Annotated in this window: 102 protein-coding genes and 1 pseudogene (2 of these 103 only partly in view); 50 read left to right on the top strand and 53 right to left on the bottom strand. The window is 69.9% G+C overall.

What is annotated here, in order from left to right:
• A protein-coding gene (locus tag ACWCOV_RS01115; protein ID WP_449827174.1) for a LacI family DNA-binding transcriptional regulator crosses the window boundary here: on the bottom strand, positions 1–223 show its start. It extends 791 nt beyond the left edge of the window; only the first 223 of its 1,014 coding nucleotides appear in the window; its start codon is at positions 221–223; its stop codon lies beyond the left edge, outside the window.
• Between the two features lie 167 nt (positions 224–390).
• Here ACWCOV_RS01115 and ACWCOV_RS01110 point away from each other — a divergent pair, with 167 nt between their 5' ends.
• From ACWCOV_RS01110 to ACWCOV_RS01090, 5 genes are read left to right on the top strand one after another with little or no spacing between them, the layout of a single operon-like run.
• Positions 391–1,404 (top strand): alcohol dehydrogenase catalytic domain-containing protein, encoded by a 1,014-nt coding sequence (locus ACWCOV_RS01110; RefSeq protein ID WP_449827173.1) that lies wholly within the window; start codon positions 391–393, stop codon positions 1,402–1,404.
• Entirely contained in the window at positions 1,401–2,387 is a 987-nt protein-coding gene (locus ACWCOV_RS01105) for a Gfo/Idh/MocA family protein (RefSeq protein ID WP_449827172.1), read from the top strand. The genes ACWCOV_RS01110 and ACWCOV_RS01105 overlap by 4 nt, the downstream gene beginning before the upstream one ends.
• A gap of 9 nt (positions 2,388–2,396) precedes the next feature.
• Positions 2,397–3,779, top strand: a complete 1,383-nt coding sequence (locus ACWCOV_RS01100) for an ABC transporter substrate-binding protein (RefSeq protein ID WP_449827171.1) — start codon at positions 2,397–2,399, stop codon at positions 3,777–3,779.
• Positions 3,779–4,657 (top strand): carbohydrate ABC transporter permease, encoded by an 879-nt coding sequence (locus ACWCOV_RS01095; RefSeq protein WP_449827170.1) that lies wholly within the window; start codon positions 3,779–3,781, stop codon positions 4,655–4,657. Before ACWCOV_RS01100 ends, ACWCOV_RS01095 begins: the two co-directional genes overlap by 1 nt.
• A complete protein-coding gene (locus ACWCOV_RS01090) occupies positions 4,654–5,481 on the top strand; it encodes a carbohydrate ABC transporter permease (protein ID WP_449827169.1) in 828 nt (275 codons plus the stop codon). The genes ACWCOV_RS01095 and ACWCOV_RS01090 overlap by 4 nt, the downstream gene beginning before the upstream one ends.
• Before the next feature lie 1,097 nt (positions 5,482–6,578).
• Here ACWCOV_RS01090 and ACWCOV_RS01085 read toward each other — a convergent pair.
• A complete protein-coding gene (locus tag ACWCOV_RS01085) occupies positions 6,579–7,268 on the bottom strand; it encodes a 2OG-Fe(II) oxygenase (protein ID WP_449827168.1) in 690 nt (229 codons plus the stop codon).
• Positions 7,269–7,514: 246 nt separating this feature from the next.
• Here ACWCOV_RS01085 and ACWCOV_RS01080 point away from each other — a divergent pair, with 246 nt between their 5' ends.
• Together ACWCOV_RS01080 and ACWCOV_RS01075 are read left to right on the top strand one after the other, a co-directional pair.
• Positions 7,515–8,330 (top strand): hypothetical protein, encoded by an 816-nt coding sequence (locus tag ACWCOV_RS01080; RefSeq protein ID WP_449827167.1) that lies wholly within the window; start codon positions 7,515–7,517, stop codon positions 8,328–8,330.
• 54 nt (positions 8,331–8,384) lie between these two features.
• Positions 8,385–9,254 (top strand): LysR family transcriptional regulator, encoded by an 870-nt coding sequence (locus ACWCOV_RS01075; RefSeq protein ID WP_449827166.1) that lies wholly within the window; start codon positions 8,385–8,387, stop codon positions 9,252–9,254.
• Here the strand turns inward: ACWCOV_RS01075 and ACWCOV_RS01070 are convergent.
• From ACWCOV_RS01070 to ACWCOV_RS01060, 3 genes are read right to left on the bottom strand one after another with little or no spacing between them, the layout of a single operon-like run.
• A complete protein-coding gene (locus tag ACWCOV_RS01070; RefSeq protein WP_449827165.1) occupies positions 9,211–10,146 on the bottom strand; it encodes an alpha/beta hydrolase in 936 nt (311 codons plus the stop codon). The genes ACWCOV_RS01075 and ACWCOV_RS01070 overlap by 44 nt on opposite strands.
• Entirely contained in the window at positions 10,143–10,676 is a 534-nt protein-coding gene (locus tag ACWCOV_RS01065; protein WP_449827164.1) for a hypothetical protein, read from the bottom strand. The genes ACWCOV_RS01070 and ACWCOV_RS01065 overlap by 4 nt, the downstream gene beginning before the upstream one ends.
• 24 nt (positions 10,677–10,700) lie before the next feature.
• Positions 10,701–11,246 (bottom strand): CGNR zinc finger domain-containing protein, encoded by a 546-nt coding sequence (locus ACWCOV_RS01060; protein ID WP_449827163.1) that lies wholly within the window; start codon positions 11,244–11,246, stop codon positions 10,701–10,703.
• 54 nt (positions 11,247–11,300) lie between these two features.
• Between ACWCOV_RS01060 and ACWCOV_RS01055 the strand changes: the two genes are divergently transcribed.
• The gene (locus ACWCOV_RS01055) at positions 11,301–12,215 is read left to right on the top strand and encodes a 2-dehydropantoate 2-reductase (RefSeq protein WP_449827162.1); all 915 of its coding nucleotides are present in this window, start codon (positions 11,301–11,303) and stop codon (positions 12,213–12,215) included.
• Here the strand turns inward: ACWCOV_RS01055 and ACWCOV_RS01050 are convergent.
• Positions 12,212–12,844 carry a hypothetical protein gene (locus ACWCOV_RS01050; RefSeq protein ID WP_449827161.1) on the bottom strand — a complete coding sequence of 211 codons (633 nt, stop codon included), beginning with the start codon at positions 12,842–12,844 and terminating at the stop codon, positions 12,212–12,214. The two genes, ACWCOV_RS01055 and ACWCOV_RS01050, sit on opposite strands and share 4 nt — an antisense overlap.
• Before the next feature lie 172 nt (positions 12,845–13,016).
• Here ACWCOV_RS01050 and ACWCOV_RS01045 point away from each other — a divergent pair, with 172 nt between their 5' ends.
• Positions 13,017–14,936, top strand: a complete 1,920-nt coding sequence (locus ACWCOV_RS01045; protein WP_449827160.1) for a histidine kinase — start codon at positions 13,017–13,019, stop codon at positions 14,934–14,936.
• Positions 14,924–15,595, top strand: coding sequence for a response regulator transcription factor (locus ACWCOV_RS01040; protein ID WP_449827159.1), 672 nt, complete (start codon positions 14,924–14,926; stop codon positions 15,593–15,595). The genes ACWCOV_RS01045 and ACWCOV_RS01040 overlap by 13 nt, the downstream gene beginning before the upstream one ends.
• Here ACWCOV_RS01040 and ACWCOV_RS01035 read toward each other — a convergent pair.
• Positions 15,552–16,247, bottom strand: coding sequence for a TetR/AcrR family transcriptional regulator (locus ACWCOV_RS01035; protein WP_449827158.1), 696 nt, complete (start codon positions 16,245–16,247; stop codon positions 15,552–15,554). The genes ACWCOV_RS01040 and ACWCOV_RS01035 overlap by 44 nt on opposite strands.
• A gap of 118 nt (positions 16,248–16,365) precedes the next feature.
• Here ACWCOV_RS01035 and ACWCOV_RS01030 point away from each other — a divergent pair.
• Together ACWCOV_RS01030 and ACWCOV_RS01025 are read left to right on the top strand one after the other, a co-directional pair.
• A pseudogene (locus tag ACWCOV_RS01030) lies at positions 16,366–16,419 on the top strand (twin-arginine translocation signal domain-containing protein); the annotation flags it as partial.
• A gap of 96 nt (positions 16,420–16,515) precedes the next feature.
• Complete coding sequence (locus tag ACWCOV_RS01025; protein ID WP_449827157.1) at positions 16,516–17,328, top strand: alpha/beta hydrolase; 813 nt, start codon at positions 16,516–16,518, stop codon at positions 17,326–17,328.
• A gap of 18 nt (positions 17,329–17,346) precedes the next feature.
• Here ACWCOV_RS01025 and ACWCOV_RS01020 read toward each other — a convergent pair whose 3' ends face one another.
• Positions 17,347–17,829: a hypothetical protein gene (locus ACWCOV_RS01020; RefSeq protein ID WP_449827156.1), complete on the bottom strand. Its 483-nt coding sequence runs from the start codon at positions 17,827–17,829 to the stop codon at positions 17,347–17,349.
• A gap of 39 nt (positions 17,830–17,868) precedes the next feature.
• Between ACWCOV_RS01020 and ACWCOV_RS01015 the strand changes: the two genes are divergently transcribed.
• The gene (locus tag ACWCOV_RS01015; RefSeq protein ID WP_449827155.1) at positions 17,869–18,585 is read left to right on the top strand and encodes a FadR/GntR family transcriptional regulator; all 717 of its coding nucleotides are present in this window, start codon (positions 17,869–17,871) and stop codon (positions 18,583–18,585) included.
• Positions 18,586–18,675: 90 nt separating this feature from the next.
• Here the strand turns inward: ACWCOV_RS01015 and ACWCOV_RS01010 are convergent, their stop codons facing one another.
• Entirely contained in the window at positions 18,676–19,098 is a 423-nt protein-coding gene (locus ACWCOV_RS01010) for a MarR family winged helix-turn-helix transcriptional regulator (RefSeq protein ID WP_449827154.1), read from the bottom strand.
• A gap of 140 nt (positions 19,099–19,238) precedes the next feature.
• Here ACWCOV_RS01010 and ACWCOV_RS01005 point away from each other — a divergent pair, with 140 nt between their 5' ends.
• The gene (locus ACWCOV_RS01005; protein WP_449827153.1) at positions 19,239–21,080 is read left to right on the top strand and encodes an ABC transporter ATP-binding protein; all 1,842 of its coding nucleotides are present in this window, start codon (positions 19,239–19,241) and stop codon (positions 21,078–21,080) included.
• Here the strand turns inward: ACWCOV_RS01005 and ACWCOV_RS01000 are convergent.
• The 6 genes from ACWCOV_RS01000 to ACWCOV_RS00975 all read right to left on the bottom strand — a co-directional run bounded on the left by ACWCOV_RS01000 (position 21,077) and on the right by ACWCOV_RS00975 (position 28,976).
• A complete protein-coding gene (locus ACWCOV_RS01000; RefSeq protein WP_449827152.1) occupies positions 21,077–22,366 on the bottom strand; it encodes an ROK family protein in 1,290 nt (429 codons plus the stop codon). The two genes, ACWCOV_RS01005 and ACWCOV_RS01000, sit on opposite strands and share 4 nt — an antisense overlap.
• 13 nt (positions 22,367–22,379) lie before the next feature.
• Positions 22,380–24,833 (bottom strand): beta-galactosidase, encoded by a 2,454-nt coding sequence (locus tag ACWCOV_RS00995; protein WP_449827151.1) that lies wholly within the window; start codon positions 24,831–24,833, stop codon positions 22,380–22,382.
• Entirely contained in the window at positions 24,830–25,759 is a 930-nt protein-coding gene (locus ACWCOV_RS00990) for a carbohydrate ABC transporter permease (protein WP_449827150.1), read from the bottom strand. Before ACWCOV_RS00990 ends, ACWCOV_RS00995 begins: the two co-directional genes overlap by 4 nt.
• Positions 25,759–26,646 carry a carbohydrate ABC transporter permease gene (locus ACWCOV_RS00985; protein ID WP_449827149.1) on the bottom strand — a complete coding sequence of 296 codons (888 nt, stop codon included), beginning with the start codon at positions 26,644–26,646 and terminating at the stop codon, positions 25,759–25,761. Before ACWCOV_RS00985 ends, ACWCOV_RS00990 begins: the two co-directional genes overlap by 1 nt.
• Positions 26,646–27,950: an ABC transporter substrate-binding protein gene (locus ACWCOV_RS00980; RefSeq protein ID WP_449827148.1), complete on the bottom strand. Its 1,305-nt coding sequence runs from the start codon at positions 27,948–27,950 to the stop codon at positions 26,646–26,648. Before ACWCOV_RS00980 ends, ACWCOV_RS00985 begins: the two co-directional genes overlap by 1 nt.
• Positions 27,951–28,241: 291 nt before the next feature.
• The gene (locus tag ACWCOV_RS00975; RefSeq protein WP_449827147.1) at positions 28,242–28,976 is read right to left on the bottom strand and encodes an SDR family NAD(P)-dependent oxidoreductase; all 735 of its coding nucleotides are present in this window, start codon (positions 28,974–28,976) and stop codon (positions 28,242–28,244) included.
• 172 nt (positions 28,977–29,148) lie between these two features.
• Here ACWCOV_RS00975 and ACWCOV_RS00970 point away from each other — a divergent pair, with 172 nt between their 5' ends.
• Positions 29,149–30,120 carry an aminoglycoside phosphotransferase family protein gene (locus tag ACWCOV_RS00970; protein WP_449827146.1) on the top strand — a complete coding sequence of 324 codons (972 nt, stop codon included), beginning with the start codon at positions 29,149–29,151 and terminating at the stop codon, positions 30,118–30,120.
• Here the strand turns inward: ACWCOV_RS00970 and ACWCOV_RS00965 are convergent.
• The 5 genes from ACWCOV_RS00965 to ACWCOV_RS00945 are packed head-to-tail and all read right to left on the bottom strand — an operon-like array spanning position 30,089 to position 35,295.
• Positions 30,089–32,032 carry a prolyl oligopeptidase family serine peptidase gene (locus ACWCOV_RS00965; RefSeq protein WP_449827145.1) on the bottom strand — a complete coding sequence of 648 codons (1,944 nt, stop codon included), beginning with the start codon at positions 32,030–32,032 and terminating at the stop codon, positions 30,089–30,091. The two genes, ACWCOV_RS00970 and ACWCOV_RS00965, sit on opposite strands and share 32 nt — an antisense overlap.
• A gap of 48 nt (positions 32,033–32,080) precedes the next feature.
• A complete protein-coding gene (locus ACWCOV_RS00960) occupies positions 32,081–32,845 on the bottom strand; it encodes a maleate cis-trans isomerase family protein (protein WP_449827144.1) in 765 nt (254 codons plus the stop codon).
• Between the two features lie 58 nt (positions 32,846–32,903).
• Entirely contained in the window at positions 32,904–33,785 is an 882-nt protein-coding gene (locus tag ACWCOV_RS00955; protein WP_449827143.1) for a TIGR03619 family F420-dependent LLM class oxidoreductase, read from the bottom strand.
• On the bottom strand, positions 33,782–34,237 hold the full coding sequence (locus ACWCOV_RS00950; RefSeq protein WP_449827142.1) for a nucleoside deaminase: 456 nt from the start codon (positions 34,235–34,237) through the stop codon (positions 33,782–33,784). Before ACWCOV_RS00950 ends, ACWCOV_RS00955 begins: the two co-directional genes overlap by 4 nt.
• A gap of 26 nt (positions 34,238–34,263) precedes the next feature.
• Positions 34,264–35,295, bottom strand: a complete 1,032-nt coding sequence (locus tag ACWCOV_RS00945) for a LacI family DNA-binding transcriptional regulator (RefSeq protein ID WP_449827141.1) — start codon at positions 35,293–35,295, stop codon at positions 34,264–34,266.
• A 111-nt stretch (positions 35,296–35,406) separates the two neighbouring features.
• On the opposite strand from ACWCOV_RS00945, the gene ACWCOV_RS00940 reads away from it, so the two are divergent.
• From ACWCOV_RS00940 to ACWCOV_RS00920, 5 genes are read left to right on the top strand one after another with little or no spacing between them, the layout of a single operon-like run.
• Positions 35,407–36,765 (top strand): ABC transporter substrate-binding protein, encoded by a 1,359-nt coding sequence (locus tag ACWCOV_RS00940; protein WP_449827140.1) that lies wholly within the window; start codon positions 35,407–35,409, stop codon positions 36,763–36,765.
• Positions 36,765–37,679 (top strand): carbohydrate ABC transporter permease, encoded by a 915-nt coding sequence (locus ACWCOV_RS00935; RefSeq protein WP_449827139.1) that lies wholly within the window; start codon positions 36,765–36,767, stop codon positions 37,677–37,679. Before ACWCOV_RS00940 ends, ACWCOV_RS00935 begins: the two co-directional genes overlap by 1 nt.
• Complete coding sequence (locus tag ACWCOV_RS00930) at positions 37,676–38,518, top strand: carbohydrate ABC transporter permease (protein WP_449827138.1); 843 nt, start codon at positions 37,676–37,678, stop codon at positions 38,516–38,518. The genes ACWCOV_RS00935 and ACWCOV_RS00930 overlap by 4 nt, the downstream gene beginning before the upstream one ends.
• Positions 38,519–38,530: 12 nt before the next feature.
• Positions 38,531–40,486 carry a glycoside hydrolase family 2 protein gene (locus ACWCOV_RS00925; RefSeq protein WP_449827137.1) on the top strand — a complete coding sequence of 652 codons (1,956 nt, stop codon included), beginning with the start codon at positions 38,531–38,533 and terminating at the stop codon, positions 40,484–40,486.
• Between the two features lie 32 nt (positions 40,487–40,518).
• The gene (locus tag ACWCOV_RS00920) at positions 40,519–42,543 is read left to right on the top strand and encodes a ricin-type beta-trefoil lectin domain protein (protein ID WP_449827136.1); all 2,025 of its coding nucleotides are present in this window, start codon (positions 40,519–40,521) and stop codon (positions 42,541–42,543) included.
• Between the two features lie 59 nt (positions 42,544–42,602).
• On the opposite strand, the gene ACWCOV_RS00915 is transcribed toward ACWCOV_RS00920, so the two are convergent.
• On the bottom strand, positions 42,603–42,806 hold the full coding sequence (locus ACWCOV_RS00915) for an antitoxin (RefSeq protein WP_449827135.1): 204 nt from the start codon (positions 42,804–42,806) through the stop codon (positions 42,603–42,605).
• A gap of 246 nt (positions 42,807–43,052) precedes the next feature.
• On the opposite strand from ACWCOV_RS00915, the gene ACWCOV_RS00910 reads away from it, so the two are divergent.
• Positions 43,053–43,295 carry a hypothetical protein gene (locus tag ACWCOV_RS00910; protein WP_449827134.1) on the top strand — a complete coding sequence of 81 codons (243 nt, stop codon included), beginning with the start codon at positions 43,053–43,055 and terminating at the stop codon, positions 43,293–43,295.
• On the top strand, positions 43,292–44,881 hold the full coding sequence (locus tag ACWCOV_RS00905) for an amidase family protein (protein WP_449827133.1): 1,590 nt from the start codon (positions 43,292–43,294) through the stop codon (positions 44,879–44,881). Before ACWCOV_RS00910 ends, ACWCOV_RS00905 begins: the two co-directional genes overlap by 4 nt.
• A 4-nt stretch (positions 44,882–44,885) precedes the next feature.
• Here the strand turns inward: ACWCOV_RS00905 and ACWCOV_RS00900 are convergent, their stop codons facing one another.
• Positions 44,886–45,893: a zinc-binding dehydrogenase gene (locus ACWCOV_RS00900; protein ID WP_449827132.1), complete on the bottom strand. Its 1,008-nt coding sequence runs from the start codon at positions 45,891–45,893 to the stop codon at positions 44,886–44,888.
• A gap of 210 nt (positions 45,894–46,103) precedes the next feature.
• On the opposite strand from ACWCOV_RS00900, the gene ACWCOV_RS00895 reads away from it, so the two are divergent.
• Both ACWCOV_RS00895 and ACWCOV_RS00890 read left to right on the top strand, forming a co-directional pair.
• Positions 46,104–47,147 carry an aldo/keto reductase gene (locus ACWCOV_RS00895; RefSeq protein ID WP_449827131.1) on the top strand — a complete coding sequence of 348 codons (1,044 nt, stop codon included), beginning with the start codon at positions 46,104–46,106 and terminating at the stop codon, positions 47,145–47,147.
• Entirely contained in the window at positions 47,144–47,956 is an 813-nt protein-coding gene (locus ACWCOV_RS00890) for an NADPH-dependent oxidoreductase (protein ID WP_449827130.1), read from the top strand. The genes ACWCOV_RS00895 and ACWCOV_RS00890 overlap by 4 nt, the downstream gene beginning before the upstream one ends.
• A 1-nt stretch (position 47,957) precedes the next feature.
• Here ACWCOV_RS00890 and ACWCOV_RS00885 read toward each other — a convergent pair whose 3' ends face one another.
• The 13 genes from ACWCOV_RS00885 to ACWCOV_RS00825 form a co-directional block, all read right to left on the bottom strand.
• Positions 47,958–48,674, bottom strand: coding sequence for an anti-sigma factor (locus ACWCOV_RS00885; protein ID WP_449827129.1), 717 nt, complete (start codon positions 48,672–48,674; stop codon positions 47,958–47,960).
• Entirely contained in the window at positions 48,671–49,282 is a 612-nt protein-coding gene (sigK, locus tag ACWCOV_RS00880; RefSeq protein WP_449827128.1) for an ECF RNA polymerase sigma factor SigK, read from the bottom strand. Before sigK ends, ACWCOV_RS00885 begins: the two co-directional genes overlap by 4 nt.
• A gap of 2 nt (positions 49,283–49,284) precedes the next feature.
• Entirely contained in the window at positions 49,285–49,929 is a 645-nt protein-coding gene (locus ACWCOV_RS00875) for a fasciclin domain-containing protein (protein ID WP_449827127.1), read from the bottom strand.
• 69 nt (positions 49,930–49,998) lie between these two features.
• Positions 49,999–51,669, bottom strand: a complete 1,671-nt coding sequence (locus tag ACWCOV_RS00870; protein ID WP_449827126.1) for a molybdopterin-dependent oxidoreductase — start codon at positions 51,667–51,669, stop codon at positions 49,999–50,001.
• Between the two features lie 247 nt (positions 51,670–51,916).
• On the bottom strand, positions 51,917–52,342 hold the full coding sequence (locus ACWCOV_RS00865; protein WP_449827125.1) for a PaaI family thioesterase: 426 nt from the start codon (positions 52,340–52,342) through the stop codon (positions 51,917–51,919).
• Between the two features lie 38 nt (positions 52,343–52,380).
• The gene (locus ACWCOV_RS00860) at positions 52,381–55,248 is read right to left on the bottom strand and encodes a CBM35 domain-containing protein (protein ID WP_449827124.1); all 2,868 of its coding nucleotides are present in this window, start codon (positions 55,246–55,248) and stop codon (positions 52,381–52,383) included.
• A gap of 105 nt (positions 55,249–55,353) precedes the next feature.
• Positions 55,354–56,562 (bottom strand): ROK family protein, encoded by a 1,209-nt coding sequence (locus ACWCOV_RS00855; RefSeq protein WP_449827123.1) that lies wholly within the window; start codon positions 56,560–56,562, stop codon positions 55,354–55,356.
• 51 nt (positions 56,563–56,613) lie between these two features.
• Positions 56,614–57,006, bottom strand: a complete 393-nt coding sequence (locus ACWCOV_RS00850) for an SRPBCC family protein (RefSeq protein WP_449827122.1) — start codon at positions 57,004–57,006, stop codon at positions 56,614–56,616.
• Between the two features lie 49 nt (positions 57,007–57,055).
• Positions 57,056–58,060 (bottom strand): aldo/keto reductase, encoded by a 1,005-nt coding sequence (locus ACWCOV_RS00845; RefSeq protein ID WP_449827121.1) that lies wholly within the window; start codon positions 58,058–58,060, stop codon positions 57,056–57,058.
• A 101-nt stretch (positions 58,061–58,161) separates the two neighbouring features.
• On the bottom strand, positions 58,162–59,085 hold the full coding sequence (locus ACWCOV_RS00840; RefSeq protein WP_449827120.1) for an anti-sigma factor domain-containing protein: 924 nt from the start codon (positions 59,083–59,085) through the stop codon (positions 58,162–58,164).
• Positions 59,072–59,638, bottom strand: a complete 567-nt coding sequence (locus tag ACWCOV_RS00835) for a sigma-70 family RNA polymerase sigma factor (protein ID WP_449827119.1) — start codon at positions 59,636–59,638, stop codon at positions 59,072–59,074. The genes ACWCOV_RS00840 and ACWCOV_RS00835 overlap by 14 nt, the downstream gene beginning before the upstream one ends.
• A gap of 22 nt (positions 59,639–59,660) precedes the next feature.
• A complete protein-coding gene (locus tag ACWCOV_RS00830) occupies positions 59,661–60,236 on the bottom strand; it encodes a class F sortase (protein WP_449827118.1) in 576 nt (191 codons plus the stop codon).
• Positions 60,233–61,051: a DUF4397 domain-containing protein gene (locus ACWCOV_RS00825; protein ID WP_449827117.1), complete on the bottom strand. Its 819-nt coding sequence runs from the start codon at positions 61,049–61,051 to the stop codon at positions 60,233–60,235. Before ACWCOV_RS00825 ends, ACWCOV_RS00830 begins: the two co-directional genes overlap by 4 nt.
• A 144-nt stretch (positions 61,052–61,195) precedes the next feature.
• Here ACWCOV_RS00825 and ACWCOV_RS00820 point away from each other — a divergent pair, with 144 nt between their 5' ends.
• The 5 genes from ACWCOV_RS00820 to ACWCOV_RS00800 are packed head-to-tail and all read left to right on the top strand — an operon-like array spanning position 61,196 to position 65,284.
• Positions 61,196–62,455 carry an NAD(P)/FAD-dependent oxidoreductase gene (locus tag ACWCOV_RS00820; RefSeq protein WP_449827116.1) on the top strand — a complete coding sequence of 420 codons (1,260 nt, stop codon included), beginning with the start codon at positions 61,196–61,198 and terminating at the stop codon, positions 62,453–62,455.
• Entirely contained in the window at positions 62,449–63,150 is a 702-nt protein-coding gene (locus ACWCOV_RS00815; protein ID WP_449827115.1) for a DUF1365 domain-containing protein, read from the top strand. Before ACWCOV_RS00820 ends, ACWCOV_RS00815 begins: the two co-directional genes overlap by 7 nt.
• Positions 63,147–64,352, top strand: coding sequence for a class I SAM-dependent methyltransferase (locus tag ACWCOV_RS00810; protein WP_449827114.1), 1,206 nt, complete (start codon positions 63,147–63,149; stop codon positions 64,350–64,352). The genes ACWCOV_RS00815 and ACWCOV_RS00810 overlap by 4 nt, the downstream gene beginning before the upstream one ends.
• A gap of 5 nt (positions 64,353–64,357) precedes the next feature.
• On the top strand, positions 64,358–65,086 hold the full coding sequence (locus ACWCOV_RS00805; protein WP_449827113.1) for an SDR family NAD(P)-dependent oxidoreductase: 729 nt from the start codon (positions 64,358–64,360) through the stop codon (positions 65,084–65,086).
• An 18-nt stretch (positions 65,087–65,104) separates the two neighbouring features.
• Entirely contained in the window at positions 65,105–65,284 is a 180-nt protein-coding gene (locus ACWCOV_RS00800) for a hypothetical protein (RefSeq protein ID WP_449827112.1), read from the top strand.
• Here the strand turns inward: ACWCOV_RS00800 and ACWCOV_RS00795 are convergent.
• A complete protein-coding gene (locus tag ACWCOV_RS00795; RefSeq protein ID WP_449827111.1) occupies positions 65,272–65,964 on the bottom strand; it encodes an NAD(P)-dependent oxidoreductase in 693 nt (230 codons plus the stop codon). The genes ACWCOV_RS00800 and ACWCOV_RS00795 overlap by 13 nt on opposite strands.
• Before the next feature lie 79 nt (positions 65,965–66,043).
• Between ACWCOV_RS00795 and ACWCOV_RS00790 the strand changes: the two genes are divergently transcribed.
• Both ACWCOV_RS00790 and ACWCOV_RS00785 read left to right on the top strand, forming a co-directional pair.
• Complete coding sequence (locus ACWCOV_RS00790) at positions 66,044–66,703, top strand: TetR/AcrR family transcriptional regulator (RefSeq protein ID WP_449827110.1); 660 nt, start codon at positions 66,044–66,046, stop codon at positions 66,701–66,703.
• 90 nt (positions 66,704–66,793) lie between these two features.
• Positions 66,794–67,684 carry a patatin-like phospholipase family protein gene (locus ACWCOV_RS00785; RefSeq protein ID WP_449827109.1) on the top strand — a complete coding sequence of 297 codons (891 nt, stop codon included), beginning with the start codon at positions 66,794–66,796 and terminating at the stop codon, positions 67,682–67,684.
• Here ACWCOV_RS00785 and ACWCOV_RS00780 read toward each other — a convergent pair.
• Complete coding sequence (locus ACWCOV_RS00780; RefSeq protein WP_449827108.1) at positions 67,674–68,579, bottom strand: GTP-binding protein LepA; 906 nt, start codon at positions 68,577–68,579, stop codon at positions 67,674–67,676. The two genes, ACWCOV_RS00785 and ACWCOV_RS00780, sit on opposite strands and share 11 nt — an antisense overlap.
• 206 nt (positions 68,580–68,785) lie before the next feature.
• Between ACWCOV_RS00780 and ACWCOV_RS00775 the strand changes: the two genes are divergently transcribed.
• Positions 68,786–69,619 (top strand): alpha/beta fold hydrolase, encoded by an 834-nt coding sequence (locus tag ACWCOV_RS00775; protein ID WP_449827107.1) that lies wholly within the window; start codon positions 68,786–68,788, stop codon positions 69,617–69,619.
• Here the strand turns inward: ACWCOV_RS00775 and ACWCOV_RS00770 are convergent.
• Complete coding sequence (locus tag ACWCOV_RS00770; RefSeq protein ID WP_449827292.1) at positions 69,616–69,909, bottom strand: helix-turn-helix domain-containing protein; 294 nt, start codon at positions 69,907–69,909, stop codon at positions 69,616–69,618. The genes ACWCOV_RS00775 and ACWCOV_RS00770 overlap by 4 nt on opposite strands.
• Positions 69,910–71,254: 1,345 nt before the next feature.
• Positions 71,255–72,361 carry an AAA family ATPase gene (locus ACWCOV_RS00765; RefSeq protein WP_449827106.1) on the bottom strand — a complete coding sequence of 369 codons (1,107 nt, stop codon included), beginning with the start codon at positions 72,359–72,361 and terminating at the stop codon, positions 71,255–71,257.
• A 159-nt stretch (positions 72,362–72,520) separates the two neighbouring features.
• On the opposite strand from ACWCOV_RS00765, the gene ACWCOV_RS00760 reads away from it, so the two are divergent.
• The gene (locus tag ACWCOV_RS00760; protein ID WP_449827105.1) at positions 72,521–73,471 is read left to right on the top strand and encodes an alpha/beta hydrolase; all 951 of its coding nucleotides are present in this window, start codon (positions 72,521–72,523) and stop codon (positions 73,469–73,471) included.
• On the opposite strand, the gene ACWCOV_RS00755 is transcribed toward ACWCOV_RS00760, so the two are convergent.
• Both ACWCOV_RS00755 and ACWCOV_RS00750 read right to left on the bottom strand, forming a co-directional pair.
• A complete protein-coding gene (locus ACWCOV_RS00755; RefSeq protein ID WP_449827104.1) occupies positions 73,472–76,237 on the bottom strand; it encodes a helix-turn-helix transcriptional regulator in 2,766 nt (921 codons plus the stop codon). It lies immediately after the preceding gene.
• 56 nt (positions 76,238–76,293) lie between these two features.
• Positions 76,294–76,911 carry a sigma-70 family RNA polymerase sigma factor gene (locus tag ACWCOV_RS00750; RefSeq protein WP_449827103.1) on the bottom strand — a complete coding sequence of 206 codons (618 nt, stop codon included), beginning with the start codon at positions 76,909–76,911 and terminating at the stop codon, positions 76,294–76,296.
• Between the two features lie 168 nt (positions 76,912–77,079).
• Here ACWCOV_RS00750 and ACWCOV_RS00745 point away from each other — a divergent pair, with 168 nt between their 5' ends.
• From ACWCOV_RS00745 to ACWCOV_RS00735, 3 genes are read left to right on the top strand one after another with little or no spacing between them, the layout of a single operon-like run.
• The gene (locus tag ACWCOV_RS00745; RefSeq protein WP_449827102.1) at positions 77,080–79,356 is read left to right on the top strand and encodes a CehA/McbA family metallohydrolase; all 2,277 of its coding nucleotides are present in this window, start codon (positions 77,080–77,082) and stop codon (positions 79,354–79,356) included.
• Positions 79,356–79,751, top strand: coding sequence for a hypothetical protein (locus ACWCOV_RS00740; protein ID WP_449827101.1), 396 nt, complete (start codon positions 79,356–79,358; stop codon positions 79,749–79,751). Before ACWCOV_RS00745 ends, ACWCOV_RS00740 begins: the two co-directional genes overlap by 1 nt.
• A 57-nt stretch (positions 79,752–79,808) precedes the next feature.
• Positions 79,809–82,562: a helix-turn-helix transcriptional regulator gene (locus ACWCOV_RS00735; protein ID WP_449827100.1), complete on the top strand. Its 2,754-nt coding sequence runs from the start codon at positions 79,809–79,811 to the stop codon at positions 82,560–82,562.
• 28 nt (positions 82,563–82,590) lie between these two features.
• Here ACWCOV_RS00735 and ACWCOV_RS00730 read toward each other — a convergent pair whose 3' ends face one another.
• Complete coding sequence (locus tag ACWCOV_RS00730) at positions 82,591–85,281, bottom strand: LuxR C-terminal-related transcriptional regulator (RefSeq protein ID WP_449827099.1); 2,691 nt, start codon at positions 85,279–85,281, stop codon at positions 82,591–82,593.
• 242 nt (positions 85,282–85,523) lie between these two features.
• On the opposite strand from ACWCOV_RS00730, the gene ACWCOV_RS00725 reads away from it, so the two are divergent.
• Positions 85,524–88,217 carry a LuxR C-terminal-related transcriptional regulator gene (locus tag ACWCOV_RS00725; protein ID WP_449827098.1) on the top strand — a complete coding sequence of 898 codons (2,694 nt, stop codon included), beginning with the start codon at positions 85,524–85,526 and terminating at the stop codon, positions 88,215–88,217.
• On the opposite strand, the gene ACWCOV_RS00720 is transcribed toward ACWCOV_RS00725, so the two are convergent.
• The 3 genes from ACWCOV_RS00720 to ACWCOV_RS00710 are packed head-to-tail and all read right to left on the bottom strand — an operon-like array spanning position 88,203 to position 91,590.
• Entirely contained in the window at positions 88,203–89,867 is a 1,665-nt protein-coding gene (locus ACWCOV_RS00720; protein ID WP_449827097.1) for a SulP family inorganic anion transporter, read from the bottom strand. The two genes, ACWCOV_RS00725 and ACWCOV_RS00720, sit on opposite strands and share 15 nt — an antisense overlap.
• A 44-nt stretch (positions 89,868–89,911) precedes the next feature.
• Positions 89,912–91,222, bottom strand: a complete 1,311-nt coding sequence (locus tag ACWCOV_RS00715) for a hypothetical protein (RefSeq protein ID WP_449827096.1) — start codon at positions 91,220–91,222, stop codon at positions 89,912–89,914.
• Complete coding sequence (locus ACWCOV_RS00710) at positions 91,219–91,590, bottom strand: hypothetical protein (RefSeq protein ID WP_449827095.1); 372 nt, start codon at positions 91,588–91,590, stop codon at positions 91,219–91,221. The genes ACWCOV_RS00715 and ACWCOV_RS00710 overlap by 4 nt, the downstream gene beginning before the upstream one ends.
• 122 nt (positions 91,591–91,712) lie before the next feature.
• Here ACWCOV_RS00710 and ACWCOV_RS00705 point away from each other — a divergent pair, with 122 nt between their 5' ends.
• On the top strand, positions 91,713–92,213 hold the full coding sequence (locus ACWCOV_RS00705; protein WP_449827094.1) for a DUF1269 domain-containing protein: 501 nt from the start codon (positions 91,713–91,715) through the stop codon (positions 92,211–92,213).
• Between the two features lie 134 nt (positions 92,214–92,347).
• A complete protein-coding gene (locus tag ACWCOV_RS00700; protein ID WP_449827093.1) occupies positions 92,348–92,842 on the top strand; it encodes a DUF7144 family membrane protein in 495 nt (164 codons plus the stop codon).
• Positions 92,843–92,849: 7 nt separating this feature from the next.
• On the opposite strand, the gene ACWCOV_RS00695 is transcribed toward ACWCOV_RS00700, so the two are convergent.
• Genes ACWCOV_RS00695 through ACWCOV_RS00680 form a run of 4 tightly spaced genes read right to left on the bottom strand, consistent with a single transcriptional unit; the run spans position 92,850 to position 99,935 of the window.
• Positions 92,850–94,607, bottom strand: a complete 1,758-nt coding sequence (locus ACWCOV_RS00695; protein ID WP_449827092.1) for a SulP family inorganic anion transporter — start codon at positions 94,605–94,607, stop codon at positions 92,850–92,852.
• 32 nt (positions 94,608–94,639) lie between these two features.
• Positions 94,640–95,584, bottom strand: coding sequence for a polyphosphate kinase 2 family protein (locus ACWCOV_RS00690; RefSeq protein ID WP_449827091.1), 945 nt, complete (start codon positions 95,582–95,584; stop codon positions 94,640–94,642).
• Positions 95,581–98,400, bottom strand: a complete 2,820-nt coding sequence (locus ACWCOV_RS00685) for a cation-translocating P-type ATPase (RefSeq protein ID WP_449827090.1) — start codon at positions 98,398–98,400, stop codon at positions 95,581–95,583. The genes ACWCOV_RS00690 and ACWCOV_RS00685 overlap by 4 nt, the downstream gene beginning before the upstream one ends.
• A 23-nt stretch (positions 98,401–98,423) precedes the next feature.
• A complete protein-coding gene (locus ACWCOV_RS00680) occupies positions 98,424–99,935 on the bottom strand; it encodes a DUF2252 domain-containing protein (protein ID WP_449827089.1) in 1,512 nt (503 codons plus the stop codon).
• Between the two features lie 201 nt (positions 99,936–100,136).
• Here ACWCOV_RS00680 and ACWCOV_RS00675 point away from each other — a divergent pair, with 201 nt between their 5' ends.
• From ACWCOV_RS00675 to ACWCOV_RS00665, 3 genes are read left to right on the top strand one after another with little or no spacing between them, the layout of a single operon-like run.
• Complete coding sequence (locus ACWCOV_RS00675) at positions 100,137–101,417, top strand: diacylglycerol/lipid kinase family protein (protein ID WP_449827088.1); 1,281 nt, start codon at positions 100,137–100,139, stop codon at positions 101,415–101,417.
• Positions 101,418–101,434: 17 nt separating this feature from the next.
• Positions 101,435–101,653 carry an amphi-Trp domain-containing protein gene (locus tag ACWCOV_RS00670; protein ID WP_449827087.1) on the top strand — a complete coding sequence of 73 codons (219 nt, stop codon included), beginning with the start codon at positions 101,435–101,437 and terminating at the stop codon, positions 101,651–101,653.
• A complete protein-coding gene (locus ACWCOV_RS00665; protein ID WP_449827086.1) occupies positions 101,650–102,276 on the top strand; it encodes a phosphatase PAP2 family protein in 627 nt (208 codons plus the stop codon). The genes ACWCOV_RS00670 and ACWCOV_RS00665 overlap by 4 nt, the downstream gene beginning before the upstream one ends.
• Here the strand turns inward: ACWCOV_RS00665 and ACWCOV_RS00660 are convergent.
• Genes ACWCOV_RS00660 through ACWCOV_RS00650 form a run of 3 tightly spaced genes read right to left on the bottom strand, consistent with a single transcriptional unit; the run spans position 102,244 to position 105,306 of the window.
• On the bottom strand, positions 102,244–103,521 hold the full coding sequence (locus ACWCOV_RS00660) for a cation:proton antiporter domain-containing protein (RefSeq protein ID WP_449827085.1): 1,278 nt from the start codon (positions 103,519–103,521) through the stop codon (positions 102,244–102,246). The two genes, ACWCOV_RS00665 and ACWCOV_RS00660, sit on opposite strands and share 33 nt — an antisense overlap.
• Positions 103,518–104,129: a hypothetical protein gene (locus ACWCOV_RS00655; RefSeq protein ID WP_449827084.1), complete on the bottom strand. Its 612-nt coding sequence runs from the start codon at positions 104,127–104,129 to the stop codon at positions 103,518–103,520. The genes ACWCOV_RS00660 and ACWCOV_RS00655 overlap by 4 nt, the downstream gene beginning before the upstream one ends.
• 10 nt (positions 104,130–104,139) lie before the next feature.
• A complete protein-coding gene (locus tag ACWCOV_RS00650; protein ID WP_449827083.1) occupies positions 104,140–105,306 on the bottom strand; it encodes an AI-2E family transporter in 1,167 nt (388 codons plus the stop codon).
• 197 nt (positions 105,307–105,503) lie between these two features.
• On the opposite strand from ACWCOV_RS00650, the gene ACWCOV_RS00645 reads away from it, so the two are divergent.
• From ACWCOV_RS00645 to ACWCOV_RS00635, 3 genes are read left to right on the top strand one after another with little or no spacing between them, the layout of a single operon-like run.
• On the top strand, positions 105,504–106,022 hold the full coding sequence (locus tag ACWCOV_RS00645; RefSeq protein ID WP_449827082.1) for a hypothetical protein: 519 nt from the start codon (positions 105,504–105,506) through the stop codon (positions 106,020–106,022).
• A gap of 11 nt (positions 106,023–106,033) precedes the next feature.
• A complete protein-coding gene (locus ACWCOV_RS00640) occupies positions 106,034–107,629 on the top strand; it encodes a phospholipase D family protein (RefSeq protein ID WP_449827081.1) in 1,596 nt (531 codons plus the stop codon).
• A gap of 1 nt (position 107,630) precedes the next feature.
• On the top strand, positions 107,631–108,725 hold the full coding sequence (locus ACWCOV_RS00635) for a hypothetical protein (RefSeq protein ID WP_449827080.1): 1,095 nt from the start codon (positions 107,631–107,633) through the stop codon (positions 108,723–108,725).
• Here ACWCOV_RS00635 and ACWCOV_RS00630 read toward each other — a convergent pair.
• On the bottom strand, positions 108,699–111,197 hold the full coding sequence (locus ACWCOV_RS00630) for a LuxR C-terminal-related transcriptional regulator (protein ID WP_449827079.1): 2,499 nt from the start codon (positions 111,195–111,197) through the stop codon (positions 108,699–108,701). The genes ACWCOV_RS00635 and ACWCOV_RS00630 overlap by 27 nt on opposite strands.
• 371 nt (positions 111,198–111,568) lie before the next feature.
• Here ACWCOV_RS00630 and ACWCOV_RS00625 point away from each other — a divergent pair, with 371 nt between their 5' ends.
• From ACWCOV_RS00625 to ACWCOV_RS00605, 5 genes are all read left to right on the top strand, one after another.
• A complete protein-coding gene (locus ACWCOV_RS00625) occupies positions 111,569–111,838 on the top strand; it encodes a hypothetical protein (protein WP_449827078.1) in 270 nt (89 codons plus the stop codon).
• Positions 111,822–112,076 carry a hypothetical protein gene (locus ACWCOV_RS00620; protein ID WP_449827077.1) on the top strand — a complete coding sequence of 85 codons (255 nt, stop codon included), beginning with the start codon at positions 111,822–111,824 and terminating at the stop codon, positions 112,074–112,076. The genes ACWCOV_RS00625 and ACWCOV_RS00620 overlap by 17 nt, the downstream gene beginning before the upstream one ends.
• Positions 112,077–112,176: 100 nt before the next feature.
• Positions 112,177–112,632, top strand: coding sequence for a DUF6325 family protein (locus tag ACWCOV_RS00615; protein ID WP_449827076.1), 456 nt, complete (start codon positions 112,177–112,179; stop codon positions 112,630–112,632).
• Positions 112,633–112,642: 10 nt separating this feature from the next.
• Positions 112,643–112,957, top strand: a complete 315-nt coding sequence (locus ACWCOV_RS00610; protein ID WP_449827075.1) for an SHOCT domain-containing protein — start codon at positions 112,643–112,645, stop codon at positions 112,955–112,957.
• A 3-nt stretch (positions 112,958–112,960) separates the two neighbouring features.
• Positions 112,961–113,178 carry the 5' portion of an MFS transporter gene (locus tag ACWCOV_RS00605; protein WP_449827074.1) on the top strand. The gene runs 1,360 nt beyond the window's last position, so only the first 218 of its 1,578 coding nucleotides appear in the window; its start codon is at positions 112,961–112,963; its stop codon lies beyond the right edge, outside the window.

The following is a 113,178-nucleotide window of genomic DNA, read 5'->3' as shown; positions in this document are numbered from 1 at the left end:
AGCTGTCGGTGGTGATCATCCCGACCGTGTAGCTGCGCCGCTCGAACACGCTGCGGGCCAGCGCGTTCGGCCGGAAGTCGATCTCCTCGGCCGCGGCCCGGATCCGCTCCCGGGTCGCGTCGCTGATCTGGCCGGTGCCGTTCAGCGCCTTCGACACCGTGCCGGGGGAGACCCCGGCTCTGGCCGCGACGTCCCGGACCGTGGCCCGGCGCTCCTGACTCAAGCCTGTTCCCTCCCTGGATCGTGTTTCCGGAAACAACCATACCCGCCCGGAACCTCGATTTCGTTCAAGGAACTCTTGACCGCCGGGCGTCGCGCTCCTACAGTCAGGAAACATGTTGCCGTCGTGTTTCGGCAACCCCCTCACGCTGTCGAGCGAAGGAGTCCGGCGTGCCCGTTTCCGCTGTCGTTCCCCGGTTCCGGGGATCCGCCCTGATCGAGTGGGCCGATCACGAGTACCGCGAGCCAGGTCCCGGTGAGCTGCGGCTCCGGATCGCCGCGAACGCGATCTGCGGCACGGATCGGCACGAGTACTACGACGGCAGCCCGATCGTCCCCGGTCACGAAGCGGCCGGTGTCGTCGTCGACGCAGGTCCGGGTACGGCGACCTCGATCGGCAGCCGCGGTGTCGTCTATCTGATGGACTTCTGCGGCGACTGCCGGAGCTGCCGAGTCGGCGCGACCAACCAGTGCTTCGCCAAGCGCGGCGACGTCGGCCAGAACACCGACGGCGGCTACGGCCCGTACGCGGTCGTCCACGAGACCAACTTCTTCGCCGTCGGCAACGACCTCGACCTCGGTACGGCGACGATGCTGCTCGACGTGATGGGCACGAGCTCACACGCCCTCGCTCGCGCTCAGCTGATCCGCCCGGACATCGAGAGCATCTTCGTCGCCGGTGCCGGCCCGATCGGACTCGGCCTGCTGGTGATGGCCAAGGTCCGCTTCGGCGCGGACTTCCCGGTCTACATCTCCGACGTCAGCAAGTGGCGGCGGGGCTTCGCCGAGAGCCTCGGCGCAGTGAGCTTCGCCGCGGACGACCGGGACGGGATCATCGCCGCCGGCGCCGACATGAGCTTCGACTCGTCCGGCAAGCAGGCGGCGCGCGAGCTCGCCCTCACGGCCAGCACGCGGCGCGGCGGTCTGATCTGCGTCGGCCACGGCGAAGGCATCACCATCGACGTGTCCCGCGACCTGATCGCCCCTGAACGCGCCGTCCTGGGCAGCGAGTACTTCCGGTACGACGAACTCCCGGAGAACCTCGAACTCCTCGAGCAGCACGAGGACTACATCAGCAAGGTGATCACGCACCGGATGCCGGTGAGCGACCTGGACGAGGCGTTCCAGCTCTTCTTCTCCGGTGAGACCGGCAAGGTCGTCATCACCCAGGAGGCCGGCGCATGACGCTCCGAGTCGCGATCGTCGGCGCCGGCGGCTGGGGTCGCCAGCACGCGCGCATCTTCTCCGGCCGTCCCGACTGCGAGCTGGTCGCGATCGCCGCGCGGACGCCCGAGTCGGCCGCGCGTCGAGCGGCCGAGTTCGGCGCCGCGCCGTACACGGATCTCGACGCGATGCTCAGGGAGACCAGTCCGGACCTCGTCACCGTGTGCCTCCCGAACGAAGGCCACTTCGAGCCGACGCGGACACTGATCGACGCCGGGGCGAACCTCCTGGTCGAGAAGCCGCTCGTCTTCGACCTCGCCGAAGCCGACGAGCTGCTCGACCGGGCGGCTCAGAAAGGCATCTTCTTCGGCATCAACTTCAACCACCGGTACGCCGAGCCCGTCCAACGCGCCCACCAGGCGATCCAGGACGGCGTCCTCGGCGAGCTCTCGTTCCTGACCTGGCGTTTCGGCGGCGAGGCAAACTACGGCGCGTCGCCGCACGCCAACCTGATCGAGACCCAGTGTCACGGCTTCGACATGCTCGAGCACCTCGGCGGCCCGATCCGGTCCGTCGCCGCGCAGATGACGAACAAGACGTACGGCGCCTACAGCACCGTCGCGCTCGCGTTGTCCTTCGAGAACGATGCCGTCGGCACCATTCTGGGCAGCTACGACTCGTCGTACGCCTATCCCGACAGCCAGCTGATCGAGGTCAACGGCAGCACCGGCCGCGCGACCATCCACGACACCGTCCGGCGCCTCACCCTGAGCCGGGCCGGTGACGACACCACGTCGGTTTGGCAGGCCGGTTATTTCAACGATGAAATGCGTTCCTTCCACGCGACCTTCGACCGTCACGTCGACCACGTCGTCGCCGCCCTCCAGGCCGGCGGCCCGCCGCCCGTGCACGCCTCCGCCGGCCGCCGGGCCCTCCAGCTCGCCCAGGCAGCGATCGCGTCCTTCGAGCGCGGCGCCCGGGTCGACGTCCACGAGTTCACCTGAGGAGAACCCATGTCAGCACCCATCGGCCGTCGCCGGCTGCTCCAGCTCGGCGGGCTGACCGCCGTCGGGGCCGGGCTGTCGGCCTGCAGCGGCAAGTCGCTGAACGACACCGGCTCCGGCGACGGCGGCGGCACCAAGCAGCTGCAGTTCATGTTCTGGGGCTCGACCGCCGAGCAGAAGGCGATCGCCGGCATGCTCAAGGACTTCGAGAAGGAGAAGTCCGGCGTCGCGGTCAAACCCGTCTACACCCCGGCCGACTACGACACCAAGCTGAACGCGCTCGTCGCCAGCAACCGCCAGCCCGACCTGTGCTACATGCAGTCGCCGATGGGCTACCGGCTGGCCGAGCAGGGCAAGCTGGTCAACCTCTACCCGTACTTCGACAAGTACCCGGACCTCGCCAACCGCCTGCCCGGCACCTACTTCTGGTGGGACAAGGGCAAGACCTACGGCACCCAGAGTGCGAACGAAATCATGTCCCTCTGGTACAGCAAGGCCGCCTTCACCGACGCCGGCGTCGAGCTGCCGCCGGCCGAGGCCGCGAAGGCGTGGAGCTGGGACACCTTCATCGAGAACGCCTACAAGCTGACCCTGGACCAGAACGGCAAGCACCCGGACGAGTCCGGCTTCGACCCCAAGCGCGTTCGCCAGTACGGCGTCTCCGCCGGGATGGGCTCGATCGTGTGGCAACCGCTGCTGCTGAGTCGCGGCATCAACTTCACCGACGAGGCCGGCCGCAAGAGCATGCTGGACACCCCGGAAGCGATCGAGGTGTTCCAGAACCTGGCCGACCTGATGTACAAGCACCGGGTCGCGCCGACGCCGGCACAGCTGGGCAACAACGCGCCGAGTACGACGGTGCAGCTCAAGACCCGCCGGGTCGCGATGGTGATCGACGGGCAGTGGACGCTGCTCGACCTTGCGCAGGGCAAGCTCGACTTCGGGATGGGCGTGCTGCCGAAGTACGAGAAGCCGATGACGATCACGCTCGGCGGCGCGACCGCGATCTTCTCCTCGACCAAGCACGAGCAGGAAGCCGTCGAGCTGTACCTGTTCCACGACAACCCGACCAAGGTCGACCTGTTCAGCACCGGGCTCTGGATGCCGCTGGAGAAGCGGTACTACACCGAGCCGGGCGACATCGACGTGTGGACGAAGAACGACGCGCACCCGCCGGAGTACAAGACCGCGGCGATCGACTACACGATCAACAACTCGGCGCCGTACTTCTACCAGAAGCTGCGCAACATCGAGGCGATCGACAAGGTGCTGACCCCGGCGATCCAGGTCATCCAGCAGGGCAAGACCCCGGCCGCCGAGGTGCTGAAGCCGCTGGCCGCCAAGCTGAACGGCGGCCTGCTGCAAGGTACGTACCCCACCGACGGCAACTGATGAGAGCCGAACAACGCTGGGGATGGTTGCTGGCGGCGCCGGCGATCCTCGGGTTCGGGATCTTCACCATCGGCCCGATGGTCGCGTCGCTGGTGTTCAGCCTGACCGACTGGCGGATCGGCGCGCCGGCCCGGTTCATCGGCCTCGGCAACTACGACCGGCTGGCCGGCGACCCGCTGTTCTGGAAGTCGTTGAGCGTCACGAGTTACTACACGATCGGCGTCGTACCGCTGACGCTGCTGGTCGGTTTCGTGGTGGCGATCCTGGTCAACCAAGGAGTCCGGGCGCGGTCGTTGTGGCGGACGATCTACTACCTGCCGACGCTGGTGCCGGCGGTGGCGAGCTCGGTGCTGTGGATCTGGATCTTCAACCCCGACTTCGGGCTGCTCAACAGCATGCTGCGCGAAGCCGGGTTGCCGACGTCGAACTGGATCTACGCCGAGCGGTCCGCCGTACCGTCGCTGATCCTGATGAGCGTCTGGGGCTTCGGGAACGCGATGGTGATCTTCCTGGCCGGCCTGCAGGGGGTGCCGCGGCACCTGTACGAAGCCGTCGCGATCGACGGCGGTGGGACGTGGGCGCGGTTCCGGCATGTCACGTTGCCGTTCATGACGCCGGTGATCTTCTACAACCTGGTGACCGGGGTGATCGGCACGTTCCAGGTGTTCAACCAGGCCTACATCATGACGCAGGGCGGGCCGAACAACGCGACCCAGTTCTACATCTACTACCTGTATACGAAGGCCTTCACCGACAGCGAGATCGGGTACGCCAGCGCGCTCGCGTGGGTGCTGTTCGTCGTCGTCCTGGTGATCACCGTCCTGCTGTTCCGCAACGCCCGCCGGTGGGTCCACTACGAGATGGGAGCAGCCAGGTGATCCGTCGTACCTCGGTCTGGGCGGTGCTCACCGTCGGCGCCGCGCTGATGTTCTTCCCGTTCGTCTGGCTGGTGCGCAGCGCCCTGATGGACGACAACCAGATCTTCATCTCGCCACCGGAGTGGATCCCGCGCCCGTTCGCGTGGACGAACTTCAGCGAGGCGCTCAGCTCCCAGCCGTTCGCGCGCTACTTCCTGAACACGATGATCATCGAGGTGCTGGTGGTCACGGGGACCGTGCTCACGTGCGCGCTGGCCGCCTTCAGCTTCTCGCGGCTACGGTGGCGCGGCCGCAACCTGATCTTCGGGCTGCTGCTGACCGGCGTGATGCTCCCGTACGCCGTGACGCTCATCCCCACGTTCGTCATGTGGGGCTCGGTCGGCGCCCTCGACACCTTCGTGCCGCTCACTTTGCCGGCCTGGTTCGCCGGCGCCGGCGGCGGGGTGTTCAACATCTTCCTGTTCCGCCAGTTCTTCCTGACCATCCCGTACGAGTTGGACGAGGCCGCCTACATCGACGGCGCCACCCCCTGGAAGGTCTTCTGGGGCGTCATCATGCCGCTGTCGAAACCCGTGATCGTGGTCGTCGTCATCTTCACCTTCATCGGCGTCTGGAACGACTTCCTCGGCCCACTCCTGTACCTGACCTCCGACGACAAGTTCACCCTCGCGTTGGGCCTGGCCGGCTTCCAAAGCACCTATACAGCCCAATGGGGCTACCTGATGGCCGCTTCCCTGGTGGTCATCCTCCCGATCATCCTCATCTTCTTCGTCCTCCAGCGCTACTTCGTGGAAGGCGTAACGCTGACTGGTGTGAAGGGGTAGAACATTGAACGGCCCAAGGACACGGCCTTCAGCCGCGGCTGTTCATTCGGCCGCCTCCGGCGGCGCGCTCGGCCGGGTTGCGGCGGGAGGTGCTTGGCGGCGGGCAGCGTGGAGCGGCCGAAAAGGACACGGCCTTCGGCCGCTGCTGTCTGTTGGCCGCCTGCGGCGGCGCGCCTGACCGGGTTGGGTGGTCGGCGGCGGGAACGTGTTCTGGATACTCGCAGGGCCCGCGTACGGGCTCCGGGCTCAACCTTGACGGTGCCACCCGCACTGCGCAATTCGCGGGGATATCCCCTGCAAGGTTGCCTTCTCCCTTCGTGCGGGAGGGGAGAAGGCGGCGTTCGAGGGGATATCCACCGGATGTTGCGGGAGCGGGGCACGACCCGGAAAGGGGACGGCTTCGGCCGCGGCTGGTCGTTGGCCGTCTGCGGCGGCGCGCCCAACCGTGTTGCGGTCGGGTGTGGTCGGCGACGGGAAGGCGTTCTGGATACTCGCAGGGACCGCTCACGGCTCCGGGCTGAACCTGGACGGTGCCACCCGCACTGACATACGGAGGGATATCCCCTGCAAGGTTGCCTTCTCCCTTTGTGCGGGAGGGGAGAAGGCGGCGTTCGAGGGGATATCCCCTGGACGATGAGGGAGCGGGGCACGACTCGGATTCGGGGGTCTGTTGTGCGTCGCGACGTTCCCTAGGCGCTGGCCGGGGCTGGTTCCGTGCTGATCGCGTCGGGTCGGGTTCTGGGTTGCCGGCTTCGCGTTGCCTGTCGCCGATCACGTTCCGCCGCAGCACTGTTGAGCGGGTCGGCGGAGCCGGCGAATAGAGTAGTCGCCGCTGAAGGTGGTGTCCTTTCCGAGCAGTTGGCCAGGTTGGTTCCGCGCTGACCGTGTCGGGTCGGGGTTCCCGGTTGCCGACCACCGCCGACCACCTCCCACCGCCACCCGGTCGAGCGCGCCGGCGGAGCCGGCCAATAGAACAGTCGCCGCCGAAGGCGGTGTGCTTTCGCCAGCAGCTGTCCGGTTGGTCCCGCGCGGATCGCGTGAACTCGTGTCACCGGTTGCGGCTCAAGAGAACAGCCGCGGCCGGAGGCCGTGTGCGTTTACTTGGCGTCGTGGAAGACCAGGCCGAGGGTGTGGCGGTGGCCGGTTCGGATGGGGGAGACGCCGTGGCGGACGGGGGAGGCGGACCAGCCTCGGGTTGATTTGACGGGGCGGTCCCGGGTGGTGAAGACGAGGCCGTGGCCTTGGGGGATGAGGGTGGCGGTGCCGCGGGACTGGGCTCGGGGGCGTTGTTCGACCAGGAGGAACTCGCCGCCGGTGTGGTCTACGCCGGGGTCGTTCAGGTTGATGACGACCTGGAGCGGGAAGACCTTGTCGCCGTACAGGTCGCGGTGCAGGGCGTTCCAGTCGCCGGGGCCGTAGCGGAGCAGGATCGGGGTCGGGCGGGTCTGGCCGGCGCGGTGGCAGATGTCGAGCCACTCGTCGAGGGTGTCGGGCCACTCGGCGTCGCGGCCGAGCTTGCCGTACCAGTCGCGTGCTATCGGCAACAATCGCGGGTAGAGAGCCTGGCGCAGCGACTCGACCGCCTGGGGGAAGGGCTCGGCGAAGTACCGGTACTCGCCCTCGCCGAAGCGGTGCCGCGCCATGTTGATGGTCGCCCGGAAGCGCGAGGCGTCGTCGTACAGCGCTGCGATCCGGGCTGCCTCGGCCGGGGTCAGCAGTTGCGGCAGCAACGCGCAGCCGAGGTCGTTCACCTCGGCCGTCACCTGGTCCCAGTCAGCCTTGGCCACTCGTTGCTCGTATCTGTCCATGACTATGGAACGGCCCAGGTCGCGGATGTGTGAGTCGGCCGCCAGGTCACGCACCTTGAAGCGCGGCCGGCCGGCCCGGCGCGCTCAACCGTTCGAGGTCCCGGTGAAGCGGTCCGTCACAATCCGCCGGGCCGGTCGGTCCATGTTTGTGAAGGCGGCGTCTCTTGACTGCGGGCGCGCGCGGAGCGACGGTTGGGAGAGAGGTTGGTGGGGGACCGGATGCGTATGGCGGACAGTGGATGGGAAGCGTATCGCCGCGGCTGGAGAGCAGCAGTGGTGGTGCTGGCCGGCCTCGGCCTCGTGACCGCGCTGGTCTTCGTCGGCTGGTCGACGAACGTGGTTGCCTTCCTGATGGGCGGAACCCTGGTGGCCTCGGTCTACCTGAGTGTCGGGCTGGCCCAGGAGCGGAAGACCCCTGAGCTGATCCGGGACGTGCTGCGATGGGCCGGCCGGGCCGGGCTCTGTGTGGTGGCGATCTGTGGGTACGCGACCGCGATCGGGATGGCCACGCTGTGGCTGGCCCTGCTGCTCGGCATCACGTCACCGCCGCTCGTCACCCGGCTCTGGCCCCAGCAGGCAGGTCCCGTACGGCGACCTCAGCCCGAGCCCCCGGTCGAGCGCCAACCCCGGAAGGCCGACCTGACGCCGAAGAGCGATCGCGAGGCCGACCGGAAGCCGAAGGCCGAGCGGAAGCCGAAGGCCGAGCGGAAGCCGAAGAGCGACCGCAAGCGGCAGCCGGCCCCGGAGCCGCCGCCACCGCTCCCGGAGCCGATCGTTCTCCCACCGCGCGCGCCGCTCGACCTGTCCGAGTTCACCGACCTGGACCTCTGCCTCGCCTGGCGCCGCAGCTTCACCGAGCTCGAGGGTTGTACGACGGACCAGGAACGCCTCGCCGTGATCGCCGCCCGGCACGCCTACCTGGACGAGCTCGAACGCCGCGCCCCCGACGCCTTCGCCCAATGGCTCGAGTCCGGCCCCCGGGCCGCGGGCAACCCGGCCAAGTTCTTCGCCCCGCGCACCAACCACGGCGAGGCCGAGTAGCAGTCGATCGACGATCTGCCGCCATCGGCGGGGGTGCATAGATACCATCGATGCATGCTCGACTTGGTTCGGCTTCGGGTGCTGGCGGCGGTGGCCGCGCACGGGTCCGTGACCGCGGCCGCGCAGGCACTGCACTACACGCAGCCGACGGTCAGCCACCACCTCGCCCGGCTGGAGGCGGCGACCGGCGCGCGGCTGGTGCAGAAAGTGGGGCGTGGCATCCGGCTCACGCCCGAGGGGCAGGTGCTCGCGCGGCGGGCGGCCGAGATCATCGGCCGGGTCGACGCGGCGGACGCGGAGCTCGCCGCGCTGATCGGGCTGGAGGTCGGCCGGGTCCGCCTCGGCGCGTTCACCTCGGCGCTGACCGTGCTGGTCCCGCCGGCGGCGGCCGAGCTCCGGCGCCGGCACCCCAACATCGAGCTCGAGCTCACCGACGTTCATCCGGTCGTCGCACTGCAGCAACTCCGTGACGGAGTGCTCGACCTGGCGATCATCTTCCGGTACGACGACGAGCCGCCGAGCGACGGCATCCGGTACACCTACCTGCTCGACGACCCGGTCTACCTGCTGAGCCGCCGTACCGGGGAGAAGCTCACCGACCACCGCGAGTCCGCCTGGATCGCGGGATGCGTCAACTGCCGGCAGGAGTTCGTCGACCTCTGCGCCGAGGCCGGGTTCACGCCGCGGATCGCGTACACGAGCGACGACATCATGGTGAAGCAGGCCTTCGTGGCGCACGGCCTCGGTGTCACCACCATGCCGGGCCTGGCGCTGCGCACACACCAGGCCGATGGCGTGAAAGCGACCAAGGTGAGCGCCGCACGCCGCATCTATCTCGCGACGTACGGCGAACCACCCGACCCACCCGCGACCGCGGCGTTCATCGAAGCGCTGGAAAGGCATCACGGAGGTCAGCCGCGATGAGGTCGATCGCGTGCCGCCCGGCCGACAGCACCCCCGGGAAGTTGAGGAACGCGTGCATGGTGCCGGCGTACTCGACGAGTCGCGCCGGTACGTCGTCCGTCTCGAGCCGAGCGGCATAACCCCGCGCATCGTCGCGCAGCGGATCACGACCGGCGGCGAGGATCAACGCCGGCGGCAGACCCTTCAACGACTCGGCCCGCAGCGGTACGGCGGCAGCCGGCAACTCCCCGTCCGGGAAGTACTGCGCCGACGACCAGCGACCTGGCGCGATGCTGAGAAACGTCCCGTCGAAGAGCCGATACGACTCGGTGTCCTGGTCGACGTCGAGACTGGGATAGCAGAGGATCTGGCGGTCGGGGAGCGGCCGGCCCTCGTCCCGGGCGAGCAGGCAGGCACCGGCCGCGAGGGCAGCCCCCGCACTCTGACCGCCGACCGCGATCCGGCCGTCTCCGTTGAGCTCAGCCGTATGCTCACGGAGCCAGTCGAGAGCGTCGCGAACGTCGTGAAGCCCTGCTGGGTAAGGGTTCTCGGGCGCGAGCCGGTAGTTGAGCGAGACCACGGTGACGTCGCCGGCGGCGGCGATCCCGGACGTCGCGCACTCGATGTCGCGGAGGTGGCCGCCGATGAATCCACCACCGTGCAACCAGAGCACCAGCGGCCTTGGCGTCTCGCCCGGCGGTCGGTACAGCCCGGCCTCGAGGGCGCCGATGGTCAGATCCTTGACCTCGACGCCCGCGGCGATTGGACCGGCGAGCTCGGGGTCGGGCAGTTCCTCGCGGTCGAGCAGCAGGGCTTGGTAGGGATCGAGCTCCGGACCTTCCGGTGCGGCGGCGAAGCGGGCCAGCAGGGCATCGGTTTCGGCCGCGAAGGCGGGCAGGTCGACGATGGTCATGCCGGGACCTGCGCAGGCTCGAGGTGGCGGGCGGCGTGGCCGAAGAGGACACCGTCGGGTGGAGTGGCGGCGTACTCGGCGAGTGCTCCGATCCCGCCGTCGTACCCACCGCCGGTCGCGGGGTCGTTCCACGCGTCGTCGTCGTACTGCCGGATCTCCGCGACGAGCGCGTCGGCGACGCTGTGGAACCGGTGCAGCAGCAGCCCCGACGGGATGTGCCGGCCGGCCTCGACGCCGCCGACGTTCAGCGCGCTGCCCGCGTCCGCCGTCTCCCACCGCGGATCCAGACTCCAGTGCAACCGCCCCGCCGCGGCATCCCGCAGCACCGCGAGCGTGATCTCGTCCCACATCAGGATGTGTGCGGTCAGATCATGCAATGAGTCACAGAAGTGCCCGAGTGGCCCGGACACCACCCGGTACGGCGCCCGCAGTTCAGCCTCACTCAGCCCGTCGACGAGGTCCGCCAACAACCCATGATCATCCATCACCAACCGAGCCGCCTCGCTCGGAGTAGTAGTCGCTGTACGCATGCACCGAGCCAACCAGCCCGCGCGCTATCCCCGCCCTGAATTGACGGAACTCTTCAATCCATCGCGGTAGTGGCTCATCTTCGCGCGGGCGCCACACCTGTTCATAGAGCACCACCGCCGCCGCCCGGCACGGCTCTCGTCGACGAACAGCAGCGAGCAATCGTCGGCCGCACACGTGCGGACGCGGTCGCGGAGCGGTCCGGTGACCAGCTCGACGGCGTCGCGGGCGAGCGAAGTCAGCAGCCCGTTCACGTCGATCTCCGGGCGTTCGAGCACGAGATCGGGCGACAGTCGGGGCCCGGGGAGCGGCCGGCTGCTCCAGCGGTTGACCACCTCGACGTCGTCGGCCGTACCCGTCAACAGCCCGTAGACGGCCTCCCGCAACTCGATCGCCTGCCGGTAGGCGCGCGGGGAGACCTCGACGAGCTCGCCGGTCAGCCCGGCGTCGCGGAACCAGTGGGACAGGTCGTCCGGTGCGGGGATCCGCTCGAAGGGCTCCTGCTGGCGCTTGCCGAGGGTCGCGGTGAAGTTCACCGACGGCCGGCCGCCGACCCAGGTGAAGGTCGTCATGGTTCTAGGCTACCATCGCTGTTACCAGATAACCCGGTAACAGGAGTGGGGCACATGACGACGGTCGCGGTGGTTGGGGCTGGTGGGGTCGGTGGGTACTTCGGCGGGCGGCTGGCGCAGGCCGGGCAGGATGTGCGGTTTGTTGCGCGCGGCAAGCACCTGGAAGCCTTGCGGGCTGATGGGCTGGCGGTGCGGAGTGTGGCCGGGGACTTCGGCGTGGCGCCGGTGCGGGTGACTGGAGACGCCGCGGAGATCGGGGTGGTCGACTACGTGCTGGTGTGCGTGAAGACGTGGCAGTTGGCCGATGCGATCGTCGCGATCGAGCCGCTGGTCGGTGACGCGACCGCGGTCGTGACCGTGCAGAACGGGGTCGAGGCGCCGGATCAGGTGGCGGCGGTGTACGGGCGGGAGCGGGTGCTCCCCGGAGCCGCGGAAGTGATCGCGTACGTCGAGAGTCCGGGGACGATCCGGCATCTCGGCGGACCCGGCCGGTTGACCTTCGCCGAGTGGGACAACCAGCCCACACCACGGACGGACTGGTTGCGGACCGCCTTCACCGACGCCGGCCTGCTCGCGCGGAACCCGGACGACATCTGGGCCGCCTTGTGGACCAAGTTCCTGTCCGTCGTCCCCGGTGGCGGCCTGGGTACGGCGACCGGCGCCGGCTACGGCGTACTCCGCTCCCGCCCCGGGACCCGGAGACTGCTCACCGAGGCGACCACCGAGATCCGCGACGTGGCCCTGGCGCTCGGGATCAAGCTGCCGGCGGACGTCGTACCGAACACCCTGGCCTGGATCGACAACCTGCCCGCGGACGGAACCACGTCCCTCCAGCGTGACATCCTCGCCGGTCGTCCGAACGAGCTCGAGGCGTGGACCGGCGCGGTCGTCCGCCTGGGCGACCGCGCCGGTGTTCCCACCCCCGTCAACAGCTTCCTCTACGAGATCGCGGCTGCCCGCGCCTCTTAGTGGTCGATCCTGGCCCGCAGCCGGGCGGTGTTCTCAGCCGGCGATGAGGTCGGCTGTGTGTAGACGGCCAGGTAGAGGATGAAGAGGCTGGCGCCGTAGACGGCCACGCCCGCGGCCAGTGCACCGGTCACGCTGATGGCGATCATCAGAAGTGACCAGAGGCCGGCGCCGAGCGGAGTGTAGCGGCGCCACCCCTGCCACGCACCGGAGCGCAGCACCGAGATCCCGGCGGTGATCAGCCCGGCGGCGGTCAGGGCGATACCGAGGCCGAAGGCAGCGCCGACGACCTGCGGGCCGGTGTCGTCCATGCGCTGGTCGGCGAACGGGATCGTCGCGAGCTCGGCGACGAAGAAGACGAATGTGCCCACCAGGGCCAGTCCGCTCCCGACCCGAGCCGCGCGGCCGCGCACCGACCGGGCGAAGGCGAGCATCCCGACGAAGACCAGCAGGTGGATGACGGCGTACGCGCTCGAGATCAGGACCAGCGCGTCACTGCTCCACGGGTAGCTCCACATCTCGTCGGAGACGTCGGAGGCCGGTTGGACCACTGCCGCGACGAAGGCGCCGGACAGAGCCGTCACTGCTGCGCCGACCAGGCCGACGGCGGCGAGTTTGCGAATGTCGTTCATTTTCCCCACCCTTTCGAAGGTTTCTTCGACGGTAGGAATCGCCGGCCGCCCGCCGCATCGGCACCAGTACGACGGTTGCGTAAGTGCCAGCACTGTTGGCGACGCCTCCCGGCGCTGCCACGATGGTGGCGTGGGTGGGAGGCGCCGGTGGCCTGTCCCGGCGGTGTTGTTCGTGGCGACTGTGATCGTGGAGATCGCGGCAGTCGTGCTCTCGTGGCGTCTCGAACCGGCGTACGACACCTTTGTGTACGCCGCCTTCACCTTGGCCACCGTCGGCGCGGGCGCCTTGATCGCCCAGCGCCACCCGGAGAACCCGATCGGCTGGCTGCTCTGCGGTTTCGGCCTGCTCAACGCGCTGTCGGGGGACCTGACCGAAGGCTACGGCCTGCGGGCGGCCGCCGAGGGCTGGCCCGGTGGACCGATCGCCGAGTGGATCGGCTGGGAGAGCTGGCTGGTGAACGGCTTCGGCTGGATCCTGACCTTCCTGCTCTTCCCTACCGGGCGGCTGCCGAGCCCGCGCTGGCGACCGGTGCCGTGGATCGGCGCGGCCGGCACGCTGCTCGCGATGGCGGGCTGGGGGCTGAGCCGGGATCGCGACCGCGACTACCTCGGCGGTCGCAACCCGTGGGTGGTCGAGTCGCTGCCGACCGACGTGCTGTTCGCCATCGGGATGCCGGTGTTCCTGCTCGCGCTGGTCACCAGTGCGATCTCCCTGTTCGTCCGGTTCCGGCATGCCGGCGGCCTGGAGCGGCAGCAGCTCAAGTGGTTCGCGCTCGCCGCCGTCGTCGCCAGCGTCCTGCTCCCGCTGAGTTTCGCGCTCTGGTACGTCACCCCGTACGCCGAGCTGATCGCGGCCCTCGCGCTGTCCGGCCTGCCGCTCGCGGCGTGCGCGGCGATCCTGCGCTACCGGCTCTACGACATCGACCTGTTCATCAGCCGCACGGTCGGGTACGCCACGCTGACGGTGCTGCTCGGCGCGGCGTACGTCGTCCTGATCATTGCCCTCGGCACCTTGTTCGGCCGGGGCTCGGCGCTGGCCACGGCCGCGGCGACCGTGGTGTGCGCGATCCTGTTCCGCCCGTTGCGCGGCAGCATCCAGGACGCGGTCGACCGCCGTTTCAACCGGTCCCGGTACGACGCCGTGCACCGGATGGCCGGCTTTCTCGACGACGTCCGGGCCGGTCGCCGTACCCCCGAGGAGGTGCAGACCGTCCTCCGCGAGATCCTCGCCGACCCCGGCCTCGAGCTGCTCGTCTTCCTGCCGGAGAGCCAGCGGTACGTCGACCTCGCCGGGAACCCACGGACCGACGACGACCGGCACCGGATCGCGATCGAACGCGGCGACCAGCCGATCGGGGTCGTCCTGCACGACAGCACGGCCGAGCTCAGCCCGGAGCTCCTCCGGCGCGTGGTCGAGGACGGTGGTCTCGCGGTCGAGATCGCCCGGCTGCGCGCGGAACTGCGGCTGCAGCTCACCGAGGTCAAGGCGTCCCGGGCCCGGATCGTTGCCGCCGGCCACGCCGAGCGCCGCCGGATCGAACGTGATCTGCACGACGGCGCCCAGCAGCGGCTGGTCTCCATCGGGCTCGCCCTCCGGCACGCCCAGCACCAGCTGGGCTCGGCGCCGACGGCCGCCGGTGCCACGCTCGACCGTGCGGTCGAGGAGGTGACGGTCGCGATCGGAGAGCTCCGCGAACTCGCCCGTGGTCTGCCGCCGACCCAGCTCGATGACGGTCTGGCGCCCGCGTTCCACGACCTCGCGCGGAGGGCCCCGTTGCCGGTGTCGGTCGACGTACCCGACGAGCGGTTCGACTCGGGTGTCGAGGCGGCGGCGTATTTCATCTGCTGTGAGGGCCTCACCAACGCGGTCAAGCATGCGAACGCCACGCGGGTCGGTCTCGCGGCGAGGCATCAAGACCACAGCCTGCTGGTGACGGTGACCGACGACGGCGTCGGCGGTGCGGCCGCCGGCACCAGCACCGGACTCACCGGGCTCGCCGACCGGGTCGCGGCACTCGGCGGGATCTTCCGCGTCGACAGCGAACCGGGCCGCGGTACGACGCTCATCGCGGAGCTGCCATGCGGATCGTGATCGCGGAGGACCAGGTGCTGTTGCGCGAGGGGCTCAAGATGCTCTTCGTGGACGGCGGTCACGAGGTGGTGGCGACGCTGGGCGACGCGGACGGGCTGCTGGCGGCGGTGGCGTCGTACCAGCCGGATCTCGTGGTTGCGGACATCCGGATGCCGCCGACGTTCAGCGACGAGGGCGCCCGCGCGGCCGAGGCGGTGAAGAGCGCGCACCCGGAGGTCGGTGTGCTGCTGCTGTCACAGCACATCGAGACGACGCACGTGGTCGGGCTCGTGTCGTTGGGCGGATTCGGTTACCTGCTGAAGGATCGCGTGCTCGATGTGGGGGAGTTCCTGGCCGCGGCAGAGCGGGTCGCGCGGGGTGGGTCGGCGCTCGATCCACAGGTCGTGGCCGGTCTGGTGGCGCAGCGCGGGGACAACGATCCACTGGCCGCGTTGACCGAGCGCGAACGGCATGTGCTCGAGCTGATGGCCGAGGGACTGACGAACAGCGCGATCGCGCGGCGGCTGTTCCTCAGTGAACGCACGGTCGAAGCGCATGTCCGGCACGTGTTCACCAAGCTCACGCTGCCCGAGTCCGAGGACGGGCATCGGCGCGTTCTCGCCGTACTGACCCATCTCAGTGCGGCGACTCCAGGCCGAGGTCTGCCAGGATCTCCGTGACCGGCCGGCCGGGTGGGGCGGCCGTGGTGAGGCCACGAATGCAGCCGGTCATCACCATCCGGAAGTAGGCCTCGCTGCTGATCTGGGGCAGCTCGGCGTGGGCGGCGGCGAGCTTCTCGTCGGAGGCCAGGAGCGCGTAGACCTTCTCGAGCTCACGGGTGTGCGGGCCCTCGTGGTACGGCCGGTGGCGTTCCTCCGCGGCGGCGAGGTTGATCGCCAGCGACGCGACCGTCCCGGACATCACCACGGCGCCGGCCGTGGAGTACCCGCGCCGCCCGAGTGCCTCGATCGCCTCGCGCTGCAGCCGGACACCGGAAGCGCCGCGCGGAAAGAGCGACTGCATGTACGTCGCCAAGCCGGGGTGATCGAGGACGAAAGCACGGATCTGTTGCGCGAAGGACAACAGATGCGCCGGTACGTCGTCTTCCGGATCGTCGACCACGTGCAGGTCGGCCAGCACCGCCTCGCCGACCACCGCCTCGAGGCCGAGCTTGCCGTCGACGTGCCGGTACAGCGCCGTCGGGGTGACCCCGAGCGCGCTCGCCACACCGTTGACGGTCAGCTTGGCCAGGCCGAGGCGCACGCCCTCCCGCTCGATGTCCGCGAGGGTGATCTGCGCCTGCCGGCCACCGGTCTTCGGCCTGCTTGCCACAACGCTCCTCTTGGTCGGTGACCCCTAAGTTATGGTACTAACTTAGATACGAGCCATTACGTATGGTTACCGACGCTGGTTACCTCCCCAAGGAGATCATGGTGAGTGAGCACCGCCTAGCCGGAGAACGTTCCTGAAGGCCACCGGCGGCCTGACCGTCGCCGCCGGTCTCGGCGCCGGCACCATCCTGGCCACCTCGGCCGCGGCGAGTGCGGCCGACGACGGCCACGGGCTGCACATCGTCGAGCGCAACGAGGAAAACGCACGGATGTGGTACTACCGGTTCCAGACCGGCGAGCTGAGCTGGCAGCCGGCCGTCAACGTGCTGCTGCCCGACGACTACCACACCAGCGGCCGGACTTACCCGGTCCTCTACCTGCTGCACGGCGGGCTGCAGGACTTCATCACCTTCGACCGCCACGGCGTCCGGGAGTGGACCGCGGGCAAGCCGATCGTCGTCGTGATGCCGGACGGCGGCAAGGCCGGCTGGTACTCCAACCCGGTCACCTCCAACGCCGGCCCGCGCAACTACGAGACGTTCCACATGAACCAGCTGCTGCCGTGGGTCGAGCAGAACTTCCGGGTGTACGCCGACCCGGCCGGCCGCGCGGTGTCCGGCTTCTCGATGGGCGGCTTCGGCGCCCTCAAGTACACGGCCAAGTACTTCGGCCACTTCGCCTCGGTCAGCTCGCACTCCGGCCCGGCCAGCATCCGCCGCGACGGCGGCCTGGTCGCGAACTGGGCGAACGCGTCCTCGGCCGCGGTCGAGCTGAACGCCGGCACCGTCTACGGAGTGCCGTGGGACGAGGCCCGGGTCAGCGCCGACAACGCGATCGAGAACATCGAGCGCTACCGCGGCAAGCGGATCTTCCTGGTCGCCGGCACCAGCCCGGGCGGTGACCCGATGAACTACATCCAGGAGACCCAGGTGCTGGCCGGGCACCGCGAGTTCCGCGCCGCCCTGCACGCGGCCGGGATCCCGCACGAGTTCCGTGAGGAGGCGGGCGGTCACGAGATCCGCCCGCGGATGTTCGCCGACGACATCAACGGCATCGTCGCCCACCTCCGCCAGGCGGGCTGACCGACCGCGGGCGCCGCGTCAGGGTCGCGGCGCCCGCTTCCGTTGGCCGACGACGATCAGGACGATGCCGAGAGCACCGAACAGGCCGAACGACGCGAGCGCGGCCAGCGCCGGGCCGAGGAAGACCTCGGCGGTGTGCCGGCGGCCGACGAAGTAGGTCGCGCTCTCGTTGGCGCACACGACCTTGACGGTCTGCGCCGGGACCTTCTCCACCGAGTGCGCGACCACGTAGTAGACGTCGCCCGCGTCGTCGAACTGCTCCGAGCGGGACGGCTCCTTCAGCGCGATCGCCGTTCCGTTCGCGTCGGTCGCCGTGCAGGTCTGACCGGCGCCACGCTCCGCCGCGAAGATGGTCAGCCCGTCGCCGTCGAGCCGGACCGGGCCGCCGGCGATCGGCGCCGGTGCGCCGGGGATGTTGCGCATCAACTGGACGCCGAAGAACCCGCTGACCACAAACGCCAGCACCAGGCACCCGACACCGACCCACGTCAATCTCCGCATGGCCGAAGGTTAGTGGCTCCTTGGGGAGACAATGGGCGAATGGGTAGTGCAGCCGGGGGTTCGCAGGTCGACGTCGTCGTCCGGAGCATCAAGCAGATGATCGTTAACGGCACGCTGAAGTCCGGCGACAAACTGCCGATCGAGAAGGATCTCGGCGAGTCGCTCGGCGTCTCCCGAGGCCCGTTGCGGGAGGCCGTCCGGGCGCTGTCGATCATGGGCGTGCTGGAGACCCGGCAGGGGGACGGCACCTACGTCACCGCCCTCGACCCGTCGTTGCTGCTGGCCCCGATGGGGTTCGTCGTCGACCTGCAGAACCACAGCGGCGCTCACCATCTGCACGCCGTACGGCGCATGCTCGAGACCGAGGCGGCCGCACTGGCTGCCGGCCGCATCACCCCTGAAGCGTTGCAGGCGGCCGAGGCGGTCCTCGGTCGCGCCGAGGCCGAGCTGTCCGGCAAGGGCGAGCCCGACCACGAGGCGATCATCGACAGCGACATCGCCTTCCATCGGCTGATCGCCGAGGCCTCCGGCAACCCGGTGCTCGAGGCCCTGATCGAGGCCCTCAGCGGCCGTACCGTCCGCGGCCGGCTCTGGCGCTCGATCAGCCAGACCGGCGCCGACGAGACCACCCACGCCGAGCACCGCGCCATCCTGGCCGCCCTCGCCGCCCACGACCCCGACCGCGCCCGGGCCCGCATGGCCGCCCACCTCTTCGCCGTCGAGGACTACCTCCACACCAGCCCACCCGAGCTCTGACCGACCTTCGCGGCCTCTCACCGGTGCTCTCGCGGACGGAGGTTTCGCCGGCCTCGACTCCGGCGACCCCATCCGCTGGATGAGCAATGTCTAGTCGTCGTCGGCGAGGCGGGTCAGTAGGTGCAGGAGGTCTGACTGTTCGGTGGGGGACAGGCGTTCGATGAGGGAGACCATGGCGTCGCGGCGTTGGCGGCGGATCGTGGTCAGGAGTTTGGCGCCGGCTGGGGTGAGGGCGACCAGGGTGGCGCGGCGGTCGGCGGGGTCGGGGCGGCGGGCCACCAGACCGGCGGCTTCGAGGTCGTCGACGACCGTGGTGGCCGAGCGCGGCACGATGCCGAGCTGATTGGCCAGCTCGCTGGGCCGGAGCGCCCGGTCGGAGTGATCCAGCGTGCGCAGCAGGCGCAGCTGGCCGTGGGTGACATCGAGGTCCTGTTTCGACGCGCGCCGCTGCCGGCGGACGATGCCGTCGAGCAGCGCCGCGATCTGTTCAGCGGTGTCATCCGGTCCGGGCACGAGCAAAGCCTAAGGGTTGACGATTCTTGTGAGTCTAGCTCATAGTGAGCTAAACTCAGTATATTGGGTCCCCCGACCGAAAGGCACCGATGTCACAGATTTCCGGACTCCCGGGCTCGGGAGGCGGCGGTGGCCGCGCGATGCGGTCGCTGCTCAAGGACTCCTCGGTCCGCAACCACAAGCTGTCCGCCGGCACCCTGCGGCGGATCCTCGAGTTCGCCGTCCCCTATCGCCGCCAGCTGGCCGTCTTCCTGGTCCTGGTCGCCATCGACGCGGCCACCGGCGCCGCCACCCCGCTGCTGTTCCGCGAGATCATCGACCGCGGCATCGTGCCCGGCGACACCCAACTGGTCATCTGGCTCTCGCTTGCCGTCGGCGTCCTGGCGATCTTCGCCGGCACGCTCACGCTGGCCGAGCGCTGGTTCTCCTCCCGGATCGGTGAAGGTCTCGTCTACGACCTGCGCACCGCCGTGTTCGACCACGTCCAGCAGCTGCCGGTCGCGTTCTTCAGCCGGACCCAGACCGGCGCGCTGATCCAGCGCCTCAACGGCGACGTCCTCGGCGCCCAGCAGGCGTTCACCTCGACGCTGTCGAACGTGGTCTCCAACCTGCTCAGCGTCGCCCTCGTCCTCGCCGCGATGTTCGTGATGTCCTGGCAGATCACCCTGCTCGCGCTGGTCCTGCTGCCGCTGTTCATCCTGCCCGCCCGGCTGATCGCCGGCAGGTTGCGGGAGGCGACCGCCGAGACCTACCGGCTGAACGCGACGATGGCCCAGACGATGACGGAGCGCTTCAACGTCGCGGGCGCCGTCCTGGCCAAGGTCTTCGGCCGCACGCAGGACTCGTCGCAGGACTTCGCCGGCAAGGCCGCCCGGGTGCGCGACATCGGCGTCACCACCGCGATGTACGCGGGCATCTTCCGCGTCTCGCTCACCCTCGTCGCCGCGCTCGCGGTGGCGCTCGTGTACGGCGTCGGCGGCGTGTTCGCGGTCCAGGGAGCCCTCGGGATCGGCACGGTCGTCGCGCTGACGGCGTACCTGAACCGGCTGTACGGCCCGCTCACCGCGCTGTCCAACATCCAGGTCGACATCATGACCACCCTGGTCAGCTTCGAGCGCGTCCTCGAGGTGCTCGACCTCCCGCCGATGGTTGCCGACCGCAAGGACGCGAAGGAGCTCCCGGCCACGGTCGAGCCGTCGGTCGAGTTCGAGCACGTGTCCTTCCATTACCCGTCCGCCGAGGAGGTCTCGCTGGCCTCGCTCGAGTCCGTCGCGACCCTGTCCGCCGAGACCGGCGAGGAAGTGCTGAAGGACGTCAGCTTCACTGTCGCGTCCGGGCAGATGGTCGCGGTCGTCGGCCCGTCCGGCGTCGGCAAGACGACCCTCGCGTCCCTGGTCTCCCGGATGTACGACGTGACCGGAGGAGCGATCCTGGTCGGTGGCCGGGACGTCCGAGAGGTCACTCAGGACTCGCTGCGCTCGGTGATCGGCGTGGTGACCCAGGACTCGCACATGTACCACGACACGATCCGGTCCAACCTGCTCTTCGCCCGCCCGGAGGCGACCGAAGCCGAGCTGCAGCAGGCGCTCGAGGCCGCCCAGATCGCGACCTTGGTGAACGGCCTGCCCGACGGACTCGACACCGTGGTCGGTGACCGCGGCTACCGGCTGTCCGGGGGCGAACGGCAACGGCTGGCGATCGCCAGGCTGCTGCTCAAGGCGCCGTCCATCGTGATCCTGGACGAGGCCACCGCGCACCTGGACTCCGAATCCGAGGCCGCCGTCCAAGCCGCGCTGGCGAACGCGCTGGCCGGCCGGACGTCGCTGGTGATCGCGCACCGATTGTCGACGATCCGCAACGCGGATCTGATCCTCGTCCTGGACGACGGCCGGATCCGGGAGCGCGGCACGCACGACGAGCTGCTCGCCGCCGGCGGCCTGTACTCCGAGCTCTACACCACTCAGTTCGCGAAAGCGGCCTAAGCCTTGGCGACCTTCGGGGCCGGCTTGGCGTGCTTGGCGGCGGCGGGGGTGCGCAGCCGGCGGCGCGTGCCCGGCGCGCTGGCCGAGCTGGCCAGCCCCAACGCGCCGAGGAACTGCTCCAGCGTGAACGCCGCCATCCCGAGCGCGACCGGATTGCCCGGCACCCGCGAGGCCTCGACCGTCAGCCCCGGCCGCGAGCCGGGGAGCACGTGCTCAGGCAGCTCCTCTCGTACGGCGGGCAACAGCCATTCGGCCAGCGCCTTCGTCGTCCACCCGGTCAGCGTGATTTGCGGGACGTTCAGCAGGTTGACCAAGTCGCCGAGCGAGGCCGCCAGGTAGTGCGACGTACGGCGGGCGAGCTCGAGCAGCGCCGGGTCGTCGGCAGCAAGCCCTTCGGCGACCGCGTCGACGAAGCCACGCTGCAGTGGCTGCCGCAGCGCCGGGTGATCCGGATCGATCTCGGCCAGCGACATCTCCAGGCCGTGCACTCCGAGATAGGCCTCGACACAGCCACGCCGGCCGCACCGACAAGGCCGGCCGTCCAGTTGCAGCAGCGTGTGACCCCACTCGCCCGCGTTGTTGGCCGCGCCGCGCAGCAGTGAGCCGTCGATCGCGATCCCCGCGCCCACGCCGGTCCCGAGGTTGACCACGGCCATGGTCTTGGTCTCCCGGCCGACGCCGAACCACATCTCCGACAGCGCGACCGCCTTCAGCGGGTTGTCGACGTACACCGGCATGCCGAGGCGTTCCTCGAGCAGCGCCTCGATCTTCACCTCGTGCCAGTCCCAGTTCGGCGCGAAGACCGAGACTCCGGCGTCCGGGCGGACCTGGCCGGGCATGCTCACGCCGGCGCCGATGATGGTGTCGCGCCGGGTCCCGCTGGCCGCGACGGCCGCCTTGATCGCGCGGACGATGCCGTCGACGACGTACGCCGGGTCGTTCTCGTGCTCGTCGAGGGCGACCTCGCTCTGCCCGAGCGGCCCGAGCGTGACGTCGTACACGGTCGCGTCGACGTAGGTCTCGGCGACGTCGATACCGATGATCCGGCCGCGGTCCGGGTCGATGCTGAGCCGCTCGTACGGGCGGCCGACGGTGTTCTGCTCGACCGTCGCGATCCGCAGCACCCCCTCGGCGAGGAACTGCGTCACCAGCGTGGCGACGGTCGCCGTGCTGAGCCCGGTGTGCTTGGCGATCTCCTGCCGGGTCGAGGGACCGAGCGAGAACAGCGCGTGCAGAACCTCGAACCGGCTCTCGTTGCGCAGATCGCGAGACGTCTGCCTCGGCAACCTTCCCCCTCCGTCACTCGACACTCAGTTTTCGCAGCTCCGGCGTGCCCGGGCCGCTGACGCCCCGGACCAGCAGCGTCAACCCGGACCAGCCCGGCGGAATCCACAGTACGTCGGGATCGCCGCCGGAGAAGGCCGGACGCTCCCCGGTCCAGACCCGCCCGACGCACTCGCCGGACGCCCAGCCGGTGACCCGCACCTGCGTGCCCTCGGGCCGGACAACCGATCCATTCTGCAACGATGGAAGCCGTACGTCGAGCCAGGCCTCCTCCCCAGGCTCGAGCGTCAGCGGGAGCGCGATCTCCGTCGCCGGGCTGTCCTGCAGCGCGAACGTGGTCAGTAACTCGTCGTCCTGTACGGCGCACGTCCAGTCGGTCACCGGCTGCAAGCAGAGCAACTCGGCACGCAGGCCACCACCACTCGGATTGTGCGGCACGGTCACCGAGACCTCCTTGGTCCCGGCGGGCACGAGCACCCACGGATCCTCTGCGTGGACCGTCACCGGCTCGCCGTCGCCGACCGTCACGTGCACCGGTTCGCGGACGCCGTCCAGGTGCAACGCCGTCGTCATCGTCGTGTCGATCCGCCGGGTGTAGGTGACCGGTGTGCCGACGCGGGTGCTGCTCCACCCGGTGAGGCTGCGCAGCGGCGCCGGGTCGCCCGCCCAGTGCCCGTCGACGATCCACAACGCCGACAGGTTCTGTACGTCGACCACCGTCCACACCGTGCCCAGACCGCGCAACGCACCGAGCTGGAGCGCCGGCAGCCGCGCGTCGTCGAAGTTCGCGTGCCCCCAGATCTCGACCGTCGCCTGGATCTCGCCGCTGAGTCCACGGACGTCGATCCGCTCGGTGGCGCCGAAGCCGGCCAGCGTTCGAACCCGCCCACCGACCGAGAGATCCACGATGTCCGCCGCGCCGACCAGCAACAGCTCGTCGACACCCGTCAGGTCAGCGGTCGCGCGATACGTCCCACGCCCGCGATAGACGCCAAGAGACTCCAGCGTCGGCGGCAACTCGTGAGTCCCCGCCGACTTGTCCGGAGCCCCGGCCTCCCGCCGGCGCACTGCAGTCACGTCCTGCGCAGCTGCCCGCTCAGGCTCCACGACCTCCGAAGGTGCCTGCACACTGACCGGCACACCATCCACGACCAGGCTCGCACCGACCGCGATCTCCACCGCCGTGTTGCCGATGACAACAGTCACCGGAACCTTCGACGAGAACACCAGGCCGTCGTCCGACAGCCCGACCAGGTCGGCCGACGCCAACGTCAACGTCCGGTCACCCAGCGGCAGGTCGAGCAGCATCAGCGGGCACGAGTCCGCCGCGACCGCGACCGACACCCCGTTGACGACCGCCCGGCCATCCGTCGTTCCCAGGTTCGGTACGGCGACCAGCCGACCACCACCGTGGAGGTCGAGCACCGACGGAGACGAGCTGGTCGGGAAGTCCGCGACCACCTCGACAGACGCGCCCGACGTCGCAAGCGCCAACCGGGAGCCCAGTGCATCGAGCACGCGAGCGAGCACCTGCGCCTCGCCGTACTCCGGCCGCTCGATCCCCGTCGACGACACGTAACCGCCGAAGTCGTACCCGTGGCTCATGAAGTTGCCGGGCGCACCCCAGTTGCCACTCGACGGCGTGTAGCCGAAGTTCCACCCCGACGCCTGCAGGTACGGCGCGATCAACGACGCACCGCTGGCCAGCAACCGCCGCAGCGTCCGGTGCCGGCGGTTGGTCTCGGTGATCAGCAGTGGCAGGCCCCGATCCGCGAGCAGCTGCGCGTAGCGGCGTACCTCTTCCTCGATGTACGGCGAGTCGTCGTTCGGGTAGAAGTTGCACGCCGGCACGACGTCCGGCACGTTGCCCGTGGCACCGAACAGGTCACCCTGACCGGCGCAGGCGATCAGTGGCACCGTGATGCCGTGGGCAACAGCCTGGTCGCGCAGAGCGGTGAGGTAGCCGGTGCGGTCCTCGCAGTCGAAGAAGTCCAGCTCGTTCTCCAGCTGGACCATGATGACCGAGCCGCCCGCCCCGAGTTGCCGGGGCGCGAGCAGCGGCAGCACCTCGTCGTACCAGGCGCTCACCTGGGCCAGGAAGCGCGGCTCGTTCTGCCGGACGCGCAGGTCCGGGTCGAGGCCGAGCCAGGCCGGCAGCGCGCCGCCGTCCCACTCCGAGCAGATGTACGGACCTGGCCGGGCGATGACGTGCAGCCCGGTCTCGTGGGCGAGGTCGAGGAACGCGGCCACGTCCCGCCGGCCGTCGAACGACCAGCGGCCGGGCGCGAGCTCGTGGAAGTTCCACGGCAGGTACACGTCGACACACGTGTAGCCCGACGCGCGGACCTGCTCGAGCCGCGCCCGCCACTGCTCACGGGGCAGCCGGAAGTAGAACAGTGAGGCGCACAGGACGACCTGTGGCCTGCCGTCGATGACGATGCCCTGGGCATCCATGGAAACCGCGTTCACTTGACCCCCGCACTGCCGCCGCTGATGTCCATCTCGTACAGGTACCGCTGACCCAGGTAGTACACCAGGATCATCGGCAGGGTGAGCAAGATCGAGCCGACCATCACCAGGTTCCACGGTGGCGCCTGGAGGGCGGCCGAAGTACTGGTGATGTACTGCACGCCCAGCGCGAGCGGCATCTTGGTCTCGTCGTTCAGGTAGATCAACGGGCCCATGAAATCACCCCAGGTCGCGGTCAGGGTGAAAATCCCGATCGCGATCAGCACCGGGCTGAGCATCGGCAGCATGATCCGGCGGTAGATGCCGAAGAAGCCGAGCCCGTCCACCATCGCCGCCTCGTCGATCTCGCTCGGCAGCCGGGACACGAACTGCCGGACCAGGAAGACGTTGAACGCGTTGGAGAAGAAGTTCGGCACGATCAGCGGCAGGTAGGTGTTCACCCAGCCGAGCTCCTTGAACAGGATGAACTGCGGGATCATCGTGATCTGCGCCGGGATCATCATCGTGGCCAGCACGATGATGAACAGCGTGTTCTTGCCCGGCGCCCGCAGTCGCGCGAACGCGTAGCCGACCAGGCCGCTGGACAGCACCTGGCCGATCACCGCGCCGGTCGAGATGATCACCGAGTTCAGCAGGAACCGCTGCATCGGCAGGTCGGTGCTGAACACCCGGGTGAAGTTGTCCCAGTGGAACTCGCGCGGCAGGATCGTGAAGGTGTTCGCGTTCACGGTCTGGTCGCTGGCCAGCGCGATCGACACCACGAACACCAGCGGCACGCACAGCACCGCCGACACCACGATCAACGTCCCGTAGGTGAACGGCGACGCCCGGAACACGCCGAGCACCCGGTCCCGGCCGGGCCGGCGGTCCGGCCCGGGGTGCGGCTGCTGCTGCGGTGGGGCGGCAGGGGAGAGGACGGTGGCCATCACTTCACCTCGGTCTCGTAGAACACCCAGCGCCGGGCGGTGCGGAAGGCGAGCAGCGTGAACACCAGGATGACCGCGAACAGCAGCCAGGACAGCGCCGACGCGTATCCCATGTGGTAGAAGGAGAACGCCTCGTCGAACAGCATCGGGACCATCATCTGGCTAGCGTTGTTCGGGCCGCCCTTGGTCAGGATGTAGACCTGGGAGAACACCTGGAAGGCGCCGATCAACCCCATGATCAGGTTGAAGAAGATGATCGGGGTCAGCTGCGGGACGGTGATGCTCCAGAACTGCCGGATCGGCCCGGCGCCGTCCACCTCGGCGGCCTCGTAGAGCTCGCGCGGGATGCCTTTCATTGCTGCCAGCAACAGTACGGTCGCGCCGCCGGCGCCCCAGACGGACAGCAGGATCAGCGCCGGCTTCACCCAGACCGCTTCCAGCAGCCACGACGGGCCCGGGATGCCGAACACCCCGAGCACGTCGTTGAGCGGGCCGGACGGGGCCAGCACCATCTTGAAGATCATCGCCGTCGCGACCAGCGGCACCAGGGTCGGCAGGTAGATCAGCGTCCGGAACACCTTGCGGAGGCGAACCTGCTTGTTCAGCAGGTTCGCCAGCCACAGCCCGATCCCGAGGCCGAGCGGCACCGAGATCGCGGCGTAGTAGAACGTGTTCCACAACGCCTTCCAGAACACCGGGTCCTCGGTCAGCAGTCGGGTGTAGTTCTCCAGCCCGACCCACTTCGGCGGCGTGAACGAGTCCCAGTCGGTCAACGAGATGTAGACCGACGCGATCATCGGGCCGAGCAGGAACACCACGAACCCGATGATCCACGGCGACGCGAACAGGTAGAACCACAGCGCCTCGCGGCGGCGCAAGCTGGACATCAGCTCGGCTTGACGATGGTCTCGAGCCGCTTCTGGATCGCGGTCAGGGCAGTCCGGGCGTCCTGCTTGCCCAGCCAGAAGTCGGCCAGCCCGTCGTCGAACGCCTTCTGCATCTCGTTCCAGGCCGGGATGAACGGCGCCCGGTAGACGAAGTCGCTGGACTCGCCGAACACGTTCATGTTCACCGGCTTGGTCATCCAGGCCGGCTTCAGGAACGCGTCGCTCTTCTGCACCTCGATGTTGGCCGGCACGTCCTGGCCGGTGGCGATGATCTGCTGCTGGGCCTCCGGCGAGGTGAAGAAGTCGATCGCCTTCAGCGCCGCCTCGGGGTTCTTCGCGGTCCGGGAGACGGCCAGGCCGCTGCCGAACGCGGTCACCGCCTGCTCCTTGCCCTTCCACAGCGGGGCGATGTCCCACTCGATCTTGGACTTGGTCAGGCCGCTGATCCCCCAGAAGCCGGTGGTGTTGACCGCGACCTTGCCGTTGGCGAACGCCGCGTCGCCGCCGACGTCGGCGCCCATGTCGGCGTACTGCTTCTGGGTGGGTACGACGCCGTGCTTGAAGATCAGGTCACCGGCCCACTGCAGCGCCTCGATCACCTCGTCGCTGGCGACCGCGGGCTTGCCGCTGTCGTCGATGATCTTGCCGCCGTTCTGGTACACGAAGCTCCACCACTGGGCCCACCAGCCGGAGCCGGCGTAACCCCACTGCTTGCCGGGGACGGTCAGCTCCTTGAACGCGCTGAGCGCGTCGTCCCAGGTCCAGTCCGCGCTCGGCGCCTTGATGCCCTTGGCATCGAACAGCGCCTTGTTGTAGAAGACGATCATCGCGCCGGAGCGATCCGGGACCGCGTAGACCTTGTCCTGGTAGGAGTACAGCTTCCCGATCGAGCCGAACCGCTTCTCCAGGTCGATCCCGGCCTTCGCGGCCAGCTCGTCCAGCGGCTGGATCTGGTTCTTGCTCGAGTAGACGTTGACGCTCTCGGCCACCTGCATGATGTCCGGGCCCTTGCCGCCGGCAATCATCGTCTGCACCTTCTGCGCGTACCCGTCGCCCGGGATCAGCTGCAGCGTCACCTTCAGCTCGGGGAACTTCTTGACCAGCAGGTCGATCCGCTTCTGGTACGTCGTCTTGTCGTTCTCGCCGCCCCACACCGTCATCACCAGGTTGGCGGCGGTGGCGTTGCCCGACGACGAACCTTGGTCGTCACTGTCGGCCCCGCAGGCGGTGAGCGTGATGACGCCCGCGGCCAGACCCATCCCGAGAAAACCCCGACGCGAAAGCTGCGTCCCGTCCATGGCCATCGGCTGGCCCTCCTTGCCTGTTGAACCCTGAGGGTTTCTGTTGAACCCTGAGCGTTTGAGTGCCGGTTAAACTAACCATTGGAATAACCCTTGACAAGACTTCGCCGTCCCGTTGCCAAACCGTGACCGGGCAGCCCAGGGTCGGGCGGGATCAGCCGAAGACGAGCTGAACCGAGTAAGTTCTGCGGGTTCTACAGCCCGGGCCGGCTAGTGGTGGCGGGGCGGGTGGTACGTGGGCGCACGTGTGCGGCCTCGACCAACAGGTGCAGCCCACCCCACCGCCGCCGCACGTCAGCTGAGGTCTCTGACGTGCAGGACAGAGCCGTTCGGCACGTCGCGGTCGAGCAGCGACCAGATCGTCCGGGCGACGTCCTCGGGTTTCGCCAGCCCGCCATGCGCCTCCAGGTCGCGGAACCAGCTCGCCTCTGGGAATGCCTCGTCAGTTGCTGCCCGGAGTTCGGCCTGCATCGCGGTGTCGACCGAACCCGGGGCGATCGAGAGCACCCGGCAGCCCGGATGCCGCCGTTGCTGTTCCAGGCCGACCGCCCGGACCCACTGGTCGATCGCAGCCTTACCAGCGCCGTAGCTGGACTCGCCCTCGTGCGGTTTGTGGGCGGCGCCCGACGACAGCATGATCAGATGCTGCTCGTAGTCGCTGCCCGCGACCGCGCGCAGGAACGCGTGACCGAGCACCTGCGCGGCGGCCGAGTTGAGCAGCACGTTCCGGCTGTAGGACGCGGTGTCCGTGCTGCCCGCCGGGCCTAGCGGACTCAGCGTGGCGGCGTTGTGGATGAAGACCACCGTGTCGCCGTCGAACCCGGCCAGCCGCCGGTGGAAGTCCGCCTCGACGACCGGCCAGGAGGCTGGGTCGGCGAGGTCGACGGCGACGTGGTGCGTGCCCGGCGTGCCGCCCCGGCGGGACAGGTCGACGACCTCCGCCTCACCGGCCAGCGTTGCCACGAGCGCCGCGCCGATACCGGCCGACGCGCCCGAGATCCAGACCAGCATCCGGCGTAGCGCGCTCATCGCCGGTTCTCCGGTGCAGACCGGTTACCCCATGGCACGGCAAACTCACTCATGTGCAGTTCCCCCCTGCGATGTGCAATACCCCGTCTGCAGCTTACGTCTGCCGGAACCAGTGCGGTGAACAGTGCGTTGTAGCTGACGTCCTCGTCCTTGTCGTGCAGGAGGTCGCTTTGTGTATGTGCCGACCGCGCCGGTGATCGCGGCGGCGTTCGAGCTCGGGGAGCCGGTGGGGGCGTTGGAGCTGGTCCGGCGTGGGGGCTGTGACACCTGGCGGTTGGAGACGGACGCGGGCCGGTTCTTCGTGAAGGGCTACCTGCCCGGCAGCGCCGGCCAGTTCACCCCGGGTGGACTGCTTGACCAGCTCGCCGTCGCGATGGACTTCGAGCAGCGTGCGCGGACGGCCGGGGTCGACCTCCCCGAGCCGGTGGTCCCGGTCGAGCCGGTCGTCGGTTGGGCGACGCGGATCGAGGACCGCCTGTTCCGCGTCGATCGCTGGATCGAGAGCCGCCCGTTGGACGCCGACGACGACATTTCCGAGTGGCTCGGTCGGACCATGGCGCAGGTCCATCAGCTCCAGCCGCTCGGCCGGGCCGGTCTCCCCGACTGGTGGCGTACGGCGCTCAGACCGCAAGCCGACTGGGAGGAGTGGTTCACCGAAGCCGACCGGATCGGCAAGGCGTGGGCGTCACTCGCCTGGGAACGGCTGCCGGACATCACCGCCGTGACCGCCCGGATCTCGGCGGCCTGCGAGGACGCCCCCGACTGCGTGATGACGCACGGCGACTTCAAGACCCACAACCTGGTGATGACACCGGACGGTCCGGTGCTGGTCGACTGGGACAGCGTGCGCGTCGACAGCGCAGCCCTCGAAGCCGGCCGGGTCGCCCACATCTTCGCTGACGGATCGGCGGACGGCATCGAGCGCGTCCTGGCCGCCTACACCGACGCCGGCGGCGACATCGACTGGGCCGGCCCGAACCTCTTCCTCAGCGTCGCCCGCAAGCACCTGCACGGCCTCTTCGACCACGTGCAGGTCGCGCTCGACCGGATGCCGATGCCGCGCTGGATGAGCAACCCGGACCAGAACGTCGCCGAGTTGCTGGCCACGCTTCCTAGGCGGGAAGACTCCGACGCAGGAAGTTGAGCTGCCTGTGCAGGAGGTTCTCGACCGTCTGCGGATCCTTCACCGCATGGCCTTCGCCCGGGAGTGCGATGAACTCGTGGGCTATGCCGAGCGCGTTGAGGGCGCCGGCGAAGCGGAAGGCGTTGCCCGGCCATACATTCGTGTCGGCCAGGCCCTGGATCAGCAACAGCGGTCGGCTGAGGTTGGCGGTGTACGGCAGCAGTGAGGTACGGCGATAAGCCTCGGCCTGCTCCTCTGGATGACCGAGGAAGCGTTCCTTCCAGTACGAGTCGTACCAGCGTTGATCGGTGACCGCCGCCCCGCCGATCGCCGCGCGGAACACGTCCGGCCGGTGCAGCAGCGCGCCGATGGCCAGGTAGCCGCCGTAACTCCAGCCGCGGATCGCGACCCGGTCGAGGTCGAGGTCGCCGTACCGCTCGGCGATCGCGTGCAGGGCGTCGATCTGGTCGTCGAGGACCGGCTCGAGGATGTCGCCGACCGTCGCGCGGTCCAACGCCGGCCCGCGTCCCGGCGTACCGCGGCCGTCCGTGGTGAGCACGACGAACCCGTGCTCGGCGAACCACTGCGAGGTCAGGAAGAACGGCGACCGGTACCGCTGCACGAGTTGCTGCCCGGGACCGGCGTACGGCGTGAGCAGCACCGGCAGCTTCGACGACCCGGGCTCGTGCCACGACGGCCGGAACACCGCGGTCCGCAGCTCGCGTGGGCCGGAGCTGACGAACTCGACGCGCAGGTCGAGCACCGGCTCCTCCTCGACGGATGGCAACTCTTCTCCGTTGACCGTGATCCGCCGTCCGGCAAGCGTCCGTGAGTCGAGCACTACGGTGCCGTCGGCAACCAATCCGTGGTGGACGCCGGGCTCGTCGGTCAACCGCCGTACGTCGCTGTCCCAGACGTAGACGTGGACCTCGGCCGGATCCGGCTGTGCCGTGAAGGTCACGGTCTCACCGCTCACGCAGCTGACATCGGAGACCTGCAAAGCAGGCGGTGTCACGGCTTCGTCGCCGATCATCAGCCGGTAGGTGTCGACCGACTCGTCCCGCTCGATCCACACCAGCCGGCCGGACGCCGTCTGCTGGGGCACCCGCTCCGGTACGTCGACGAACTGCGGATCCGTCACCTCACGAACCAGCGTGGTCGCACCCGATCCGGGATCGACCTCGAGCACCTGCAGGCACCGCTGATCCCTTGTCTGTACGGCGATCAGTGGCCGCTCGGCCGACCACAGGCCACGGACGACGTACTCGAACCGCTCGCGGTCCCACTGCACTTCGCGCCGCTCGCCGTTGAGGTCGAACACGAACAGCCGGACGTCCGCGTTCGCCGTACCGGCGGCTGGATAGCGGAACGGCTTCGGATTCGCGGTCGGGTCGGCCGGATCGGCGACGTACCTGAGCTGGACTTGGCTCTCGTCGACGCGGGTCGCCAGCAGGCGTTGACCGTCGGGCGACCACCACAACCCGTCGCCGCGTCCCATCGACATCCAGGCCGTGAACTCCGGCCTTCCCCAGAAGACATTCTCGCCGTCGGCGTCGGCGAGCAAGCGTTCGTTGCGACCGTCCACGTCGATGAGGTGCAGCGCGCGATCGCGGCTGAACGCGATCGCCTTCCCGCTCGGGTCGAGGCGCGCCGAATCCACGTCCCCGACCGGCAGTTGGTCGAAGTGGCGGCCGATCAGGTCGGCCAGGAACAGGTCGTGCTCGCGGACCACGAGCAGCGTGGTGCCGCGACCGTCGTACGACGATGCCGGGCCGACGCGGCGCTCGTGCTGCTCGGTGACGTCGTACGCCCAGAGCGCGTCGTCGCGCAGGTAGAGCACGAACCGCCCGTCACCGGCGATCGCGTGGTTGCCCGGCGCACCGGCCCGGAAGCGCTTGGTCCGGGCAAGTTGCCCCGGCAGATCCGCAACCACCCCAGCACCTCCGGCCTCGACGCGGATCGTCAGTCTGCCAGAGGTCGGTCAGGTGGTGAAGAGCTTTCCGTAGCCGGTCGGCCGCGCGGCGCACTCGGCCGCGCGCAGCAGCCCCCAGAGCAGCGCCGAATTGGCCGTCAGCACCGGCCGGCCGAGGTCCTCCTCGAGCGCCGAGATGATGCCGACGGCACGGAAACCGTTGCCGCCGATGAACACGGCCTCGGCATCGTCGGGCGTGTACTTGCGGACCCAGGCGTAGAGCTCGGACGGGTTGACACTGCGTTGGTTGCTGGGCAGCCCACAGGGTTTGCGCAGCACGACGTCGAACTCCTGCGACGTGAAGTACTCGCCGCCCAGCCGGTTGAGCTCGGCGTCGAACCACGGCGGGTCGAAGATCGCCAGCGTCCGCGCCTTCAGCCGGCGCAGCCCGGCCACGGCGGACGCGCAGGTCGCGACCACCGGAATGCCGGAGGTGTGCCCTTCCAGCCGCTCGACGACCTTGTGCTCACCCTCGGCGCCGTTCAGGTACGACGAGCTCGTGAAACCGATGCCGATGGCACCTAACGGGGCCGCGGCCAGCATCGCGACCGCGTCGTCGATGTACGGCGGCTGGACGAACATCTGCACCGGCGCCAGCGCGATCGTCGGATCCATCAACCCGCCGGTCGTCATCGCCCCGAACGGGACCCGCGCCGCATGCACCCGCACCCCCTCCGGCGCCATCGCCTGCAACTCCGACTCCGGCCCGACATCACCGTGCGGGGTCAGCACCCCGAGCCGCACCCGCACATCCCACCCATCCGGCTGCCACATGTCCCAACCTCCGTCCCCCACCTCCGATTGTGCGCTCGGCAGGCTGCACCAGCAACGGCTACGGCTGGAGGGCTGCGACCGTCTCGAGGATCCGCCAGTCGTCCTCCGCGGTACGGCGTACGTCCGGGCTGATGTAGGTGTCCAGGACGACGTACTCGGCGCCCAGTTCGGCGAGACCGGCCAGGTCGGACTTGATCTGGTCGAGGGATCCCTCGCCGAGCACGCGGTCGTCGTCGGCGCGCTCGCTCGTCGGGTGGGCCCGGATCCGCGGGCAGAGCGCTGGGAGGTCTGCGCCCGCATCGGCCGCGGCCCGGCGCAGCATCGGCATGCCCTTGTCGCGCAGCCAGCGCGGATGCGGGTTGATCGGGTGCCAGGCATCGCCGTACTGAACCGCCCGCCGGACCGCCGCCCGGCCCGCTCCGCCGACCCACACCGGCGGGCGCGGCGCCGGCCGCGGTCCGGTGTGGATCTCGCCGTACGGCGTGTGCGGCCCGGGCGACGTGGTGATGTCGTTGCTCCAGGCATCCACGATCGCGGCCAGGTACTCGTCGGTGATCGCGCCCCGGCGGTCGAACGGCACGCCGAGCGCGGCGTACTCCTCCTCGGACCAGCCGGACCCGACCCCGAGGATGAACCGGCCGCCGCTGAAGTGGGCGAGGTTCGCGCCGACCCGGGCGGTCTGCAGCGGATGGCGGTAGGGGAGGACCGCGACCGACGTGCCGAACTCCAGCCGGGAGGTGTGCGCGGCGAGCCAGGTGATCGTGGTGAACGGGTCGTAGAACGGGACCGGGTACAGCGCCTGCACCTCGGGGGTGAGGGCAATGTGGTCGGAGATCGTCGCGAGCGCGAACCCGGAGTCCTCGGCGAACCGGGCCCAGCGCAGCAACGACTCGGGTGTGGTGCCCGGGCCGTAGTTGAGCAGGTTCAGCCCGAGCTTCACCGGCGCGTCTCCAGGAAGGCGGCGAACGGTTCGCGGGCCTCGGGGAGCTCGACCTGGACGATGCGGTCCGGGTCGAGCTGCCGGGCGGCCGCCTGGATGTCGATCAGCACGGGGGCGAACGGCGTACCGAGATCAGGCACCCATTCCTTCGGTGCGGCGTACACGATCCGGTCGACCTCGGCCGCGATCGCTGTCGTGTGGCAGATCGGGCAGGGTTCGCAGCTCGTGTAGAGCGTCGTACCGGCCAGGGTGATCGTGCCGAGCTCACGACAGGCGGCCCGGACGGCGACGACCTCGCCGTGTGCGGTCGGGTCGTTGTCCCTGAGCGCGGTGTTCACTCCGGTCGCCACCACCTCGTCGCCGTTCGCAATCACCGCCCCGAACGGCAACTGCCCCGCGGCCCCATTCACCCGCGCCAACTCGACCGCCTGCCGCAACAACCCAAGTTCCATGCCCCCGGACGCTACCGGACTGCCCGTCAGCCGTCCCCTGGGTGCGTCGCGGTTCCGGTCGTGCTCTCCCGGATGACCAGGTCGTAGTCGGCCGGGAGCTCGGCCGGCGGCGACTGGTCGCCGTCGAGGCGACTCAGCAGCAGCTGTACGGCGTGCTTCGCGATCTGGGTCTTGTCGGGACGGATCGTGGTCAGGCTGGGCGTGCTGTAGCGCCCGTCCTCGATGTCGTCGAAGCCGACCAGCGCGATGTCCCCGGGCACGCGAAGACCGCGGCTGAGGATCGTGCGCAACGCGCCCAACGCCAGGAGGTCGTTGTAGCAGAAGACGGCGTCCGGGGGATCGGGCAACGCGAGCAGCTCGGCCATCGCGGCCGCGCCGTCGGATCGGTGGAAGAACTCGGTCGGACGGATCAGCTCCGAGACGACCTCCATGTCTGCCGCGTGCAGCGCGCTTCGGTAGCCCTGGGTACGCAGCTGGCCGGTCTTGCGGCTCTCGTCGGACTGGTCGCCGATCGCGGCGATCCGCTGCCGGCCGAGATCGATCAGGTGCCGGGTCGCGAGCTCGGCGGCTCCGACGTTGTCGATCATGATGTGGTCGAGCCCGCCCTGCACCACGCGCTCACCGAGCAGCACCACCGGCGTGGAGGACGGGCGGTCGCGCAGGTCGGCGTCGCCCAGGGCGAGCGGGTTGAAGATCAGCCCGTCGAACATCGCCGCCCGGTTGCCGCGCATCACCAGCTCCCGCTCGCGCACCGGGTCGCCGTCGGTCTGGTCCACCACGACCGTGTAGCCGGCGGACGCGGCCTGCTCGATCACGGCCCGGGTCAGCTCGGCGAAGTACGGTACGTCGAGCTCCGGCAGCACCAACGCGATCAGTCCGGACCGTCCGCGCCGCAGCGTGCGGGCGACCGCGTTCGGTTGGTAGCCGAGCTCGTCCAGCGCTCGCTGCACCCGGGCCCGGGTCTCCGGCGCGACCTGGGGGAAGTCGTTGACGACATTCGACACCGTCCGGACCGAGACGCCGGCGCGTTCGGCGACCTCACGCAGTGTGGCGGGCACTGGGTACCTCTTCCCGGTCGGCGAGCTCTTGACACTTGCAACGTTGCAAGCATAGCGTTCCGGGCATTCCTTGCAACGTTGCAAGCCCTGCGGAAGTCATGAGGAAGTGCCATGACCGATTCGTTCTCATTGCCCGTCTCCCGCCGTACCGTGCTCCGGGGCGCTGGTGCCGCCCTGGTCGCCGGCGGCCTCGGCGCCTGCGCGCCGGGGAACACCACCGGCAGCAACCCGCTGCCGACCAGCGGCGCGACCACGCCGCCGTCCGGTGAGATCACCATCTGGGACCGCACCGGCGACCTGTTCAAGGTCTTCGACAAGGCGATCGCGAGCTTCACCGCGAAGTACCCGCAGGTGAAGGTCAACCACGTCGCCGTCGACATCAACGCCAAGCTCCCGGCCACGCTGATCAGCGGCGCCGGCGTCCCCGACGGCGCGTTCTACGACGACGCGCTGCTGACCGGGGTCGCGCCGCACCTGCACGACCTCAGTCAGCTGATCGAGCAGTACACGCCGGACATCGCGCCGTACAAGCTGGGCGTGGTGACCGTTGACGGCAAGGTCGTCGCGGTGCCGTGGGACCTCGACCCCGGCCTGCTGTTCTACCGCGAGGACATCGTCACCCAGGCGGGCGTCGATCCGGCGAGCCTGACGACGTACGACGCGCTGCTCGGGGCGGCGAAGTCGGTCCGGGAGAAGTTCCCGAAGGCGAAGCCGATCCATCTGGAGAACGACCAGTTCCTGGCCCAGCTGTGGATCGACATGTTCGCCAACCAGCAGGGCGGCGCGATGGTCGACGCCGCGGGCAAGCTCACGATCGACTCCGATCCGTACCGCAATGCGCTGACCTGGCTCGACCAGGTGCGGGCCGACGGGTTGGGGACGCTGGCGAAGTACACCCAGCCGACTGACCTGCAGACCCAGGACAACGGGACGCAGGTGTTCGTGCCGTGGGCGCAGTGGTTCGTGTTCGCCCCGCAGCAGTTGCTGAAGGCAAGCAAAGGCAAGTGGCGGGCGACCGCGCTGCCGGCCTGGCAGGAGGGTGGCGCGCGGTCCGGGGTGATGGGCGGTTCGTCGTTCGTCATCCCGGCGAAGTCGAAGAACCCGGAGCTGGCCTGGCGGCTCTACGAGCACCTGGTGTTCAGCAAGGAGGGTTACACCGCGGTCTACGGGCCGAACGAGGTGTATCCGGGTGGCCTGAACACGTCGATCCCGTCGTACCTGCCGGCGCTCGACCCGAACGCGCCGCTGTTCAAGCCGATCGACGCGCTCGGCGGGCAGGACCTGTGGAAGGTCGCGGTCGAGGCGGGCAAGCAGGTCCCGGGTGGGTACTCGATCCCGACCTGGTGGGGCAAGGCGGTCGACTACTTCGGCGTCAACGTGCAGAAGTTGCTGGCCGGGCAGATGAGTCCGGACGAGGTGCTCAAGACCTCGGCGACCCAGATCCAGAAGAACCTGATGGGGCCCAGTTGATGGTGACCGTCACCGAAGCGGCCCAGACTCGGCGGGAGGCGCGTCCGGTACGGCGCCGCCGCCGGGTCAAGGCCGCGCCGTACCTGTTCGTCGCGCCGTTCGTGCTGGTGTTCGCGGCGTTCAGCGCCTATCCGATCTTCTTCGCGCTGCAGCTGAGCTTCACCAACTGGCACGGTGCCGGGGTGCTGGAGTTCATCGGGCCGGCGAACTACCGGTTTTTGCTGGCCAGTACGGACTTCTGGCAGTCGATGGCGGTGTCCGGTGGGTTGTGGCTGCTCGTCGTACCGGCGCAGGTGCTGATCGCGCTGACCATCGCGGTGGCGTTGCGCAAGGCAAAGTTTCGGGCGTTGTTCAGCGCCGCGCTGATCGCGCCGTTCGTCACGCCGCTGGTGGCGATGGCGCAGGTCTGGATCATCCTGTTCGACAAGGACTTCGGGGCGGTCAACCATGGCCTGACGTCGCTCGGTCTGCCGGCTGTCGGCTGGCTGACGACCTCGATCTGGGCCAAGGTGACTGTCGCGCTGCTGGTGCTGTGGCGGACCACTGGGTACGCCGTCATCCTGTTGATGGCCGGATTGTCGACAATCCCCTCGGATGTCTACGAAGCGGCCCGGATCGACGGGGCGAACGCGTGGCACCAGTTCTGGTCGATTACGGTTCCGCTGGTCACCCGGACGCTGAGCTTCGTCGTGGTGATCGGGACGCTGACCGTGTTCCAGCTGTTCGCCGAGCCGTACGTGGTCACCGGCGGAGGACCGTTCAACGGGACCCGGACCGCCGGGCTCTACCTGTACAAGCACATCACCAACTCAGATCTCGGCCTCGGCGCGGCGAACTCGATGCTGCTCGTGGTGATGGTGCTCGCGCTGTCGCTCGCTTCGATCCGGCTGCTGCGTTCCCGGGAGGACGGATGAAGCTCTCTGCTGTCGGCCGGTACGGCCTGCTCACCGTCGCCGCGGTCATCAGCCTGGCGCCGTTGCTGTGGATGATGGTCTCGTCGCTGAAGCCTGGTGGCGACATCATCGCGCGGCCGTTCAGCTTCGACCTGGGGCAGCTCACGCTGCAGAACTTCCGGGCGATGCTGGACACGATCCCGATCGAGACCGGGTTCCGGAACACCGCGATCGTCGTGCTGATCAAGGGCGCGCTGACGATGGTGTTCTGCCCGCTGGCCGGGTTCGCGTTCGCGAAGTACGACTTCCCCGGCAAGCGGCTGCTGTTCGGCACCGTGCTGACCACGTTGATGCTGCCGACGCTCGTGCTGCTCATCCCGTTGCTGCTGGAGATGAGTCAGCTCGGGTGGGTGAGCACGTTCCAGGCGCTGATCCTGCCCGGTGCGATCGACGCGTTCGGGGTGTTCTGGATGCGGCAGGTGATCATGTCGATCCCGGACGAGCTGCTCGACGCCGCCCGGGTCGACGGTGCCGGCGAGCTGCGGATCTTCGCGAGCATCGTGGTCCCGGTGATCCGGCCCGGGCTGGCGGCGCTCGGGGTGCTGACCTTCATCAACATCTACAACGACTTCGTCTGGCCGGTCGTCGCGGTGAACGACGAGCAGCACCAGACCCTGCAGGTGATGCTGTCCGCGCTGGCGCAGAACATCCGCTCCGGCCAGCTCGGCGCCGACTGGACCAGCGTCTGGGGCCAGCTGCTGGCCGCCAGCACCATCGCCGCGATCCCCGTCCTCATCGTTTTCATCGTCCTGCAACGCCACCTCATCAAAGGCGTCATGGCCGGAAGCCTCAAAGGCTGACTGGAGAACCCTGTGAACACACCACGCCCCGACTATCCCCGCCCCCACTTCGACCGCTCGACCCGCTGGCTCAATCTCAACGGCGAGTGGGACTTCGCCCCCGACCCGTCAGGCACCGGCCTGACAGCCGGCTGGCACTCCACCTGGCCGGCGGCCTCCGTCGGTCAGCCGGCGACCATCGTCGTACCGTTTCCGTGGGAGCATCCCGCGTCGGGCGTGGTCGCCCATTGGCTGCCTGTTGCCTGGTATCGGCGGCGGATCGAACGGCCCGCGGAGTGGGTCGACCAGCGGACCATCCTGCACTTCGGTGCTGTGCATCATCATGCGACCGTGTGGGTCAACGGCCGGTTGGCGGTCGAGCATGAAGGCGGGTACCTGCCGTTCGAAGCCGACATCACCGACCTGCTCGACGACGGGACCGGCACGCTGGTGGTGCGGGTGGAAGCGCCGGTGGACAAGCGGTTCATCCCGCACGGGAAGCAGCGGAGCATGCCGGCCGACGACTACGACGGCTGTGCGTTCTCCCCGTCCAGCGGGATCTGGCAGACCGTGTGGCTCGAGCCGCGACCGGCGGAACACATCTCCCAGCTCACCCTCCGCCCGACTCCGGAGCTCGACGGCATCGAGGTCACCGTGGTCGGCCCGTCGCCGGTCCGGATCGAGATCCCCGGCGTCGCTGTTCACGAGTTCGAGGACCTGACCGGACCGGTCACGCTGCCGATCCCCGAGCCGCGGTTGTGGAATCCTGAGGATCCACACCTGTACGACGTCATCGTCACCGCCGGCGAGGACACGGTCCGCGGCTACACCGGGCTGCGGCGGATCGAGTGGCAAGGCAACAACCTGCTGCTGAACGGCGTACCGACGTACGTCCGTGGTGTCCTGGACCAGGGCTTCTGGCCCACCGGTGGTCACGCCGCGCCGACCGACGACGCGCTCAAGCGGGATCTCGAGCTGGCGCGGGAGGCCGGGTTCAACCTGGTCCGGAAGCACCTCAAGCTCGAGGATCCGCGCTGGCTGTACTGGGCCGACAAGCTGGGCATGCTGGTCTGGGCCGAGCCGCCGTCGACCGGCCGGTTCACGCCGGAAGCCGTTGCCGGTTTCGAAGCGGTGACCGCCGGAATGGTCGAGCGCGACGGCAACCACCCGAGCATCGTGATCTGGGGTGCGTACAACGAAGAGTGGGGACTCGACTGGGACGTCCCCGGTGATCCCGCGAAGCAGGACGCCGTACGGCGGGCCTACCGGATCATCCGGGACGCGGACCCGAGTCGTCCGATTGTCGACAACTCCGGGTGGGCGCACGTCGAGACCGATCTCGTGGACTGGCACTACTACGACGAGAACGTCGGGTCGTGGGCGGCGGTCGTGGACCGGCTGGTGAACTCCGCGGACGGGAGCTTCCCGGTCCGGCTCGGGCCGGACTTCGTGGCGACAAAGACGATCGCGGTGCCCGGCTTCGATCCGTCGGACCGGATCCAGCTCAACGGTGAGTACGGCGGTGGGTCGACCAGTGTGGAGCGCGGTTGGCACCTCCGCTGGCAGACCCAGGAACTCCGCCGCCACGCCCGGAACGCCGGCTACATCTTCACCGAGCTCTACGACATCGAGCACGAGACGGTCGGCATCTACACCTACGACCGCCGGACCAAGGACCTCGGTGGCACAGTTCCCTCCGACGTCCACGCCGAGACGACGCTGATCGTCGACGTCACACCCGAGGCCCCCGGACGGGATCTGGTCAGTGCCGGCGAGGTGACCGTTCCGGTTCGGGTTTCGCATCATGGGCGGGATCCGCTGGTCGGCACGTTGCACTGGGCAACTGGAACCGCGCCGGTCGACGCCAAACCGTTCGTCCTCACGGACCCGATCGACGTCGTGGCAACTCCAGGACGGCTCCACCTGTGGGTCACCGACGCGTCCGGAGCCGTCGTCGCACGCACCTTCGTAGACATCACCATGCACTGATCTCGGGGATCCGCCCAATCCGAGGAGGTTTCATGTCCATTCGCAGGTTGCTGGTGGCGATCGCGGTGATCGCCGCCGGCCTGGTGACCGCGCCGGCGGCTGCCGCGCCGCCGGGGAACGTGCTCTTCAGCCCCAACCTGTCCACCTACCCGAACGCCGACGCCAGCTACCCGCGGGCGATCCGGCTCGACCACGACGGGAACGCGGGCCGCACCGTCCTGGCAACGTTTGCCCGCCGCAACGAATCCGGCCCGAGCGCCTTCCCGGTCTTCCGCAGCACCGACGGCGGCGCCACCTTCGGCGCCAACCCGATCAGCACGATCACCTCCAACACGGCCGGCTGGGATCTCGGCGCCCCGGTGATCTACGAGGTGCCGCGGACCGCGAACGGGCTCAACCAGGGTGACCTGCTCGCCGCCGGTACGGCGTGGGACGAAGGCAGCTTCACCGCGCAGAAAGTCGAGGTGTTCAAGAGCACCGACCACGGCGCGAGCTGGCAGTACCTGTCGAACTGCACCCAGACCAGCGGGCAACCGAACACGATCGGGCACGGCATCTGGGAGCCGTGGTTCCTGCTCGCGCCGAACAACACGCTCGCGTGCTTCATCTCCGACGAGCGCCCGGCCGGATCGCCGACCAACAACCAGATCATCGGCCACTACACCTCGACCAACGGCGGCGCGAGCTGGAGCGGCAGCATCACCACCGACATCGCGTTCCCGGCCGACAACCTCGCCCGGCCGGGGATGTCGATCATCACCGCGCTGCCGAACGGGCAGTTCATGATGACCTACGAGCTGTGCAGGGACGCGACGAACGCGGACCACGCGTGCGAGGTCTACATCAAGACCAGCCCCGACGGACTCAACTGGGCGCCGACGAACAACCCCGGCACGCTGGTTCAGACGAATGACGGCCGCCAGTTGCTGCACACGCCGTACATCGCCTGGGTTCCGGGCGGTGGACCGAACGGCACGCTGCTGCTGTCCGGGCAGCGTGTCGTCACCGGACCGACCGGCAACAAAGCGGTGATGGCGGAGTCGGGCTCGGTCCTTTTCGCGAACACCTCGCTCGGCACCGGCACCTGGACCGAGCTCGAAGCGCCGGTGAACGTCAACCCGACGGGCGGCTATGCGGCCGGCGTCCCGTCCTGCCCGGGTTACAGCTCGCCGATCGTCCCCTCGGCGAACGGTACGTCGTTCCTCTACCTCGCGGCGACGTGGTTGGGCACGGGCAACCAATGTCAGGTGCGATTCGGCACCGGCGTCGTCGGTGGACCGACCGGAGCGATCACCGGCCCGGCTGCGGCGGGGAAGTGTCTCGACGTTGACACCAACACCGCGGTCAACGGACGGGCCGTGCAACTGTGGACATGTGGCGTCGTGCCGGGTCAGCAGTGGACGATGATGGCCGACGGCACCATCCGTGCCTTTGGCAAGTGTCTCGACATCGTCGGCAACGGTACGGCGAACCTGACGAAGGTCCAGCTGTGGGACTGCGGTACGGCGGGTGGTCAGCAATGGCGGCCACAGGCCAACGGCTCGTTGCTGAACCCGCAATCAGGTCGCTGCCTGGACAGTCCAGGCGGCGCCACCGCCGACGGCACCGACCTGCAGATCTACGACTGCAACGGCCTGGAACCACAGAAGTGGAACCTGCCCGGCTACCCGACCGGCCCGATCACCGGTCCGGCCAACGCCGGCAAGTGCGTCGACGTCGACACCAACACCCCGACGAGCGGCAACGCCGTGCAGTTGTGGACGTGCAACGGCGTACCGGGGCAGCAGTGGACGATGTCGACCGACGGCAGAATCCGTGCCTTCGGCAAGTGTCTCGACATCGTCGGCAACGGTACGGCGAACCTGACCAAGGTCCAGCTGTGGGACTGCGGCACGGCCGGCGGCCAGATCTGGCAGCCGCAGCCGAACGGGGCGCTGCTGAATCCCCAGTCAGGCAGATGCCTGGACGCGCCGAACGGCGCTACGGCAGACGGCACCGACCTGCAGATCTACGACTGCAACGGTCTGGATCCGCAGAAGTGGAAGGTGCCGGTGTAGAACGGGCGAGCGGCCGCGGGCGCACCCGCGGCCGCTCGGCGTCTCTGCGCGGGGGACGGTTACTGGATGTCGTCGTCCTGCCCGTCGAGACCGTCCAGCCGGTCCTTGGCGAAGTCGGTGCCCTGGTCGATCTTGTCGCCGTGCTCGCCGCCGGTCTTCTCGTTGGCGAACTCGCCGGCCTTGTCGACGCCTTCGCTCACCTTGTCGCCGTGCTCGTCGACAAGGCCGCTCGCCTTGTCCTTCATGTCGTCGAACATACCCATCGTCTTTCCCCGTTCTTTCGATGGTTGCTTGGACTACCTATCCGTTACTACCCGATCCCACCGATCCGGCACAAGGACTCCGCGCGTCTGTTGTCCGGCGGTTCACTCACAGCGCCGCAACCTGGTGGTGACCTCGGCGAAACCTGCCGCGTCAACGAAGGTGGCATAAAGGTCCTGACAAGGTTGCGCCACGACCGGGAGGGTCTTGTGAGTCTCAGTCAACCGACAGACGCGGAACTGGATGTGATGATCCGGGCGCGTCTGGCCTCCATCGGCATCGATCTCGACCAACTGCCCGCGGGGAGTGCCCCAGATCCCGGCACCGGGAGTCCGGGCCGCGACTCGGTGCTCGCGAGTCTGCGCGGATTCATGCGGTCGACGGTGCTGCCGCTCAGTAGCTACTCGTTCGGGCCGGACTCCGCGCTCGCTCAGCAGGTCGCGCCGCCGCAGTTGTACCCGTCGATCGACGTCGTCCGGGAGGCGCGATGAGCGCGCCGATGGACGGGCAGGTGGATCGGCGGTCGTTCCTGTACCGCGCGAGCGCCCTGGCCGCCGCCACGACCGTTGGCTCAGTCGCCTTGCCGTCGATCGCGCACGCGGCGCCCGCTCCGGCCGAGGCGGCGCTGGTCGACGTGCCGGCGAGATCCGTCGATGTCAGTGAGTTGACGATCGCCGAGGCCGCGACGCTGATCCGGAGGGGCCGGTTGAGGCCGGAGCAGTTGCTGGAGGCGTATCTGGAACGGATCACCGCGTTCGACGCGATGTATCAGGCGTTCAACCGGGTGCTCGCGGACGAGGCGCTGGCCCGGGCGCGGGCGCTGGGCCGTAGCCGCGGTGGCGCGTTGCACGGGATCCCGCTGGCGATCAAGGACAACTACTACACCAAGGGGGTGACCACGACCGCGAACTCGTACCTGTTCGCGGACTTCGTGCCGCCGTTCGACGCGACCGCCGTACGACGGCTGACCGCGGCCGGTGGCATCGTCGTGGGCAAGACGCAGATGGGGCCGCTGGCAACCACCCGCGCGACCACGCCGGACGGGCGGATCACCACGGTGAACGCGTGGACACCCGGGAATCCCGGCACGGATCCGGGTGGTTCGTCGTCCGGGTCGGCCACCGCGGTGGCGGCGCGGATGGCAGCCTCGAGCGTGGGGACCCAGACGGGTGGTTCGATCACCGCGCCGTCGAACGCGCAGAACCTGACCGGCCTGAAGCCGACGATGGGCCGGGTCTCGCTGTACGGGATCGTGCCGCTGAGCTACACCCGTGATCACCCGGGACCGTTGGCGCGCGACGCGATGGACGCCGCGATCATGCTGACCGCGATGGCCGGCGAGGACCCGGAAGACCCTCGTACGCAAGGGCTGCCGCCAGTTCCGGATCTGGTCGGCGCGGCGACTCCGGTGGTCCGGAGCGGCCGGACCCGGGCGCGCTGGCGCACGCGGATCGGCGTCATCCCCGGATTCACCGGCGGTACGTCGGAGACGGCCGTGGCCCGCAAGACGGCGCTCGACGTACTCGCCGGCATCGAGGGCCTGTCGGTCGTGGACGTGACGATGCCCGAGGAGTGGGACCTGCTCACCAACGCCGCCTTCAACAACGTCCGGCTGCCGGAGCGGAGTGAGCCGTTCCTGCCGATGCTGCGGTCGGACCTGCGCGGGTTCGGAGTGTCGGTGACCGGCTGGCTGCAGGGCGCGTTGCTCGGCGCCAACGAGTACCTGATCGGGCAGCGGGCGAAGCTGTTGCTGCTCCAACGAGTCCTCGACGACCTGTTCGAGCAGTGCGATGTCGTCGTACAGACCTCTCCGACACCTTTCGACGCGCTGGGGTTGCCCGAGCTCGCGCTGCCGATCGGTTTCACCTCTGCCGGTGTTCCCATCGGCACGATCCTTGGTGGCAAACCGTTCGGCGAGGACCGTCTGCTCGCGGTCGCGGCGGCGTACCAAGCTGAGACCGACTGGCATCACCGCCGCCCCGCGGACCCCGTCGTACCCGCAGCAGCAGCCCGCATCACCACTGTGCAGGACCGCGGCCGCATCCTCGCGCACGAGGTCCCCGATCTCATGCAGTGAGGACTTACCAGAGCGAGACGAGGACCTTGCCCGAAGCCTCGGAGTCCTTGGCCACGGTGAAGGCCTCGACCGCCTGGCCGGCCGGGAACTCGTGGGTGACGACCTGCTCGAGTTGCGGGTTGGTGTCGAGGAGGCCGACGGCTTGGTCGATCTCGTCGTTGAAGCGCATGGTGCCGCGCAGCTGGAGCTCCCGGGAGACCAGTGGCGACAGGTTCACCGGACGCGCCTCGTTGAGCGGGATGCCCACGAGTACGACGATGCCGGCGCGCCGGGCGGCGTCGAGCGCGCCCGTGATGGCGACCGGGACACCCGTGCACTCCAGTACGACGTCGAAGTGTGCGGACGGGACGTCCTGCGTGCCGATCTGCATCGTGTCGTGCACGCCGAGGCCGCGTGCCCGCTGCAACGGGCCGGGGAGGAGGTCGGTCGTGACGACTTCGGAGGCGCCGAGGGCCAGGGCACCCGCGGCGGTCAGCAGGCCGATCGCGCCGGAGCCGGAGACCAGCACGCGCTTGTCCTTGACACCGCCGGCGATGGTGATGCCGTGCAACCCGACGGCGAGCGGCTCGGCGAGGGCGGCGCGGCGTAGCGGCAGGGTGGTGGGCAGGACGCGGAGCATGCTCTTGCCCACCACCAGGAACTCGCTCATCCCGCCTTGGGTGTGCGGCCAGGTGGACGCGCTGCCGAGGTAGGCGCCGTTCGGCCACAGGTGCGGGCGGTCCTCGATCCCCGGCTCGGACGTGCCGAACGTGGCGGGGTGGATGGTGACCGGTGTCCCGGGCGCGAGTTCACCCGATGGGTCGAGGTCGACCGTGCCGGAGAGCTCGTGCCCGGGGACGAGGGGCTCGCGGACGACGAACTCGCCGTTCGCGCCCTCGTTGTAGTAGTGCAGGTCGGAGCCGCAGATCCCGCCGTACGCCATCCGGAGACGCACCTGCCCGGGCTGCGGGACCGGGGTGGGCAGTTCGGTCTCGACGAGCTCGAGCTTGCCCTGGATGACGATGGCCTTCATGGCTCTCCTCCGACGTCGGTCTGTTCAGGCGGCGGTCGGTGCCAGTGTGCGATCCGTGGCGTTCTCGCAGCTCTTCGACCGCCTGCGCGTCACCCGGCCCTCCGTCTACACCGGCCCCCTCCAGAACTATGGACTCTTCGGGCCGGTCCGGCTGGTGCTCGCTGGGTGAGACGCAATCTCTAGTCGCGGGATAGACATTACTGTCGTCGCATGACCTACGAGAGTGGCTACCGGGCGGCGGACGGGCGGTACGAGCGGGTGGAGTACCGGCGGGCCGGTGACTCGGGGCTCGACCTGCCGGCGTTGTCGCTCGGGCTGTGGCAGAAGTTCGGCACCGACTACCCGTTCGGGACCCAGCGTGAGATCGTGCTGCACGCGTTCGACCTGGGCATCACCCACTTCGACAACGCGAACCGGTACGGACCGCCGCACCGGGCCGCGGAGAAGCTGTTCGGCCAGGTGCTGCGGACCGATCTCGCGCAGTACCGCGACGAGTTGATCCTGAGCACCAAGGCCGGGAACCCGATCGGGCCGAGCCCTTACCTGAACGGCGGTTCGCGCAAGTCGCTGCTTGTCTCGCTCGACCACAGTCTGCGCGACCTCGGGACCGAGTACGTCGACATCTTCTACCACCACCGTCCCGATCCGACGACGCCGTTGGAGGAGACGGTCGGCGCGTTGGTGAGCGCGGTCGAGCGAGGCAAGGCGCTGTACGTCGGGGTGTCGAACTACCCGGCCGAACGCGCGCACGACGTGGCGGAGCTCCTGCGGCAGGCCGGCGTACCGCTGCTCGTGCATCAGCCGCGCTACTCGATCTTCGACCGGACGCCGGAGACCAGCGGGCTGCTCAAGCTGGCCGCCGAGGACGGCTTCGGGCTCGTTGCCTACAGCCCGTTGGCGCAAGGGTTGCTGACCGACAAGTACCTCGACGGGACTGTCCCGGCAGGGGCCCGGGCTGCCGCGAGCGCGTTCCTGAGCCCGGACCAGATCGACGAGGTCTACAGGGAGCGGGCGGGCGCACTCAACAAGATCGCTCAGCAGCGTGGGCAGTCGTTGGCGCAGCTGGCTCTGCAGTGGGTACTACGGCAGCCGGCGATCACCACGGCGTTGATCGGCGCCAGCTCGACCGCGCAACTCGACCACAACGTCGCCGCACTCGACTTCCCGCCGCTGACCGAGGAAGAGCTCGCGCTCATCGACGAGCACGGCATCCACGGCACCGGTCAGCGGCAGCAGGCAGGAGGACCACGATGACCTTGTCCCCAGAGGCTTCCTACCGGCAGCGGTACGGATCCGAGAAGCCGTACTACGGCCCGTGGAGCGACGTGCTGGCCAACCAGTTGGCGCATCGTTCGGTTCGCAGCTACCGACCGGATCCAGTGTCCGACGAGACGTTGTCGGCGTTGGTCGCCGCGGCGCAGTCGGCTCCGACCTCGGGCAATCTCCAGTTGTGGAGCGTGATCGCCGTACGGGACGACGAACGGCGGAAGCGGCTGGCCGAGCTGGCCGGCGACCAGCAGTTCATCGTCGAGGCGCCGGTCCTGCTGGTCTGGCTCGCCGACCTCGCACGCGCCCGGCACGTGACCGAGGAGCTCGGCTCGGCGACGGCCGAGGGCGCGGACTTCCTGGAGAGCGCCGTACTGGGATTCGTCGACGTCGCGCTGGCCGCGCAGAACGCGTCCCTGGCAGCTGAGTCGCTCGGACTCGGCACGGTGTTCGTCGGCGCGATCCGGAACCGGCCGCTGGAGGTCGCGGCCGAGCTCGGCCTGCCGCCGAACGTGTTCGCCGTCTTCGGTCTCGTCGTCGGCCACCCGGACCGTATCGACGAGACGGCCGTCAAGCCGCGGCTGCCGCAGGAGGTCGTGCTGCACCACGAGACCTACGAGCTGCAGACCGACCCTTTGAAGGGGTACGACGAGACCCTCAATGCCTTCTACGCCAAGGCCGGCCTGCCCGACAGCTGGGTCCAACGAGTCGCCACCCGCTTCGGCACCGTCGCCGGCCTGAAGGGCCGCCAACACCTCCGCGACGCCCTCCACCACCTCGGCTTCCAACTCCGCTGAGTCAGGTCATCGGGATCAGGGCTGCGGCGGGGAGGGTCGGGGCGGGGGAGCCGCCGGTGGGCTCGATGGTGAGGCCGAAGGCTGTCTTGCCGGTGGCGCCGTCGACGACGGTGGTGAGATCGCCGGACGCGAGACCGACGGAGTGCGCGGTGCGGTTCGGGTCGATCAGCCAGAGCTGCCAGGTCCGGTCGGCGGGAAGCTGCGGGAGATCTCGCAGTACGACGACTGCGGCGTCGGCCTGCGCGGACGTGACGATGGTCGCCTGACCGCCGCCGTTGACCGGGCTGTGCAGCGTGCGGGCATCGGGCTCCGCGAGTACGGCGGCCACGCGGTCGTTGGCCTGGATGACTTCCTGCTTGTCCCGGTACTGGTCGATCGCGATGCCACCGGTCGCGGCCACGGCCAGAGCGGCGGCTGCGAGCGCGACGACGGAGCGACGGCCGACCCGGCGGCGAGAGAGCTCGTCAGGCGCCCCGGGGACGACTGGTGGCAGCTGGCGGATCTGGTCGATCGCCGACATCACGTCGGCCTTCAGGGCTGGCGGAGGTGGGGTCGCGACCTGGGTGGCGAGCTTGATGCCCGCCTCGCGGAGCTCGGCGACCTCGGTGGTGCAGAAGGCGCACTCGGCGAGGTGCTCCTCGAAGCGGACGCGTTCGTCGTCGGGCAGCGCGTCGAGGACGTAGGGGCCGGTGAGGGTGTGCACGTCGGGTTCGCTCATGCCGTAGCCCCCTTCGTGGTTCCGAGGCAGTCGCGGAGCCGGATCAGGCCGTCGCGCATCCTGGCCTTGATGGTAGGCAACTTCGCGTCGAGTCGCTGAGCGACTTCGGGGTAGGTGTAGCCCTCGTAGTAGGCCAGGGCGATCGACTCGCGTTGCAGGTCGGTGAGGGTGTCGAGGCAGCGCCGTACCTGCTCGACCTCGAGCCGGGTGGTGACGGTGTCCGCGACCTGGTCGAAGTCGACCTCGGCGGAGCGGGCGCCGGCGAGCTCGGTCCGGTCGGCGGCGGCCTGCTCGGAGCGGACCCGGTCGACGGCCCGGCGGTGCGCGATGGTGAGGATCCAGGAGTGCGCCGAGCCGCGGCTGGCGTCGTACCGGGTCGCGGTGCGCCAGACGTCGAGCATCACCTCCTGGGTCACCTCCTCCGACTGCGCCGGGTTGCGCAGGATCCGCCGTACCAGGCCGAAGACAGCCGGCGTGACCCGGTCGTAGAGCGTGCTGAACGCTGCCTTGTCGCCGCGGCCGGTCCGGACCAGCAGGTCGCCGTCGCTGACCTCACCCGGGCGGGTGCTGGACCCGCCCGGCCAGGGCAGTGGGATGGGTTCGGGCATGATCACGCGGCCGGCGGCATCAGGACCGAGTCGATCAGGTACACGGTGGCGTTCGCGGTCTTCACGCCGCCGCAGATGACGCCGGCGCCGTTGACCTTGAGGCTGTCGCCCGAGCCGGTGACGGTGACCTCCTGCTTTTCCACAGTCACATGCTTGCCCACGACGGCCGCCGGGTCGAGCTGTCCGGGCACCACGTGGTAGGTGAGGATCTTGGTCAGCAGGGCGTCGTCGGTCTTGAGCGTGTTGACGGTGGCCGCCGGGACCTTCGCGAACGCGGCGTCGACCGGCGCGAAGACGGTGAACTCGCCGCCGTTCAGGGTGGAGACCAGGTCGACCTTGGGGTTCAGCTTGCCGGACACGGCCGAGACCAGGGTGGTCAGCAGCGGGTTGCCGGAGGCGGCGGTGGCCAGCGGCGCGGCCGCCATGCCGTCGATCGAGCCGGCGCCGGTCGGGTTGGCCTTCGCGTAGTCGGCGCACCCAGGGCCGACCAGGCCCGCCGCGCCGCCCATCGACGGCGTCGAGCTCGGTGTCTGTTCGGCGGTCTGGGCCGGCGCGCTTGCGGCTCCGGGGTCGTCGTCGTTGCCGCAGGCGGTCGTCGCGAACGCGAGGGCCAGGGCGGACAGGGCGATACCGATGTGCTTACGCATGACACTTCTCTCTCTCGATGGGTTTTGTCGTTGTGTGAGTACTTCGGAGCGGCCGTCCTGGCGGATGGGTCACTGGGCCGTCACGACCGTGTTGTGCAGGCCGGTCGAGCCGTCGGGGCGCGGCGGAGTGCGCTGATCGGTCTGGGTTTCACCGTTCGCATCGGTCGCGCGGACGGTGAGCTTGTGGTTGCCGGGGGTCGCGGTCCAGCGGAAGGTCCACTGCCGCCAGGTGTCGACGGTGTCCTCGGCGGCGAGGTCCGCCTCCTGCCAGGGGCCGTCGTCGATCTGTACTTCGACCTTCCGGATGCCGCGGTGCTGTGCCCAGGCGACACCCGCGGCGACCGCGGGGCCGGGCTTGATGGTGGCGAACCCTTTGGGCACGTCGATCCGCGCCGCGGTCTTGATCGGCGCCTCGGCCGCCCAGCCGCGGTCGGTCCAGTACGCGCTGAAGTCCTGGAACCGGGTCACTTCGAGGTCGACGACCCACTTCGTCGCCGACACGTAGCCGTACAGCCCCGGCACCACCATCCGGACCGGGAAGCCGTGCTCGAACGGCAGCGGTTCGCCGTTCATCGCGACCGCGAAGAGCGCGTCACGTCCGTCGGTGAGCGCGGCGAGCGGGGTGCCGATCGTGAGTCCGTCGACGCTGGTCGACTTCACCGCGTCCGCGCCCTGACGTACGCCGGCTTCCGTGAGGACGTCGGCGATCGGAACGCCGATCCACCGGGCGTTGCCGACGTACGGGCCGCCGACCTCGTTCGACACGCAGGTCAGAGTGACGTCCCGCTCGACCAGTCGCCGGTCCAGGAGATCCCGGAACGAAAGCCGGAGTTCGCGATCGACCATCCCGTGAACGCGCAGCTCCCACTGGTCAGGGTCGATCCGGGGCACCTGAAGGAGGGTGTCGACGCGGTAGAACCTGCTGTTCGGCGTGATGAACCTGCTGACGCCGGGTACGTCGGCCTGCACGCCGGCCGGGAGTGGTCGCGCTGGATCTGCTGGTCGGGGGATGCGGATCTTGGTCCGCGCGCTCTCGCTGGTGCCGAAGGAGACGACTCGGGTGGTGGCGACGGATGCGGCGCCGACCACCGCCAGGGCGGAGACGGTCAGCAGGAACTGCCGCCGGTCGAATCCGGCCGGCTGCTCTGCCCGTGCACGCGGCCTGCGGACGACGAGAGCCATCGCCACGACCGCGGTCACCAGCGTGGCAGTTGCCGGGAGCAACCGCTCGACGACCCCCGTAGCCGCCGACCGGCTCCCCCCGGCAAACCCCACCCCAACCACCCCAAGCAACCCCGCAACCCCAACCGCAACCCACCCCCGCCGCCGCCCGCTCCCTCCGCCGGTCACAACCGCCGCCCCGCCGCTGCTCCCTCCGGTGGTCGCAGCTGCCGACCGGCCGCTGCTCCCTCCGGCGGTTGGAGCTGGCGCCCCGCCGCCGTCCCCTCCGGTGGTCGGAGCCGGGGTGCCGCGGCCGATCACGCCGGCTATCGCGGCGGTAGCCGCCAGGACGACGCAGATGCCTGCCCGCAACAGCGGGCGGTCGGCTGTGCCTAACTCTCGGACGGCGAAGTCCTTCAGTGGGCCGGGGGCCCAGTCGATGAGTTGCACCCCGACGGCGTCGACCGGCCAGGGGCCGCCGGTGATCGCCGCGACGAGGTAGCCGACGGACAGCGCCGTACCGGCTGCGACGACGCCACCGACAGCTGCGACTGCGTGCTGACTCCACCTCTCGCGCATGCCAGTCCTTCGGAGCCGGCACCCGAACAGATGGGTTATGGACCCCATGGAAGGGCTGATCGGGCGCAGAAAGACTGAACGCACTCTGGCAGGCCCAATACTTCTCCGCCTGGCTGACCCCCCTCCTCCACGCCGTCCCCGACGCAACGGACTTCGACCTACGCCGCCAACTCGGCGAGCTCACCGCCGTCGTCGACTCTCCGCACGGTCGCGCGTTTCTCGCCGAGTTCTACACGGGCTGGCCTGGCTAGCGCTCCGGCCGCTTGTCGATGCGGATGAGGGTTTGCTGGCCGGTGGCAACGAGGGATCGTTCGGTGCCCTGGATCGCGTACACCTCGAGGCGGCAGACGGTGAGGGTGCGGCCGGATTTGAGGACGGTGCCGATGGCCTCGAGGTGGTTGCCTTCGGCAGGGGCCAGGAGGTTGATCTTGTACTCGACGGTGAGGACTGAGCTGTCGTCGGGGAACAGCGTGTAGGCGGCGTAGCCACCAGCGCTGTCGGCGATGGCGCTGGTGGCTCCGGCGTGGAAGTAGCCGTGCTGCTGGGTCACCTCGGGGCGGCTGGGGAGGACGATGTGCACCCGGCCAGGGGCGATCTCCGAGAGCTGGGCGCCGAGGTGGTGCATCAGCCCCTGGCGCTCGAAACTGTCCCTGACCCGCGCCTCCATCTCCATGTCACGCGACTGTACTCACCAGGAGCTCACATACGTGGTCAACCGAGCGAGATCCGGTCCAGGTCGGGAGCGGAGTCCCCGCGGTTGAAGATCCTGATGGTGTTCGCGCCGGCCTGCAGTGTCACTGGCACGGCTACGGTCTGGACGGTCGAGTTGCCGATCCCGGTCACCGATGCCTCGACCGGTGCGCCGTCGTTGACCGAGACGAAGTACGACTTGGTCCCGTTGACGGTGTAGTCGAGGTAGAGCGTGTACTGACCGGCCTGGTCCACGGTGACGTCGGGGACGACCACGTGCGCGTCGTCCGAACCGCCGAGGTTGCGGACCTTCTGGCTGCCCGAGCAGGCCGAGCAGTTCGTGATACCGGCGCTGCCGATCCGATTGAGCGAGCTCTCGGCCTCGCGCATGAACACCCGGTCGGCCGGGCGCACCTGGATCGGGACCACCTTCGTCACCTTCTTCGGCATCCCGACGGTCTCGAAGGTCACCTCGACCGGCACCTGCGCCGCGGCTGCACCGGTGAGCGTCCAGGACCCACTGATGGTCTGCCCCAGGCGCAGGCCGGGCTTGGTGACCGGACTGCCCGTCACCGTCCAGCCCGCCGGCGCGACCGGCGCCATCCGCACGTTGTCCACCGAGTCCTCGTCCAGCCGCAGCTCGGCCGAGATCTCCACCGCCTGCTGACCCGGGCCGACCCACACGACACCCGACGGCTTCACGGTCATCGTCGTCTTCGGCACGTACGACGCCGATGGCATCGGACCCACCGCGATCCGGTCCAGCCTTGCCGACCCCGACATCTGGATCGTGTTCGACCCAGCCTTCAGTGGTACGGCGATCGCCGTACTGCCGGGGACGTCGGGGTTGCCGGCGTCCAGGTGGGCTGTGATCGGCTGACCGCCGTTGACCCGGACCGCGAACGAGCCGGCGGCTGCCGTCGTACCGTCGAGCTGGAGGCGGTAGGTGCCGGCCTCGGGAGCTTGGACTCCTCGGTAGCTGACGCTGCCGCGGTCGAGGCCGGTGACCTGGGCGGCGCCGGAGCATGCCGCACAGAAGTCCACGCGAGCCGAGCCACTGAGCGTGCTGCGCTCAGCCTCCAGCGGCAGCGGATCCGCCAGCCTGGTCGGGTAGCCGTAGCCGACCTTGATCTCGTCGATCCGCAGCTGCTGGTAGAAGGGCGGAGCCTGCGGGCCGGACCAGGTGTTCAGCACCTCCAGCTTGACGTACCGCGCGACCTGGTTGCCGATGTCAACGAACTGCACCCCACGCCGGCTCGGCATCGCGGCGCTCCGGACCGACTTCCAGTGCTTGCCGTCGACGCTCACCGACACCCGGTAGTCCTTGATCCGCGCGGAGTCCTCCGGCCGGCCGAAGGACTCCCGGGCGTGCGTCGGCGACCACTCCGTCTGGTTCACCGCCAGGTACGTCGCCTTGCGCGCCCGGCCGAGGTCGAGCGTCATCTCCACCGGGAACTGACCCTTCGCGTCCCAGTAGCTCGGGTAGCTGCCGTCGACCAGGCTGGACGCGGGACTGCCGGCCGAGGCCGTCGCCGTCAGGATCGACTGCGGGTAGAGGCCCTCCTGGCCGGCCGTGGTCACCTTGAAGACCGTGTCGTACGCATCCCAGTCGGTGACACCGAGGATGGTGAGATAGCCGGCGGACTGGTTGAAGCGGAACGGCTTTCCGGTTCGGACATCGGTGACCCCGGTGACGCGGTAGCCGTTGTCTCGCAGCCTCACCAGGTCCTGCGACTTCGGCTTGGTCAGCACGTGCACGTACTGCGTGCGGGCGTTGTCGGCGAGGGTGATGACGCCGTGCGCGCCGTCGTTCCAGAACCCTGGCTGCATGCCGCCGTACATGTAGCCGCCGCCGGTGGTCTTCGCCAGGGACGGCCAGATCGGCGGCAGCCACTCGGCCATGAAGTTGTTGAAGGCCTCCTGCCGCGGCGGGAACTTGCCGTTCACCATCGCGGTCTCGGCCATCAGCGACTTGATCGTCGAGCCCGCGTTGGCGACGTACCGGCCGACGCTCAGGCCGTAGTCGACCGCGCTGTCGTTGCCGTCGTACCACCACTGGCCGACCGTCGGCAGCTTGTAGTCGGCCTCGACCAGGCGGGGCATCGGGGTGAAGGTGGCCTGCGGGTAGTCGTACGCCGGGGTGATGCCCGTCTTCTGCTCGTTGCTGACGGTGTCCATGATCGGCGTGTCTTCGTTGTTGTTGCTGAGCAGCCAGGTCGGACGCTTCTCCCGGATCTCCTCGTACAGCCCGTTGCGCTCCCAGTAGGCGTTGTCGTTGTCGATCCAGAAGCCGGACAGGTCGGGGTAGTCGTCCATCACCTCGTGGAACAGGTCGTAGCTGTACATGCCGAAGCCGTCCCGCGTGGTCAGGTCGACCTGCCGGCCCTTGTACGCCGAGTAGGCCGCCGAATCGAGCGTCTGGACGCCCGGCACCTCGTTGTGCCACTGGGGATCGTCGGTCATGTAGAGCAGGATGTGCACGCCCTTCGCCTTCCCGGTGGCGACCAGCTCCCCGAGGAAGTCTCGTTGCGTGGAGCAACTACCTGGGATGGCGCTCGGCCACGGCCGGGCGTAGCCGAGCCGGCTGTGGAAGGTGGCCAGCACGATGTACGACGCGTGCAGCTTGCGGGCCTCGTCGACCCAGTAGTCGGCGCTCCAGCCGCCGGCGGTGACGTCGCGCTCCCAGGAGGCGCAGTCGGTGTGGCGAGGCGCGGTGAACATGCCCCAGTGCAGGAACAGCCCGGCGGTGGAGTCGCGCAGCCACTGCTGCCGCGGATGCTCGACCTCCGCGTGGGCCGGCGTCATGCCGAGCATGGGGGCAAGCATGGTGGCGAGCAGGGCCAGGGCAGCGAGGACGGCACTGAACCTCCGAGGTGGGCGATGGGCCATCGGGGTGTCTCACTTCCGGTGGGCGGCGGAATAATGACAACAAGATTGCCTATTGAGAGATCCGATCTTTGCAACCCGTTCGGCCCGGGGTCAAGACCTCGGTGCTCAGCTGCCGGGGACGGTCAGCAGGTCGGCGATCACGGTGTCCAGCGCCATCCGGGCGGCGCCGAGCGCGACCGAGTCGGCGCCCATTGCCGACGTGATCACCTCCAGCGGGACCAGCGTCAGCTTGGCCAGCTCGCGCCGGAACGGCTCGGCGATGATCGCGCCGCCGCGGGACATGCCGCCGCCGAGCACGATCACCTCGGGATCGACGGCCAGCGCCAGCACGGCCGCGCCGCGGGCGAGCGCCTCGGCGAACTCGATCAGCACCGCGAGGCTGTCCGGGTCCTGCCGGGCCGCGGACGTGATCACCAGTTCGCCCTCGCGACCGGACTCGATGCCCTGCTCGGCGGCGAGCTCGGCGCCGCGCGCGTGCAGGCGGGCGACGGCTGCCTCCCATCCGAGCATCGGGAAGACGCCGATCTCGCCGGCGGCGCCGTGCCGGCCCTGGTGCACCTGGCCGTCGATCAGCACGCCGGCGCCGGCGCGGTGCCCGGCGAACATGTAGACGATGTCCCGGTGGTCCTGCGCCGCGCCCTTCCAGTGCTCGGCCAGCGCCGCGAGTTTCACATCGTTCGCGACGGTCACCGGCTGTCCCAACCTGGTCGAGAGCTCGGCGGCCACGTCGATCTCGGTGAATCCGGGCAGTGAGTACGGCGCCAGGCCCGAGCCGAACGGTCCGTCGCGGACGTCGTGGACGCCCTCCGCGGCGCGCAGTGCCCCGGTGACTCCGCAGGCGATGCCGGTGATGTCGGCTGGTCTGAGGTGCGCCTGGGACCAGGTGCTGCGGGCGGCGTTCACCGCGGCTTGGACGCGTTCGAGCGCCGGGAGCTCGGGGTCGAGCTCGATGCGATGCGTCGCCAGCGTCCGGCCGCGCAGGTCGGTCACCACGGCCATCGCCTTGTGGGCGCCGATGTCCAGGCCGCTCACGTAGCCGGACTCGGCGCGCAGCCGGAAGTACCGAGCCGGCCGGCCCGCGCTCCGGGCTTCGGACGGTTGCCGTGGCGGCGCCGTCTCCTCGACCCGGCCGTCGGTCAGCAACTCGCCGAGCAGGTCCTCGGCGGTCGGCCGGGAGACGCCGACGACGGCACGGAGCTCGCGGAGGGTCAGCGAGTCGGCCTCGAGGAAGGCGGCCAGCGCGGCAGCGTGGTTCAGCCGGCGCAACAGCGACGAATCACCCATCCGCCCGCCGGCGGCTCTGTCCTGACTCATCCGATGACTCGCCCCTGTGCTGGCCGGTATTGCTAGGCGGCCTGCATATTACTACCTTTCGAGCAGGTCCTTCAGGGCGCGCAGATCGGCCTGGACGGCGGCCGCGTCGCGGGCGAAGTCGTCATCGGTCATCCCGGGCCGCTGCCGGACGGTGAAGACGATCTCGGCGCCGTCGCCGTCGGGGAGCACGCGCATCGGGTTGTGCACGGTCTCGCCCGACGGCAGCGTGACGTCGTGGTCCAGCACGCCGTACTCGTTGCGCTCGGCAAACGAGATGGTGATCCGGCCCATCGGGGAGTCGGCGACCCACTCGCCGTCGACCTGCTCGATCGAACCGGCCAGGCCGGCCGCCCACTTCGGGGTGTTGAGCGGATCGGCGGCGTACGCGTAGACCTCCGGGGCCGGGCGGTCGATGTGTGCGCTGAGGTGTCGTGAAGTGCTCATGACCCCGACGCTAGCGAGACCACCGCCGGGCGTCTTGAACGAATCGGACTTACGCGCTGGCCTTGTCGAGGCGGTCGAGCTGGTCCTCGGTGAGCTTGATGTCGGCCGCGGCCAGGGCGACCTCGAGCTGCTCGGGGGTGCGCGGGCCGACGAGGGTGATCAGTTCGGGGTCGGTCTGGTGGAGCAGCCAGCTGACCACGAGCTGGTTCGGGGTGATGTCCAGCTCGGCCGCGATCTCGGTCAGGACGGCGAGCCGGGCGTCGGCGTCCGGACCGGCGTACGTCTCCATGATCGGGTGGCCGTCGCGTTTCGCCGGGTCGTCGTAGATGCCCTTCAGGATCGGCGAGTAGGCCACCAGGGTCAGGTCCTTGTTCGCCCGCAGATAGTCGGCCTGCTCGTTGTCGACGATCGACAGGGTGTCGGCGCCGGCGTTCGGGCGCAGGTACGAGTGCTGCTGCTGTACGGCGACCGGGACCGGCCAGCCGTGCTGCTCCGCGAGCGCGCGGATGCGCTCCAGCCGCCAGGTCCGGACGTTCGACCAGCCGATGTGCCGGGCCTTGCCTGCGGCAACGATCTCGGCGAGTGCTTCCAGGGTCTCTTCCAGCGGCGTGGAGCGGTCGTCGACGTGGACGTAGTACAGGTCGACGTGGTCGGTGCCGAGGCGGCGCAGGCTGTCGTCGATCGCGTGCCGCAACGTGTCGCCGCCGGCGCCGACCCACTGGGCGGCCATCGTTTCCCAGCTGCCGTCGCCGGTGCGGATCGGCTCCGGGTCGCGCACCCACGCGCTGCCCTTGGTCGCCAGGAAGATGTCGTCGCGCTTGCCGCTCTTCGCCAGCCAGCGTCCGAGCAGTTCCTCGCTCTCGCCGCCGGTGAAATCGGGTCCGGGCCACCAGGCGTAGCAGTCGGCGGTGTCGATGAACGTCCCGCCGGCCTCCAGGTACCGCTCGAGCATCCGCACCGACGTCGGCTCGTCGGTCGACGTGCCCATCAGCATCGCTCCGAGCGCCAGCTGGCTGACGTGCTCTCCGGTCCGGCCCAACGGGACACTACGCATGCCTGATCCTCCTCGTGGATTTGTCTGTGATTACGAGGCTAGGTACGGCGTTGTTCATTCGTCCAATGCCGATATTCGGCGGACTTCATGCGTGTGGCGTATCAAGCAGGCAAGGTGCCGCGGACGATGCTGTCGCGGGAGTGCGCCGGGTTGCCGTCGTTCGGCTCGAGGGAGACGTCGACGATCCGGTAGCCCTCGCTGGTGAGGTTGTCCGGGATCCGGAACGTGCCGCCCTGGGTGGGGTCGAGGACGCCGAGCGAGACCATCCGCTCGCCGTCGGCGTTGATCAGCCACAGCTCGTAGAACCCGTTCTGCGCGTCGAGCCCGCTGACCGAAACCTTCAGCTCGTTGCCGGCCTGAATCAGGTCCGCGGTGCCGCCCCCGCTCTTCCCAGGCAACGGTTCGAGCCGAACCACAGCCACCGGCGGCGGCGTAGGCTCCTCGTCCTGCCCGAGCACCGCCGCGGCCCCGAGCCCGATCCCGATCCCGAGCACCGCGGCCACACTCGCCGCCAACGCCAGCGTCCCCCGCCCGTAGGCGCGCCGTGCCGGCGCGGTGGGCTCGGGAGTGGTGTCGGTGGGGCCGGCGGGGGCGGCGCTCTGGCGCCCGGTGGGCGCGGATGTCGATGCGGTGGGCTCGGGAGTGGTGTCGGTGGGGCCGGCGGGCGCGGCGCTCTCGGCCCCGGCGGGCGGGGCTGTCGATGCGGTGGGCTCGGCCGTGGGGCCGGGGGGCTCGGTTGGCGGGGTGGTGGGTTCGGACGTGACGGCGGTAGGCGGTGCCGGCGATGTGGTGGGGTCGACTGCAGGGCCGGTGGATAGGTGTAGTTCGGAGGCGATGCGGTCCCAGAGGGCGGGGGGTGGGGTGGCCAGGTCGGGGGCGCCGGCGGCGTCGGCGGCCAGTTCGCGGAGGTCTGCGAGGGTGGCCTGGCAGTCGGGGCAGGTGGACAGATGGGCAGCCGCGTCCGCGTCGGGGGCGGTGCCCTCCAGGGCCCACTGAGCCAGGAGCTCCTCGTCAAGATGCGTCACTGTTCACCTCCTTCAACCGGTCCCGCAGGTACAGCAAACCTCGTCGCGCGTGACTCTTCACCGTGCCGAGGGGCAGGTCCAGGCGCTCCGCGATCTGCGGGTACGTCTGGTCTTCGTAGAACGCCATCCGCAGGATGGTCCGGCGCGGCTCGTCGATCCGGTCCAGCTCGTCGGCGAGCACGACCCGGTCGACGAGCTGGTCGTCGGCGGCCGCGACCGGCTGCGTCGCCATCGTCTCACCGACCGCGGCCGCGTTGCGCCGGTCCCGGCTGCGCGCCTCGAGCCGGTCCGCGATCCGGTGCCTGGCGATCCCGGTCAGCCACGAGCCGAGCGGCCCCGCGGCCGGGTCGAACGTCTGCCGCCCACGCCAGGCGGAGACGAACACCTGCTGGGTGACGTCCTCGGCGTCGGCCTGGTTGCCGAGCGAGCGGATCGCCAAGGTGAAGACCAGGCGGGACCAGCGCCGGTACGCGGCGGCGAGACTCTCCTCGCGCCCCTCCGCGAATCCGGCGGCGATGTCGGCCGGCGACGGTTCACCGGCGAGGCTGGTCACGGCTGGGACTCTAGCCGTGGTGTCAGATCCTGGTGGCACTGACCACCAGATTCTGCTGATATCCGCCGTTGTCCGGGTCATAGCCTCCGCCACACGTGACGACCCGGAGCCGGTGCGGTCCGGTCCGGTCGAAGAGCTCGGCGAGCGGCAGTCGCCGCTTGGTGATCTCGCGGACCGAGTCGACGCGGTACGTCGTGGTGCGTCCGCCGTACGACGAGATCCGGATCAGCTGACCGGCCCGGACCTTCCGCAGCCGGATCAGCGGCCCGACGCCGTACTCCTTGCTGTCGAGATGACCGCCCAGCACCATCGAGCCGCGGTCGTCGGCGGGACCCGGCCCGAACCGATACCAGCCGATCGTCGCCGGATTTGGCGGCAACTCCATCTGGCCGTCGGCGGCGACACCGACCGCCCGGACCGGTACGTCGATCCCGACAGCCGGCACCACCAGCCGCGTCGGCGTCGGCGCCACTGCCGGTGTCGCGACGGTCGACGGTACGGCGGCGTCGTGCGTGCGCACCGCAGGCAGGTACTCGCAGCCCGGTGGCGAGAGGAGTGTGGCCGCCACGAGGGCGGCCACACCACGGGCAGAACTCACGAGCGGGCACGCACCCGGACCGCGGCCGTGCCGCCACCGACCAGCAGCAGTGCGAGTACGGCGACCGCGACGACCGGCCAAACGGACTGCGACTGCGATTGCGCCGCGGCCTGACCGCCCGTCCCGCCGGGTACACCGGACGGGTTGCCGTGCAGACCGGAGATGGTCTGGACCGCGAGCTTCAGGTTCTTGGCCGACGCGCTGCCCCAGGCGTAGACGATCGTGTTCGTGCCCTCCTTCAGGTTCAGCTCCGCCGGGCCGAGGGCGACGGTCGTCGTACCGGCGAGAACCACGTCTGCCTCGACCGTGCCGGCCGGCAGATCGGCCTTCGCCTGCTTGGGATTCGTGAGACCGGTGAAGACCGGCTTGCCGCCCGCCCGGACGTCGACCGCGGGTGCGGCGGCAGTGTGCCGAACCGTCAGCCGGGCCTGGCCCGCGGCCAGCTTCGAAGTGTCGTTGACGAACGGCGTCAGCACCGGCTTCCCGCCAGCGTTGAGATGCGCGACGACGGTGACGTTGGCTCCGCCGGGTACGGCGACGTCGTCGGCCTGGATCAGCGCGGCGGTCTTGCCGGCCGCCGTGACCTTGAGGTCGTAGTCGCCCGCGGGCAGCTGGAGCGGGTCGGTGAGCGATCCGGGTTTGAAGTTGGACAACAGCTTGGACCCATTGGCGTAGACGTCGACGGTTGCCCCGGGCACCCCGTGCAGCACGGAGACAGTCGCGTTCTCGGTCGGTTTCGCCTGGGCGCTTGCGGCCGGCAGCCCAGCGAGCAACAGGCCTGCGCCGATCAGTGCGGCGAAGTTGCGAACAGACATCGGACCCTCCTTGGAGTCGGTAGTTGCCTGTTCCTTCCGCCGCGACCCGGCCGCCGGATGCATCGAAGAAATTTCGTCCGGAACGCATCCGACGGGCGCCCTGGCGCCGAAGTAGGGGCAACACGAGAGGTGAGGAGCTACGGCATGGAAGGACACCGCCCGTCCGTTGCCGTCGTCGGCTCGGGGGTTGCCGGGCTGACCGCGGCGTACCTGTTGAGTCGCACCCACGAGGTGACGGTCTTCGAGGCCGACGACCGTCCCGGCGGCCACGCGCACACGCATGACGTCGCCGGTACGGCAGGCCGGACCCATCGGATCGACTCCGGTTTCATCGTCCACAACGAGCGGACCTATCCACACCTGCTCAGGCTGTTTCGTGAGCTCGGCGTCACGACGCGGCCGACGGAGATGTCGATGAGCGTGCACTGCGACGGCTGCGGCCTGGAGTACGCCGGCGGCCGGGGTGCCGCGTCGATCGCGGGCCGACAGCTCGCCGATCCCCGCTTCGTCCGGATGCTGACCGAGGTACGGCGCTTCCACCGTGCAGCCCGCCGCCTGCTCGCGACACCGGACGACGACCCGACCTGGGCAACGTTCCTCAAGGAGCACCGGTTCTCGTCGTACTTCGTCCGGCACTTCGCGATCCCGCTGGTGTCCTGCGTGTGGTCGTGCGGTTCAGGACCGGCCGGACAGTATCCCGCCCGGTACTTGTTCCGGTTCCTCGACCACCACGGGATGCTGAGCGTCGGTGGATCGCCGACCTGGCGGACAGTCGAGGGCGGGTCGCGGACGTACGTCGACAAGCTCGTCGCGCGGATCGGCGACGTCCGGACGAGTGTTCCGGTGCGCGCCGTACTGCGGCATGCCGACGGCGTCTCGGTGTTCACCGCGAACCGCTGCCTCGACTTCGACCGCGTGGTGCTGGCGACGCATGCGGACGCCGCGCTCGACCTGCTCACCGACGACGCGACGCCGCTCGAGAAGGAATCCCTCGGGGCGTTCAGCTACTCGGTGAACCCGGCCTGGTTGCACACCGACCGGTCCGTCCTGCCCACCACGCGGCGGATGCGGGCCTCGTGGAACTACCGGATGCGTGACTGCCGGAACGACGAGCCGCAGGTGCTGGTGAGCTACTGGATGAACCGGCTGCAGGGCCTGACCGCGGACGACGAGTACCTGGTGACGCTGAATCCGCACGGCTGGGTCGATCCCGCGACGGCGGTGCGCCGGATGACGTACGCGCACCCTGTCTTCACGCCGGAGTCGGTCGCCGCGGGCGCCCGGCTGCGCGATGCCGGCGGGCCTACGCTGGCGTTCGCCGGAGCCCATCTGGGATGGGGATTTCACGAGGATGGCTGCCGTTCCGGCGTTGAGGCGGCGGCCCGATTCGGTGTCCGATGGTGACGGTTCCGCAGGTGCCGGCGATCGTGCCGGGCCACGTGAGCCACACCCGCCGGGTGCCGAAGCGGCACCGGTTCCGCTACCGCACTTACCAGTGGCTCGTCGACATCGATGCCTTGCCGGATCGCGGACCGCTGGCGTCGTTCCGGCGCGGCGACCACCTCGGCGATCCATCGCTGTCGTTGCGGGACAGCGTGGCGGCCTTCGCTCGCGGCGCCGGCGAACTGCTCGAGCCACAAGAACGCGTGCTGATGCTGGCGAACGCGCGCAGCCTCGGCTACGTCTTCAACCCACTCACCGTGTTCTGGTGCCTCACCTCGTCGGGTCAATTGCGCTGGGCAGTCCTCGAGGTGCACAACACGTACGGCGACCGCCACACCTACCTCGCGCGTCCGGGCCGGCCGTCCCTGCGCAAGGACTTCTACGTCTCCCCGTTCTTCACAGTCGACGGCGAGTACGACGTGACGCTTCGCCTCGACCGCGACCGGATCGACGTCGCGATCGACCTGCGGCAGCGCGGACACCGGGTGTTCAGCGCAGCCTTCACGGGCCGGCCGGCGCCGGTCCGGCTCTCGACCGTCCTGGCCGCCGCGCTGGTGCCGTACCAGGTCGCCACCCTGATCCGCGTCCACGGGATCTGGCTCTGGCTACGCCGCCTGCCCGTCGTCCGCCGTACCTCTGCGGAAGGAGTCCGATGACCACGCTGCAATCTGTCGACCGCTGGCCCGGAATCGCCCGGGTTCCGCACAGTCCCGCCCGGGCCGCGATCGCCCTGCAGATCCTGCGCAGAGCGGTCCGTGACCTGCCGGTCACGGTCAGGCTGCCCGACGGTAGCCGGCTCGGCGGTGGCGGACCCGAGCTGGAGATCGTGTCCGATGCGTTCTTCCACCGCGTCGGGCACGATCTGCGGATCGGCTTCGGCGAGGCGTACATGGCGGGGGACTGGCGGGCCGGCCCTGGTTGCGACCTGGCCGACGTGCTGACGGTCTTCGCCCGGCAGCTCACCGGGCTCGTCCCGCCGGTGCTGCAGCGCTTCCGCCGGCTGCTCGAGCCGCCGATTGCCAACGGCAACGATCGGGTCAGGGCCCGGGCCAACGTCGCGCACCACTACGACCTGTCGAACGACCTGTTCGCGACGTTTCTCGACCCGACCATGAGCTACTCGGCGGCGATGTTCGCCGCCGGTGACACGCTGGAGCAGGCCCAGCGGCGCAAGATCGACAGCATCCTCGACCTGGCCGGGGTGCGATCCGGGGCGAAGGTGCTGGAGATCGGCACCGGCTGGGGACAGCTCGCCATCCAGGCGGCCGCCCGCGGGGCCGACGTACGGACGATCACCCTGTCCGCCGAGCAGCGCGACCTCGCCCGCCGGCGGATCGCCGCGGCCGGCGTCCGGGCAGAGGTCGAGTTGTGCGACTACCGCGACGTCGACGGCCGGTACGACGCCGTGGTCAGCGTCGAGATGATCGAGGCGGTGGGGGAGCGGTACTGGCCGGCGTACTTCGCGACGGTGGACAGGCTGCTCGCGCCCGGCGGGCGGTTCGGGCTGCAGTCGATCACGATGCCGCACGACCGGATGCTCGCCACCCGGCACACCCAGGGGTGGATCCAGCAGTACATCTTCCCCGGCGGGCTGATCCCGTCGATCGAGGCGATCGCGGCGGCGTCGGGAAGGCTGGAGATCGTCGAGCGGCTGGACTTCGGAGCCGACTACGCGCGCACGCTCCGGCTGTGGCGGGAGCGGTTCGCGGCGCGGACGGGCGTGGTCGCCAAGCTCGGGTTCGACGCGGTGTTCCGGCGGATGTGGGAGTTCTACCTGGCGTACTCGGAAGCGGGTTTCCGGTCCGGGTACCTGGGAGTCTCGCAGTTCGCCATGGGCCGGCAACAGTGCGGAGGATGAGGTCGATGGAGCTGACTGGTCGCCGTACCTGGATCGTCGGGGCGTCGTCGGGGATCGGCGCCGCGCTGGCCTTTGAACTCGCGGATCGTGGTGCGCGGGTGGCGGTGTCGGCGCGTCGTGCCGAGAAGCTGAAGGAGGTCGCGGGCGGGCGGATGGCGGTGGTCCCTGTCGATGTCACCGACATCGACGCGGTCCGGCTGGCCGCGGAGCAGGTCGTCGAGGAGCTCGGCGGGCTCGACATCGTCGTCCTGAGCGCCGGCTACTGGGAGCAGATGGAGACGTTCGACGCCGAGTCGTTCCAGCGTCATCTCGACGTCAACCTCTCCGGCATGGCGCACTGCCTGGACGCGGTGATCCCACTGCTGCGGGAGGCGCGGGCGGGCGTGATCGTCGGGATCGCGTCGGTGGCCGGCTATCGCGGGCTGCCCGGTGCGGAGGCGTACGGCGCGACCAAGGCCGCGCAGATCAACTTGCTCGAAGCTCTCCGGGTCGGCCTGCGGCGGGACGGGATCAACGTCGTCACCGTCTGCCCGGGATTCGTCGACACCGAGATGACTCGGGCGAACAGCTTCCCGATGCCGTTCATCATCTCCTCCGAGCGAGCCGCGCAGGAGATCGCCGACGGCATCGAAGGCCGCCGTACCCGCATCACCTTTCCCTGGCAGATGGCGTGGCTGGCCCGGCTGGGAAAGCTGGTCCCGGACGACCTCTGGACACGGCTGCTTGGCCGCTAGCTGTGCCACCGTACGTGCGTGGGGATCAGCAGTCAGATCGTCACCGAGCCCGGCGGACCGCTCGGCCGGATCTGGAGTGCGGAGTGTGACAGCCCGACCGGGTTCAGCTCGCTGGCGTGGGTGAACCCGGGCTCCGGGTTCGCCCGGATCGGCGGCACCTGGGCGGTCGCCCGGCTCGTACACACCTACACGCCGTGAGCCTCGGCGTGGGCCAAGGCGCTGGGGGAGAGGCGGCCGACGATGGCCGGGGCCTCCTGGATCAGGGTGTCGTCGGTGAGGGCCTCGACCATGAAGAGGGCGTAGTCCACGCGCCGGGTCAGGTTGCTGGCGAGAACCGGGTCGCCGACGTGGTGGCTCCACACCGGTAGGCCCTGGCTCTCGCCTTCCTCGAGGTCGCTCCCGCGGACGACAGTCCACTTCCGGTCGCTCGCGAAGATCCGCCGGCACGCCTCCACCTGGTCGTCGATCTCGATCGCACGGACCAGCCGCGCCAGCCAGGTGACGACCCGGACCATGAGCCGGAAGCGCCGGGAGTACTGGTCCTGGCCGTCCCGGGTGATGTGCCAGCCGCAGGAGAACACCAGCCGCGCCTCCGGGTCGGCGTAGTCGAGAACCGCCTGCGCCGTACCTGACGAGTACTGCTGCACGCCCCACGGGACCAGCACGGTCAGTACGCCGTCGCAGCCGTCGACCGCCTTGCGGACCACCTCCCGGTCGTTCGTCGGCCCCGGCACGATCGTGATCCGGTCCGCGAACTCGGCCAGCTTCGGGACGCTGCGTTCGCGGCAGACGCCGACCACCTCGTAGCCGCGGTCGAGCGCGTGCCGAACCATGTACCGCCCGAGCTTCCCCGACGCGCCGACGATGCAGATCCTCATGTCCCCACCTGCCCCCTGATCAGACTTACGGTGTAAGTCAGCGTAGACTTACACTGTAAGTCGGTCAAGGAGGGGACGGATGCGCCGGACGGGAGCGAAGCGGGAGCCGCTCAGCCGGGAGCGGGTGGTCGCGGTCGCGCTGGCGCTTGCCGACGAGAAGGGGGCGGCCGGGGTCAGCATGCGGGCGATCGCCGCGCAACTGGGCGTCGAGGCGATGTCGCTCTACAACCACGTCGCCGGCCGCGAGGACATCCTGGACGGGATGGTCGACGCGGTGTTCGGTGAGATCGACCTGCCGACCCCGACGGCGCCGGACTGGAAAGCGGCGATGCGGGACCGGGCCGCCTCGTCGCGCGCGGTGCTTCGGCGTCATCCGTGGGCCGTCGGCCTGATGGACTCCCGCAGCCGTCCCGGCCCGGCGACCTTGCGCCACCATGACGCCGTCCTCGGCGCCCTGCGCGCGGGCGGCTTCTCCGTCGCGATGGCAGTTCACGCCTTCTCGGTGATCGACAGCTACCTGTACGGCTACGTCATCCAGGAGTTGAGCCTGCCCCTGCCGAGCCCGGCCGACCTGGACGAGGTCGCCGCCGACCTCCTCCGCGACCTGCCGGCCGACACGTACCCACACCTCACCGAGGTCATCACCCAGCACGCCCTCAGCTCGGACTACGACCACACCACCGAGTTCGACTTCGGCCTCGCCCTCATCCTCGACGCCCTGCAGCCCGACGAGCGCTGATCAGCTCCGACGAGCGGCGTCACAGATCGGCGCGCTACCTGGTCCTCACTTGTGAGCAACCGATCTGAGCCTTGGCCGGGGAGGCGAGTCATGAGTCATGCACACGGGTTGGCTGCCTTGCCACAGCCGGTGGCGGTGGCACTTGGCGGTGGCGGGGTGCTCGGCGCAGCGCATGTGGGCGTCGGCTACGCGCTCGAGCAGCACGGATTCGTCCCGGACCTGATCGTCGGTACGTCGGTGGGCGCCCTCACCGGCGCGATCGCGGCAGCCCACCCGGACCGGGCCGCGCCCTGGCTGGACGAGGTGTGGACCCACCTGCGTCGCCGGGATGTGTTCCCGTTCGGCTACCTGTCCTCCCAGCGGTCCGCCATCTTCAACGACCGTGGCCTGCGCCGGCTGATCGCGCAGGCCGAGCTGCCGTCGCGGATCGAGGAGTTGCCGATCCCGTTCACCGCGGTGGCCATGGACCTGGTCACCGGCGCGGAGATCCGGATCGACCACGGCGACCTCGAATCGGCGCTGCTCGCCAGCGCGGCCATTCCCGGCGCCTTGCCGCCGGTGATCCGCGAGGGCCGGACGCTCGTCGACGGCGGGGTGATCGCGTACGTCCCGGTCCGTGCGGCCGAGGCCGCCGGAGCGGCCAGCCTGGTGGTGTTGTCGACCGGTCCGGCGAGCTGGCCGGTGACACCGACGCTCCCGCGCAGGCGTCCCGGTGCGATCGCCGCGCGGGCCGCCAACCTGCAGGTGCATCATCAGATCGAGGTCGACCTGCACGACGTCGCGCGGCGGATCCCGACCGTCGTGCTGCCGACCGGAATCGACACCTGGCCGGCGCCCTGGGACTTCAGCCATTCGCAGCGACTGATCGGCACCGCGTCCGTCACCGCAGCGAGCTTCCTGGACCAGCTGCACATCACCGGGCCCGGCCTCTACCGAGCCGACGACACAACGGTGGCACCACCGACAGCGGTCAGATCTTGAAGCCGGCAGCGCGGGCCTCGCTGAGCGCGATCGCTTCCTGCAGCGCAGCCAGGATGTAGCGCGGGACCTTCAGTCCTTGCCGCTCGGCCCAGAGCAGTTCGCGTTCCACCCGGCTCACCTGCCGCGCGACCTCCAGCAGGTCGCGGTCGAACTCGAGGGCCCGGGCGACGTCGCCGAAGTCGGCCCGCTGCGTGCGGTTGTTCACGCCGACGAGGTCGAACGACCGGCGGCGCAGGATCCGCGCGAGCTGGAGCTGCCAGTCGCTCAGGCCTTCCTCGCCGACCAGCACCTCGGCCGACATCCGGTAGAACGCGAAATGCCCTGGTTCCTGCCGCTTGATCGGCGCGACGACGGTCTCCGCGATCGCGTCCTCACCCATCCCGCGCAGTCCGTCGACCAGCCGCGAGTACGCGATCACCGCCGACCGCTCGGTGGCCGCGCCGGTCAGGTAGTACAGCAGCCGGATCACGCCGAGCATGCCGGGCAGGTGCGAGAGTACGCCGAGCAGCTTCATCCCCCCGCTGACCGACACGTCGATGTCGGCGGGCGTCATCCCGAAACCCTGCTGGACGGCGTCCAGCAGGATGCCGTGCTGGAGCTCCTGCGGTGACCAGACATCCTGGTAGAACAGCCGGTCGACCTCGGTCGCATCGGGCATCAGCGCGCGCAGCTCGAGCACGTTCCGCTCCACCTCGAGCTCGACCCGGGTCAGGTAGTTGAACACCCCGCCGTACCGCTGCCGCACCTGGTCGGGGTCCTTGATCGTCAGGTCGGCGGCGTCGAGGGACAACGGCGGGTGCTCCGCCGCGAACGTCTCGACGAACCGCCGCAGACCGTCCCGGGAAGCCCGCCGGGGCACGGCGCCGCGGCCGTCCCGGACCTGCACGTGGGTCATACCTGTTCTCCTTCGTGGGCGGCTCGTTGCTTTGCGCAAGCAACGACGTACGCCGGTCGCGGGCAGGCGTCATCCACAAGGACCGGGCAGGCCGGCGCGGTGTGACATCCGGCCGGTGCTGTCACATCTCGCGGCGGTGCGCGGACTTACTTGATGAGCCGACCCGAACGCGGCCGGCTGTCCATCGCACGGAAACGGACAGATCCATGACGAATCCCCTGACTCGCCGCCCCAAAAGACACGGGCGCACTGTGGCCTTCCTGCTCACCGCGGCCGCGCTCGCCCTGGCGAGCTTCAACCCGGTGCAGAGCGCTGCCGGCGAGCAGCGCGGGACGAAGCCGACCATCGTGCTGGTGCACGGTTCCTGGGCGGACGGCTCGAGCTGGAACCGCGTCACCGAGCGGCTGCAGGACGACGGCTACACGGTCCGCGCGATTCCCAACAACCTGCGCTCGGTAGCGGGTGACGCGGCGTCGGTGCGCACGTTCCTGCAGACCGTGCCGGGACCGGTCGTGCTGGTCGGTCACTCGTACGGCGGTTTCGTGATCACCAACGCGGCCACCGGACTGCCGAACGTCAAGGCGCTCGTGTATGTCAACGCCTTCGCGCCGGAGGCCGGCGAGACCCCGTTCCAGCTCGTGGGGCCGGACTCGGCGCTGGCAGTCGAGCCGACGACCATCTTCGACTTCGCGCCCGCGACGTTGCCGCCGACGGCGACCACCGACGTGTACCTCAAGCGGTCGACCGTGTTCGCCTCGTTCGCGACCGGGCTGAGCTCCGACGAGAAGGATCTCGTCTTCGCGACCCAGCGACCGGGCGCACTGGGAGCGCTCAACGAGCCGTCCGCAACCCCGGCCTGGAAGACGATCCCGTCCTGGAGCGCGATCGGCACCAAGGACCAGATCATCCCGGCCAGTGCCCAGCGGATGATGTCCCAGCGGGCCGGCGCCAAGATCACCGAGTACGACGCGGGGCACCTCGGCCTGATGTCCCACCCCGGCACCGTCACCAACGTGATCAAGCAGGCCGCGCGTAGCTAGGCCGACGCTGTACCTGGTGGCAGCAGGGTGGCGATCTCCCGGCGGGACGTGATGCCCAGCTTGGCGAACACCTTGCGCAGATGCCATTCCACCGTGTGCGGGCTGATGAACAACCGGGCGCCGATCTCGGGGTTCGTCAGCCCGTCGGCGGCCAGGCGCGCGATCTGCGCCTCCTGCGCCGTCAGCGCCTCGACCGTCGCGACGACCGGCTTGCGCACCGCCGCGCCGGTGGCCTGCAGTTCGCGACGCGCGCGTTCCGCGAATCCTTCCGCTCCGAAGCCGGTCAGCATCTCGTGTGCCGCGCCGAGCTGCGCGCGGGCATCGACCCGGCGGTTCTCGCGGCGCAGCCACTCGCCGTAGCAGAGCCGGACGCGGGCAAGCTGCATCCGGACCTCCGTGGCAGCGAACTGCTCGATCGCCTCCCGGTACGAGTCCTCGGCTGCCGGGCCTTCGCTCACCAGCGCACGGGCGAAGGCCGCGCTGCCGAGGGCCCAGCCGGTGCCAGTGGTCTGGGCCATCTCGCCGAGGGTGCGGACCGCGTCCGCCGGTCGTCCGAGTCGTGCAGCGGCCTCGGCGAGTTCGACCAATGCATGAAGGGACAGCCCGAGCTCCTGCGGGTTCGCGCTGGCGCGCTTCGCGGCCGGGTAGGCCTCGTCGTACCGGCCGAGACCGTTGTAGAGCACCGCGGCTGCCCATTGGGTGTCGGCCAGCACCTTGTCGTGGCCACGGACCGCGGTCAGCCGCTCGGTGATCGTCGTGATCGCCTGCTGGGTCTGGGCTTCGCGGCCTCGCCACGGTTCGAGGTACATCGGCCCGTAGTGAGGCCAGAAGCCGCTGCCGGTCGCTTCGCCGACCGCCCGCACCTCCTCGGCGAGCGATGCTGCGGTAGTGAGATCACCTGCGAGCGCCCGGTTCGCGAGGCGAAGGAGGAGCGCCGGCGCCAGCACGGGCAGCGTGCCGGTCGCGCGGGCCACGTCGACCAGCACCGACGAAAGCGCGGACCAACTCTCGAAGTCCCAGACGTCCGTCGCCAACCGGCCGGCGAGTTGGTACCAGCCGAGCACCTCCTGCTTCGACTGCCCGTCGGTGCGTAAGCCGGCCAGAGCCTGCAGCACTATCGGCGCCCCGGTCGCGTACCCCGCTGTGGTGATGCGCGCCAGGCCTTCCAGGAGCAGCACGTGACGCATCGGCTGGCCGGGTTTGGGTGCGTTCAGCACCGATTCGGCTACCTCGGTGGACAGTCCGCCGCCGGACAGCGAGGTGACGATCGCCTCGCGGTAGGTCACCAGGGCGAGTCCGGGGTCGAGCACCTCGAGTCGCTCGGCCGCGTCGAGGAACAGTGGCAAGGCGACGGTCATGCCTCTGGTGAGGGCCGAGATCCGGCCGCGGAGCAACGTCAGCCTCACGGTGCCGAGCTCATCGAGCGGGCTCAGTTCCGCCGTGCCCGCCAACGCGAGCCCGGCCTCGAACGCGCCGGCCTCGAACTTGGCCTGGGCGGCGGCCAAGGTCCGGGCCCCTCGGCGGGCCGGGTCGGGAGTCAGCTCGGCAGCGCGATCGAGGAACGCGGCTGCGGCCGCGACGCCGCCGCGGGACTGGGCGCGGTCCGCCGACCGCTCCAACTCGGCCGCCACCGCTTCATTCGGTCCCGCCGCCGCGCGGGCCAGGTGCCATGCCCGGCGGTCGGGGTCGAGCTCGGGGTCGGTCTCCTCCGCCAGCGCGTGGTGGATCTCGCGGCGTTCGAACAGGTTCGCCGCACGGTAGGCCGCCGAGCGGACGAGCGGATGCCGGAAGCGGACCCGGGTGCCGAAGGTGATCAACCCGGACGCCTCGGCCTTGGCCGCAGCGGTATCCACGGGGATCCCCAGTCGCTCGGCCGCGCCACAGCAACGTCACGTCGCCGACCGGCTCGGCCGCCGCGGTGATCAGCAGGCGCTGGGTCTCGGTCGGCAGCAACTGGACGCGGCGGAGGAAGCCCTGCTCCAGCTGGCTGGACAACGGTGGCGCGTCGGGCCGGACGAAGCCGCCGGCGATCTCCGCCACGGCCAGCCCGCGGGGGAGCTCGATCAGGGCCAGCGGGTTGCCCCCGGTCTCGGCGACGATGCGGTCGCGGACCCGCTCGTCGAGCGGGCCGGCGACGACCGACGCGAGCAGGGTGCGCGAGTCGCTGTCGGACAACCCCGTGAGGTGCAGCTCGGGGAGACCAGGGAACGTCTCGCCGGGACTGGGATCCCGGACGGCGACGACGAGCAGGATCGACTCGGCCAGCAACCGGCGCGCGACGAACTGCAAGGTCTGGGCCGAGGCGTGGTCCAGCCACTGCGCGTCGTCGATCAGGCACACCAGCGGTTGGTTGCCACCGGCATCCGCGAGCAGGCTCAACGTGGCCAGGCCGACCAGGAACCGGCTGGGTGGCTCACCGTCGTGGAGACCGAACGCTGTGGCGAGCGCGTCGCGTTGCGGTCCGGGCAGGCGGTCCAGACCGGTCAGCAGTGGAGCGCAGAGTTGGTGTAGACCGGCGTACGAGAGCTCCATCTCCGACTGGACACCCGCGACCCGGACGACACGGCATCCGGTGGACTGCGCGCGGAGGTACGTCAGCAGCGCGGTCTTGCCGATGCCTGCCTCGCCGCGCAGCACCAGGGCCGCGCTCTGCCCGGCCCTTGCGTCGGCCAGCAACTCGTCGAGGGCCTGGCGCTCGTCCCGCCGCCCTAGGAGTCCGGCTCCCGAACCTCTCGTCGCCACGGCGCCCCCACTGGTCGATAGGCATCCTAGCCGCTGCGGTACGGCGAATCCCGTCACTGTGCGCGATCGCCGTACTGCTTGCCCTGGGCAACGTCACACTCGGTTGCCTTGCCCGGTCTTTGGGGGTGGACACAGACGCTTCAAGGGAAGGACGACCTGATGACGAAGCACATCCTGGAGGAGGCGGCGCAAGGGATCGCCGACGCGACCTCGAACCCGCCGTTCCTGTACCAGCTGTCGAAGGAGGAGGCCCGGAAGGTCCTGGACGACCTCCAGGCCGCTCCGATCGACAAGCCGGCCGTCGACGACCGGTGGATCACCGTGCCGGCCGAGGTCGGCGACGTACGGGTCCGGATCGTCACGCCGGTGGGCGCCGAAGGGCCGCTGCCCACGATCTTGTACATCCACGGCGGCGGCTGGATCCTCGGCAACGCGGGCACCCACGACCGGCTGGTCCGCGAGCTGTCCGTCGGCGTCGGGGCCGCGGTCGTGTTCGTCGAGTACGACCGCTCGCCGGAGGTGCAGTACCCGGTCGCGATCGAGCAGGCGTACGCGACGGCGCAGTGGATCACCGCGCACGGCCGCGACGAGGGCCTGGACCCGAGCCGGCTGGTGATCGCGGGCGACTCGGTCGGCGGCAACATGACCGCGGCGGTGACCATCCTGGCCAAGCAGCGCGGGGACGTCACCTTCGTGCACCAGTCGCTGTACTACCCGGTGACCGACGCCGCGCAGGACACCGACAGCTACCGCGAGTTCGCCGATGGACCGTTCCTGACCGCCAAGGGGATGGCCTGGTTCTGGGACGCGTACCTGCCGGACCACACCCGGCGTGGCGAGATCACCGCGTCGCCGCTGCGGGCCGGGCTGGACGAGCTCGCCGGGCTGCCGGAGGCGTTCGTGATCGTCGACGAGAACGACGTACTTCGTGACGAGGGCGAGGCGTACGCGCGCAAGCTGACCGAGGCCGGGGTCCGCACGACGAGCGTGCGGTACAACGGCACGATCCACGACTTCATGATGCTGAACCCGTTGCGTGAGTCCGCGGCCGTCGCCGGTGCGGTGGAGCAGGCGATCCACGTGCTCCGCAAGGCGCTCGACGTCAAGTAGTCAGACCGCCGAGACCGGGCTCGCGGCGCCGATCAGGGTCGCGTTGAGCTGTTTGCGCGACGTGACGGCCAGCTTGGTGAACACCTTGCGGAGATGCCATTCCACGGTGTGGTGACTGAGGAACAGCTGGCTGCCGATCTCGTGGTTCGTGAGCCCGTCGGCGGCCAGCTGGGCGATCTGCGCTTCTTGCGCGGTGAGCAGGTCGCGCGTGTCCACCTGCCGCCGCCGCGCGGTCGCTCCGGTCGCGACGAGCTCCTGACGGGCCCGTTCGGCGAACGCCTTCGCACCCATATCGCCAAAGCTGTCGTAGGCGACGCGCAGGTGGAACCGGGCATCCTGACGACGCTGCTCGCGACGTAACCATTCGCCGTACACCAGGTGCGCACGCGCCAGGTGTACGGCGACTCGCGTACGGCCGAGCCGCTCGATCGCCTCGCGGTAGAGGGCGTCGGCGGCCGGGCCCTCGGTGAGCAGTGCCTTCGAGCGGGCCAGGACGCCGAGACCCCAGTCGGTCCCGGCCGCGCCGGCATGGTGCTCGAGCTGTTGCAACGCCTCGGCTGCCGTCCCCTGCGCGTTGCTGCGGGCTGCGGCCTCGACGAGCTCGGCCAGAGACCAGCCGTAGAACCCCAGGTCCTCCTGCTCGCAGGCTCGGCGGGCTGCTTCGAGGGCGACGTCGTACCGGGAGAGACCGTTGTAGAGCACGGCGGTCACGCACTCGGCCAAGGCCAGCGCGCGGCCTTCACCGCGCTCGGTCGCGTCCTTGACGCCGGCCTCGATCGTCCGCAGGGCCGCGTCCTCCTCACCGCGCCAGGCGGCGAGCATCAGGCGGGTGTAGCGCAGCGGCGCGCTGCCGGTCGCGGCGGCGATCGCGTCGGACTCGGCGACGAGCGCCGCCGCCTGAGTGAATTCTCCGGCGTGCAGGTGGACGCCGGCCCGATACGACAGCGCGACCGGAAGGACGCCGAGGGCGCCGAGCCCGCGGCCGAGTTCGACAGCGCGGGCGGCCAGGTCATGCCAGGCCTCGTCGTCCCAGAGCTCCGGCGCGATCGGCTCGGGCGCGACCGGGCAGGCCAGCCACAGCCAGTGCTCGAGCCTGGCCTCACCGAGGCTGGCGTCCTCGCGCAGGGCGTGCAGAGCCTTCCGCAGTGGCTGTACGGCGGCGGCGTACCCCTCGGTGAATCGGGTCGCGACCCCATCCAGGAGAAGGTCCATGGCACCCGGCGCGCCCGCGGCCGGACGAGCGACGCACGCTGCCTCGGCTGCCTTCACGACGTCGCCGAGCCGGCCGCCGAAGATGGCGGCGCCGAGCGCTTCCAGGTACGCCTCCCGCGCCAACGGGTCGCCGAGGTCCTCGAGCCGGTTGGCGGCGTCGAGGAGCAACGGCCCGGCGTCGCTGCCGCGCCGGCGAGTGAAGAGGATCTGGGCCCGCAACCACGCGAGGTGCGCGCTCTGGAGATCGTCCATCGGGCCGATCTCCGCGGTCGCGAGCAGGTCGTAGGCGGCATCCGGTTCGCCGGCCCGGAACTTGGTGGTGGCGGCGGCCAGCGCTCGCTCGGCACGCCGTACCGGATCCGGGGTCAGCTCGGCGGCGCGCTCCAGGAACGCCGCCGCGGCCGCGAGACCACCGCGGGCCCGGGCGCGCTCGGCTGCGCTCTCCAGTTCGGCGGCCACCGGCTCGTCGAGCCCGACCGCGGCGTGCGCCCGGTGCCAAGCTCGGCGATCAGGATCCACCGCCGCGTCGGTGGCCTCGGCCAAGGCGCGGTGCACGGTGCGCTTGTCCGCCAGCGGAGCGTCCCGGTAGACGACCGTGCGGATCAGCGGATGCCGGAACCGCACGCGGGCTCCGACGTCGATCAGGTCGGCCGACTCCGCCGGCGCGGCTGCGTCGGGACCGATCCCGAGCCGCTGGACCGCCCGCCACAGCAGTGCGGCGTCACCGATCGGCTCGGCCGCGGCGGTCAGCAGCAGCAGTCGGGTCTCAGGTGGCAGCGGTTGGAGGCGCCTGCGGAAGCCTTCCTCGATCCGGCTGGTGAGCGCCCGCGGGTCCGGTGCGTCGGGAAGCCCGAAGCCACCGGCCAACTGTCCGGCCGACAGGCTGCGAGGCAATTCGATGAGCGCCAGCGGATTGCCGTGGGTCTCGGCGACGAACCGGTCCCGGACGCGCTCGTCCACGACACCCGTGATCGCCGTGTCCAGCAGGGCGCGGGCATCGCTGAAGTCGAGACCCTTCACGACGAGCTCGGGCAGGCCGCTGAGCTCGTCGTGCTCAGCTGGTTCCCGGACGGCGAAGACCAGCGCGACCCGCTCGGCCAGCAGCCGGCGGGCCACGAATGCAAGGGTCTGGGCGGACACCCGGTCCAGCCATTGGGCGTCGTCGACCAGGCAGATCAGCGGTTTGTCCTCGGCGGCGTCGGTCAGCAGGTTCAGCATCGCGACGCCGACCTGGAAACGGTCCGGGGGATCACCTGGGGCCAGGCCGAACGCCGTACCGAGGGCGTCGTACCGGAGGTCGGTCGAGCGGTCCCTCAGCTGGGCGTACAGCTGGTGCAGGCCGCCGTACGCCAGTTCCAGCTCAGCCTCGACACCGGCCGCTCGCACGACTCGGCATGCTGACGAGTGGGCCTGCACGTAGTCGAGCAGGGCGGTCTTGCCGATCCCGGCCTCGCCACGGAGGACGAGCGCAGCACTCTGTCCGGCTCGCAGACCGGCCACGAGCCGGTCGAGAGTCGCGCGCTCGCGCTGCCGGCCTTGCAGCTGAATCCCCATCGCCCCACCGCCCAATGACCGAGCCTAAGCCGCGGGCGGTGGGGTGGCAAAGAGCCTCAGGCTGCCAGGTCGGCGGCCAGCACCTCCTCCAGGCCGGCGAGCTCACCGGCGTGGGCGGCGTTGCGGAACGCCTGCAGGAAGGGCTCGTGGGAGGCCGGGTTCGGCAGCGATCGGCCGCCGGCGGTGAGATGCACGCGGGCCCGGCTGACCAGCTGCCTGGCGTTGGCCACTCCGACCTGGAGACACTCTGAGATCTGCCGGTACGGATAGCCGAACGCCTCCCGGAGCACGTAGGCAGCGCGTTCGCTCGGCGTCAGCTTCGTCATCATGAGCTGCACGGCCTCCTCGACCGCTTCGCTGCGTTCGGCCCGGGCGGCCGGGTCGTCGCTCGCGTCGGCCGTCTCGGGGATCCAGCGATCGACCAGGGTCTCGTGGCGCCGCCGGGCGGACTGGCTGACGTTGATGGCGAGCCGGACGGTCATCGTCGCCAGCAGCGCGTTCGGGTTCGTGACGACCGCGCGGTCCGTGTTCTGCCAGCGCAGCCAGGTCTCCTGGACGACGTCCTCGGCCTCGGCGGTGTTGCCGAGGATGCGGTACGCGATCGCCATCAGCCGGGGCCGCACCTCGACGAACGTCGCCAGTGCCTCGTCCAGGTCCGACAGGTTCTCCTTCACTCTTCCGGCCTTCCTCCGCTGTGGAACTGTCTTCCCCCTCACGGTCCGTCACCGGCGGCGCCGTCGCGCCCTGGCTGATCCGTGGGCGACCCCGTGGTCGGAAAACCACGTGATCCGGCCCGGCCACGGGAGTACCGTCGAGTGCTCCCGGACCTCCAGGAGGTGCCCGTGCCTGAGCCCGCTGCTCAGCCACTGCTGGCGTCGGCGTCCCGCGCCGTACGGAAACTGGAAGACCTCGGCGATCCACTGCCTGCCGACGTGACCGCCCGGCTGGCCAAGCCGGACGCCGACCCCGAGGCCCTGCTCCGGTCGTTCGTCCTTCTGGACGTGCGGATCGACGAGCTGGGCAATGCCGTGTGTACGCCGGGCGCCGCGCCGCCCCGGTTGGTGCAGCACGGGTGGCGCAGCTTCCTGGTGCGGGTGCGGAACCCGCATCGGTTCGAGGCCAGGCTGGTGTCGAACGCCAGCGGCGTGTTCGGCCTCATCGACCACGTCAGTCACTCCGCGCGGATCGCGTTGCACGACACGCTGACCGTCGTACCGCGGATCAAGGACGCGTGGCTGGATGCGAAGGTCGCCGAGCCGAGCGCGTTGTCCGGACTCGAGGTCGAGTACAAGGTGATCAGCCTGTACAGCCGCGAGGACGGCGTCCGGCCGGGTGGTCTGGGTGTGGTCATCGCGGACGAGCACAACCACCACAGCCTGAGCCGGTCGGCGGCCGGGATGGCGAACTTCCGGACGAACTTCGAGGACCGGGAGTACGGCGCTTCGTTCGACTTCGACTGTGCGACGGCAAGGGACGTCCAGCTCGACGTGCGCGAGCCGGACGGGCGCAGCTGCATGGCGTCGATCACGGTCCGCGACGCGCAGGGGCGCTCGTACCCGTCCAAGGCGATGCGGCTGGCGCCGGACATGTTCTTCCACGAGCACGTGTACCGGGCGACCGGTGAGGTGATCCGGCTGCCGGAGGGTCGCTACGAGATCACTGCGCTGCGTGGGCCGGAGTACCGGCCGGTGCGGATCGAGGCCGACGTCGACGCGGCGACCGACGTACTGGCGGTTCCGCTGGACCGGTGGGTCGACCCGGCGAGCCGTGGCTACTACTCGGGTGACCCGCACATCCATGCCGGGGGTTGCTCGCACTACAACGTCCCGAGTGAGGGCGTGACGCCGGAGACGATGATCAGGCACGTCCGCGGTGAGGGGCTGTGGCTCGGCAGCGTGCTCACCTGGGCGCCTTGCTACTACCACCAGAAGCAGTTCTTCAGCGGCAAGTCGATCAGCCCGCCGGCCGAGCTGGAGTATCCGGCGATGCAAGAGGCGCAGGGGATGACCTGGCGCCCGCAGCCGACGGACCGGGACGCCGAGAGCGTGCTGCGGTACGACCTGGAGGTCTCCGGGTTCCCGTCCAGCCACTCCGGTCACGTGATCCTGCTCGGCCTCACCGACCAGGACTATCCGGGGACCAAGGTGATCGAGGACTGGCCGTCGTGGAACCTGCCGGTCCTGGAGTGGGGGCACGCGCAGAACGCGCTCACCGGGTACGCGCACTGCGGCGTGGGGCTGGCGGTCGGCACGGACGAGCTGCCGAACTACATCATCCCCGGCTTCCACGGCATCGGGTCCAACGAGATCGTGGTCGACGTACCGCTGGGTGCTGCGGACTTCCAGTGCGGTGCGCAGTTCACGCCGGTGGCCGAGCTGAACATCTGGTACCACCTGCTCAACGTCGGCTACCGCACCCTGATGCTGGGGGAGACCGACTACCCGTGCATGTACGACGAAGGGCCGGGCGTCGGGCGTACGTACGTGCGACTGGACGAGCCGCCGCAGGGACCGCGGGCGCTGGAGACGTGGATCGAGGGCTTGCAGGGCGGTACATCGTACTTCGGTGATGGTCGGAGTCACGTCTTCGACCTGGCCGTCGACGGTCACGTGACGCGGGAGCACAGTGTGGCCGCGCCGGGACCGGTGCGGGTGAGCGCGACGGTCGCCGCCTGGCTGCCCGAGGAGCCGCCTCCGCCGGCGCCCGGGCGTCCGGTCTACAGCGCCCCGGTGGGCTGGCACCTGGAGCGGGCGCGGATCGGCACGACTCGGAACGTGCTTGTCGAGGTGGTCGTGAACGGTGTGCCGGTGGCGACGGAAGAGGTGGTTGCGGACGGCACCGAGCAGGCTGTGTCGTTCGACGTACCGCTGGAGCGCTCGTCCTGGGTCGCGATGCGGATCCTGCGCAGCGTGCACACCCAGCCGGTCTTCGTCGAGATTTCCGGCCGGCCGATCCGGGCCTCGCGACGGAGCGCCCAGTGGTTGCACGACTCCGTCGACGCGCTGTGGAAGGCGAAGTCCGGATTCATCAGGGACAGCGAACGGGCAGCGGCTCGGGAGGCGTACGACGCCGCCCAGGAGATCTACCGGGTCCGGCGGGACGAATGTGAGGTCGACTGATGATCCACCTCGGGTGCTGCGGGCCGGTCGAGACCGACGCGCCGCTCGCGATCACCATCAACCCCGAGGCCCGGGTGACCGTTGCGCGAACCGGCGCGCCACTGGGGGAGCCGACGCCTGGCGAGTGGCACACGATTCCCGTTGCCGTGGTCAACGAAGGCTTCGTGACCGGGCCGCTGAGCATCGAACCCGAGCCGGTGGACGGCGTCACCTGGGACCTGCTCGTGCAGGAGCTGACCGGGGAACGCCGCCAGGACACGTCGCTGCGCGTCCGCGTCGGCACACTCGCTGTGGTCGATGTGACCCTCACCTGCCGGGCGCTGTCCGCCCTTGGTGGACTGGCTACTCACAGCACCACCAGCTTCCTCCTTCGCCCTTTGCGTCGCCTTCTCTGAACAGAGCGAATACCGTTCTGTCTGGCACGCCTGCACCCGAGCCGCGCGAGGAGACCGATGAGCGCATCCCCGAACCTGGTCGGTCGGCGTCGCGAGTGCGCGGTGCTGGACGACTTGGTGGCGGCTCTGCGCGCTGGTGACTCCGCCGTCTGCGCGATCCGGGGCGACGCCGGCATCGGCAAGTCGGTGCTGCTGGACTACGTCGCCGCGAAGGCCTCGGGCATCACGGTCACGCGGTCGCAGGGCATCGAGGCCGACATGGAGCTGGCGTACGCGAGCCTGCACCAGCTGTGCGCGCCGTTCCTCGCCGTGGTCGACGGGCTACCGGGACCGCAGCGTGACGCGCTGAAGGTCGCGTTCGGGGAGGCTGCGGGTGACCCGCCGGACCGCTTCATGGTCGGCCTTGCTGTGCTGACCTTGCTCACTCGGGTCTCCGAGTCCGGGCCGGTGCTGGTCGTCGTCGACGACGCCCAGTGGCTGGACCAGGTTTCGCTGCAGACGCTGGAGTTCGTCGCCCGGCGGCTGCTGGCCGAGGCGGTCGCCATGGTGTTCGCCGTACGCGACCCCGAGGGGGAGTCGGCGCTGCTCGGGCTCCCGGAGCTGGTGATCGGCGGTCTGGACCGGATCGCGGCCGGCGAGCTGCTGGAGTCGGCGGTCGGTGGACGGCTGGAGGGGAGGGTCCGGGAACGGCTGGTGGCCGAGACCCGCGGCAACCCGCTGGCGTTGCTGGAGCTCTCCCGCGGACGTACGGCGGCCGAGCTGGCGTACGGCCTGGAGTCGGTCGACCCCGGGTCAGTGTCCAGCCGGGTGGAACAGGACTTCGCCCGCCGGCTGACCTCGCTCCCTGCGCAGACCCGGACGCTGCTTCTGATCGCGGCCGCCGAGCCGGTAGGCGATGCTCGGCTGCTGCTGCGGGCGGCCAACCTGCTGGGCATCTCTGCCGATGTCGCACCGGCCAAGGAGGCCGGCCTGATCGAGTTCGGCGAGTCCGTGCGGTTCCGGCATCCGCTCGCGCGGTCTGCCGTGTACCACGGGGCGGACCCCGCGGAACGCCGTACCGTCCACCGGGCGCTGGCGGCGGCCACTGACCCGGTGCTGGAACCGGACCGCCGGGCCTGGCACGCCGCGCAGGCGTCCGACGGGCCTGACGAAGAGGTGGCCGGCTGGCTGGAGCAGGCCGCCGACCGGGCCAGGCAGCGCGGTGGAGTGGCGGCCGAGTCCGTCCTGCTGGAGCGGTCTGCCGCCCTGACGCCGGACCCGTGGCAGCGCGGGCTCCGGGCACTGGCTGCGGCCGAGTCGCACTTCTCGGCCGCAGCACCGGATCGCGCCACCGAGCTGGCCTTCCTGGCCGACTCCTGTCCGCTCGGCCCGCTGGATCGAGCCCGCCTGATTCGGCTGCGGGCCCGCATGCTGTTCGCCCGCAGCCGGAGCGACGAGGCGGCGCCGTTGCTGTTGGACGCCGCGGCACGGTTCGCCGCGGAGGGCTCGCCGCTGGAGCGGGAGACGTACCTCGAGGCGATCAGTGCCACGGTCTTCGCGGGCCGCGTCCACGGGCCGGCGGGTGCCCGGGCTGCCGCGATCGCGGCCCGCGCAACCGGACCGGCGTCGAGCTCGGAGCCGTCGGACCTGTTGCTGGACGGAGTCTCCTCGCTGCTCGCGGACGACTTGGAGCGTGGGGTCCCGGCACTGCGCCGAGCCTTCGAGCCGTTCGCGCACGAGGAGCTCGTCGGGCGGGAGGCGACGATGCGCTGGCTCCTCCTGGTGCCGGTCGCTCTCGAGTCCTTCATCCACTACGGCTGGGACCTGCCGGCTTGGAACACGCTGGCCACCCGAGCGGTCCGGCTGGCTCGCGACATCGGCGCACTCGGTGTGCTGCCACCGGCGCTCATCTACGCGGGCGGCGTACACATCCATCACGGCGACTTCGCGGCCGCCACCCGGATGATCGAGGAGGCCGACACGATCGCCGCCGCGACCGGCCAGGCCCCGCACACCTACGCCGCACTCGTCCTGGCCGCGTGGCGCGGCGAGGAGGACGCTGCCGCCGGCATCATCGAGCAGGCCCGGGTGGCCGCGACACAGCATGGCGAGGTCTCGCTGCTCGGGGTCACCGGCTACGTCCAAGGCGTCATCTACAACGGCCTGACCCGCTACGACCAGGCCCTCGTCGCCGCGCGCGCCGGCATCGACCACGACGGCTTCAACTTCACCGGCCTGTCGCTGGTCGAGCACATCGAGGCCGCCGTCCAGTGCGACGAGCTCGCTCAGGCCGCGGAGTCCCTCGCCCGCTTGCTCGAGCTCACCCGCGCGGCGAACAGTGGCTGGGCCCGCGGCATCAGCGCCCGCAGCCAGGCCCTCCTCACCGACGGCAAGGAGGCCGACCGCCTCTACCAGACCGCCGTGGAGGAACTGAGCCGCGACCGGGTGATCGTCGAGGTGGCACGCACCCATCTGCTGTACGGCGAATGGCTCCGCAAGACCCGCCGCCGTACCGAGGCCCGCGACCAGCTCCGCCTCGCCCACCAGATGTTCGACGGCATGCGAGCCACCGCCTTCGCCGAACGAGCCCGCCGCGAGCTCCTGGCTGCCGGCGTCCACGTCCGCACCAGCACCACCGAACCCACCACCAGCCTCACCCCCCAGGAAGCCCAGATCGCCGCCCTCGCAGCCGCCGGCATGACGAACCCCAAGATCGGCGCCGAGCTCTTCCTCAGCCCCCACACCGTCGAATGGCACCTCCGCAAGGTCTACACCAAGCTGGAGATAACCTCCCGCCGCCAACTTCCCGCCGCCCTGGCCACCTCCGCCTGACCCTGGGCGGTCCGGGGTCAGGCTGGGGTCAAGCTGGGATCAGGCTGAGCGCACGGGCCCGTCGTACGGCCTCGTTCCGCCGCGAGACGGCAAGCTTGCGCAGGATGTTACGGATGTGCGTCCGGACGGTGTTGACCGACACGAACATCTCCAGCGCGATCTCCTCGGTGGTCAGCAGTTCGGACAGGTGACCGAGCACCTCGGTCTCCTTCGCCGTGAGCGGTTCGATGTGCAGCTCGAGGTGTGGCAGGTCGGCCCCCGGAATGGTCCGGACGGCGAGCGTCCTGCGGCGGTCACCGATGACGGGGCCGAGCCAGCCGTTCTGCTCGGCCAGCTCGGTGCCGGCCGCAAGCAGCTGCCGGACGGCGGCCGGAGCCTCGAGGAACGGTCGGCGCAGCTCCTCCGGCTCGGCGAGCTGGAGCGCGTGGGTCAGCGCGGCCCTCGCCCGTCCGGGCTGCGCCCGGTGCAGTTCGTAGGCGGCCTCCAGCAGTCGTGCGCCCACTGTGGCCTGCAGCGGCGATTCATTGCCTTGAGCAAGGATGGCGGACACCGAGGCAGCGACGCCGGTCCAGTTCCGCCGCTGCAGGTGTGCGTGACCGAGCACGAGGGCGCCGACGGCGTCGCCGGGGCTGCCCAACTGCTCGATCAGCCGGGCCGCCGCGTCGGGCTCGCCTTGGACGACCTTCAGCATGGCTGCTTCGAGCTGCAGTGGGTGCGCGGGCCAGCCGGCGTTGACGCCCGGCTGATCAGCAGCTGCCTCGACGAGGGCGATCGCCTCGTGGACCCCGCCGCGGGCTTGCAGGAGGCGCGCCTGCACGATGGCGGACTGTGCCTGCAGGACAGGTTCGTCGCACACTTCGTCCGAACGCATCGCCGCTCTGATGTGCTCCTGGCCGGCCCGCAGGTCGTCGCGTTCGATACTCACCCTGGCCAGGGCGATCTCGGCCGCCGGCGGGGGACCGCCGGCCGGCAGACCCGCCCGTTCGGCGAGCGCCACCGACTGTGTGGCCCACTCGTGAGCGCCACGCAGAGCGCCCTGGCAGGAGTCGATGAGGGCGAGGTAGCCGAGGCACGCCGCGGCCAGACCCTCGTAGCCCGGAGCCTCCGCGCCCACCGCCGCCGCCAGGGCGGTGCGTGCCTGGGCGATCTCGCCGTCGTACAGGAGGCATCTCGTCTTGATCGCCTGGACCAGCAAGGTGAGCTCAGGGTGGGCAGCGGCCTTCTCCCGGTGCCTGATCAACTCCTGCTCGGCCCGATCGGCCAGCATCCCGGTCCGTGGGTCGTCGACCAGGCACGAGTGCACGGTCTGGACGATGCCGGCCGCCAGTTCGACGGCGTGGTCGTGGTCCGCCTCCGGGACCAGCGACGCGCCGACGCGCTCCAGCTCATTGGCGCAGCGGGCGGTGTCGCGGTCGGTCAGGGCCAGCGCGGCCCGGACCACCCCCGCGGCCGGATCGTCGATGTCTGACGGCATCTTCCGGAGGTCGCGGTCGAGTCCGCCGCTGTCCTTGCCCAGCAGGACCTCGCCGATGGCCAGACCGTCGACGACGTACGCCGACGCGTCGCTCCACGCATCAGCCGCTGCGGCGACACCGACGGCGGACTCGAGGAATCCCTGCCGGGCGTACCAGTCCCCGGCCTTCTTGTGCAGCTCCCGCCGTAGCCTCGGTGACTCGTGCGCGAGCTCGGCGCGGAGCAGGTCACGCAAGAGCGGGTGGTAGCGGTACCAGCCGGGATGATCGGGCAGCGGTTCGACCAGAACGTTGCCGGCGGCGAGCGACGCGAGGATGCGCCCGGCCGAGGGACCGCCCAGCTCCTCGATCAGGCCGGGCTGGAGCACGTCCACGACACTGGTGCGCAGCAGCAGCGACCGCACTGTGGGGGACTGCGTCCGGAGCACCTCGGCCGTCAGGTAGTCGGCGATGTTGCCGTTGTCCCCGGCGAGCTGAGCCACGGCCGCATCCGGATCGTCGCTGGACTCCAGGCACATACTCGCGAAGCGCAGGCCGACCACCCAGCCTCTGGTTCGCCGGGTCAGTGCGGCGATCGAGTCGCTGCTCATGCTGACGCCCGACAGTTGCACGAGTCGGGCCGTCTCCTCCTCGGTGAAGGCGAGATCCGCCATCCGCACCTCGGTGATGAGGTCGGCCAGGCGGTACCGGTGCAGCGGGAGCACGGGGTCGACCCGGGTCAGGATCAGGACGTGCAGGCGCTGGTCACTGTGCCGCAACAGGAAGTCGAGGTCGCTCGAATCCTCGGCGGACGCATTCTCGTAGCCGTCCAGGACGAGCGTCACCGGATGCGCCTGGCGGGCCAGCACGGTGGCCAGTTCGGTGAGCATCAGGGAGTGTGCGGCGGCGCTGTCGTCCCGCGCTCCCGGCAGGACCAGGCCCTGCCGGCGGAGGGCCTCGAGGACCTGCGGCCAGAACCTCGGAGCGGGAACATCCTGCTCCTCGAAGGTCAGCCACGCCGTGCTGTGCCCGGCCACCGCGCGCTGCGCTGCCCAGGCGGCGACGAGCGATGTCTTTCCGCTGCCGGCCGGCGCGCTGACCAGGGTCAACGGCAGCTCGGAGCCACGGTCCAAACGTTTGCTCAGTCTCGGGCGCTCGACGTACCGTCGTGGAGGTCTCGGGATCGCGAACCGGACGGCCAGGATGGGATCGATGGACCCGTCACCCTCGGTCACCACGGACTGCCCCGTTGCGTTGATGCCCCCCATGAGCCATACCGTGACCCGGCCGAGGTCCGATGACATCACCCTGTGCGGGTGATAGCAGTGCGATCTCGCGTACGATATGCGGTGGAGAGGCTGGTCGTGGGGGCAACGACACAGGCCGAGTACTTCGTCGCGGGGGCGATGGACTCCGGGCACTCGGGACCGGCGACGACAGCACCCGCCATCCGACGTGCACAGCAGCGGACTTCGGCACCCGGGGGCGGCGGTCCACAGGGGTCGGGGATATGTCACCTGCTGAAGCTCAGCCGCCTCGTCTCGGTGTCTCCGAGGCGTCGGACCTCCATTTGCTGGCCACGAAGCTGGCGCGGCCGCGCGTCCCGTCGACGTACGTCGAGCGCGCGCGGATCGGCCGTTTGCTGGACGACGGCACGCGGCGCCCGTTGACGGTGGTGAGCGCCGGCGCCGGCTGGGGAAAGACGTTGGCGACGGCCTCGTGGGCTGCGTCGGCAGCTGCCGACCGGCCGGTGGCCTGGCTCTCCCTCGACGAGAGCGACAACCATCCGCGCTCGTTCTGGTCCTACTTCGTGGCCGCGATCCGCAGCGCCGCCGAGATCCCGCGCGGCAACCCGCTGGCGGGTCTCGCGCCGGGACTCGGCGACGCGGACGAGAACCTCCGCCGGCTCGTCGCCGGGCTGACGCGGCTGCCGGATCCCGTCGTCGTCGTTCTCGACGACTTCCAGCTGGTAGGAGAACCGGCGGTCCTGGGTGCCGTTGCCGAGTTGCTGCGGCATCCGCCGTCGCAGTTGCGACTGGTGCTGCTGACGAGGGCGGACCCCACGCTGCCGCTGCGCCGCCTCGAGCTCAAGGACGAGCTGGCCGAGATTCGGTCCACCGACCTCGCCTTCGATGTTCCCGAGGCGCTGGCGCTGCTCGCCGCAGCCGGTGTCGTGGTCGATCCGGACGGAGCCCGGCTGCTGGTGGATCGCACCGAGGGATGGCCGGTCGGGCTGCGGTTGGCCGCCTACTTCCTCAAGGGCGGTGAACCAGGCCGGACCCCGGCGGACTTCGCCGGCGACGACCAAGCGGTGACCGACTACCTCCTCGAGGAGGTAGTCGCGAGCCAGCCACCCGAGCTCCGGCGGTTCCTGCTGCGGACCTCGGTCGCCGACCGGCTGAGCGGCGGACTCGCGCAGGTGCTGACCGGCGATCCTCGCGGCCAGCGCTTCCTGGAGATGCTCGAGCGGTCGAACGCCTTCGTGGTCGGTCTCGGCTCGGACCGGCAGTGGTACCGGTACCACCCGCTGCTCCGGGAGATGCTGCGTCACCAACTGACGATCGACGAGCCGGAGATCCTGCCCGACCTGCGACGGCGGGCCGCGCTCTGGTTCGCGGCGAACGACCAGCCGGTCGAGGCGTTGCGGCACACTGCGGAGGCGGCTGACTGGTCCTTGCTCGGCCGGCTGTTCGTCACGCAGGCCGCGCCGCTGATGGTCTCGGCCGAGCGCTCCGGGGTCGCCGCCCAACTGGCCCGGATCCCCGTCGGCCGACTTGCGGAATCCCCGGAGCTGGCCGTGTGCGCCGCGGCGCTGCGGATGCACGCCGGCCGTTTCCAGGACATGCAGCCGCACCTCGACCGGGCGCAGGCGCAGCTGGACCGGGCGAGCCCGGAGTCGAGGATCGGCACCTCTGTCGCCGTCCGCCTGTTCTCGGCAGCGGTCACGCGATCCCATGGCGACATCGACGCCTTGCTGGCGACCTCGTCGGCGGCGCTCGAGGAGGCGTCCGGGCCGGTTGCTTCGCTGCCGGCGGCCGACCAGTACCGCGCCGTCGCCCTGAGCAACCTGGGGACCGGTCTGTTGTGGTCCGGCAACTTCGACGAGGCCGAGGCGCGCCTGCGGGAGGGACTCGGGATCGCGACCGCGACCGGGCTGGACGCGTCCCGGATCAACATTCTGGCGCACCTGGGACTCGCCGCCGCGGTCTCGGGCCGGCTCAGGCAGGGCTTCGGGTACGCCGCCAAGGCCGTCGAACTCGTCGATGCCCGCGGCTGGGAGCCGCTCGCGCAGGCGGCCACCGGATACCTGGCGCTGTCGATGATCCACCTGCAGTGGAACAACGTCGACGAGGCGCAGAGTCTGCTCTTCCGGGCCAAGGAGGCTGCGAGCCTCGACCTTGCCGCCGCGTGCGCGGTGGGCCTGACCCAGGCTCGCCTGCATGCGTCGCTCGGCCGCGTGGAGGCCGCGCGTGAGCAGATGGCTCGGGTGCGGGACGAGATCGGGCACTGGCGGCCCCCGGCCTTCCTCGCACGGTGGCAGACGATCACCGAGGCCGAGATCGAGCTCGCCGCCGATGACCCGAAGGCGGCGATCGCCAGGTTCGGTACGCCGGCAGACCGGCAGCCGCCCTTCGCCCGTGAGCAGGCCTGCCTGGCCGAAGCGTTCCTCGCCTGCGGTGAAGCGCAGCGGGCCGAGGAGGTCCTCGCTCCGCTGCGGGACCGGACGACCGACCGCACCGCCGCGGTGGAGATCTGGCTGCTGACGGCGCTGGCGGCCGACAGCCTGCGCGCGAACAACCGTGCCGTCGAGGCCCTCGGCCGCGCGGTGGAGATCGCCCGGCGGGAGGGCGTCCGAAGGCCGTTCCTCGTCATGGATCCCGACCGGATGCCGCGCCTGCTGACCCAGGTCGAGCAGCTGGATCCCGATACCTCCGGCTTCGTGGACGAACTTCTCGCGGACCTGGGCATGGTCAGGTCACCCAGCGCCCTGGCCGATGCGCCGGCCGAACCGCTGACCGACCGCGAGCTGACCGTCCTGCGGTACCTGCCGACGATGATGACCAACGTGGAGATCGCGGCCGAGCTCTTCGTGTCGGTGAACACCGTGAAAGTGCACCTCAAGCGGATCTTCCGGAAGCTCGGCGTGGCCAGCCGGCGGGACGCCGTACACCGGGCTCGCGCGCTGGGGCTACTGACCAGATGAGTCGCCGCGGTGCCCGATGACCCAGGTCTCGGCTTCGTGCAGCGCCCGCCCGGTCGATTCCCCGACCAGTTCGGTGGCCTCGAAGACGGTGACCGGTCCGGACACGTCCACTCGGTCGGTACGGCGCAGGAGCTCGGCAAGGATGTGGTCCACGCCGCTGAGGTACAACCGGCCGTCGATCGCCTGCAGGGCGGCGGCGTAGTCGGCCACGACCTTGACGAACGTCGCGCCGACTGAGGTGCGGCCGCGAAGCCGGAGGACGACAGCGGGCGCCTCGGCGCCTGCCGGATCAGGCAACCGGGTGGCCAGGGTCCGGGAGCCGGCGTAGAGCAGGCTGCCGTACACGTCGAGCACGGTCGTCTGATGGCTGGGCAACTGCTCCGGGGCCGGATGCTCGGTCCACCGGCCGTCGCCGGCGGGCTTCAGTTCGACGACCTTGAGGTCCATCGCACCCTGGTTGAGCTGGAGCACCAGCGACAGCGTCACGCCGATCCCGACGGCGGTGGCGACCGGAAGGAACAGCGTCGCGACGAACGTCGCGACGATCGCGATCTGTGACGTCGGTCCGGTGCGCAGGATCGTCCTCAGCTCACCTGGCCGGAGCGAACCGGCGGCCGCGAAGATGAGGACCGCCGCCAGGGTCGGCATGGCGACGGCTCCGATCACCTCGGAGAAGGCCGCGAGGATCACCAGCATCCACAGTCCCGAACAGATCGCCGCCCACCTGCTGCGGCCGCCGACTGCCTGGTTCAGCGCCGTCCGGCCGACGGAACCGCCCACCGGCTGGCCGCGGAAGAGGCCGGCCGCGAGGTTGCCGACACCCTGGGCGATGAAGTCCCGGTCGGGGTTCGAGACGGTTCCGTCGCGATTGGGCGCGGCCTCGGCGACCCCACTGCCCTGGACGAGGACGATGGCGGCGACGGCCAGCGCCCCGGTGACCAGCGGCAGCGACAGGACGCCGAGATCCGGCAGTTGCGGCGCCGGGATGCCGCGCGGAATGTCCCCGGCGTCCTCCACCCGGGCCACCGAATCGGCGCCGGCGATGATCACCACCGCGGTCGGGACCGCGAGCGCGACCAGCGCGCCCACCGATGCCAGCCGGGTCCGGGACAGGCCGACCAGGATGCCGAGTGTCGCGAGACCCGCGAGCAGCGAGGCGACGTCGATCCGCGCCGGATGGAGTACGACGTCCGCCGCTTTCGCCAGCGCGAAGTCGCCACTGGCCTGCACGCCGGTGAGGTCGGGGATCTGGCCGAAGAAGATGTTGACCGAGATGCCGGTCAGGAAGCCGATCATGACCGAGTGCGAGACGAACCGCGTGTACCGCCCCAGCTTGGCGACGCCCGCCAGGATCATCACCACACCGGTCATGATCGTCAGCAGGAACAGGGCGTCCGGCCGGTCCGCCGGGTCCACGTCTTCCAGCGCCGACCCGGCCGCCAGAGCTGCCGCCGTGGTCGTCGAGATCACCATCAGCCGGGTGCTCGACAGCAGCCCTCCGGCGACCGGACCGGCGAAGCTCGCGTACAGGCCGTGGATGGGGTTCACGCCGACGAGTACCGCTGCTGCCATTCCGTCCGGCACACCGCTGATCGCGCCCGGCAGCCCGGCGACCGCGTCCGCGCGCAGGTCGCGACGTGCCGGTCGCATCGACCGCAGCCATCCGGGCACTTGAGGTGCGCCCTACCGGCCGGCTACTTCGCGGGTCCGGGGACGGCCGCCTCTCCCGGCGACAGCGGGGAGCCGGTCGTCGACCTGCCCGCGCCGACCAGAACCTGCAGGACGGCCAGCAAGCCGGCAACGAGGACGAGCGACCAGAACAGCCGCGAGAGTGAGACATCGTTGCCCCAGAGCAGTACGACGACGCCCAGCAGGGCGACCGCCACGCGCAACCACCGGGCGTTGGGCGCGACCCATCGGCCCGCGTCGCCGACCGGGCTGCCGGTCAGGGCGCCGCCGATGCGCTCCAGGCCGCCGCTGACGCCAGTGCGCACCGCGGTCCCGTACCTGTTGGAACCGGCGAACCAGCCGACGGCGACCAGGATCAGTCCCAGCCAGAGGAACACCTGGCGACCGCGCTCGAGGTAGGCAAGCAGCGTGTCGTAGAAGACAGCGCTTGCGACACCGAACGACGTACCCGCCAAGGCGTCGATGAACAGTTGCCGGCCGACGGACAGCGCCAGCGCCAGCAGCAGCGCGTTCGCTGCCAGCACCGCCCCGATGACCACCGTCGTTCGCGCGCGATTGCGGGAGAGTACGAGTGCGATGAGGTAGAGCCCCGCCACTGCCACGAGCAGCCACTGGGCCAGCGGGTTCGCGAACGCGTAGATGGTCTTGATCTGCCTCAGCTGCGGTGCGTCCATCAACACGATCTGTTTGTCGACGTCGGGGATCGGGATGTTCTGCACGATCGTGAGTCCCCGGTCGACGAGGCGTTGCTTGACCCGTTCGATGACCTCGGAGACGTCGAGGACGATCTGGTCGTCCTGGAGCCGGATGGCGCCCGACTGGTCACCGGCCAGCACGCGCTGGAGGGCCTGTTGAGCCCGGGTGTTGACGGCGGTCCAGAGGTCGGCGAACTCGTCCGAGGCGAGGAACTCGCGGACCTGGCGGTCGATCAGGCTGTTGATCGCGGCGGCCAGCGGCCCGACCAGCCGCTGCAGCCGGGGCCGGTCGGTGACGACGCCGGCGAACACCTCGTTGAGCATCGCCTCGATGTCGACCTGCTGCTCGATCGCGGTGGTGACCTTCGTCGCGATGGCGTCCTGCACCTCGGGTGAGTTCACCAGCGGGCCGACGGTGTTCACGTAGCGGGTGGTGTCGTTCAGGGTGCGTTGTCCCCAGTACGCGACCGCTGCGGGTGTCGTCAGCAACGCCGCCAGGAACAAACAGATGATCACCGCGGCCGAACGTCCTCTGGACGGCCGCTCGGCGGGCGGCGCCTGGGCGGGCGCGCTGCGCTCCGGACCGGGCAGCGTGGGGTCTGGACCGGACATGCTGCTCACGCCTGGACACCTCCTGGATAGCCGGCCCGCTGCCGGCGCTGCAGCGCGCCGGAAACCCAGTGCACGACGTCGAGAAGACCGGCGAAGGCCACCCAGAACCAATCGGACCCGGTCAGGCCGCCGTCGGTGTAGAGAATGACGTACATCAGCGTCGCGAAGGGCAGGAAGACGATCCCGAGGAGCGGCCAGATCCACGAGTCGAACGCGGCGTCGACCAGCCTGGGGCGCGCCACCCACACGATGAACAGCGCAAAGCGCGGGAAGACCCCGGCAAGCAGGATGAAGAAGCACCCCATGTCGATCCTCCTCGCGCACAGCCGGACATCGTCGATCTGGATCGTTGCGCGGGCGTCGACGGCGAGCATCATCCGGGCGGGGTGAACTCGGCGGCGCGCCTCGTCCGCCCGGGGTGAGGCGTTCCGCCGGAGCCGGCGGCACCGTGACAACGACCGGTCCGGCGGACCGGTCGCCCGATGGAGAGGAGAGACCCATGGGATCCGACGACAACGCTCCCGTCGTCCTGTACATCGCCGCCTACGCGGATGCGGAGGCAGCGCGAGGTGACTGGGACGCCATCAAACAAGCTGCTTCCGACGATCTGGTCAAGGTCGAGGGGCTCGTCCTCGTCAGCCGCGGGGCCGACGGCAAGATCACGGTCGACGACGACTTCCACACGGCCCGCAGAGGCGCAGCCCTGGGGGCCGTCGGTGGTGCGCTGATCGGTCTCATCTTCCCACCCAGCCTGCTGGCGGGCGCGCTGGTCGGGGCGGGCGCCGGACTGGGCATCGGTGGCCTCAAGTCCCACCGGGAGAAGGCGGCGATCGAGGCCGACGTCGAGGACACCTTGCCGGCGAACAGTTCGGGCATCGTCGCGCTGTTCGAGGCAACGTGGGTCACGAAGGCCGACAAGGCGCTGGCGCACGCGGACAAGCTCACCAAGCACGAGGTCGACGCAGACAGTGTGGAGGACGTCAAGAAGGCCGCCCAGTAGCGCCGAGCGCAACGCCCGGCTCCGGGCCTCATCCGCTTGGGGTGAGGCGCACGCGCGGGACGGGAGACAGCATCCAGAGACAGGGCCGCCGCCGATTCCGGCGGCGGCCGATGCAACGGGAGGAGATGCCAAAGATGACTGCGCAACGGGGCGGGGCGGCCATGGCCGGCTTCGTCGTGTTCGCCGGCGTGATGCTGGTCATAACAGGACTGGTCAACGTCTTCCAGGGACTCGTTGCTCTGTTCGACGACGAGCGATTGGTGATCACGCCGGACAAGCTGATCTTCGTGGACGTGACCGGGTGGGGATGGTTCCTGCTGATCTCCGGCCTGATCCTGCTGGCCGTCGGCGGCGGACTGCTGCTGGCGCAGACGTGGGCCAGGATCACGGCGATCGTGGTCGTGTGCCTGCACGCCGTGCTCCAGATCCTGTCGCTCGGCGCTTACCCGGTCTGGTCGCTGCTGATGGTCGCGCTGGACATCGTGGTGCTGTACGCGCTGACCGCCCGTTGGTCCGACGTCCGCGACCGGATCGGCAGGCACGGCAGCATGGACGGCGTGGCCTGGAACGGCCAGGAGGAGGAGGCCAAGCCCGCGGCGTCGGAGCAACGTGTTCCTCCGATGAGCTGACTGGAGGTTACCCGGGGGCTCCCTGCCGGGAGCCCCCGTCGTCTGCCTCCCGATGCGGATCGCGCCAGTTCGCACCGGTCTGTTGCCGGTACTGCGCGACCGCGTCGTCGAGCGTCGGGAGGAAGTGCGCCGGATCGATCGTGCGGGTGAGCTCGTACCGCTCGATCTTCGCCCGCACCGGATCCTTCATCTCCGCGAAGACCAGGGACACACCGCGGGCGTTCAGCCACGAGTCCAGTTCCTGCAGCATGTCGGACGCGGTGGTGTCGACGTCGGTGATCGGCTCTGCGGCCACGATGATCCAGGTGAGCTCGGGCTGGTCCTCGGCGATCTCCCGCACCTTGTCACTGAACATCCGCGCGTTCGCGAAGATCAGCGGTGCGTCGAAGCGGTAGACGACCAGCCCGGGCAGCAATTGGGCGTCGGGGTAGCTCTCGGTGTCGTGCAGGCCCGCGATCCCGTCCACCCGGCCGAGCTCGGCCGCGTGCGGCCACCAGACGCGGCGGAAGACGTTCAGGATCGACAGAGCCACGGCGATGAGGATGCCGGGCAGCACTCCCAGGAAGGCCACTCCGAGGAGCGCGATGACGGACAGTGCGAACTCGGTACGGCGCTGGTGCCACAGCCGGCGCGTACCGGCGATGTCGGCCAGCGACAGCGCGGCCGCGATGACGATCGCGCCCAGCGTCGGCTGGGGCACGTACTGCATCAGTGAGGTGGCGAAGACCAGCACCACGGTGATCATCCCGGCGCCGACGATGCCGGTCACCTGGGACCGGGACCCGGCCTGCTCGGCCACGGCGGTGCGGGACCCGCTGGTGCTGACCGGGAAGCCCTGGAACAACCCGGCCGCGATGTTGGCGGCGCCGATGCCGACCATCTCCTGGTTGCCGCGCACCCGATCGCCTTTGCGCGCGGCGAACGCCGAGGCCGTGGACATCGTGTCGGCGAGCGCGACGACGGCGATGGCGAACGCCCCGGCAAGCAGCGTCGGCAGGTCGCTCCAGCTCACCGCCGGGATCGTGAAGGGCGGGAAACCCTGGGGGAGCACCCCGACCGTGTCGACGTCCTGATCCTCCAGGTCGAGCGCGTTGACCAGCACAGCGGCCACCACCACGACGATCAGGACGCTCGGCAGTTTGGGCAGCAGCCGATTCAGCAGCAGGATGCCGGCGAGCGAGCCGATCCCGAGGATCGCGGCCGTCGCGTTCGCCGCGCCGTCCGCCAGCCCCGTGAAGAAGTCGCGCGTCTCGGCCACCAGCCCTTCGGCGTCGACCGAGAAGCCGAACAGCTTGTCCAGCTGACCGATGACGATGGTCAGCGCGAGCCCGTTCATGTAGCCGATCTGGGTCGGCTTGGACAACAGATCCGCCACGAACCCGAACCTGGCCACTCCGGCGACCGTCATCACCACACCGACCATCACGGCCAGCATCGACGCCAGCGCGACGGCGCGCGCGGGATCGCCGTTGGCGAGCAGGAGTGGCGCGATCGTTGCCGCGATCATCGGTCCCAGGGACGAGTCGGGCCCGAGCACCAGCACCCTGGACGGCCCGAAGACCGCGTAGCCGAGCAGGCACAGGATCGAGGTGTAGAGCCCGGTGACCGGTGGCAGGCCGGCCAGTTCGGCGTACGCCATCCCCTGGGGCACCAGCAGTGCCGAGAGCACGAGGCCGGCGACGACGTCCCGCGGCAGCCAGGTCCGCTGGTACGACCTGGCCATTCCCACACCGGGCACGTACTCCTGCCACCAAGGCTGTTTCACGTCCGGACGGTCGGTGACTGCGGCCATGGTGGTCAGGCCGATCGGTCTGCTCGCCCCGCGAACGGATCGGCCGCAGCCCCCTCGGGCGCCTGCTTCTCAAGGGTCACCTTGATCTCCTGCAGCGCGTCGCGTGCTTCCTCGCTGACCGTCGGATAGCGCGGATCGAGCTCGATCAGCGTGTTGGCGAGCACCGCGGCGGCGGCGATGCGCGCGTACCACTTGCGGTCGGCCGGAATCACGTACCAGGGCGCCCACTCGGTGCTGGTGCTGGACAGCATCCGCGAGAACGCACGCTGGTAGTCGTCCCAGTACTCGCGCTCCCGAATGTCGGCCGCGGAGAACTTCCAGTTGTGGTCGCGGAGGTCGATGCGCCGCAGGAAGCGGATCCGCTGCTCCTCCTGGGAGAGGTTCAGGAAGAGCTTCACGATCTTGGTGCCGTTGTCGCTGAGCGCCCGCTCCCACTCGTTGATCTCGTGGTAACGCCGTTTCCAGATGCCTTTGCGGGTGCCGCGCGGAAGCCGCTGACGGTCGAGGAGTTCGGGGTGCACGCGGACGACCAGCACCTCCTCGTAGTGCGAGCGGTTGAAGATCCCGATCTCGCCGCGGGCCGGCAACCGCAGTCCGTAGCGCCACAGGTAGTCGTGGTCGAGCTCCTCGCTGGAGGGGACCTTGAAGCTGTGCACCGACACACCCTGTGGGTTGACCCCGGTCATGACGTGGCGGATCGTGCCGTCCTTCCCGCCGGCGTCGAGCGCTTGCAGGACCACCAGCACACCGTGGGTGTGCTGGGCGTACAGCCGGGACTGGTACTCCGACAACAGCTCCGTCCCCTGGACCAGCAGTTTGCGGCCGCGCTTCTTCGACTGGATCGTGCCCTTGAAGTCCGGCTCGAAGTCCTTGGCCAGATTGACCTTCGACCCCGGTTCGACGCGGAACGGCGCGATGAAGTCGGCGATCCGTCGCTCACGAGATGTCATTCTCTGCTCCCTACCTCTGCAGGCGTCGGCGGTGTGTGCCGGGCCCGGGCCGGCGCGAGGGCGTGTTCGGGGCTGAGCGTCGCCGGCGTCCGCTGCCCACGCCGGGTGAGCAGCTTGTCCAGCTCGACGACGATCGGGAGCAGCGCGGCCAAGCCGAAGGAGGTGAGCCACTGGCGCGGACTGAGCGCGACCGTGAGCAGGCCGCCCTGGAGCGTCGGGAGCTCGGTCGCCAGGAACAGCAGTACGACGGGGATCAGGCCGATGCCCAGCGCCTTCACGATCGGCGGCGTCAAGCCGCTGGCCGGGGCGCGCCGGTTGACCACCGCGTTGAACGTCGTCCCCAGACCCATCACGACGAACGTCATCGTCATCGACACGGTGCCCTGCGCCGTACTCGGCTCGTCCGGCCCCGCCACCAGCGGCGCGGCCGCTGCCAGGAAGAGCACGAAGGCGTAGCCGACCCACCTGATCACAGCGCTCCGATTGGTGATCGGCACACCGGGATCGCGCGGCGGGCGGTGCATGACATCGGGATCGCCGGGGTCGACAGCGATGACCACGACACCGACGGCCGTGGCGAAGAACAGCAGGAAGAGCACCATGGACGGCGTCATCGCCACCCCGTCGTTGATGTCGAACACGGTGGCGGCGAGGAAGAGCAGGACCAGCGCCAGCAGCTGGGTCATCTGGTACCGGACGTACGAGACGACTTTGTCGTAGACGCGCCGGCCGATCTCCACGGCGTGGACGAGGGTGCCGAAGTTGTCGTCGGTGAGCACCATCCGCGCGGCCTGCTTGGTCACCTCGCTGCCGCTTCCCATCGCCACTCCGATGTCAGCCTGCTTGAGAGCTGCCGCGTCGTTGACCGCGTCGCCGGTCATCGCGACGATCATGCCCTGCTCCTGCATGGCCTGGGCGAGACGCAGCTTGTCCTCGGGGGTGACCCGCCCGAACACGTGCAGCTCGGGCAGCCGCTGCTTGAGTTGCTCGTCGGTGAGCGCCTGCAGTTCCGGGCCGCTGATCGCGCCGGGTCCGAGGCCCAGGTCCGCGCCGATCGCCTGCGCCGTGACCGCATGGTCGCCGGTGATCATGCGTACGTCGATGCCGGCGGTGAGCGCCGTACGGACCGCGCTCTTCGCCTCCGTGCGCAGCGGGTCGATGATGCCCGCCAGCCCGACGAAGGACAGCCCGGTGGTCAACGACATCGGGTCTCCGGTCATCGTGGTGAGCTCGTCGCCGGTCACCAGGCGGGCCGCGAACGCGAGGACGCGCAGGCCCTTCTGTCCCATCCGGGTGTTGGCCTCGTCGATGCCCTGCCGCGACTGCGCGATCGGGACCTGCGAGCCGCTGAGCGGTCCACCCGCGTGGCTGCAGCGTGCGACGACGACGTCCGGCGCGCCCTTGACCAGCTCGATGACGTGCTCGGCGCCGTCGACGGTCACCCGGTGGAACGTCGCCATGAACTTGTACTCGGAGTCGAACGGAACCTCCGCCAGCCGCGGGTAGTTTCGCCGTGTCTCCTCCGCGTCGATGCCGAGTTTCGCCGCGAGCACCACCAGCGCCGCCTCGGTCGGGTCGCCGATCACCGAACCGGCGTCGTCGACCACTGCGTCGCTGTCGAGGGCCAGTCCGAGGCCGAGGCGGGTGAAGTCGGGAACCGGGACGCCGGCCACCGAACGGATCGCGCCGCTCTTGCGGTATCCCTCCCCGTCGACGGTGAACCAGGTGCCGCTCGCGTACAAGGTCGACACCATCATCTGGTTCAGCGTCAGCGTCCCCGTCTTGTCGGTGTTGATCGCACTCGTCGCACCGAGGGTCTCGACGTCGGTGAGGTTCTTCACCACGGCTTTCGCGTCGGCCAGCTGCCGCGCGCCGAGCGAGAGCAGGCCGGAGACGAACGCGGGCATGCCGGTCGGCATGGCCGAGATGGCCATCGCGGTGCCGAGCAGCAGCAGGTCCTTGCCCGGCATCCCGCGGATCAGGCCGACCACCACGATGACCGCGACCGCTCCCCAGGCGATCATCCCGAGCACCTTCGTGAGCGAGTCGAGCTCCCGTTGCAGTGGCGACCGGGTGCGCTTCACCGAGGTGAGCATCGAGGCGATCCGCCCCATCTGCGTCTGCATCCCGGTCGCGGTGACCACGATCGCGCCGGTGCCCCGGGTCACGGAGGTGCTCTGGAACAGCATGTTGGTCTGGTCGCCCAGCCCGACGTCGGGGGAAGCCAGCGCGCTGGTGCCCTTGGCAATCGGTGCGCTTTCCCCCGTCAGCGCGGCCTCCTGCGCCTCCAGCGTCGCGGACCGGACGATCCGTCCGTCGGCGGGCACGATGTCGCCTGCCTCGACCTGCACGATGTCGCCCGGAACCACCTGGGTGGCAGCGATCATCGTGACCTCGCCGTCGCGGACGACCCGCGCTTGCGGCACCTGCAGGGTGGCGAGAGCGTCGACGCTCGCCCGGGCCGTCAGCTCCTGGCGGGTGCCGAGCCCGACGTTCAGCAGGATGAGCAACGCGACGATGATCCCGGTGGAGAGCTCGCCGATCACCAGGCTGACGACGACGACCGCGATCAGCATGATGTTCATCGGGTCGCGCAGTTGCTGGGCCGCGATGGCCCAGAAGGCGGGCGGCTTCTCCGCTGGGATCTCGTTCGGACCGTACGACGAGAGCCGGCCGGCCGCCTCGGCCGCGGACAGTCCCGAGCCGGTGTCGGAGCCGGCCGCCGCGACCACCACCTCGGCAGCGAGCATGTACGGCGCTTTCCCGGCGCCGGTCGCCGGTGACGTGGCCATGCCGGTCGTGTCGGTCTCACTCACGCGTATCTCCCCTCGCGCCGACGTCAGACCTGCTGGATGGCGTCGATCCGGTTCGAGCTGATGGCCTTGATGAAATCGGCGAAGTCCTGGTCGTTCTGGGCCGCGTAGCGCTCGGAGAAATCGATGATCGCCGTGTCGAAGGCGTCGTCCTCGCCGAGGTAGGCAGCGATGGCGACCGGATCGCCGGACCGGGCGTGGGCGCGCGCCAGGGTCCATCCGCACGTGCGTCCGTAGAAGGCCAGCGTCGCCGGCTCCATCAGCTCCACCAGCGCTGAGCCCTTCATGTCCCGCAGTTGGCGCCAGTAGTAGTAGCGGTCGGCCTCGACACCCTTGGACCAGCCCAGGAAGATGTCGCTGCTGGCCTGCATCAACCGCTGGCCCTGGACCACCCGCTCGCCCGCGTTCTTGAACACGCTCTTGCGCAACGGCCCTTCGAGCACCGACCTGGTGGCTTCCTTGACCTGGAGGAACAGCGGATCGCTGCGGTCACGGCCCTGCAGGAGGATGATGAACGCCCGGGTTCCGACGCTGCCGACGCCGACGACCTTACGTGCCAGGTCGATGAGCTCGTACCGCTCCAGCAGTTGCCTCAGGTCGAGCCGAAGACTGGAGCGGTACCCCCGGAACTGGTCGACGATGACTTCCTCGAGTGCCCCGGGCTCCAGGCCGTACGTCGCGTGGAGCTCGCGCATGGGGACGATCACCGGCGGGACGCTGGCGATCCGGTAGTGTCCGTCGACCTCTTCGCTGAGCTTGGACAGGGCCTGCTCGCTGTTGCGGGAGTGCGCCTTCAGCGCGTTCTTCGCGAAGCGTTTCTGGGCCTCTTTCACCTGCTTCGGCGTCATCTCGGTCGTGCTGTCCGCCGCCCCGGTGACCTTGTGCTTGCCCTTCTTGGATCCTTTGTCCTTGCCTTTGTCCTTGCCCTTGTCGCCGACGCCGGCCAGGAAGGACTCCACCGACTGCTTGATCTGCTCCTCGGAGGTGTGGGCGTACCACACGTCGAGAGTCTTCATGGCGGCGAACTCGGCCATCGCCTCCCGGTAGGAGGCGACACAGGCCCGCGTGATCGCACGAGTGTCCGGCGCCGAGCAGCCGTTGTTCTGCGCCGCCACCATGAAACTCGCCGCCAGCCGCTTGACGTCGTACTCGAACGGGCCCGGAAGCGTCTCGTCGAAGTCGTTGATGTCGAACACGAGCGTTCGCTCCGGGGAGGCGAAGACGCCGAAGTTCGACAGGTGGGCGTCCCCGCACAGCTGGACCTCGAGACCGGCCGTCGGTGTCTCGGCGAGGTCGACGGCCATGATCTTGGCGGCGCCCCGGTAGAACGTGAACGGCGAGACCATCATCCGGCCGTGCCGCACCGGCACCAGGTCCGCGTCCCGGCGAAGGTTCTGCTCCTCGATGAGGGCCACCGGGTCCGGCCGGTCCGCGGCCGGCTGCCATCCGGCGTGACTGTCCGGCTTCGTACGGGTGCGAGCCTCGAGACCGCGGGCCCGGCGCTCCTCCAGCGTCAAATGGTGAACTTTCGCCGACATGACCGGCCGCCTCTCTGTCGCAGGCGCGACTCGCCGGGCGAGCCGGGTACCCACCCGGCGATCCGCGTACGGCGCCGACGATTCAGCAGAACCCGGGCCGCCGCATCACCCCTGATGGACGATCACCGGCCGTCCGGTGGCGGCGGATTCATCCCGGGTGTGGGATGTCCTGGTGGAGCGGATGGGTGTGGGGTGGGTTCCATGAAGCGACGGGTTGCGGCCGTTGTGGCGCTGGTGGTGGGGGCGGCGACTGCTGTGCTCGCTGTCGTGGTCGCCGTCAGCGAGTTTCCGCGTGGCCTCGGTGTGCTGGCCTGCGTGGTGATCGCCGCCGTTGCGGCCTGGTACGGCGCGCTGCGCAGAGGAATCGCCCGCGCGGCGGGGCTGTACATCGGCGGTCTGGCTCTGGTCGGGGCGGTGATCCTGATTGTCGTGGGTGGGAAGTTCGGCGTCGACCTCATCGTCCTGGCTGGGCTCCTGGTGACTCTGGCCGCGACGCGAGCCAGCTTCACTACGCGGGTGGAGCTGCCGCGGGTACCCGCGCCACAGCATCCCGTGCTGTTCTTCAACCCGCGCTCCGGCGGCGGCAAGGCCGAACGCTTCGCGCTGGCCAAGGAGGCGCGGGCCCGTGGGATCGAGCCGATCGAGCTGAAGGCCGGGGACGATCTCGAAACCCTGGTCCGCGGCGCGGTCGCGCGGGGCGCCGACGGACTCGCGATGGCCGGCGGCGACGGCTCGCAGGCGATCGTCGCCGCGGTCGCCGCCGAGCTCTCGCTGCCCTACGCCTGTGTGCCGGCCGGCACCCGCAACCACTTCGCACTCGACCTCGGGGTCGACCGGGACGACGTCGTCGGCGCCCTGGACGCGTTCGTCGACGGCGGCGAGCGGCTGGTGGACCTTGCCGAGGTCAACGGCCGGGTGTTCGTCAACAACGTCTCGCTCGGCCTGTACGCCGAAGCCGTCCAGCGCAGCGGGTACCGCGAGGCCAAGCTCCGGACCCTGCTCGACACCGTGCCGGACGCGCTCGGTACCGGGGGCAGCGAGCTCGACATGCGCTGGACCGGTCCAGGGGGCGATGGGCACCGCGGCGGTGCGGCCGTCCTGGTCTCCAACAACCGCTACCGACTCGGCCGCGCGGTCGGTTCCGGCACGCGACCGCGCATCGACGACGGCCTGCTCGGCATCACCGTCCTCGGTTCGCCCACCGACGGCGGTGAGCGCCACGTTCAGCGTCCTTGGCGCGAGTGGTCCGCCCCCACCTTCGAGGTCGAAGCCGATCGGCCGCTACCCGCGGGGGTCGACGGGGAGGCCCTCGTTCTCGACGCGCCGCTGCGGTTCCGGATCCGGCCCGGGGTCCTCCGGGTGCGGATCGCGCACCAGCACCCCGGAGCGTCGCCGTCGGCGACGGCGCCCGAAGGCCTGCGCGCCGGCCTGTCCGAACTGGTGCGCGTCGCCCTCGGCCGGGACCGGAGACCGGCGAGTTGAACTACTGGAGGCCAGCAATGGATCTGATCGAGGTCGAGACGAAGGAGTCGATGAGCCGGGAGGCCGCCGCGGCGCGGCTGCGTGCCCTCGCCGACATGCTTGCCAAGGACAACAACGTCGAGTTCGAGCGGGGCGGCCTGCGGATCACGGTGCACGTTCCTGACGAGGTGCGCCTGAAGGTCGAGTTCGAGCTCGGGGACGACGGCAGCGAGCTCGAGGTCGAGCTCACGTGGTGACGGAACCCAGGTCGGGCCCACCGGCTGACCGAAGCCCTGACGGGACCGGCTCGCTGCGCCTCCTCGAGGACTTCGACCACGCGCTGTTCCGGTCGGTGGCGCGGATGTCCACGCCGGTACTGGACGAGCCGCTGCGGCGGGTGTCCGGCTTCGCCGACTTCTCCAAACCGTGGTTTCTCGTGGCCGGCGCCCTCGCGCTGTTCGGCGGCTCCCGGGGGCGGCGCGCTGCGCTGGCGGGACTCTCCGCGATCGGGGCAGCGTCACTGGTGGTGAACCAGCCGATGAAGAAGGCGGCGAGGGAACGTCTCCGGCCCGATCGGCGCATCCACGGCGTGCCGGTCCAGCGCTGGGTGCGGATGCCGGCCTCCGGATCGTTTCCGTCCGGACACTCCGCGTCCGCGGCGGCCTTCGCCGTCGCGGTCGGAGGCGTGCTGCCCGCGCTCCGGCCGCCCCTTCGGGTGGCTGCCTCGGTCGTCGCGTTCTCCCGGGTCTACACGGGAGTGCATTACCCGAGCGACGTTCTGGTCGGGGCGACCGTCGGAGTGCTGTCAGGGCGACTGGCCGCGCGGCTGGCGCTCCGCCGCCGGCCCTCAGCCCAGCCGGCGATGCGCGGGGCGTCGTGAGCGCGGGCCGGGGCTCACGTCGTCGTCGGCTTGCTCGAGGCGAACGTACCGACTGCCGAGCGGTCCGGCCGAAACGCCGTGCAGCACCACACTCAGCAGCACGGTGAGAGACACCGCGGCGACGGCGCGTTCCACCATCTCGGTCTCACCCAGCTCCTCGATCGCGAGCAGGGCGAACACCACCGAAGCGAGTCCCCGAGGACCGAACCATCCGACGAAGCCGACCGTGCGCAGGTCCAGTCCCTTGCCGATCAGGGCCAGGGCGACCGGTGCCATCCGAACCACAGTCAGGCTCAGTACGGCGTACGCGATCAGCGGCACGCCGAGGTTGTGGACTGCGATCGGCACCAGCGCGGCCCCGAACAGGAACCAGACCACGAACGCCAGCAGCTCTCCGAGGAGTTCGGGCAGTTCGACGGCGTCGTCCGCGTCGAGCACCTCTTCGTCCAGGCCGCCCCGGAACGCCAGGCCGGCCACGAAGGCCGCGATGAACCCGTTGCCGCTGAAAGCGACCGCGAGGGCGAAGCTGCTGAGCGCTGCCGCAAGCGTGCCGAGTCTCCGGGCGCCAGTGCTGACCCACTGCCGCTGGGAACCGATCGTCAGGAGCCTGGCGCTGCCCAGGCCGACCGCCAGACCGATGACGACGCCGACTGCCAGGTCCAGCAGTGCGCCGCCCCCGTCGGTGGAGATCCCGTCCTGGTGCGCGGTTCCGAGCTGTCCGGCGGCGACGGCGATCGTGAAGGTGACGATCGGGGTCACGATGCCGTCGTTGAGCCCACTCTCCACGTTCAGGGCGCGACGCAGGCGCATCGGGATTCGCTGGTCGTTGATGACCTGTGCGCTCAGAGCGGCATCGGTGGGGGCCAGCGTGGCGCCCACGAAACCCGCCAGCGCCCAGGTGAAATCGTCGAACAGCCAAGCCGCCAGGAGCGATCCGAGGACCACCGAGAGCGGTAGCCCGATGCCCAGCAGGCGCCCAGGGAGGTACATGTCCCGCCTCAGCCGGGAGATGTTGACCCGGGCCGCGTCGGCGAACAACAACAGAGCCAGCGTCAACTCCGCGGTCAGGTGGACCGACGGGGCGCCTACCTGCAGCGTGAGCGGTCCCCAGTCCTGGTTGCCCAGCACGTAGCCGGCGACGGTGAAGACCAGCGGACCGGTGATGTTCGCCGTGGCCAGGAGATCCGAGGTCACGGCCCACGCCAGGACGAGGAGCGCGAGTACCGCGAACGCGGCTTCGGTCATTGCCGCGCAGTCGTACGCCGCCTTGACCAGCGGGTGCGAGGGCTGAGCGCGCGGACGTAGAACTCGCCCAGCTGGTAGGGCTGGTCAGGTGCGGTGGGCAGCGACCCGGCCGAGCCGAAGGTGATGTCCTTGATCGTGAGCCGGGAACCTCGACTCAACGCATCGTGGTAGCCGACGAGTCGCCCGTCCACCCGCAGGAAGGTCTTGCCGCTCGTGTGCCAGTCGAACCGCAGTTCCGCGAAGCGGGAGATGGAGTTCGGCAACTGGCCGATGTCGTGCCAGACCCGGTGCAGCCGGACCCGGACCAGGGCCTGGAAGGCCGTCAGCGGTTCGAGCCGCAGGTCGAACGAGTCCCCGAGGCGAAGGATCGGCAGTGACGAGGTGACGGCCGGATCGGATTGCCTGATCCGCAACCGGCAACTGAGCCCGACGACATCCTCGAGTGGGGTGTCGAGGACATAGCTCAGACTGCGGCCGGGTGCGATCAGCACGGCTCCGTCGGACGGGTCCAGAGTGGGCGAGCCGGGCGAGAGGCTGCCGGGCAGGCCTTGCAACGACCGGACGTCGTGGTCCGGGAACTCGTTCAGCAGCAACACCGATCGCCACATGGTGATCTCCTCATCCGGCTTGCTCCGCGGCGACTTCGCCAGGCTGGACTTCTTCTTCTGCGGGCTCCGCGACCGGGGCGTGCTCCGGCAGCTGGTCGCCGGAGATGAGGCCGCTGAGCCAGCGCGTGGACGGGTCGGCGTCCAGGAGGAGGGCTTTGACCAGGAGCGACAGCGGGATGGCCAGCACCGCGCCCACCGGGCCGAGGATCCAGGCCCAGACGATCAGGGAGAGGAACGTCAGCGTCGTGGACAGGCCGACCGCGTCGCCGACGATCTTCGGCTGGATGATCGACTGGATGATGAAGTTGATGACGCTGTAGGCCACGATCACCCACAGCAGCGTCGACCAGCCCTGGTCGAGCAGTCCCAGGATCGCCGGCGGCACCACTCCGATGAAGAACCCGACGTTCGGGATGTAGTTGGTGATGAAGGCGAGCAGTCCCCACAGCCAGGGCAGCGGGATGTCCAGCAGGTAGAGGACTCCGACGTCGAACACGGCGACGATCAGTCCGAAGACGGTGGAGACGATCAGGTAGCGCGTCGTGTTGCGGGCGAAGCCGGTCAGCGCGCCGGCGATGTCCGGCCGGATCCGCGCCGCCTCACCCAGGCGGTTCGCGAACGGGGCTGCGTCGATGCACATGAAGAACAGGACGACGACGATGAGCCCCAGGCTCGACACGACCCCGAGGAGTCCGCTCAGCCAGCCTTGCAGGACGTCGAAGAACTGACCGAGGTCGATCGCCTGCAGCGCGGCCTGGAGTTGCTCGGTGCCGACGCCACGGTCGGCCAGCCAGCCGCGCAGGTCGTCGACCAGCTCGGCGAACTTGTCCTCGTAGGTCGGCAGCAGAGTCGCCAGCTTGGCAACCGAGTAGGCCAACGCGGCTGCCATTCCGAGCAGGAAGACGTACACGGTCACGAGCGCGATCAGTCCGGCGATCCACCCCTTGACTCCGCGCCGGACGAGTAGCCGGCGCAGCGGGCTCACCGCGATCGTCAGCACGAGCGCGAGGAAGACCGGCCCGGCGATGTCCGCGAACCCGCGCAGCCCGGCGGCCGTCAGGACCGCGCCCGCGGTCCCGAGCAGGACGACCACCCCGCGCGGAAGGGCCCAGGCGGCCGCCGCCGAATCTGCTGCCGGAACCTGGCCGTCGGGAGACTCCGTGGAGCCTGCGGACATCGTCGCAACCCCCTCTCGCCGACTCACCCGGGCTTCGAAGATCACTCAGATCGTTCTGGGCAGCATCACCCACCCCGGATGATCCTCGACCGCCGCTGCCGGTGCGGCTGGTCATCCGGTCAGGGTGAGGCGGCGCCGGACGTCGCTGCGAGACGCTGCCCCCGTGACGACGTGGAGCGTCCTGGGAAGGAGGCCGGATGGGTGACGGGTCGCCGGCCGGCACTGCCAGAGCGAGTCAGGATCGGCAGCCGTCCGACTACGCCGGGGCGATCTACGGGTCCCTGCTCGCGGCGTCGGTGGTGGCCGGAACCGGTCCCGGGCAACAGCCTCCACACCCTGAGGAGCTGGTTACTCTCCTGCTCGCGACCGGCGTGGTGTTCTGGCTGGCCCATGTCTATGCGCACCTGGTCGGAGAAGGATCGACCCGGGCACTCGTGTCCGCGCGGGAGTTCCGCGTCGCTGCCAGGCGCGAGTGGCCGATCGTGCAAGCCGCCGTACCCCCCGCGGCGGCGGCCGCCATCGGCGCGCTGGTCGGGTTGTCGGACGCCGGCGCTGCCTGGCTGGCGCTCGCGGTGGCAGTCGGATCTCAGCTGGCTTGGGCGCTGTACGTCGCCGCCAGAGCAGGCGCCACCGTGGGCCGCCTGGTCGCCGCGGGGGTGGTCAATCTGGTGCTTGGCCTGCTGATCGTCCTGCTGAAGGCCGCCTTGACGCACTGAGAGGTGTCACGATGATCGACCACACCACCGGGAGGTGGTTCCTCCGCCCGGACGAGCGCGGCAACCCCAGCACGGACATCGACCGGATGGGGGACGTGGACGGGTCCTGGGTCGAGGGCAACCTGGTGCGGCCGCTGATCCACGGTGCGACCTACTTCCGCCGGCTGTACGAGGAGCTGTGCGCATTGCAGCCCGGCGGCCGGGTGTACTTCACCGACTGGCGTGGCGACGCGGACGAGAAACTGCTTCCCGACGGCCCGGCCATCGGGACCGTGCTGGCCGACCTGGCCCGATCGGGGATCGAGGTCAGAGGGCTGCTGTGGCGGTCGCACTCGGACCACCTGCAGTTCAGCGCCCGGGAGAACCAGCGGCTGGGGACGAAGCTCAACGAGGCCGGCGCCGAGGTCCTGCTCGACCAACGGGTCCGGTGGATGGCCTCGCACCACCAGAAGCTGTTCGTCATCCGGCACCAGGACCGGCCCGAACGAGACGTCGCCTTCGTCGGCGGGATCGACCTGTCCCACCAGCGCCGCGACGACGGCGAACACCTGGGGGACCCGCAACAGGCGCCGATGGACCGCAGGTACGGCGACCGCACGCCATGGCACGACGCGGCGCTGGAAATCCGCGGACCGGTCGTCGGCGACCTGCTCCGCACCTTCTGCGAGCGCTGGGACGACGGCCATCCGCTGGACCGGCGAACGCCGCACCGGATGATCGTGCAGCGGCTCGCCCGGATGCCACGCCATCCGCAGCCGTTGTCGGAGGCGTTCCCCGATCCACCGCCGGCCGGGCCGCACGCCGTCCAGGTGCTGCGAACGTACGGCCGCAAGCACCCTGGCTACCCGTTCGCGCCCGAGGGCGAGCGCAGCATCGCCCGCGCGTACGGCAAGGCGTTCGGCAACGCCCGGAACTTCATCTACGTGGAGGACCAGTACCTGTGGTCCGAGCTGATCGCGCGTGGGATCCACGATGCCCTGGAACGGTCGCCCGGACTCCGGGTGATCGTCGTCGTGCCGCGGTACCCGGCTTCCGACGGAGCGCTGAGCGGTCCGCCGGCTCGCTTCGGTCAGCTGCGTGCCCTGCGGATGCTGCGGCGGACCGCGCCCGAACGGATCGGGGTCTACAACCTGGAGAACGACGCGGGGGCGCCGATCTACGTGCACGCGAAGATCTGCATCGTCGACGACGTCTGGTTCACCTGCGGTTCGGACAACTTCAACCGCCGATCCTGGACCTGCGACAGCGAGCTTACCTGCGCCGTCCTGGACGCGACGGTCGAGGACCGCGAGGTCGTTGCCGACGGCGCCCGCCGGCTGGCGCGTGAGCTGCGGCTGGAGGTGTGGTCGGAGCACCTCGGCCGGACCCGCCGCGACCTGGCGAAGCTCGATCCGCCGGCCGGCTTCGACCTGTGGCGGCGAACCGCGGCGGACCTGGAAGCCTGGTACGCCGGGGGCCGCAGGGGTGCGCGGCCGCGCGGACACATCCGCCCGCACGAGCCGCAGCCGGTGACCCGGTTCCAGGCGTTCTGGGCGGAACCGCTGTACAGAGTGGTCTACGACCCCGACGGCCGCCCCCGCCGGATGCGCCGGCGGGGGGAGTTCTGACGTGGGCGCCGAGGCAGTGTTCTGGTGCGTCGTGCTCGCGCGCTTCGCGCTGCCCCTGCTGATCCCGTCGTTCCCGCTGCCGGCGATCCTGGCCTGCCTCCTGCTCGACGGGGTCGACCAGACGATCTTCCAGACCTTCGGGTACGACCCGCCGTTCTACCAGAGCTACGACAAGGCGATGGACGTCTTCTACCTGTCCATCGCGTACCTGGCGAGCCTGCGGAACTGGACCAACCCGGCGGCGGTTCGGGTCAGCCGCTTCCTGTTCTTCTACCGCCAGGTCGGGGTGGTGGCCTTCGAGCTCACCGGCGCGCGGTTCCTGCTGCTGCTGTTCCCGAACACCTTCGAGTACTACTTCATCGCGTACGAAGCGGTGCGCACCCGGCGGAACCCGCTGCGTTACCCGCTGAGGTTCTGGGTGCTGGTGGCCGGCGCGATCTGGATCTTCGTCAAACTGCCGCAGGAGTACTGGATCCACATCGCCCAGCTGGACCTGACCGACACGATCCGGGACGTTCCCTGGTTCCTGCCGGCGCTCGTGGTCGCCGGGCTCGCGCTGCTCGCGGTCGGGTACTTCGTCGTCCGGCCCCGGCTGAGCCCGGCCGACTGGTCCTGGCGGTTCCGGGCCGATCCGCTGCCCGAGGGAATCGACGAGGCCCGCGAGCGGGCCGCGTACCAGGCCGCGCACCGGAAGGTCTTCGACTCGACGACCGTGGAGAAGATCTTCCTGATCGGCCTGATCAGCGTGATCTTCGGCGAGGTGCTGCCCGGCGTCGAGACGACCAACCTCAGGCTGTTCTCCGGGATCGCGGTCTTCGTGGTGGTCAACGCCGCGATCGGCCTGTGGGCGGCGCGGCGAGGCTACTCCTGGAACTCCGCCGCGGTCTCGTTCGGGGTCGTCCTCGCGACGAACGTCGTACTGGTGGTGCTGGCCGACGTCCTGCTGTCCCGCGGACCCGGCCGGCTGCAGCTGGCGGACACGCTCTTCTTCGTCTTCCTGTTCAGCATCCTCACCACCCTGTACGACCGCTACCGCCCGATCGCGGACTACCGTGCCGCCGCCGGTGGCCTAGGTCTCCGGGCGCGAGGGCAGTAGTCCCAGCTCCCAGGCGCGCCGTACGGCCTCGTTGCGGCGCGATGCGCCGAGCTTGCGCAGGATGCTTCGGACATGGCTCCGGACCGTGTTGACGGAGACGTACATGGTGCCGGCGATCTCTTCGGTGGTCAGGAGCTGGGCGAGGTACTCGAGGACTTCCTGCTCCTTGCTGGTCAGCGAGGTGGTGATGACCAGCTCGGTCCGCGGCACCCCCCAGCGATCGGCGGCGCGGCCACGGCCTCGATGGGACGGCCCGCGGAGCCACGCGTGATGTCTCATCAGCTCACCGGTCGGCTGGAGCATCCGTCGCAGCAAGGGCGGCGCCTCCGCGAACGGGCGCCGGAGCTGCTCGGGAGCGGCCAGTCGGAGGGCACGTTCCAGACACAGCCCGCCGCGGCCGGTGTTGCCGGCTCTGATCGACTCGGCGGCTTCGACCAGCCAGCCGTCCACCTGAGTTTCGAGCGGGGCGTCGCGATCGGTGGGCACGCGTGACTGAGCGGGTGGGCGCTCGCCGGATTCGGCCGCTGCGCGTTGCAGCACGAGGAGGGATCCGGCTTGGTCCCGGCCGTCCGACTGCTCGATCACCCTGATGGCCTCCTGCGGCAGATGCTGGGTCACCAGCAGCTTCGCCTGGTCGACGATCAGGGCCTGGCTGAGCCAGCCACCGTGCGAACCGTAGCTGTCGCACGCGGCCCGCAGCTCCGCGGCGGCCAGATCGAGGTCGCCGTTCGCCCGCAGCAACCTGGCCCGAACGAGCGCGAGTGCAGCGGCGACAACCTGCGTGTCGTGGGTGGGAGCGGCAGCCTCGGCGGCACGCTGCACCAGGTCCTCGGCGGCGGGCAGATCGCCCTGGTCGGCGCGCACCCAGGCCTCGGCCACGATCGTGGCCTGGGGCAGGTCCGGCTGCGTCTCCGACTCCGCGAGCGCCGTCGCCTGCGCGACGACCTCCCCGGCCCGGCGCAGGCGACCCCGGATCGCCTCGACCAGCGCCGCCATACCGAGGAACTCGGCCAGGGCATCGTGGGCGCCGCTGTCTTCCGCGATGGCGATGCCTGCGGTGAAGGCTTCCAGAGCTGCCGGGAAGTCGCCGCTCCGGAGCAGCGCCCGGCCCTTGCAGCCGGCGACCAGCAGCCGTGCCTCCGGATGGGCGACGGCTGAATCCGGCGCCGGCGCCCGGAGCTTGGTCTCGGCGGCCAGGACGACACTCAGCCCCGCCTCGGTGTCTTCTCTCAGGCTGGCACAGACCGCCTCCAGCACGCTGACGGCCAGCTCGACCGACTGGCTTCGAGCGGACACCTCGTGGTCCAGCCAGGTCCTGGCCTTGGCCAGCTCCGTCGCACAGCGGTCGACTTCGAACGCGCCGAGTGCCAGTGTGGCCCGCACGACCGCCGCCTCGGGCCCGTCGAGGTCGTCGGGAAACCCGGCGAACAGGGCAGCCAGCTGCCGGCTGCCGTGCCCGACGAGGAGGGCGGCACAGTCCAGATCCGCAACCAGGTACCGGGCCGCGTGGGGCCAGTCGCCGGCCGTGACGGCGTGATGGATCGCTTCCAACGGCTGACCGTTCCTGGCGAACCAGGCGGCGGCGTCGCGGTGCAGCGCAGCGGCGACGGCGGGCATCTCGTACAGCAGCTGGGCGCGCAGGAACTCGCGGAACAGCGGCTGGTAGTGGTAGCAGTCCGCGGTCCCCGGCACCGGCTGGATGAACGAGTTGCCGTGGGAGAGGAACTGGAGCGACCGGAGGTCACAGGGACGCCCGGTCAGGGCTTCGGCCAGCCCGGGCCGGACCACGTCGACGAGGCTGGTCCGGAGCAGGAACCTCCGCAGCTCCGGTGGCTGCGCGTCGAGCACCTCGGTCATCAGGTACGCCGCCACGTTTCCGGTGTCGCCGCGGAACTCCCGGATCACCCGCTCCCGATCGGACTTCCCGGCGAGGTTCATCGCCGCGAACATCAGGCCGACCGGCCAGCCGTCGGTCCGGGCGTGGATCTCGGCGACCTGCGCGTCGGTCAGCTCGAGCTTGAACGTGCGCATCAGCGCCGTGGTCTCGTCCACCGTGAAGGCCAGTTCGCCGGCATGGATCTCGGCAATGGTGTCCGCCAGCCGGTAGCGGTGCAAGGGCAGCGGCGGGTCGGACCGCGTCACCAGGACCACCCGGACTCGTCCGGCGTCGCCGCGGATGAGGCGGTGCAGGCTCTGCCCGAGCTCCGGACTGATCGTCAGGTCGCCGCAGTCCACCACGAGCACCAGCACCCGCCGGCCGCTGCGATGCGGACCCTCGCGGACGCGATCCAGAACGTCCGCCGGTTCGCTGCCGGCCTGCAGCGCAACCCGCCTGACCATGGCCGGTCCCCGGTAGAGAGCGGCCCACGACTCCACCAGCGTCGTCTTGCCGAAGCCCGCAGGCGCGCTGATCAGCGTGAGCGGCCGCTGAACCCCGAGGTCGAGGCGGTCGACGAGCCGTGGCCGCGGCACTGTTCCGCGCAGGACTACCGAGGTCGCGGTCGTGGACCTCCGGCGACCCTCGAACGGTGTATCCGGTGAAGTGAGTTGTCTGGTTTCCACCCCTGCGTGCTGATCGCTCGGCATGTCCCCTCCTGGCGTGCGACGGCATCACTGAGCGCTGGGGAGGGCGTGCGTGGCGGGTCGCACTCTTCGACGGAATCACGGAAGGGCCTTTAAAACCAGCGTTTTCTGTCCGATTGCCGAACAATTCGAGACGACGAGGTACCTGATTGTGGTGCGGACCGAACGCGGTCCCGGCACGGTTCACCCCACAGGGGTGAAGCCGCGGCATCGGACGTTTGCGAGCGTCGAACGCACAGGGTGGGATCGGAGTGGTTTCGATGGTCGATGCGACGTACGAGATCCGCGTGGCCGGCGCAGTACCCGAGCAGGACCTCCGGGACATGCGTGCGGTGACGCTCGCGGTCGACCAGGTGAGCACCGTCGTCTACCGGATCCCGGACCAGGCTGCGCTCTACGGTCTGCTGGCAAGACTCCGGGCCCTGGGCATCGAGGTCGTCGAGGTCCGCCGGATCCTGGACCCGGACTCGACCTCGACCGAGTGGGTCGACATCGATCCGGGGAGGGGAGACGATGACAGCGACACGTGAGCCCTGCCGCCCGTCGTACCAGGTCGTCGTTCAGGGCGAGCTGAGGCCGGCCGTGCTGGCGTTCTGCGCCGGACCGCGGGCTGATCACAAGACGGCCGGAGCCTTTCGGGTCCGAGTCCATGACGACCAGGGCATCGCGGACCTCGCGGCGATGCTGCAGGCCGCGGGCTTGACGATCCTGAGTATCCGGCAGGTGACGCCGACCGACGCCGCGGACCCGGCGCCGCTGTCGGGCTGAGTTCATCCCGCGTGGGTGATGACGGCGCCACCTGGTCGCGGCAGTGTGGCGAGCAACAGGACGCCGGGGTCGCCAGACCCTTGTGGAGGGGTGGAGAGTCATGCCAGCAGCAGACGTTCACGGACCCATCGACTACGTGCTCCTCGAGTTCACCGGCAACCGGCTGACCGGTCGAGCGGCCGAGGAGCTCGTGAACCTCGTCGAGCGCGGCATCATCCACGTGTACGACGTGATGGTGGTCGGCAAGGACGCCGCCGGTTCCGCCTACATGGTCGATCTGGCCGAGTCGTCAGGTCCGGCCGGTGGGTTCACGGACCTCAGTGGCGCCCGGTCGGGGATTCTGGCCGATGAGGACCTCGCCGAGGTGGCCGGCGCGATGGAGCCGGGCACCCTGGCCGCGATGATCGTCTACGAGAACACGTGGGCGAGGCCGTTCGTCGCGGCGGCGCTGGAGTCGGGTGGCCACCTGATCGCCGGCGGACGGATTCCGGCCGAGGACGTGATGGCGGCGCTCGACGCCCTGGAAGCCCTGGACGCCCTGGAAACGACGAGTTGAGGAGCCTGACATGCCAGGACTGTTGCGAGGACTAGCGAGGACCGCTGCCGTCGCAGGCACCGCGTCCGCGGTCCATGGCCGGGTACAGCGGCGTCAGGACGCCAAGTTCGCTCAGCGCGACGCGCAGACGGCTGCCGCCCGGAACCAGGCTTACGCCGAGCAGATGGCGCCGCCGCCTGCCGCGGCGCCGGCGCCTGCCGCGGCGCCGCCGCCGGCCACTGCTGACCGCCTGGAGCAGCTCAAGAGCCTGGGCGAGCTCAAGCAGTCCGGTGTTCTCACCGAGGCGGAGTTCGAGGCGCAGAAGGCCAAGATCCTCGCCGGCTGAATCATGGCCGAGGATGCGAGTGGTGTTCCGGCCGGGACGAAGGCGAACCCGCGGCTTGCGGTCCTGCTCGCGATGGCGATGTTCGTGCTCGTCGTCGACACCTCGTTGATGAACGTCTCGATCGCCTCGGTGGTCCGGGATCTCGACACGACGGTGAGCGGCGTCCAGTCCGCGATCGCGCTCGAGGCACTGGTCTCCGCCGCGTTCATCCTGATCGGCAG

It is taken from the genome of Kribbella sp. NPDC002412 (assembly GCF_053592935.1).
Note: the sequence above shows the minus strand (reverse complement) of the source record. Positions and strands in the feature narration are given on the sequence as shown.

Coding starts and splice junctions, on each gene's coding strand:
- ACWCOV_RS01105 (WP_449827172.1), top strand. CDS start 1,401: ATGACGCTCCGAGTCGCGATCGTCGGCGCCGGCGGCTGGGGTCGCCAG.
- ACWCOV_RS01100 (WP_449827171.1), top strand. CDS start 2,397: ATGTCAGCACCCATCGGCCGTCGCCGGCTGCTCCAGCTCGGCGGGCTG.
- ACWCOV_RS01095 (WP_449827170.1), top strand. CDS start 3,779: ATGAGAGCCGAACAACGCTGGGGATGGTTGCTGGCGGCGCCGGCGATC.
- ACWCOV_RS01080 (WP_449827167.1), top strand. CDS start 7,515: ATGGCGGACAGTGGATGGGAAGCGTATCGCCGCGGCTGGAGAGCAGCA.
- ACWCOV_RS01075 (WP_449827166.1), top strand. CDS start 8,385: ATGCTCGACTTGGTTCGGCTTCGGGTGCTGGCGGCGGTGGCCGCGCAC.
- ACWCOV_RS01070 (WP_449827165.1), bottom strand. CDS start 10,146: ATGACCATCGTCGACCTGCCCGCCTTCGCGGCCGAAACCGATGCCCTG.
- ACWCOV_RS01065 (WP_449827164.1), bottom strand. CDS start 10,676: ATGCGTACAGCGACTACTACTCCGAGCGAGGCGGCTCGGTTGGTGATG.
- ACWCOV_RS01060 (WP_449827163.1), bottom strand. CDS start 11,246: ATGACGACCTTCACCTGGGTCGGCGGCCGGCCGTCGGTGAACTTCACC.
- ACWCOV_RS01055 (WP_449827162.1), top strand. CDS start 11,301: ATGACGACGGTCGCGGTGGTTGGGGCTGGTGGGGTCGGTGGGTACTTC.
- ACWCOV_RS01050 (WP_449827161.1), bottom strand. CDS start 12,844: ATGAACGACATTCGCAAACTCGCCGCCGTCGGCCTGGTCGGCGCAGCA.
- ACWCOV_RS01040 (WP_449827159.1), top strand. CDS start 14,924: ATGCGGATCGTGATCGCGGAGGACCAGGTGCTGTTGCGCGAGGGGCTC.
- ACWCOV_RS01025 (WP_449827157.1), top strand. CDS start 16,516: ATGTGGTACTACCGGTTCCAGACCGGCGAGCTGAGCTGGCAGCCGGCC.
- ACWCOV_RS01020 (WP_449827156.1), bottom strand. CDS start 17,829: ATGCGGAGATTGACGTGGGTCGGTGTCGGGTGCCTGGTGCTGGCGTTT.
- ACWCOV_RS01015 (WP_449827155.1), top strand. CDS start 17,869: ATGGGTAGTGCAGCCGGGGGTTCGCAGGTCGACGTCGTCGTCCGGAGC.
- ACWCOV_RS01005 (WP_449827153.1), top strand. CDS start 19,239: ATGCGGTCGCTGCTCAAGGACTCCTCGGTCCGCAACCACAAGCTGTCC.
- ACWCOV_RS00990 (WP_449827150.1), bottom strand. CDS start 25,759: ATGGCCACCGTCCTCTCCCCTGCCGCCCCACCGCAGCAGCAGCCGCAC.
- ACWCOV_RS00985 (WP_449827149.1), bottom strand. CDS start 26,646: ATGTCCAGCTTGCGCCGCCGCGAGGCGCTGTGGTTCTACCTGTTCGCG.
- ACWCOV_RS00980 (WP_449827148.1), bottom strand. CDS start 27,950: ATGGCCATGGACGGGACGCAGCTTTCGCGTCGGGGTTTTCTCGGGATG.
- ACWCOV_RS00975 (WP_449827147.1), bottom strand. CDS start 28,976: ATGAGCGCGCTACGCCGGATGCTGGTCTGGATCTCGGGCGCGTCGGCC.
- ACWCOV_RS00960 (WP_449827144.1), bottom strand. CDS start 32,845: ATGTGGCAGCCGGATGGGTGGGATGTGCGGGTGCGGCTCGGGGTGCTG.
- ACWCOV_RS00950 (WP_449827142.1), bottom strand. CDS start 34,237: ATGGAACTTGGGTTGTTGCGGCAGGCGGTCGAGTTGGCGCGGGTGAAT.
- ACWCOV_RS00940 (WP_449827140.1), top strand. CDS start 35,407: ATGACCGATTCGTTCTCATTGCCCGTCTCCCGCCGTACCGTGCTCCGG.
- ACWCOV_RS00935 (WP_449827139.1), top strand. CDS start 36,765: ATGGTGACCGTCACCGAAGCGGCCCAGACTCGGCGGGAGGCGCGTCCG.
- ACWCOV_RS00930 (WP_449827138.1), top strand. CDS start 37,676: ATGAAGCTCTCTGCTGTCGGCCGGTACGGCCTGCTCACCGTCGCCGCG.
- ACWCOV_RS00920 (WP_449827136.1), top strand. CDS start 40,519: ATGTCCATTCGCAGGTTGCTGGTGGCGATCGCGGTGATCGCCGCCGGC.
- ACWCOV_RS00915 (WP_449827135.1), bottom strand. CDS start 42,806: ATGGGTATGTTCGACGACATGAAGGACAAGGCGAGCGGCCTTGTCGAC.
- ACWCOV_RS00910 (WP_449827134.1), top strand. CDS start 43,053: ATGATCCGGGCGCGTCTGGCCTCCATCGGCATCGATCTCGACCAACTG.
- ACWCOV_RS00905 (WP_449827133.1), top strand. CDS start 43,292: ATGAGCGCGCCGATGGACGGGCAGGTGGATCGGCGGTCGTTCCTGTAC.
- ACWCOV_RS00900 (WP_449827132.1), bottom strand. CDS start 45,893: ATGAAGGCCATCGTCATCCAGGGCAAGCTCGAGCTCGTCGAGACCGAA.
- ACWCOV_RS00895 (WP_449827131.1), top strand. CDS start 46,104: ATGACCTACGAGAGTGGCTACCGGGCGGCGGACGGGCGGTACGAGCGG.
- ACWCOV_RS00890 (WP_449827130.1), top strand. CDS start 47,144: ATGACCTTGTCCCCAGAGGCTTCCTACCGGCAGCGGTACGGATCCGAG.
- ACWCOV_RS00885 (WP_449827129.1), bottom strand. CDS start 48,674: ATGAGCGAACCCGACGTGCACACCCTCACCGGCCCCTACGTCCTCGAC.
- sigK (WP_449827128.1), bottom strand. CDS start 49,282: ATGCCCGAACCCATCCCACTGCCCTGGCCGGGCGGGTCCAGCACCCGC.
- ACWCOV_RS00875 (WP_449827127.1), bottom strand. CDS start 49,929: ATGCGTAAGCACATCGGTATCGCCCTGTCCGCCCTGGCCCTCGCGTTC.
- ACWCOV_RS00870 (WP_449827126.1), bottom strand. CDS start 51,669: ATGCGCGAGAGGTGGAGTCAGCACGCAGTCGCAGCTGTCGGTGGCGTC.
- ACWCOV_RS00865 (WP_449827125.1), bottom strand. CDS start 52,342: ATGGAGATGGAGGCGCGGGTCAGGGACAGTTTCGAGCGCCAGGGGCTG.
- ACWCOV_RS00860 (WP_449827124.1), bottom strand. CDS start 55,248: ATGGCCCATCGCCCACCTCGGAGGTTCAGTGCCGTCCTCGCTGCCCTG.
- ACWCOV_RS00855 (WP_449827123.1), bottom strand. CDS start 56,562: ATGAGTCAGGACAGAGCCGCCGGCGGGCGGATGGGTGATTCGTCGCTG.
- ACWCOV_RS00850 (WP_449827122.1), bottom strand. CDS start 57,006: ATGAGCACTTCACGACACCTCAGCGCACACATCGACCGCCCGGCCCCG.
- ACWCOV_RS00845 (WP_449827121.1), bottom strand. CDS start 58,060: ATGCGTAGTGTCCCGTTGGGCCGGACCGGAGAGCACGTCAGCCAGCTG.
- ACWCOV_RS00825 (WP_449827117.1), bottom strand. CDS start 61,051: ATGTCTGTTCGCAACTTCGCCGCACTGATCGGCGCAGGCCTGTTGCTC.
- ACWCOV_RS00820 (WP_449827116.1), top strand. CDS start 61,196: ATGGAAGGACACCGCCCGTCCGTTGCCGTCGTCGGCTCGGGGGTTGCC.
- ACWCOV_RS00815 (WP_449827115.1), top strand. CDS start 62,449: ATGGTGACGGTTCCGCAGGTGCCGGCGATCGTGCCGGGCCACGTGAGC.
- ACWCOV_RS00810 (WP_449827114.1), top strand. CDS start 63,147: ATGACCACGCTGCAATCTGTCGACCGCTGGCCCGGAATCGCCCGGGTT.
- ACWCOV_RS00805 (WP_449827113.1), top strand. CDS start 64,358: ATGGAGCTGACTGGTCGCCGTACCTGGATCGTCGGGGCGTCGTCGGGG.
- ACWCOV_RS00795 (WP_449827111.1), bottom strand. CDS start 65,964: ATGAGGATCTGCATCGTCGGCGCGTCGGGGAAGCTCGGGCGGTACATG.
- ACWCOV_RS00790 (WP_449827110.1), top strand. CDS start 66,044: ATGCGCCGGACGGGAGCGAAGCGGGAGCCGCTCAGCCGGGAGCGGGTG.
- ACWCOV_RS00785 (WP_449827109.1), top strand. CDS start 66,794: ATGAGTCATGCACACGGGTTGGCTGCCTTGCCACAGCCGGTGGCGGTG.
- ACWCOV_RS00780 (WP_449827108.1), bottom strand. CDS start 68,579: ATGACCCACGTGCAGGTCCGGGACGGCCGCGGCGCCGTGCCCCGGCGG.
- ACWCOV_RS00775 (WP_449827107.1), top strand. CDS start 68,786: ATGACGAATCCCCTGACTCGCCGCCCCAAAAGACACGGGCGCACTGTG.
- ACWCOV_RS00770 (WP_449827292.1), bottom strand. CDS start 69,909: ATGCTGACCGGCTTCGGAGCGGAAGGATTCGCGGAACGCGCGCGTCGC.
- ACWCOV_RS00760 (WP_449827105.1), top strand. CDS start 72,521: ATGACGAAGCACATCCTGGAGGAGGCGGCGCAAGGGATCGCCGACGCG.
- ACWCOV_RS00755 (WP_449827104.1), bottom strand. CDS start 76,237: ATGGGGATTCAGCTGCAAGGCCGGCAGCGCGAGCGCGCGACTCTCGAC.
- ACWCOV_RS00740 (WP_449827101.1), top strand. CDS start 79,356: ATGATCCACCTCGGGTGCTGCGGGCCGGTCGAGACCGACGCGCCGCTC.
- ACWCOV_RS00735 (WP_449827100.1), top strand. CDS start 79,809: ATGAGCGCATCCCCGAACCTGGTCGGTCGGCGTCGCGAGTGCGCGGTG.
- ACWCOV_RS00730 (WP_449827099.1), bottom strand. CDS start 85,281: ATGGGGGGCATCAACGCAACGGGGCAGTCCGTGGTGACCGAGGGTGAC.
- ACWCOV_RS00725 (WP_449827098.1), top strand. CDS start 85,524: ATGTCACCTGCTGAAGCTCAGCCGCCTCGTCTCGGTGTCTCCGAGGCG.
- ACWCOV_RS00720 (WP_449827097.1), bottom strand. CDS start 89,867: ATGCGACCGGCACGTCGCGACCTGCGCGCGGACGCGGTCGCCGGGCTG.
- ACWCOV_RS00710 (WP_449827095.1), bottom strand. CDS start 91,590: ATGATGCTCGCCGTCGACGCCCGCGCAACGATCCAGATCGACGATGTC.
- ACWCOV_RS00705 (WP_449827094.1), top strand. CDS start 91,713: ATGGGATCCGACGACAACGCTCCCGTCGTCCTGTACATCGCCGCCTAC.
- ACWCOV_RS00700 (WP_449827093.1), top strand. CDS start 92,348: ATGACTGCGCAACGGGGCGGGGCGGCCATGGCCGGCTTCGTCGTGTTC.
- ACWCOV_RS00690 (WP_449827091.1), bottom strand. CDS start 95,584: ATGACATCTCGTGAGCGACGGATCGCCGACTTCATCGCGCCGTTCCGC.
- ACWCOV_RS00680 (WP_449827089.1), bottom strand. CDS start 99,935: ATGTCGGCGAAAGTTCACCATTTGACGCTGGAGGAGCGCCGGGCCCGC.
- ACWCOV_RS00675 (WP_449827088.1), top strand. CDS start 100,137: ATGAAGCGACGGGTTGCGGCCGTTGTGGCGCTGGTGGTGGGGGCGGCG.
- ACWCOV_RS00670 (WP_449827087.1), top strand. CDS start 101,435: ATGGATCTGATCGAGGTCGAGACGAAGGAGTCGATGAGCCGGGAGGCC.
- ACWCOV_RS00660 (WP_449827085.1), bottom strand. CDS start 103,521: ATGACCGAAGCCGCGTTCGCGGTACTCGCGCTCCTCGTCCTGGCGTGG.
- ACWCOV_RS00655 (WP_449827084.1), bottom strand. CDS start 104,129: ATGTGGCGATCGGTGTTGCTGCTGAACGAGTTCCCGGACCACGACGTC.
- ACWCOV_RS00650 (WP_449827083.1), bottom strand. CDS start 105,306: ATGTCCGCAGGCTCCACGGAGTCTCCCGACGGCCAGGTTCCGGCAGCA.
- ACWCOV_RS00645 (WP_449827082.1), top strand. CDS start 105,504: ATGGGTGACGGGTCGCCGGCCGGCACTGCCAGAGCGAGTCAGGATCGG.
- ACWCOV_RS00640 (WP_449827081.1), top strand. CDS start 106,034: ATGATCGACCACACCACCGGGAGGTGGTTCCTCCGCCCGGACGAGCGC.
- ACWCOV_RS00625 (WP_449827078.1), top strand. CDS start 111,569: ATGGTCGATGCGACGTACGAGATCCGCGTGGCCGGCGCAGTACCCGAG.
- ACWCOV_RS00620 (WP_449827077.1), top strand. CDS start 111,822: ATGACAGCGACACGTGAGCCCTGCCGCCCGTCGTACCAGGTCGTCGTT.
- ACWCOV_RS00615 (WP_449827076.1), top strand. CDS start 112,177: ATGCCAGCAGCAGACGTTCACGGACCCATCGACTACGTGCTCCTCGAG.
- ACWCOV_RS00610 (WP_449827075.1), top strand. CDS start 112,643: ATGCCAGGACTGTTGCGAGGACTAGCGAGGACCGCTGCCGTCGCAGGC.